This window comes from Bradyrhizobium sp. NAS80.1, assembly GCF_001908205.1.
Classification (GTDB): domain Bacteria; phylum Pseudomonadota; class Alphaproteobacteria; order Rhizobiales; family Xanthobacteraceae; genus Bradyrhizobium.
Genome location: NZ_LGHL01000064.1, coordinates 1 through 95706, shown reverse-complemented (window position 1 = coordinate 95706; position 95706 = coordinate 1). Strand labels below are relative to the sequence as shown.

Sequence of the window (95706 nt, the reverse complement as noted above, 5' to 3'; positions counted from 1 at the left end):
CAAAAGGAGGACGCGCGGAAGGGCGGAGTAGTTCAGTCTTTGATATCCCCCGGGGTGATTCCCCGTCACCTCGCCCCCTTACCTCGACCCTCTCAGAGTGAGCGAAGCTCGTCTCGATCCCGCCTTCATCTTCGCCGAGGCTATCGGCGGATAGGGAGCGGAAAGAGGGTAACGATTTCAAACCCTCATCAAGGAGATGACCAAATGAAACATGTCGGAAATTGCTTCTGTGGCGCGGTCACGATCGAGGTCACGGGCGAGCCGGCGGCGATGGGCTATTGCCATTGCCGCTCCTGCCGCTCGTGGTCGGGCGGACCGGTGAACGCCTTCAGCCTGTGGAAGCCTGAAGCCGTGCGCATCACCGAGGGCGCCCAGCACGTTGAGACCTTTGCCAAGACGCCGCTCAGCCAGCGCAAATATTGCAAGAAGTGCGGCGGTCATCTCATGACCAATCACCCGCCGCTCGATCTGATCGACGTCTTCACCGCCACCATCCCCACACTCGCCTTCAAGCCCGGGGTTCACGTCAATTATGCCGAGACGGTGCTGCCGATGCGCGACGGCCTGCCCAAGCTGAAGGACTTTCCCGCCGAGTTCGGCGGCAGCGGCGAGATGATGCAGGAGTAGGGAGTCCTTCGCCTCTCCCCGCTTGCGGGGAGAGGCCGGATTGCATCGAAGATGCAATCCGGGTGAGGGGGACTCTCCGCGAGTCCAACTGCCAGCGCCTCTGCGGAGACTCCCCCTCACCCCAACCCTCTCCCCGCAAGCGGGGGGAGGGAGAAGTTCGTCACGTCATCCCCGCGCGGCGGAATCCTTCCAGATAGTGCGCGCGATCCTCCTCCCGCAGCATCGGGAGCTCGCGCATGATCCAGGCGAGCGAGATGCCGGGCTGGGTGCGGCGCAGGCCTTGCAGCGCGGACGCGGCGAGCACGGGATCCCCCAACATTCCGGCGGCGGCCGTCAGCACGCGATGCGCGCCGACGAAATCGCCGCGCTGTCGCATCGACTCCCGTGCCATCTGCACGGCCGCCTCGTAATTGCGGCCGATGAACTGGGCATAGGCCGCAACGCCGCAATAGATCCCCGCGAGCGGATCGCGCGGACTGAGCTGCAGCGCGCGGCGCGCGGCGGCGTCGCCGTCCTGCCATCGTCCTGCGTAGCACAGCGTCACGCCGTAGGAGGCGTGCGCCATCGCGAAATTCGGATTGAGTTTCAGCGCCAGCTCGAACTCCGCCAGCGCGTCGTCGAAGCGGCGGCGGAACAGATAGGTGTAGGCGAGGCCGTGATGGGCCCAGGCGTCCTCGCGATCGGCCGCCACCGCCGCAAGGGCCGCGGCTTCCGCGATGGGGACGGTTGCGGCCATGTCGGCCCAGCCCATATGCGCGCCGAAGATATGGCTGGTCGCGAGCAGGCCCAGCGCCTTGCCATAGGCGGGATCGATCGCGATCGCCTTTTCGAGCAATCCTTGCGCGACGGCATTGTCCTCGCGGGTGATGCGCCAGTAATGCGACAGCGCGCGCATCACGAGGTCCCAGGCGTCCAGGCTGCCCGGCGGCTTCTGCTGGGCGCGAAAGCTCTCGGCCGCGTAGAGCTGCGGCTCGATCGCGCCGACGATCGCTTCGGTGATCTCGTCCTGCACGGCGAAGATGTCGGCAAGCTCGCGATCGTAGCGCTCGGCCCAGAGATGGCTGCCGGTCGAGACGTCGTTGAGCTGGGCCGAGATGCGCAGCCGCTCGCCGCTCCGCCGCACGCTGCCCTCGAGTACGTAGCGCACGCCGAGCTCGCGCGCGACCTCTTGGATGTGCACGGCGCGGCCCTTGTAGACGAAGGAAGAGTTGCGCGCGATGACGAAGAACCAGCGCAGCCTCGACAGCGCGGTGATGATGTCCTCGCTGATGCCGTCGGAGAAATAGTCCTGCTCGCGATCGCCGCTCATGTTGGTGAAGGGCAGCACGGCGATCGCGGGCCGGTCGGACAGCGCGAGCGCAGCCGGCTGCGTCTGGGCGACACGACCGGGCTCCGGCGCGGCCGCGCCGCGCTTGGTCTCGACATCGCCAACGAAACGAAAGCCCTTGCGCGCGATGGTGCGGATCAGCGTCTGGCTCGCACCATTGTCGCCGATCGCCCTGCGTGCCGCATTGATCCGGCTGGTCAGTGTGGATTCGGAGACGCTGCGCCCGTGCCAGATCTTGTCGATCAGCTCGTCCTTGCTAACCACCCGGTCACGGTTTTCCATGAGATGGACGACGAGATCGAAGACCTGCGGCTCCACGGCCACGGGAACCTGCTCGCGGCTCAGCTCGCGCCGGTCGGTGTCGAGTAGGTGATCCCGGAACAGAAACTGCACGTCGAGAACTCAAGCCTCATGATGAAATCAGGCAACGGCAAAATCAGGCAGTGGAGAAATCAGGCAGTGGTGAAATCAAAATGGATTTCGACTTGAAGCCTGTAAGTCCGCCGAAGGGCGCGCCGGGTTCACCGCAATTGCGAGATGGCTGCCATGCCGTTTTCGAGTAGGAATTCAATCTCAACCGGAATGTGGCGGTTTGGGGCAGATTGCCGCGGGCGACGTACTGAATTGATACCATCGTCCTCGCAATCGATCCGTCATCCTGAGGCGCCGGAGCGCAGCGGAGGCCTCGAAGGATGCACGGCCCGGCTGCATCCCGGCCGCTCATCCTTCGAGGCTCTGCGCGCGCTGCTTCGCATCTCGCGCCTCGCACCTCAGGATGACGGAGGGAGCAGCCGAATGCGCGGTCGCAAGGCGCACGCCATCGAATGTGTGGCGAACCGCAATGTCCATTGCCGAACAGCGCGGCCTGCGTAAGCTGCCCTCCACACAAAACATAACCACGAAGAAGCGCCCATGCCCGCTTTCCCTGCCTCCACCACCGTGCTCGACTCCATGCTGTTCCGCGACGCCTTCGGCACGCCGCAGATGCGGGAGGTGTTTTCCGACGTCGCGCTGGTCGCGCGCTATGCCGAGGTCGAGGTGGCGCTGGCGAAGGCTGAGGCGAGGTGCGGCGTGATTCCGCAGGAGGCCGCGGATCAGATCGCGGCGCGGACGGATGTCGCCGCGCTCGATTTCGACCTGTTGCGGCAGGAGACCGACATCGTCGGCTATCCGATCCTGCCGCTGGTGCATCAGATGGTGAAGCAGTGCGGCGAGGCCGGCCGCTACGTGCATTGGGGCGCGACGACGCAGGACATCATGGACACCGCCGTGGTGCTGCAATTGCGCGCCGCGCTCGAGATCGTCGAGCGCGACATCGCCGAGCTCCGCGGCATCCTCGCAAACCTCTCGAAGCGCTATCGCGACACGCCGATGGCGGGCCGCACCCATCTTCAGCAGGCGCTGCCGGTGACCTTCGGCTACAAGACCGCGATTTGGCTTGCGATGTTCGACCGCCACGCCGAGCGGCTGGCGCAATTGAAGCCGCGCGTGCTGGTCGGCCAGTTCGCCGGCGCGGCGGGCACGCTGGCCTCGCTCGGTGACAAGGGCTTCGATGTGCAGGAGGTGCTCTGCGCCGAGTTGAAGCTCGGCGTTCCCGCCTCGACCTGGCACGTTGCGCGCGACGGCTTCGCCGAGGCGGTGAACTTCCTCGCGCTCGTCACCGGCTCGCTCGGCAAGATCGCACTCGACATCATGATCATGGCCTCGACCGAGTTCGCCGAAGTCTACGAGCCCTTCGTCAAGGGGCGCGGCGCCTCCTCGACCATGCCGCAGAAGCGCAACCCGATCTCCTCGGAGCTGATGTTCGCGGCGTCCAAGGCGGTGCGCCAGCACGCGGGCCTGATGCTGGATGCGATGGTGCAGGATTTCGAACGCGCCACCGGACCCTGGCACGCCGAATGGATGGCGATCCCCGAAAGTTTCGTGCTCTCTGCCGGCGCGCTGCATCAGGCGAAGTTTGCGCTCGCCGGCCTTATCGTTGACGAAAGGAAGATGGACGACAATCTCGCCGTCAGCCGCGGCCTGATCGTGGCCGAGGCGGTCATGATGGGCCTCGCGCCGCAGCTCGGGCGGCAGGAGGCGCATGACGTGGTCTATGACGCCTGCCGCCACGCCAACGAAGAGGGCAAAAGCCTCGCTGATGCGCTGTCCGCTGATCCACGGATATCCAGCCGCATCGACCGTGCCACAATCGACGCGCTCACCTCACCGAAAAATTACCTCGGGCTTGGGCCCGCGATGGTCGACCGGGTGCTGAAATCGGCAACGCGTTGAAAACCACGATACGCTAAATTGCGTATCTTTCATGTGTCGCAGGACAATCGCACACTTGTGTCTCGCGCTGCTAGACTTAGATTGAACAGAGAGTTTCGGCAGAGGACCCCGCATGACTGATCACCGCAATACTTCCACTCCCATCGATCCCGCGAAACTCGACCGGCTGGCCGAGGTGGCGGTGAAGGTGGGCCTGGGCTTGCGGCCGGGACAGGATCTTCTCTTGACGGCGCCCGCGATCGCGCTGCCGCTGGTGCGGCGGATCGCCGTGCACGCCTACAAGGCAGGCGCCGGCATCGTGACGCCGATCCTGTCGGACGAGGAGATGACGCTGGCGCGTTATCGCCACGGTCACGACAACAGTTTTGATCGCGCCGCCGGCTGGCTCTACGAGGGGATGGCGAAGGCGTTCTCGGAAAACACCGCGCGGCTCGCCATCGTCGGCGACAATCCGATGCTGCTGTCGGGCGAGGATCCCTCGAAGGTGGCGCGCGCGAGCAAGGCCAATTCGATGGCCTATCAGCCGGCGCTGGAGAAGATCGTCAATTTCGACACCAACTGGAACATCATCGCCTATCCGAGCCCGTCTTGGGCCAAGCAAGTGTTTCCCGATGATCCCGAGGACGTTGCGGTCAGCAAGCTCGCGGATGCGATCTTCGCCGCCTCCCGCGTCGATCGCGAGGATGCGATGGGCAACTGGGCGAGCCACAATGCGGTGCTGCGCGAGCGCACCAACTGGCTCAACGGCCAGCGCTTCCGCGCGCTGCAGTACTCAGGGCCGGGCACCGACCTCACCATCGGGCTTGCCGACGGCCATGAATGGGAGGGCGGTGCCTCGCTCTCCAAGAACGGCATCAGCTGCAACGCCAATATCCCGACCGAAGAGGTCTTCACCACGCCGCATTGCCGGCGCGTCTACGGCCATGTCGTGAGCTCGAAGCCGCTGTCCTACCAGGGCACGCTGATCGACAACATCGCGGTGCGCTTTGAGGACGGCAAGATCGTCGACGCCAAGGCCTCGCGCGGCTCAGAGGTGCTGAACAAGGTGCTCGACACCGACGAGGGCGCGCGGCGCCTCGGCGAGGTGGCGTTGGTCCCGCATTCTTCGCCGATCTCGCAGAGCGGGCTGTTGTTCTACAACACGCTGTTCGACGAGAACGCGGCGTCGCACATCGCGCTCGGCCAATGCTATTCGAAATGCTTCATCAACGGCGCGCAGCTCACGCCGCAACAGATCGCCGCGCAAGGCGGCAATCAGAGCCTGATCCATATCGACTGGATGATAGGTTCGGCCGAGACCGACATCGACGGCATTCTCGCCGACGGCAGCAAGGTGCCGGTGTTCCGCAAGGGCGAGTGGGCGAAGTAACGCCAACGGTCTCTTCTGCGGTGCATCCTTCGAGACGCCCGCCGTTGGCGGGCTCCTCGGGATGAGGTCTCGTTTCGCGGAGAGATGTTAGACCGTCATGGTGAGGAGCGCCGCCTTGCGGCGCGTCTCGAACCATGAAGGCCGAGCGCATTGGTACCCTCGAAGCCTCTCTCACGCCGCCGCGTTGCGCAGCATTGGGTTGTTGTCGATGCTGAAGCGGTTGAACAGCGTCGTGAACGGGCTGCCGTCGGTGGCCCGCACGATGGCGTCGGACGCGGCCACTGCTTCGTAAAGCGCGCCGACGGAATCGTTCGCCGCGGGCAGATCGAGCGCGCCACGGATTTCCTCGCGAGCCTCGTTGATCTCGTCCTCGTCGTCGAGCGTTGTCTCCAGCACGTCCGCCGCGCGCCGCATCTCCACGAGGTCGCCGCCGGCGGAAAATTTGAGGATGTCCAGCCAATAGGGGCGGGCGACGACGAGCTGGACGAACGCCTCGAAACTCTCCGCGATAATTCCTGCGCGGCCCTCCGATGAGACGTAGAGCACATTCTGCGGCGGCAGCAGCATGAACGCGCCGCCGGAGGCGTCACTGCCGATCTGCCGGGGGGGCGTCGACACCGTCGATGGTGAACCAGAGTTCCTCGTCCGGCGCGAAGGAGATATCGAGGCTGCCGAGCCAGGCGACGACCTCGCCGTTGGCTGCCAGAACCTCTGGGGTCAGGGACATCGGGTGTGGCTCCTTCGATAGTCAAATTCGCGCGCTTTGTCGCACCCCGGAGAAGATCGGTTCAAGTCCGCCAATTTGCAGGGAAATCGGGACGTTAACCGTTTCGCATCTGCAACTTGCGGCTGATTGTCGGGGCCTGCGTAAGGAAGAATTAAAAGGCGGCTACTAGCGTTCCAGACATCTTTCGAAATAATCCGGGCCGCGACCCGGCCATACATATTATACTCCATGGGATAAGAGATGTCGCACGCATTGATTGAAGTCGGTAGTTGCAACGTGGATCTCGAGGTGCGGCCGATCGAGCCGTCCTGGATCATCGAGGGCAACCCGGTGTCGCGCTCGCACATCCTGTCGACCAGCGCCGACGGCACCGCCTCGACCATCATCTGGTCCTGCACCGAAGGGCGCTTCAACTGGTACTACGACATCGACGAGACGATCATGATCATCGAAGGATCGATCGTGCTCGAGAGCGATGGCATGCCGCCGAAGCGCTACGGCCCCGGCGACGTCATTTTCTTCCGCGATGGCGCCCATGCCAGATGGCATGTCGAGGGCCACGTCAAGAAGATCGCGTTCTGCCGCAAGACCAATCCCGTGGTGCTCGGCTTCCTGATCCGCGTCGTCAACAAGCTCAAGCGGATCTTCGTCTCCACCGGCGAGCGCCGTCCCGCCTCGCTGATGGGGGCCGGCTAGACTTTTCAAGGACGCTTCCCAGCGGCCACGACGGAAGAGGGGGCCGGGATCAGCATCCCGGCCCCTCTTCTCGTCATGACGGCAGCTCGAGCCGGTAGAAATCGGTCGCGGTCTGCGAGAACAGCGCCGTCTTCTCGGCTTCGCTCAAAGGTGCCGCAATGCGCTTGAAGGCGTTGAAGATCACCTGGTAGCTGCACTGGCCCTTGTCCGGCGGGAAATTGCTCTCGAACATCGCGCGCTTCGGCCCGAACGCTTCGATGCAGGTCTCGACATAGGGCCGCCAGGCCGCGGCAAGTTCCTCGGATGACGGGGGCCTTTCGCGCAAGTGAAAGTCGTAGCCGAGCAGGCACATCGCGAGCCCGCCGAGCTTCACCACCACGTTCTCGCATTTGGCGATCTCGCGGATCGAGGCGCGCCACTGCGGAAACACCTCCTCGCGCCGTCCGGCAAAGCGGCCGACGCCGGCCGGGCCGCCGCAATGATCGAGCACGATCCTGGTGTCGGGGAAGGCGCGCGCGAGCTCGGTCAGTTCGCCGATCTGCGGATGGAACAGCCAGGCATCGAAGCTCAGGTTGAGCGGTGCAAGGCAGGCAAAGCCCTTGCGGAAGGTCGGGTCCTGCAAAAGTCCCTTCGGCCGGTTCGCATACATGCCGGCAACGACAGGGTCTTCGTCCCAGGCCGAGGAATGCCTGATGCCGCGGAAGCGGCCGTTCCCGGCGGCAATCTCCGCTTCTAGCACGGGCTTTGCGGCGTCACCCAGCAGCAAGTTGGCGTGGCTGACGATGCCGGCGCAGATCGCGGCCTTGCCATAGCCGCCGCTCGCGCTCATGGCGGCGACACCGTTGGCGAATTCGACCTCGCCAATGGGCCGGAACGCTTCGGGCCCGTGCGCGCGATACATCGAGCGGCAATCGACATAGACGGTGGCGATGACGTTGTGGCCGGAGGTGATGTCGGCAGCCATCTCCTCGATCAGATAGCGGTGCCCGCGATTCCAGAGATGGTGATGGGGATCGACGATCGGCCGCGCCGGATCGATGATCTCCTCCTGATATTGCGCGAGCCAGTCCTCGCGCGGCTCGACAAACAGCCCGCTTGTATTGGCGGGCAACCCGCTTGCAGCCATCGGCGTTCGCTCCCTCAAGTTTTTTGTGGGAGCAGCCTAGCATCTCATCCTCGTGCGCAGCAGCGCGCGTTGCGCAACCGCACCCATCATCGCGAGCACAGCGGCGCCGTCGTCAGGCCTTGCGCCGTGTCGCTCTGACGTCGACCACCAGCCGCCAATCGCTTGCGGTCGCGGGCTTGGCCTCGCCCAGCCAGTGGAAGGAATCCGCGGTGATTTCCGTAAAACTCCAGCGCGTGAGCTCGCCGGACTCGGTCGTGCCCTCTTGCACGATGTCGTTTCCGCGCGGGCGGCCAATCTGCTGGCGGAACACACTGCGGCCAGGATCGAACCAGGAAATCCGCCACGCGGAAATGGAGGGGTCATAGACCCGCAGTGTCGTGCCGTACCAGTTGCCGGCGACTGGAAAGGCCGGGCTTCCCGCAGGGCGGGGAATGATCCAGACGTCCTGGACGGCGCGGCCCTCGAGCACCCAGCCGAAATGGATTTCGCCAGGCGCGGTGTGTTTCGTTCCGTCGAGCCCGTGGGCGGTGATCCCGGCATCCCAGTCGCCGACGAAGCGGCCGTAGAGCTGGAGCGCCGCGGCATGCTCAGGGTTCGGTCCATTCGCGTGCAACAACCTTGTAAAATCAGTCATGTCGCTCTCCTGTTGCAGGGAGATGAGCACGATCGGCCGTCGGTGGACTTGGAGAAAATTGCGCGTCAGACGCCGTCGAGAATGATCACCGTCGGCGTCGATGGCAGCGCATCCCGTGACATCCGGAACGAGCGCTCGCTGCGCCGGTCGATCTCGAACTGCTGGCCGATGCGGCGCATGAAGTCTTCCAGCGGGGTGGCGAAGCGGTGCATAGGCAGCACCACCGAGGCGCGCAACCGCTTGGTGATCTCTGAGATGCCGTCCAGCGACATGGTGTAGGTGCCGTCGATCGGCACCATCACGATGTCGAGCCGCCCGATCTGGGCGAAATGACTGTCGTCGAGCTTGTGGTGGAGATGACCGAGATGGCCGATGCACAGGCCCGCGACCTCGAAGATGAAGATCGAGTTGCCGTCGCGGATCATGTCGGCGCCGGCATCATCGCCGAAATAGCGGCGGATGTCGGTCGTGACGTTGCGGATGAAGGTGTCGCCGATGCGCTCCGACACGATGGCCGGCTTGCCGTCCTCGCCCCAGCCATGCAGCACATGCGGAATGCGCTTGTCGGGAAACAAGGTGTAGTGCGTGCTGTGGGCCCGGTTCATGGTGGCGACATCGGGCAGCCGGCCGAACTGGTAGGCGCCGCTATAGTCGGTGGCGATGCGCACGCCGCCGGGCGTGTCGATGAAATAGGTGGAGTGGCCGGCATAGGTGATCTCGACCTCGGCCGAGTTGGCGGTCTGCCGGAACGCAACCGGCATCGCGCGAGGCGCAGCGTTCGCCATCGCCAGGCATTCACTGCGCTGGGGCTGTTGGGCGAGGGCAGGTGTAAGGAATGCGCCGAACAGCGCCAGGGCCGCCGAAACTAGTCGCCACATGTCCGTCCCCGATGACTTCAGGGGGAAAGTCTAGCGTGCGATGCAGCGCGTGGCCAACAGCGCGCGATCAACAGCGCGTCAGTGTCGCACCACACTCCTGCCTTTTATTCACGTCTTGGGCTGAACTTCCACGTCACGCCGACGAGGCCGGCGGTGATGACGCCGCTGACGAGGCCGGCGATCGGGAGAGCGAGTAGCAGTGCGGCGGTGGCGGCCCAGCCGATCGAGGAGAATGCTTCGGCGAAGGTCGCAAGCCGCGAGGAGGTCTGGCGGCGGCGGAATTGGCTGCGCCGGGCCTGGACCCGGAACCAGAGCTGGATGGCGGTCGCTGAGGCCGCGCTGACGATGATCGCACCGGCGCTGATCGCGGCCTGGAACGGCGAGGCGAAGGCCAGCACAGCGAGCAGCGGGCAGAAGATGATGGCGATCGCGATCAGCACCACCTCGATCTTGGCGCGGATGACGCCGGACGGCGTCAGTGGCGCGGTCGCGACGAGATCGGGGGGCGTCCTCGCCCGAGATCGTCAGCCAGGCGAGTCCGCCAGCGAGCTGCCCCGCCGCCATGACGATCACAGGCGTGATGAGCGTCACTGCCGTGGAGCTGTCGGCAAAGCTGCGCCAGAGCAGCAGTGCCGGCGGCACCAGATAGAGAAGCTGCATCAAGGTCTGCGAAATCAGCCAGGGATCGCGCCAGAGCAGCATGAATTCCTTGCGCCGCAGCGCCAGCTGCCGCGATCCGCCGCGGAACGGGCGCTCCTTCGCGCTCCTGCGGCCGGACTTGCCGTAGGCGGCGGCATCGATCGCCGTATCGGTAAAGCGGCCCGAGAAGGTCGCCATGACGCTTCCGAGCAGGACGAGCCCGAGCGCCAGAAGCAGCAGCAGCGCTTCGCCGTCGCCCATGGTCGCCCGCGCCGGCCACCACCAGATGCTCTCGACGTCGGGGGCGTAGGCGGCCGCGGCGCCGGAGGTCAGGATGGTGAAGCGCGACAGCGTGCCGTAGGACATGATCGCGGCAACCTGCAGCGCGATCACGAAGCCGGCGCCGATGATCGCCGCGAGGATCTGGGCCACGAAGCGCGTCCGCGCCGGGCCGATCAACCGGAACAGGAGGATGGTGACGGCGATGGCGATCGCCGCGGCCGACAGGCCCATGGCGACGACGACGCCGAACGCGGTGAGCCATCGCGCGCCACCGCCGATCACCAGCACGTCGATGAAGGGCGTCGAGAACAACAGCGCCATCACCGTGACGGTGAGCGCGATCGCGGCGATGCGCACCGAGAACAGATTGGCCAGCGTTGCCGGTGAAGACATGATGAGGTCCAGATCGGCGCGGGCGTAAAACACACGCGTCACCGATTCGATCGCCTGCGACAGCATCAGCGTCCAGGCGAGAAAGATCGTTGCCGAAATCACAATCAGCGAGGATTTGTCGAGCGGCAATTGCAGATCGGCGAAGCGACCGATCACCGCCCAGGCCGGCAGGTGCAGGAGTGCTGCGAAGAACAGCAGGCCGATCATTGCCACGCGCGCCCGCTTGCGCCGTCCGCCGGTCATCATGGCGAGCCATTCGCGCCAGGCGAGCCGGAGCTCGTGGCGGGCAAACCAGGAGAGCGCGGTCGCCGAGCTCATGCGGCGGCCTGAAGCGTCACCAGCGCGATGAAGAGATCTTCCAGGCTGGTGTCGACATGGCCGTTCTGCTGGCGCAGCTCGGTCAGCGTGCCCTCCGCGACCAGGCGGCCGGATGCGATCACGCCGATGCGGTCGGCCATGCGCTCGGCAACCTCCAGAATGTGCGTGGTCATGATGATGGTGCAGCCGGCCCGAACGCGCTCGCTCAACAGACCCTTCACATGGCGGGCGGAGACGGCATCGAGCCCCGTCAGCGGCTCGTCGAGAATGATGAGGCGGGGATCGTGCACCAGCGCGCCGGCCAGCGCCACTTTCTGGCGCATGCCCTTGGAAAAGCCCTCGCAGCGTTCGTGCCGATGCGGCTCGAGCCCGAGCGAGCTCAGCAGCTCCTGCGCGACCGGCTCCGAGACGGACGGTGCAATGCCCCAGAGGCCGGCGACGAATTCGAGATATTCGAGCGGGGTGAGCTTGTCATAGATCATCGGCTCGTCGGATACCCACGCCATCACCTGCTTGGCGGCGACAGGGCTTGCGAGCGCATCGATGCCGAAGATCGAGACCGCGCCGGCATCGGGCCGCAGCAGGCCTGCAACCATGCGCAAAGTGGTGGTCTTGCCGGCGCCGTTGGGACCGACCAGTGCATAGAATTCGCCGGCATGAATGGTGAGATCGAGGCTATCGACCGCCAAACGGTCAAAACGCTTCGTTAACCCTCGGATTTCCAGTGCCGAGTTGTCCGGCTTCATGACGGCCACACCCATGCGGTTTTGCATTGCCCGCGACCATGCCCCGAAGACGTTTCGGCGCCGTGAATCGCGCTGGTGCAAATGCGGCCATCTGGAAATCGTAGCACCGAAGCAATCCGTGAAGAGCGCCTACGATCCCCCGCCCGCGTTGCCTGAATTCACCGGGGCCAGCTCGTCTTCCCGGCAGCGCCAGCCGTCGGCGGCTTTCACGAAGGCGAAGGTGCGCTGGATCCTCAAGCGCCGCGTCACATTGAAGGCTTCTGCCGAGCGCTCCTTGTTGCCGGCTCCCGGCTGTGGACGTCCCGTCCTGGCGTTCCAGCAGGTGCCGGTGCAGTTGGACGCGACCTTGCTGCAGGTGGTGAAGGGCGCCAGCACGACCATTTCGATCTCGCCGGTGACCTGCGCCTCCTGCTCGGTCACCTGACTGTCGACGGCGTAAACGCGGTTGATGCGAAGGAAATTGCCGCACGAATTGGCGGCGTGGATCCGCGCAGCGCAGAAGTCGACGGCGTCGGTGTCGGGCGACTTGGCCGCGACCTGCCGGCCGAACACCTTCTTCGGATCGCCCTTGGCGGCAGCGATCTCGTCGGTCTTGTGCTTCAGATAATCGGTGAGACACTCTTCCGCGGACTCGAGCTCCTGAAGCGGCAGGTTCTCCTTGCCGACCAGATTGCACTTGCGATCGCGCTCCCTCGTCCACCGGCCATATTCGGAGAAGGCAAAGCGTGCAGCAGTCGGGTCCAGCTTGCCGATCAGGGCGAGCACCTGGCTGTTGAGCTCGGTTTCGGTCAGCGCCAGCGCCGGGTCCGCGCAGATCAGCGCGCCGGCCGCGGTGTTGGCCGCGAGACAGTCGAAATCCGGATCGCGGACAATCGCGGCGCGTTCCTCGGTGACCTTGAGAAGGCAGGCCTTCACCCGATCGAAATCGTCGGAGCGGATCGCGGTCTGGCCGACGATGCCGCAGCCGAGGTTGCGCTGGCGGATCCAGATCGCATTCTCCTCGATGGCGGGCAGGCGGTCGGGCAGGCGGGCGAGCCGCGCCTCGATCGCCGTGCTCAGCTTCTCGGCGGCGGCGGCAAGCTCGGCATCACCGCAGAACAATTGATTGCCGGGATCGTGAATCTGCTGGCAGTTGTTCCTGGCGAACAGTGGCAGCTTGTCGGCGATGGAGCTGTCGGATGGGACGGATTGCGCGAAGCTCGGTGCCGCCGGCAACGCCAGCAGCGCAAGCACAGTCAGTACGATGAACCGCATTCCGGTCGCCCCCTGCATAGCCGAAGCCATGCTAGCGTCCCGGATCGCGCGGTGAAATGGGTTTATGGCAAGATGGTTTGCGAGGGAATCGCAGACCCGCAGCCCGGATGGAGCCACCGGGCTACAAGGCTTCAGGTCAGCGCGCGTTGGCTGCGACCAGCGACAGGCGCTGGCTCCCTAGTCCGGACAACCGCACGGGCTCGTCGACATATTTCATCACGGCCGACTGGTAGAGCACGAACAGAGGCTGGTAGCCCCGGGCATCGTCGTCCTCGACCATCGCCATGCGGCGGTTGTCAAGCATCAGCCAGTGGCCGTCGAGCCGTGCGGCGGCAATCGCATGCGCTTCCCCGGCGCGGGTGTCGCGCACCACGACGATTCGGAGATCTTCGGCCGCGACGCCCGCAAGTCGCAGCGCCGCGAGCTTGGCGATGGCATAGTCCTCGCAATCGCCGGCGCCACGCTGGAAGGTCGCAAGCGGCGAGCTCCAGACGTCCTCGGTGCCGTCATTGGAAGCCCGGATCGCGAGGTTGATGGCGCGATTGGTCTCGCCCAGCCGCGCACGGCCGTCGCGGGCGCGGGCCTGGTCGACGATGGCGAGCAGCCTGAGTGCCGCAGGCGATGCGCAATGATCCCGATCGCCATCGCACAGCGCGAGCTGCACCATGTCGTCGTCGAGCCTGTCCTTCAGCGCGAACCATTTCTGCTGCAGGCTGCCGGAAGAGATGGCAAAGGCGAACACGCCGAACGGCTCGGCGGATTTGCGCACGAGGACGCCGGCTCCCGGCGACAACAGCGTGCCTGCGCGAAGCTCGGCGGCCGATCCGAGCAGGATCAAGCCGCAGACGAAAAGGATTGCGCGCCAGGCGCGCGAGCGAGCAGCGGTCTCCATCTGACATCCCCTTCCGGCTTCGCCAGGTCCCCCTCGACCTGTGCGTGCCGGGCTTTGTTGCTTTCGCGGAGATAGTGCGAGACGGGCCGTTTTGTTCTACTTAACGCGTCCTGCGGCGGTCCCAAAACCGTGAGACAGGCTGAAACGGGCCTGCCCAGGTTCCGTAAAATTTTACGAATCGAGCGGTAGGAGGACCCGGCTGCCGCGAAATGGAACCAATTGCAGGCAGAAGTTGTAGGTAGGCGGATTTAACGCCTACATAACGCACATTTAACGGCTATGGCTAACGGCCCGCTATATCGTGGGTTCTGTTAGTTGGGTCACAGATTTAGCTCCGTATTTGGCGCAGTATGTTGCGGGGAACTGCGAAGGCAAGATGACATAAATATCTGCCGTTGCATTTATACAATTGATTACTTTGGATGATTGGAAATGCGGGACGACAAGTCGAATTCGACCTCCGAATATTGCACGAAATACTTTCGTTCCTCTGCAGGGGGGGCCGCTCTGCGGGGGCTTCTGCCGCGAAGTGACGCGAAATCACACAAGCAATAGGCGGTTTCGCTAAGGACTTGGTAATGGTATGCAAGCTTAGGCGAGCGATACTTACTTAAATTTTAACCCTTTTTACGGTGCCCAGTTGAATTACGCTGGCAAATTTGACGCCGCGATCTCTTTGGATGGCCAGGGTTCCCACTCGCCCGCCTATGTCCATGTCGATTCCTTTACAGCCAAGGCGCACGGTCACGTGCCTGATGGCGCGTTCGTTGTTCCCAACCCGAACCTGATCTTCAACGGCGAGTTCAAGCGCGCAGGTCTCGATCTCGTGCTGTCCCATGAGGGGCACGAGTTCGTCGTTCACGACTATTTCCGGGGCGACAAGCGCGCGGCGATCGCTTCGCCCGATGGCGCGCATCTCACCGGCGACGTCGTCAACGCGCTCACAGGCCACGTGCAATATGCGCAGGCCGCGCCGGGGGCTGCTGCCGCGCAGGTCATCGGCCACGTCACCAAGCTCACCGGCAGCGCGACTGCGGTCCGCAACGGCGTCTCGGTCATCCTGAACAACGGCGACAATGTCGAGAAGGGCGATGTGGTCGCGACCGGCGCGGATTCGACGCTGGGCATCACCTTCATCGACGGCACCGTGTTCGGCCTGTCCTCCAATGCGCGGATGGTGCTGAACGAGATGGTCTACGACCCCAACGGGTCGAACAATTCCTCGCTGCTCAGCCTGGTCGCAGGCACCATCACCTTCGTCGCCGGCGAGACCGCCAAGCACGGCGACATGAAGGTCGACACGCCGGTCGCCACCATGGGCATCCGCGGCACCGCGGTGCTGACCCAGATCGATTTCGTCGTTCCCTCCGGCGGCGGCGATCCGCAGCCGCAGGCGAGCTTCCAGGTGCTGGTCGAGCCGAACGGCACGACGGGCTCCTACATCCTGTTCGACAAGGTCACGCTGCTGCCGATCGCGACGGTCAACCAGGCCGGCCAGATGATCCAGATCAGCGGCGGCAACGTGTCGGTCTCCAGCGCGCTGATGTCGCCGGACGTGCAGAAGCTGATCACGGACGTGTTCACGCTGAAGTTCAGCGACAACAGCAACACCAAGCTGGCCACGAACTTCACCGACACGATCACGCAGACCAGCGCCGGCATTGTGATCAAGACGCCGGCTGGCTATGTAGCGACCGCGGTCTTCACGAACCTTAATCCGCAGGACCCGCACGGGCCGGACATTTCAACGCCGATCGTCGGCCGTTTTCCCGGCAAGCCCCTGGTTCAGAGCCTCGATCTCAATGGCAATGTGAAGTCGGTGTTCTCGCTGACGGAACGCGCGAATTCGACCGGCGACACCAAGGATTCCGATACGGTCTCCGGCCGGATCACCTTCCTCGATCAAAATCTGGGCGACCGGCCGACGGTGTCGGTGAACCTCGCCGACGCGCCGAACTATGTCTACAAGAACGCTGGCCAGCAGGATGTCACTGGCTCGCTCACTGCTCTCCAGAAGCAGGACATCGCGGCGACGCAGATCAAGATCGACGTCGTCCCCGACGGCGGTAACAACAACAAAGGCTCGGCGGTCTGGACCTACACGATTCCGGACCACGTCTTCGACTTCCTCGCGGCCGGCGAAACGCTGACGCTGACCTACATGGTGCGCGTCGACAACAATTTCTCGCTCAGCCCCGAAACCTCCTTCATCCCGATCACCATCACGATCACCGGCACCAACGACAAGCCGGTGATCACCACCAGCGTCCCGACCATCGCCTTCGCCGGCGGCACCAGCGTGCCGGGTGGCCCGCTCACCAGCGACGTGCCGACCTCGGGGACACTGACCTTCAAGGATGTCGACCTCACCGATACGCACTCGGTCGGAGTGTCACACTTCAGCGCGGTCCTGCCCGGCGGCACCGTGCCCCAGAGCATCCACGACTTCCTTTCGAATGCCTTGTCGGTTTCGATTGCAACCGGCCATGACAGCACCGGAACCGGCACGGGAACGATCAACTGGTCGCTCGCCGATATTCCCGTCTACCTCGCCGACATCATCCCGAAGGGCGAAGTACTGACGCTGACCTACACCGTGACGGTCACCGATTCGCAAGGCACGACCTCGGACCAGACCATCACAGTCACGATCACCGGCACCGATGCTCCTGCCGTGGTGTGGATCGCGACCAGCAAGCCCGACGTTCCGCCTGGCGGCTTCTGGAAGGACGGCGCGAACTGGGAAACCGGCACCGTGCCGACGATCAATGACGACGTTATCGTCATCACCGACCAGTTACACGGGCTGACGCCCTCCTATCCCGTCACGATCGACGCCGCGGCGTACGGCAAGTCGCTGACGATGGATGATTACGATACGACGGAGCAGCACACGGCGCCGGAGGTGATCAACCATAGCACGTTGACGATCGCGGGCACGCTTACGCTCAATGCCGATGCGAGGTTCACCAACTCCGCCGATGGCCACGTTTTCGTCGGCGGCGCGATCGATGTCGAGACGATTACCAGGAAATCTGGCCTGGTCGTCACGAATACCAGCACCATTACGAACGCGGGCACGCTCACTCTGGCCGCAGGCGGCACGATCGATACCCTGACCACCATCGCCAACTCCGGCACGATCGATCTCTCCGGCGGTACGCTGGCGCTGAAGAGCAGCATTGCCAACAGCGGCAACGTCACCGTCGGCGCCGGCGGCAAGCTCACCGTCAACGGCGCGACAATTGACGGCGGGGCGGGCGATCGCGGGCCCGTGCTGAATGGCGGTACGAGCGACACCCCCCGGCGGTACGCATGTCGAGACCACCGGTTGGCCCGACATCGGCACGGTCACGAATAACGGCGAGCTCGATCTCACCGGCAATGCGGTTCTGAGCAACGGCATCCTGAAGAACAACGCTGTCCTCAAGGTCAGCGGCATCGGCAATGCGCTGGATTACGAGACCGTCACCAATGCCGGGACCATCGAAGTGCTGGCGGGCGGCGCGCTCACGATCGATCAGGGCTCGACCGTCGACAATTCGAGCGGCAACGTCATCGTCGACGGCAATGCCGTGCTGAGGCTGGACGAAGCCACGATCAGCGGCGGCTCCATCAACAATTACAGCGGCGTCCTTGGCGGCAAGATCGACGTCACAGGCAACAGCAAGCTCGACGGCGACGTGACCCTGAACAAGGGCTCTGTGACGGTCGAGAACGGCGTCACGCTGACACTCGACGACGCGACCGTTGCAGGAGCCGCCATCACCAATGGCGGCATCGTCAAGGTCGACGCGAGCAAGAAGCTGGCGTTGAACGGTGCGACCCTGACCGGCGGCACGCTGACCGTTTCCGGCACGTTGGAGTCCACCGGTGCCACCACGATCGCCGACACCAATATTTCGAACAGCTATCTGATCGAGGCGGTCGGCGGCGTGCTTGCATTGGTGGCGACGACCTACGCGACCGCGATCACGAATGGCGGCACCATCCAGGCCAATGGCGGCGAGCTCGACATCAACGGCGAGGCCGTCACCAATACCGGCACGCTGGCCGCAATCAACGACGGCACGCTGAAGCTGACCGCGATGACGGTGAACAACACCGGCGGCACGGTGTCGATCGAGTCCGGCTCGGCACTCGATCTGGCCGGCGCGATCATCGACGGTGGCACGGTGACGGTATCCGGCACGCTGGAATCGACCGGAACGAGCGCCATCGACTGCGCCGCCATCACCAACTCCGGCACGATCTCCGTCACCAGCGGCACGCTGACGATCGATCCCGGCGTCCTCCACGCCATCACCAATCACGGCCTGATCGAGGCGGCGACCGGCGGCACGCTGAAGCTGACGAGCGCCACCATCACCAACACCTGCGGGATGATCACGGTCGACGGCGCGTCGAAGCTCTATCTGACCGACGTCTCGATCAATGGCGGCAGCCTGAGCAATGCCGGCAATCTCTACAGCGTCTCCGGCCTCAGCACGATCACGGGCAGCGTCACCAACACCGGCACCATCGAGGTCCAGAGCGGCACGCTCAACCTTTCCGGCGGCCTTACCGGCACCGGCACGCTGATCATCGACGACAAGGCCACGCTCGAGCTCGGTGGCAGCGTTTCCGGCGCGATCGGCCTCGACGTCATCGCCCATGGCGACGTCACGATCACGAACAACGGGCACATCACCGGCACGGCCTCGTTCGGCATCAATATCGACCATGACGATGCGGGCGGGACCGGCTGGACACACGTCACCAACGCCGGCTCGGTGGTCGGCGCCAATAGTCTTGCGGCCATCTCCATCCAGGAGAACGCGACCGGCACGGCGACGATCGACAATTCCGGCACCATCGGACCCACTGACGCCGGCACCGTGACCTCGACGACCTACGCCATCTTCGAGACTGGCGGCGAGATCACGATCAACAACACCGGTCACATCAACGGCAACATCTCGGTCGCGACCGCCACCTTCAACAACGAGGCGGGCGGCACCTGGGCCGTTTCCGGGACCAGCGTCTTCGGCACACTGTCCACGATCGACAACGACGGCACGATCGATCTGCGCGACGGTGCGTCGATCTCGAGCGCTGATGGAGAGACGTTCGGCATCGCCAATTCGGGCGGGATCGAGTCCTGGGGCACGGCGACGATCACGGGCGCCATCACCAATACCGGCACCATTGAGGTCAACGACGGAATCCTGACGCTGTTCGGCTCGCTGTCGGGTTCGGGCTCGGTCACGATCGATGCCAACGCCACGCTCAAGCTCGAGGGCACGGTATCGCAGACCATCACCTTCGACGGCTGTGGTGCCGAGCTTCAGATCGATACGTCGAGCTTCGGCGGGTCGATCGCCGGGTTCGCCGCGACTGACAAGATCGATCTTTCGACCATCAAGTATGACGGCGGCACCTCTGCGACCTACGACCCCGTCACCGGCAATCTCGTGGTGAGCGATGCCTACGGCCATTCGATCACGCTGAAGCTCGTTGGCGCCGACTACAGCAATGCGCATTTCGCCGGCAGCAGCGACGGCCACGGCGGTACGCTGATCACGCTCGATGCTGACGACGACCCGCCGTCCTTCATCGCCGCCGAGGCATCGCCACACGTAAATGTCAGCGAACGCGATAACACTACCGGCTCTTCCGCGCCCGACCCGACGCCGGCCGCGACCGGCACGGTCCATTTTACCGACGTCGACTTGACCGACCGGCCGACGGCGACGATCACGAGCCAGTCCGTGACCTGGCTGAACGCCGATGACACGACACAGCTGACGCTGACGCCGGACGAGACCGCTGCGCTCGAGCAGGCGCTGACCCTTCAGCAGGCCGGCAAGAACAACGGCACAGTCGCCTGGAGTTATTTGGTCGCCGACAGCGCGCTGGATTTCCTCGGCAAGGGCCAGACCGCGACGGTAGACTCCACGATTACCCTTGATGACCACCAGGGCCAGAAGGACACGGCCGGGGTTACTGTCACGATCACCGGCGCCAACGATGCGCCCACGCTGGCGTCAGTAACCACCGGGCCGCTGGTGGATACGGCCGTAACCGACAGTTTCTCCAATCTCACCGGCAAGCTGATTGGGACCGATGCCGACAGCGGTGAAACGGCGACACTGACCTATGCCGTGGTCGATTCGACGAACCATGCGGCGGCAACAGTCGCAGGTCACTATGGCTCGCTGACGGTCAATTCCGACGGTACCTACAGCTACGTTCCCGATGCCGCTGCGATCAACGCGCTTCCGGCAGGCTCCTATTCGGATACGTTCAACGTCCAGACCACGGACGTGCATGGGGCGAGCGGCACGGCGACACTTACGGTGGACGTAACCGGCGCGAACGACGCGCCGGTGTTCAACGTCGACCAGATCAGTGTCACGCAGTTCAGCGATGAGCGGGTGATCGTGCACGGTCTGTCGGTTACCGACGCCGATGCTGCCGCCAATGAAACGTTCACGATCGCTGCCAGCACCCACGATTCGGGTAGCCACGTGAGCCCGTCATCGGGGACCGGTTCTTTGGCCTATATCAATTCGAAATTGCAGACGGTCACCTACCGGGAGGGCAGCGGAGAGCCTTCCACGGATAAGGTCATGCTCACCGTGACCGATGGCCACGGCGCGACCGATACGATCAACTTGATTTTCAATCTCGCTGAAGATGCGCATGATCACGTCAGCCTTGCCGGGACGACCGGCAAGGACGTGTTCTTCGGAACGAGCTATCAGGACCAGTTCGTGTTCGCGGCCAACTCGAACCACGACACGATCGTGAATTTCACGCCGCACCAGGACCACATTGATCTGTCGGCAGTTGTGACCACCTCCAGCATTTCCGACTGGATGAGCCACCATGTGGCCGCGTCCCCCCACGAATTCTGCGGACACCCTGATTACGATCGATCCCGCTGACACCATTTTGTTGAAGGGCGTCGTTGCCAGCGCTCTCCACGCGAGTGACTTCATCGTTCATTCCTGATGACCATTTGGCGTGGCCGATCGTCTGTACATCCGATCGGAGCTGCCATTGGTCGTCGATGCGTGATATCCAACCAGCATGAAACGTCTCAAGATCCTGCGGCGGTGGTTTGCGCTCAAGTTCGGCTTTGCGCGGCTGATGTGCCTTGCGCTGCTGATCATATTTGCCGGCGTCCGCCTCTGGGATCCGCCGCCAATCCAGGAATTGCGGCTGCGCACCTTCGACATGTTCCAGCTGATCGATCCGCGCCACAAGGCGACGCGGCCGGTCGTCATCGTCGATATCGACGACAAGAGCCTCGCCAAGCTCGGCCAGTGGCCGTGGCCACGTACGCGGATCGCGGACCTGATCCTCAACCTCACCAATAACGGCGCGGTCGCGATCGGCTTCGACGTGGTGTTTTCGGAAGCCGACCGGCTCAACCCGGATCTGGTCGCGAGCCAGATGCGCTATCTGGACGATGCCACCCGCGCCAAGCTGCGGGAGCTGCCGACCAACGATCAGATCTTCGCCGAAGCGATCAAGCGCTCGCGCGTAGTGCTGGGCGAGACCGGTCAGCGGGTGGTCCTGTCGGAGATCGACAAGACGCTGCCCTTCACCGGTGTTGCCACGGTCGGCGAGGAGGGCGCCGAACGCTTCCTGTTCGAATTCCCTGGCCTCTTGCGCAACGTGCCCGTCATCGAGAAGGTCGCCGCCGGCCGCGGCCTGTTCAGCATCAGGACCGACCGCGACGGCCTGATCCGCCGGGTGCCGATGATCATGCGCGCCCAGGGCATCATCATGCCTTCGCTCAGCCTCGAGATCCTGCGTGTCGTGACGGGCACGCCGACGCTCCTGGTCAGGACCGACAAGACCGGCATCAGGGCCATCCGAATCAAGGGCGCCGAGATTCCGACCGACAAGAACGGCCAGTTCTGGGTGCATTATGCCCGCCAGGATCCGTCGATCTACGTCTCCGCCGCCGACGTGCTCGACAACACGGTGTCGCCCGGCCAGATCGCCGGCAAGCTGGTTCTGATCGGAACCTCAGCGGTTGGCCTCAACGACATCAAGACCACGCCGGTGTCGTCGAACATGCCGGGTGTCGAGGTCCATGCCCAGGTGCTCGAAAGTGTGCTGAGCGGCGCGGTCATTTCCCAGCCGAACTATGCGCTCGGCGTCGAGCTGCTCGCCGCGCTGATCATCGGCCTGCTCGTCATCATCTTCACGCCGAACCTCGGGCCCGTCCGCCTGGTGCTTGCGGGTGCGATGTTCGCCGCCATCCTGATCGGCGTATCCTGGTTCTTCTATTCGCAATACCGCTACCTCATCGACTTCACCTATCCGCTGCTCTCGACCACCGCGATCTACCTGACGCTGATCTTTGCGAGCTTCGTGCGCGAGCAGCGCCAGCGCGTGCAGATCCGCGGCATGTTCGCGCAATACATGTCGCCCGTGCTGGTCGAGCAGCTTGCGCAATCGCCGGAAAAGCTCGTGCTCGGCGGCGAGGAGCGCGAGATGACGATCATGTTCTCTGACGTGCGCGGCTTCACCACGATCTCCGAGAGCTACAAGCACGATCCGCAAGGGCTCATCGCGCTGATGAACCGCTTCCTGACGCCGCTGACCGACGTCATCATCGAGCGGAAAGGCTATATCGACAAATACATGGGCGACGCCATCATGGCGTTCTGGAACGCGCCGCTCGACGATGCCGAGCACGAAGTCAACGCCTGCGAGGCCGCGATCCGGATGCTCGAGCAGATCGACGCGGTCAACAAGGAGCGCGAGCAGGAAGCCGTCGACGGCGGCCACGTCTACATCCCGCTCAATGTCGGCATCGGCCTCAACACCGGCATCGGCGTGGTCGGCAACATGGGCTCCGACCTGAAGAAGAACTATTCGGTGCTCGGCGACAGCGTGAACCTCGCCTCGCGCCTCGAAGGCCAGTCGAAGGAGTACGGTTTCCCGATCATCGTCGGCTCCAGGACTGCGCTCGCCGCCAAGGAGAAGTTCGCAATCCTCGAGCTCGACTTCATCATGGTCAAGGGCAAGACCGAACCGGAAGTGATCTACGCCATTGCCGGCCGGGAGGACGTGATGAATTCCGGCGCCTTCCAGCGCCTGCGCAACGTCACCATCGAGATGCTCGGCTGCTACCGCCGCCGCGACTGGCAGGGCGCGCTCGACGCCATCGAGCGTGGTCGTCGAAGCGAAGACGCCGATACGCTGGAAAAGCTGTTCAAGCTCTACGAAGCCCGCATCAAGGTTTTCCAGACCAATCCACCGCCGGAGGGATGGTCCGGCGCGTATGCGCTGCTGACGAAGTAGGGGGCGCGGGCGAAGGGGCGTCGCTGGCGCTACACTAAAGTTGTCGTCCCCGCGAACGCGGGGACCCATAACCACAGGGAGCGGTTATGGGGCGAGATTGGCAACCACGAGTCTTCGTAAAACTCCTCCCTGGGGCTATTGATCCCGGGCTCGCGACTACGTCGCGCCTCGGGACGACAGCGGTGTTTAACGCTCTGGTGTGCGTCTCCTCTTTGTCGCCCTCATCAACTCTCGTAGGGTGGGCAAAGGCGCGGCAGCGCCGTGCCCACCATGGCTCTCACCGCAGAGGTGGTGGGCACGCTTCGCTTTGCCCACCCTACGACTGCTGACGAAGTAGCAATGAAAGTGTGTGGCTCGAACGGGCGCCACACATTTGCTGTCGTCCCCGCGCACGCGGGGACGCATAACCCCAGGGAGAAGTTGTGGTGCGAGAGTGGCAACTCCGAGTCTTCGCCAAACTACTCCCTGCGGTTATGGGTCCTCAGATGCGCAATTGCGCATCATAGCTCACGCTTCGCGCGCCCCGGGACGACGGCCGTGTTTGATGGCGCGGTCTGCGCCGCCCCCTTTCACTCCACGCCGATCGTCGTCAGGTCCTGGAACCAGTGCTGCGCCTGAACGAACTGCTTGATCTTCGGCGACAGCGCATGCGGGTTGGTGTCGTGGACGACCCAGACCAGCACGGCGTCGTCGACGATCAGTGCATGCGCCTGCGCGATCAGATCGTCCTGCTTGGCGGTGTCGAATGTCTGCTTGGCCTCGTTGATCAGCGCGTCAACTTTCGGGTTCTTGTAGCCGCCCCAGTTGACACCGACCGGCGCGATCTGGTCGGAGGCGAAGAAGCGGACGATGGCGTAGAGCGGATCGGAGGTGACATAGGCGATGTTGTTGGCGGTGATACCGGCGTTCATGTCGTCGGCCGCGCCCTTGCGCCAGTGCGTATATAGTGTCTCGAGCTCGACCACCCTGAAGTCGATGTCGATGCCGATCTCCTTGAAGCTCTCCTGCAGGAATTCGTTCATCGGCAGCGACAGCATCTGGCCGGTACCGCCTTGCGCGATGATGAAGGTGGTCTTCAGCGGCTTCGCCTTGGAGTAGCCGGCCTCCTCGACCAGCTTCCTGGCAGCAGTGAGATCATACTTGATGTCGAATGTCGGCTTGCCGAACCACGGGCTCGACGGGTCGACCTGGCCCTTGGCCGGTTTCGCCAGCCCGTTCATCAGGCCGACCACCGCCTCGCGATCGATCGCGAGGTTCAGCGCCTTGCGCAGGCGGATGTCGGTCCAGGGCGAGCCCGGCAGCACGCTGAGGTGATAATTCCAGACATGCGGCGTGATGTTGTCGACGATCTTCATGCCGGCCGCCTTGAGCTGCGGCACGGCATCGGGCGCCGGGGTCTCGATCAGGTCGACCTGGCCGGCCAGCAGCGCGTTGGTGCGCGTCAACGCTTCCGGCATCGGCACCAGCACGATCTTGTCGGCCTTCGGAATCCGCTTCTTGTTCCAGTAGTCCGGATTCCTGGTCAGCTCGGCGAGCTCGCGCGGTACCAGCTTGGTCAGCTTGAACGGACCGGTGCCGGAAGGCTGGCTTGCGAACTTGTCCCAGTCCTTGCCGAGCTTTTCATATTGCGCCGGGCTCGACACCAGGAACCAGAGCATCTGATAGGGAAAGAATGAGTCGACAGTCTTGGTGGTGATCTCCACGGTAAAATCGTCGATCTTGGCGTAGCTCGCGACCGAGGGCAGGCGGGTCTTCACCTGCGCGCTCTGTCGCTTGTCGAATTGCGGCGCCTTGTCGTTGAGCACCTTGTCCAGATTCCAGATCACCGCATCGGCGTTGAACTCGCTGCCGTCGTGAAACTTCACGCCCTTGCGCAGCGCGAAGCGCCATTTGGTCTTGTCGTTGTCGTCGACCTTCCAATCCGTCGCGAGCCCCGGCACCAGCTTGCCGGGCCGGTCGGCGACGTCCATCTCCCACGCAACGAGCGGATCGTAGATCGTGTAGGCCGTGAACTGGTAGGCGCCGGCGCCGCGATCGGGCTGGCCGGTCGTCAGCGGAATGTCCGCCATCGAGATGCCATAGCGCACCACCGTTTCGGCGCGCGCCGGGATTGCGGACAACGCCAGCGTAAGCACGGCGAGACAGGTCGATAGTCGGATACGCATGGCCCAATACTCCCAGGAGGAACTCAGGGCCAAACTTGCAATCTTGATGCCAGAATAGGCAGCGCGGCGCCTACGCAGGTGCACAATCACAAGGACTTGTCGTCGCAGAGGCAATCTGCAGAATAAGTTTCCCCACTGGCACAGCCATTGCATACGATTGCTTCAAAATTAATCATCGGAAGCCGGAAGAGGATTGAGGCGATGCTTATCAAGAAGACGACACGCGCGGCACTGATTGCGGCGCTGGCTCTGACGACGGCGGCCGCATGGCCGCGTGTGGCCAGCGCCGACACCGTGCTGCGCATCGGCATGACCGCTGCCGATATTCCGCGCACGCTGGGTCAGCCCGATCAGGGCTTTGAAGGCAATCGCTTCACCGGCCTCACCATGTACGACGCGCTCACCGGATGGGACCTGTCCTCCGCCGACAAGGCGAGCGTGGTGATCCCCGGCCTTGCGACCGAGTGGAAGGTCGACGATGCCGACAAGACCAAGTGGATATTCAAGCTGCGCCCCGGCGTCACCTTCCATGACGGCTCGCCGTTCAATGCGGACGCCGTGGTCTGGAACGTCGACAAGGTATTGAAGCAGGACGCGCCGCAGTTCGACGCCAGCCAGGTCGGCGTCACTGCCTCGCGCATGCCGACGCTGGCCTCCGCGAGGAAGATCGACGACATGACCGTCGAGCTCACGACCAAGGAGCCCGACAGCTTCCTGCCGATCAACCTCACCAATCTCTTCATGGCGAGCCCGGCGAAGTGGCAGGCCTTCTACGACAAGGCGGAAGGCACCGACGCCAAGGCGAAGTCGCAGGCCGCCTGGACTGCGTTCGCCAAGGACGCTTCCGGCACCGGCCCGTGGAAAATGTCGAGCTTCACCCCGCGCGAGCGGCTCGAGCTCGTCAAGAACGCAGCCTATTGGGACAAGGCGCGCGTGCCCAAGGTCGACAAGATGGTGCTGTTGCCGATGCCGGAGGCGAATGCGCGCACCGCCGCGCTGCTCTCCGGACAGGTCGATTGGGTCGAGGCGCCGGCGCCGGATGCGCTGCCCGAGCTCAAGCAGCGTGGCTTCAAGCTCTACGCCAACGAGCAGCCGCATGTCTGGCCGTGGCAGTTCTCGCGCATCGAAGGCTCGCCCTGGAACGACATCCGCGTGCGCAAGGCCGCCAACCTCTGCGTCGATCGCGAAGGCCTCAAGGACGGCCTGCTCGCAGGCCTGATGGTGCCCGCAACCGGCACCTTCGAGCCCGGCCATCCCTGGCGGGGCAAGCCGACCTTCGAAATCAAATACGACAAGGCTGCTGCCCAGAAGCTGATGCAGGAGGCAGGTTTTGGTCCGAACAAGAAGCTGACGGTGAAGATCCAGACCTCGGCCTCCGGCTCGGGCCAGATGCAGCCGCTGCCGATGAACGAGTATCTGCAGCAGGCGCTCGCCGAGTGCTACTTCGATGTGCAGCTCGACGTCATCGAATGGAACACGCTGTTCACCAACTGGCGCCGCGGCGCCAAGGACCCCAGCGCCAACGGCTCGAATGCGACCAACGTCACCTATGCGGCGATGGACCCGTTCTTCGCGCTGGTGCGCTTCCTGCAGTCGGGCATGGCGCCGCCGGTCTCGAACAATTGGGGCTTCATCAACAATCCCAAGTTCGACGAGCTCGTGAAGAAGGCGCGGCAGACCTTCGAACCCGCCGCGCGTGACGCCGCGCTCGCCGAGCTGCATGCGGCTTCTGTCGACGACGCAGCCTTCCTCTACGTCGCCCACGACGTCGGCCCTCGCGCCATCAGCCCGAAGGTGACAGGCGTCGTGCAGCCGAAGAGCTGGTTCATCGACTTCTCGCTGGTGTCGATGACGCCGTAAGGTGAGCACGCTGGTAGGGCTCCCCTCCCCCTTGCGGGGAGGGGTTGGGGAAGGGGGTTCACACGGGCGGTCCCTGCGTGGCCACCCCTCTCCCTAACCCTCCCCCGCAAGGGGGGAGGGAACCCTCGCATCTCGTGTCCCTTACTGAAGCCCGCGCACCCAATCGTGCGACATCACGTTAGGTAAGTCAGTGCTCGCCTATATCGCCAGACGCATCGTCTATGTCATCCCGATCGTCATCAGCGTAGCGCTGGTGTGCTTTCTGCTCGTGCACATCACGCCGGGCGATCCGCTGGTTGCGGTGCTGCCGGCCGATGCCTCGCAGGAGCTTGCCGCGCAGCTCCGCGCCGCTTACGGCTTCGACCGACCGCTGCCGGTGCAGTTCGGCCTCTGGCTGATGCGCGCGCTGCACGGCGATCTCGGCAATTCCATCGCGACGGGACGTCCCGTGCTCGCCGAGGTCATGCGCGCGGTCGGCAACACCGTCACGCTTGCGATTGCCGCTGCGATCATCGGCTTCACCATGGGCATCCTGCTCGGCCTGATCGCCGGTTATTTCCGCGAGACCTGGATCGACAAGGTCGCGACCTCCTTTGCCATCGCCGGCGTCTCAGTGCCGCATTACTGGCTCGGCATGGTGCTCGTCATCATCTTCTCGGTCCAGTTGAGCTGGCTGCCCGCGGTGGGCGCCGGACCCAACGGCTCCAACTCCTGGGCCTGGGATTGGGCGCACCTGAAATATCTCGTGCTGCCGGCGATCACGACCTCGGTGATCCCGATGGGCATCGTCACCCGCACCGTGCGCGCGCTCACCGGCGACATTCTTTCGCAGGACTTTGTCGAGGCGCTGCGTGCCAAAGGCCTGCACGAGCGGGGCGTCTTCCGTCACGTCATCAAGAACGCCGCGCCCACCGCACTCGCGGTGATGGGCCTCCAGCTCGGTTACATGCTCGGCGGCTCGATCCTGATCGAGACCGTGTTCTCCTGGCCGGGCTCGGGCTTCTTGCTCAATTCGGCGATCTTCCAGCGCGACCTGCCGTTGTTGCAGGGCACGATCCTGATCCTGGCGCTGTTCTTCGTCTTCCTCAATCTGCTGGTCGACATCGCGCAGGCCGCGATCGATCCGCGCATCAAGCGGGGCTAGCTGATGAGCGAGTTTCCGCTATCTGCGACCAGCGATGCCGCGCTCCAGGCCGCGCCCGCGAGCAAGGCACGCGGCTATTGGGCGACCGTCGGCCGCCGCATCACGCGCGACAAGGTCAGCATGGCCTGTGCGCTGGTGCTGCTCTTGATCTTCCTGTCCGCGATTCTGGCGCCCTGGCTGGGTCTGGAGGATCCCTACAAGGGTTCGATGATCCGTCGCCTGCGCCATATCGGCACGGTTGGCTACCCGCTTGGTACTGACGAGCTTGGCCGCGACATGCTGGCGCGGCTGGTCTATGGCGGCCGGCTGTCGCTGGTCATCGGCATCCTGCCCGTGATCCTCGCGTTCTGCATCGGCACCTCGCTCGGCATCATTGCCGGCTATGTTGGCGGCAAGCTCAACACCGCGATCATGCGCACGGTCGACGTGTTCTACGCCTTCCCCTCCGTGCTGCTGGCGATCGCGATCTCCGGCGCGCTCGGGGCCGGCATCCTCAATTCCATCGTGGCGCTCACGATCGTGTTCGTGCCGCAGATCACCCGCGTTGCCGAAAGCGTCACCACCGGCGTGCGCAACATGGATTTCGTCGAGGCCGCGCGTGCCTCCGGCGCAGGGCCCTTCACCATCATGCGCGTACATATCCTCGGCAACGTGCTGGGCGCGATCTTCGTCTATGCCACCAGCCTGATCTCGGTCTCGATGATCCTGGCGGCAGGCCTCTCCTTCCTCGGCCTCGGCACCAAGCCGCCGGAGCCGGAATGGGGCCTGATGCTGAACACCTTGCGCACAGCGATCTACGTCAATCCCTGGGTCGCCGCATTGCCCGGCGCGATGATCTTCGCCGTCTCGATTTGCTTCAACCTGCTCTCGGACGGCCTGCGCAGCGCCATGGACATCAGGAATTAGGCCATGAGCGAGAGCAATACGTCTGTTGAAATGCTGGAGCCGGTCGAGGACCGCGGTGGCGTTGCGCAGCCGCTGCTTCAGGTCAATGGGCTGACCAAGCATTTCCCGGTTCGCGGTGGGCTGTTCGCGGCAAAGCGCACCGTGCGCGCGGTGGACAACGTCTCCTTCTCCGTCGCCAAGGGCGAGACCGTCGGCATCGTCGGCGAGTCCGGATGCGGCAAGTCCACCACCGCGCGCCTCTTGATGCATCTGATGCCGCGCGATACCGGCGACATCATCTATGACGGCATGACCGTGGGACAGTCGTTGAGCTTGCGCGAGTTGCGCCGCGGCATGCAGATGGTGTTCCAGGACTCCTACGCCTCGCTCAATCCGCGCCTGACGATCGAGGAATCGATCGCGTTCGGCCCCAAGGTCCACGGCATGGCCGATGGCGCGGCACGCGCATTGGCCCGCGAGCTGCTCGGCAAGGTCGGCCTGCGCCCCGAAAACTTCGCCAACCGCTATCCGCACGAGATCTCCGGCGGGCAGCGCCAGCGCGTCAACATCGCGCGGGCCCTGGCGCTGTCGCCGCGGCTGGTGATCCTGGACGAAGCCGTCTCTGCGCTCGACAAATCCGTCGAGGCGCAGGTGCTCAATCTGCTTGCCGATCTCAAGCGCGAGTTCGGCCTGACCTATCTCTTCATCAGTCACGATCTCAACGTCGTGCGCTACATCAGCGATCGCGTGCTGGTGATGTATCTCGGCGAGGTCGTCGAGCTCGGTCCGGTCGACCAGGTCTGGGACCAGCCTGCGCATCCCTATACGCGCGCACTTCTTGCTGCGATGCCGTCCTCCGATCCGGATCGTCGCACCGAGAAGCCGCCGATCACGGGCGATCCGCCCAATCCGATCGACCCGCCCTCGGGCTGCCGCTTCCACACCCGTTGCCCGTTTGCGGAGCCGCTCTGCGCAAATGCGACACCAAAGCTGACCGCGCTCGATAAGATGGGCCACGAGGCCGCGTGCTACATGGCTATACCGGGTTCAGGCCATAGCCGCGCGCCCAGAGAGGAAACCGCATGACGAGACTGACACCAAAAGAGATCAAGCCAATGGCGCAAGTCGCCGGCGTCCCCGTGGATGACGAGATCGCAACGCGCATCTCCAATTCCATCGGACCGGCCTTCGAAGGCTTTGCGGCCATCGCCGGCACGCTGCCGTTCGATCTCGAGCCCGCGCTCTATCCGATTGCGCAGACGCAGAAGGTGTCGAAATGAGCACCGAGCCTGCACTGATGACGCTCACCGAGGTCGCGCGTGCGATCGCGATGAAGCAGGTGTCCTCGCATGAGGTGACGCGCGCGCTGCTGCACCGCATCGCGCAGTGGCAGCCGCATCTCAACGCCTTCATGTCGATTGAATCAGAGGCTGCGTTGAAGGCCGCTGAGGCCGCCGACGCCGAGCTCGCCAAGGGCGAGGTGCGTGGCCCGCTCCACGGCGTGCCGCTCGCGCACAAGGACATGTATTACGACGCCGGCAAGGTCACGACTTGCGGCTCCCTGATCCGCCGCGATTTCGTCCCGACCGTGACGTCCACCGCCCTGCAGCGGCTCAAGGACGCCGGCCAGGTCCGTCTCGGCACGCTTCATCTCGCCGAATTCGCCTATGGACCTACCGGGCACAACGCCCATTACGGCCCTGTGCGCAATCCCTGGAATGTCGCGCACATCACCGGCGGCTCGTCGTCGGGCTCCGGCTCGTCGGTCGCCGCGCGCCTGACCTATGCGGCGCTCGGCTCGGACACCGGCGGCTCGATCCGCATGCCCGCGCATTTCTGCGGCGTCACGGGGCTCAAGACCACCGTTGGCCGAGTCAGCCGCGCCGGCGCGATGCCGTTGTCGCAATCGCTCGACACGGTAGGCCCGCTCGCGCGCACCGCCGAGGACTGCGCGCTGCTGCTGGCGCTGATGGCCGGCGCCGACCCCGAGGATCCTACCTGCAGCCATGAGTCGCTGTCGGACTATGTTGCCGCGACCAAGGGTTCGCTGAAGGGCCTCAAGATCGGCGTGCCCGCGTCCTTCTATGTCGACGATCTCGACAGCGCGGTCGCGCGGGTGCTGGACGAGACCATCGCTGTGCTCAAGCGCGAGGGCGCCGACATCGTCAAGGTCGAGCTGCCCGATCAGCGGCAATTGTCCTCGGCAAGCCAGCTCGTGCTCGCGGCCGAAGCTGCCGCCTTCCACAAGCGCTGGATGATCGAGCGTCCGCAGGATTACGGCCCGCAGGTCCTGATGCGGCTTCAGAATGGTCTTGCCGTTCCCGCCATCACCTATCTCGAGGCGATGCGCTGGCGCGGCCCGGCGCTCGCCGCGCATAATGCCGCCACTGCCGGCGTCGACGCGATTATTGCACCGGCCTCTCCGGTGCCGGCGCCAACGATCGAGGAGAGCGACGTCGGCGGCGGAGCGAACGCGCCGGCGCTGCTGCAGCGGCTGACGCTGTTCACCCGTCCGGTGAACTTCCTCGGCCTGCCGTCGCTCACCGTGCCATCCGGCTTCACCAGGAGCGGCTTGCCGATCGGCATGCAGCTCATCGGCCGCTCCTTCGATGAAGCAACCTTGCTGACCATCGGCGCCGCATTCCAGCGCGTGACCGATTACCACGAACGGGTACCCAAACTGCCGTCATGACAAAGCTCGTCGAGATCTCAGGCCTCAACATCCGCTTCACCGGAGAGCGCACGGTCTTTGCCGTGAACGATCTCAATCTCTCGCTCGGTAACAGTGAGGTGCTGGGCCTGCTCGGCGAGTCCGGTTCGGGCAAGAGCGTGACACTGCGTGCGCTGATGCGGCTATTGCCGCGCAAGCGCACGCAGATCGCGGGCAAGGTCAATGTCATGGGGCGCGACGTGCTCGCCATGAACGATGAGGAGCTGTCGTCATTCCGCGGCCAGACCGTCTCGATGATTTTCCAGGAACCCGCGCTCGCGCTTGATCCGGTCTACACCATCGGCGCGCAGATCGCCGAAAGCGTCGTGCGCCACGAAGGCAAGAGCTTTGCGGAGGGCAGGGCGCGTGCGCTGGAGATGCTGGAGGTCGTGCGCATCCCGTCCGCCAAGCGGCGGCTGGACGCCTATCCACACGAAATGTCCGGCGGCATGCGCCAGCGCGCGATGATCGCGCTCGCGCTCGCCTGCCGGCCGAAGATCCTGCTGGCGGACGAGCCGACCACCGCGCTCGATGCCACCGTGCAGATCCAGATCCTCCTGCTGCTGCGTGAGCTGCAACGCGAGTTCGGCATGTCCGTCATCTTCGTCACCCACGACATCGGCGTCGCCGTCGAGATCTGCGACCGCGTCGCGGTGATGTATGCCGGGCAGATCGTGGAGCAGGGGAGCCTGCGCGACATCGTCCGCAGCCCGGTGCACCCCTATGCCAAGGGCCTGCTCGCTTCGACGATCCTTGGCGCCAAGCGCGGCGCGCGGCTGGAAACCATCCCCGGCACCCCGCCGTCGCTGGCCGAGAAGCCGCACAACTGCTCCTTCGCCCCCCGTTGCGCCCTCGCCCAGCCCCGCTGCCTGGAGCAACTGCCCGCGAACGTGGAGGTCGGGCCGGGCCGGGCGGCGCGGTGTGTTCTGGCGGAGCCGGTCACAGCCGCGTCGTAGCAACGAACCCGGCCGCTTCGTCGCGAGCTCGTTGCCGACCTGACCCTGTCGCCGCTGTGAGTCGAAGTGTAGCCACGCGCACACCTGCGCTCCCTCCCCCCTTGCGGGGGAGGGTAGGGGAGAGGGGTAGCCGCAAGCGCGGTCTGAGTTCGTGGCCACCCCCTCCCTGCCCCTCCCCCGCAAGGGGGGAGGGAATGAGCGAGCCGTGCGTCCCTCACGTTGAAATGCGCGCTCCCTCAAAATTCCTCTACGACAACACCGAGTTGTCACAGTTCACCGGGAGCTCGCGGTCGCCGCGCTTCTACTTTGCATGGGGTTGTTTTCGACATTTTTGTCCCAATAGGCGGCCAGCTCCAGCAGCCCCTCAGTCCATTCGGCCGGAACTTTCCACCTTTCCCTGGGCTGGGGAGAGACGCCGACGTCTGCTATAAAAAGCCGCAAAGACTGTGGAATACCGGACTTGCACGCGGGGCTGTGAGGGGTTGATGTGGCCCATCGGGTCTTGGATTAATTCGACTGCGTTGGACGCAGGGAGAACACGATGTTAATCCGGATCGAGTACCTCTGAACGGCCTATGAATTCCGGGGTTTTTCCCCCATCCGAAAGAGATCAGACTGATGGCAGCCGTACCTGGCGTCCGCCGTTCAGAACTCGGTGACGCCTTACGCGCTTGTCGCACGGCGTTCGTCGGCGTCGGCTTGATGAGCTGCATGGTCAACCTGCTCTATCTGACCGGGTCGATCTTCATGCTGGAGGTCTATGACCGGGTGCTGCCGAGCCGCAGCATTCCGACCCTGGTGGGCCTCATCATCCTCGCCAGCTTCCTCTACGCGGCGCAGGGCGTGCTCGACATGATCCGCAACCGGATCCTGGGGCGAGTCGGCACCGCGCTCGATGATGCGCTCAACAAGCGCGTGTTCGACACCATCGTGCGGCTGCCGCTCCTGGTCGGCAGCCGCAACGAGGGCCTCCAGCCGCTGCGCGACCTCGACAATGTCCGCTCCTTCCTCGGCGGCATGGGCCCGAGCGCGTTCTTCGACCTGCCCTGGCTGCCGCTCTATCTCGCCATCTGCTTCGCCTTCCACGTCCTGATCGGCGTCACCGCACTGGTCGGTGCCATCATCCTGGTCGGGTTGACGTTGGTCACCGAATTTCTGTCCCGCCAGCCGGCGCGCGAGGCGATGGGGCTTGCCGCCCAGCGCAACGACCTCGCCTCCGCCAGCCGCCGCAATGCCGAAGTCATGGTGTCGATGGGCATGGCCGGCCGGATGAACCAGCGCTGGAGCGAGGCCAACGAAAAATATCTCGCCGGCAATCAGCGTGCGAGCGACGTCGCCGGCGGTCTCGGTGCGGTCGCAAAAGTGCTGCGCATGATGCTGCAATCGGCCGTGCTCGCGGTTGGCGCCTACCTCGTCATCCACCAGGAGGCGACCGCCGGCATCATCATCGCCGGCTCGATCCTCTCCGCCCGCGCGCTGGCGCCGGTCGATCTTGCGATCGCGCACTGGAAATCCTTTGTCGCGGCACGCCAGAGCTGGCAGCGCCTCACCCGCCTGCTGGCGCAGATGCCCGCGCAGACGATGCCGACCCAGCTGCAGGCGCCGACCAGCCGGCTCTCGGTCGAAGGCGTCTCCATGGTGCCGCCGGGCGACCAGCGCCTCATCGTGCAGGACGTCACCTTCGCGCTCGCGGCCGGCAACGGTCTTGGCGTGATCGGGCCGAGCGGCTCCGGCAAGTCATCGCTGATCCGCGCGCTGGTCGGCGTCTGGCAGCCGGTGCGCGGCAAGGTGCGGCTCGACGGCGCGGCGCTCGACCAATGGTCGTCCGACGTGCTCGGCCGCCATATCGGCTATCTGCCGCAGGACGTCGAATTGTTCGGTGGCACCATCGCGCAGAACATCAGCCGCTTCGATCCCGAGGCGACGTCCGATGGCATCATCGCTGCGGCGAAGGAAGCCGGCGTGCACGAGATGATCATCAAGATGCGCGAGGGCTACAACACGCAGGTCGGCGAGCAGGGCACCGCGCTCTCCGCAGGGCAAGCGCAGCGTGTGGCGCTGGCGCGGGCGCTCTACGGCAATCCGTTCCTGATCGTGCTCGACGAGCCCAACTCCAATCTCGACACCGAAGGCGACGAGGCGCTGACCCGCGCGATCCGCAGCGCCCGTGAGCGCGGTGCCATCGTCATCGTGGTGGCGCACCGGCCGATCGGCGTCGAGGCGGTCGACCAGATCCTGGTGCTGCGCGACGGCCGCATGCAGGCCTTTGGACCGAAGGAGCAGGTCCTCGCCCAGGTGCTCCAGCCGCGCGTGACGCCGCCGGCACCGATCAAGATCGTCAGCGAAGGCGGAGTGCCCAAACCATGAGCACGATGTCGATCGGCGGCGTGAAGCCCGCCGCGAAGAGGACCGTGCGAGAGTCGATCAAGTTCCACCTGATCCTCGGCCTTGGGATTATGCTGGTCCTGGTCGTCGGTCTCGGCGGCTGGGCGTCGACCGTGCTGATCTCGGGCGCGCTGATCGCGCCGGGCCAGATCGTGGTCGAATCCAACGTCAAGAAGGTGCAGCATCCGACCGGCGGCGTGGTCGGCGAGCTGCGTGCCCGCGACGGCGACGTGGTCAAGGCCGGCGACATCGTGGTGCGGCTCGACGACACCGTCACCAGGGCGAACCTCGCCATCGTCACCAAGAATCTCGACGCCGCGCAGGCGCGCGCGGCGCGGCTTCAGGCCGAGCAGCGCGGTCTCGACAAGCTCGAGTTCCCGCAATCGCTGGTCGATCGCAGCAGCGATCCCGACGTCAAGGCGCTGCTCTCTGCCGAAGCCAAGCTGTTCGACGTCCGCGTCAACGGCCGTGCCGGCCAGAAGGCGCAGCTCCGTGAGCGCGTTCAGCAGCTCAACGAGGAGATCGAGGGCCTCTCCGCGCAGGAGAAGGCCAAGGACAAGGAGATCGGCCTGGTGCAGCAGGAGCTCACCGGCGTGCGCGATCTCTACGAGAAGCACCTCGTGCAGATCTCGCGCCTGACCACGCTCGAGCGTGACAGTGCCCGCCTCAACGGCGAGCGCGCGCAATACATTGCTTCGCGGGCGCAGGCAAAGGGCAAGATCACCGAGACCGAGCTCCAGATCATCCAGGTCGACAAGGACATGGTGAGCGAAGTCTCCAAGGATCTGCGCGAGACCAACGACAAGATCGGCGAACTGATCGAGCGCAAGGTCGCCGCCGAAGACCAGCTCCGCCGCGTCGACATCCGCGCGCCGCAGGACGGCATGGTGCTGCAATCGACCGTGCACACCGTCGGCGGCGTCGTCACCGCCGGCGATACGCTGATGCTGATCGTGCCGCAGGCCGACGACCTTCAGGTCGAAGCGAAGGTCAATCCGGTCGACATCGACAAGCTCCAAATCGGCCAGAAGACGCTGCTGCGTCTGTCCGCCTTCAACCAGCGCACCACGCCCGAGCTCAACGGCGTCGTCAGCCGCGTCTCGCCCGATGTCACCACGGACCAGCGCACCGGCCAGAGCTACTACACCATCCGCGTCTCCATGCCGGCCGAAGAGGTCGCTCGCCTGGGCGACGTCAAGCTGATCCCCGGCATGCCCGTGGAAGCCTTCGTCCAGACCGGCGACCGCACCATGCTGTCCTATTTGATGAAGCCGCTGCACGACCAGTTGATGCGGGCGTTCCGGGAGAAGTGACGCGCGAAAGCGCGTCATCCAGGAGCGCGCTTAGCGCGCATCCGGGATATCGAGCCGCAGTCTCGCTTTCGTAAGGTGGGCAAAGGCGCAAGGCACTGTGCCCACCAATTCTGCATGAAAATTCCAATGGTGGGCACGCTTCGCTTTGCCCACCCTACGGGTCTTCGTTCTTTGCTATAGTTCGATGCGAAGCAGCCAGAAACCCGGCATCGAACATGCAATCCGTCCAGACCCCGTCGTCCATCACCACCGAATCATTCTCCGACGCAGGCCTCGCCGTTGCCCGGCTCGAGGAGATCTACGAGCGCAACACGAAGTTCCTGCGCGACCGGTTCGAGGCCTATGTCAATGGCGAAGCGATCACGACGCGGGCGCGGGCCTATTATCCCTTCGTCCGCCTCACCACCGCGACGCATGCACGGCTGGATTCGCGTCTCGCCTATGGCTTCGTCGCCGGACCCGGCGTGCACGAGACCAGCGTCACGCGGCCGGATCTGTTCCGCGCCTATCTCACCGAGCAGATCGGGCTATTGATCCAGAACCACGGTGTTCCCGTCGAGATCGGCGAGTCCGTCGAGCCGATCCCGATCCACTTCGCCTACCGCCGCGACATCAATATCGAGGCCGCCATCACCACCAGCGAGAACTCATGCGTCACGCGATCGCTACGCGACGCGTTCGACGTGCCGGATCTCGCTACCATGGACGATTCGATCGCCGACGGCACGTTCGAGCTTCAGCGTGGGGCGCCCGAGCCGCTGTCGCTGTTTCGGGCCGCCCGCGTCGATTACTCGCTGCGCCGGCTCTATCACTACACCGGCACCGATCCCGAATATTTCCAGAACTTCGTGATCTTAACCAACTACCAGTTCTATGTCGACGCCTTCGCGCAGCTCTGCCAGCAGCGGCTCCAGTCCGGCGAGGCCGGCCTCGAAGCCTTCGTCGCGCCCGGGAATGTGATCACGCGCAGCGGCGGGGCGACCAGCGGGGTGGCACCCGTGCGGGCGCCGCAGATGCCGGCTTTCCATCTGGTCGAACCCGGCTATCGCGGCATCTCCCTGATCAACATCGGAACCGGACCGTCCAACGCGCGCAACGTCACCGACCACGTTGCCGTGCTGCGTCCGCACGCCTGGCTGATGCTCGGCCATTGCGCGGGCCTGCGTAATACGCAACGGCTCGGCGACTACGTGCTCGCGCATGGCTATGTGCGCGAGGACCATGTGCTCGATCGCGAGCTGCCGCTGTGGGTGCCGATCCCGGCGCTCGCGGAGATGCAGGTCGCGCTGGAGGAGGCTGTCGAAGACGTCACCGGGCTCGAGGGTTTCGAGCTCAAGCGCCTGATGCGCACGGGCACCGTCGCAAGCGTCGACAACCGCAACTGGGAGATCTCCGGGCCGGCCGTGATCCGCCGCCTGTCGCAATCGCGCGCGGTCGCGCTCGACATGGAATCGGCCGCGATCGCCGCCAACGGCTATCGCTTCCGCGTTCCCTACGGCACCCTGCTGTGCGTCTCCGACAAACCGCTGCACGGCGAGATCAAGCTCGCGGGCATGGCCAGCGAATTCTACCGCCGCCGCGTCGGCCAGCATCTCGAGATCGGCCTGAAAGCGCTGGAGCGGCTCAAGCAGCAGGAATCGGAGCGGTTGCATTCGCGAAAACTTCGCAGTTTCGCCGAAGTCGCGTTCCAATGACGCGCTTACTGCCCGCGACCGCAAGGACAGGAGAACTGTCGTACGAACATTGACGTCTCGGTGAAGACCGCGCTCCGGAATATCGCGGCGAGGGAGGGGTTATCACCTCGTCCGGGGTGTCTTGGATCGAGACAGGAGACATAGATGATCGCAACGATGATCAGGTTCGTCGCGGTGGGAACGTTTGCGGCGCTGCTGGTTTCCCCCGTGTATGCCGCAGGGGGAGGTGGAGGCGGCGGTGGTGGCGGCGGCGGTGGCACCGATCCTTATGGCGGCGCCTATTCAACGCCTAGCACCGCCCAACCGGCCTATCCCCAACCGGCCTATCCGAAGCGTTACGGAACGAAGACTGGCCAGAAACACAAGAAACCAAACAACCAGTCGAGCATTGACGATCCGGCATTCGCCGCCGGCTATCGCGTCGCCTATGACACCATCTACGAACGCAACGACTATGCGGCCGCGATCGATCAATTGAAATCGCTCGGCCATGACGACCATCCGAACGTCGCCAACCTCATCGGCTATTCGTATCGCAAGCTCGGCGACTACGCGCAATCGCAGGTGTGGTACCAGCGCGCGCTCAAGGCAGACCCGAACCACGTGCTGACCTGGCAGTACTACGGGCTTTGGCAGCTCGAGCAGGGCAATCGCGAGCAGGCGATGTATCACCTGAGCCGGATTGCCGCCATTTGCGGGACGGATTGCGAGGAGTACAAATCGTTGGCCGCGGCGCTGGAGAAGCCGACCGGCACAGCGCTCGCGTACTGACGGCGCAAGGTGGCTTCGCGCGCGACGCGCAGCCGTCGTGTCTGACGAACCATGTGACGAGGAGGCGGGATGACCCTCCCGTCCTCGTTCGTGGAGCTGTCGCGGTTACGGCCGGCGAAGCCGCCTGCACGAAGCCGCCTGCACATGGTGACAACGAGCCAGATTTTCAGCATTGTCCGTTCGGGGGCGCGAACGGGACAATTGGATGCCGCTTACGCGCGACAAGATCATCGGCCATGACCTCGAACGGCTGGCCTTTCGCTTCACCATGACGAGCGAGGGCGAGGTCGTGCAGTGTCAGATCAGCGACGCGGCGCTGGATGAACTCGCGGGCATGCAGGGCACCGAAAGCAGCGCGCGCCAGGCGCAGTTCCTGTCCCTGCGCGAAACCATCGAGCGGATCGCATCAGATCTCTACGACGAGGCGCCGCGGTTCAAGGGCTATGTGGTGCGGATTTTCATGCGGCATTTGAGAAGGTGACGTAGGTCTTCTCTGCGAGCAAATCTCTCGCCGTCATCCTGAGGTGCTCCCCTTGCTTCGCAAGGGGAGCCTCGAAGGGCGACGGCCCGGCTGCATCTCGGCCGTTCATCCTTCGAGGCTCCCACGTGGCGCGTTGCGCCACATGCCTCGCACCTCAGGATGACGGTCTAGAAAACGTGACAGCCGCCGGCGTCGAAAAGCTCACCCCTCCAACTTCTTGAGCAGCAACTTCAGCGCCGTCGCTGCGAACACCTGCATGTTGGCAAACCGGTCGTTGTTGCCCGTCTCCAGCGTCATCACCTCCGCCGCGGGGCCCGCGACCGCCATGCAGCTGTGGCCGGCTGCATCGCCGTAGCGGTTGCCGGTGGGGCCAGCTGCGCCGGTTTCGGACAGACCCCAGTCGCATTTGAAGCGGCTGCGCATCTGTTCAGCGAGGAGTTTCGCATAGGGCTCCGATGAGGATCGAAAGCCCTTCATTCCATCGTCCGAAATATCCATCAGCACACGCCTTGCATCGCGGGTGTAGACCACGGCGCCGCCGAGGTAATAGGCCGATGCGCCGGGCACCGCGAGCAGGCTGGCCGAGATCAGGCCGCCGGTCGAGGATTCCGCGACCGCGATGGTCTGTTTGCGCGCGACCAGTTTGGCCGCGACCTGTTCCGCAATGCCGACGAGCTCTTTCATCCTTTTGACCTCTCATTCCCTCGCAACCGAGCTGCGACTTCCTAGCATATGACAGCGGCCTTGGCCGAGTTGCGGGCGGCGGGCTGGCCTGCTTGAATAGCGGACAAAGCGGAGCGGCCAAGTGCCGCCCGCGAGAAGACGTGACGAGGAAACGTGAGAAGGGAGACGTCATGGCGTCCCTGATCGCCGGCGGGGTGGATTGCGACGTGCATCCGGCCGTGCCGCATCTGACCAGCCTGCTGCCCTACCTGAACGACTATTGGCGCGATCAGGTGACGACGCGCGGCATGGTCGATCTCGTCTCACAATCCTACCCGAAGAACTCGCCGATCGTGGCGCGCCCCGATTGGCGTCCCGAGACCGGCAAGCCAGGTGAAAGCCTCGAGGATATGCAGCGCCATGTGCTCGATCCCTTCCAGCTCACCCACGCCATCTGCAATCCACTATACGGCGTGCAGATGGTGTTTTCCGAGGACATGCAGGCCGCCTTCTGCCGCGCGCTGAACGATTGGCTCGTGAAGGAATGGCTCGATCGCGATCCGCGGCTGCGCGGCTCAATCGTGATCCCCACGCAAAGCGTCGAAAAGTCCGTCGCCGAAATCGAACGCTGCGCGCAGGACAGGCGCTTCGTGCAGGTGCTGATGCTCGTCATGGGCGATTCGCCGCTCGGCAAGCGCGCGCTGTGGCCGATCTATGAGGCGGCGGAACGGCTGGACCTCCCCATCGGCGTCCACGCCGGTTCCGCCTATCACAATCCGCCGAGCGCCGTGGGTTGGGGGTCCTATCACATCGAGGATTATGTCGGTCAGGCGCAGGCGTTCCAGACCCAACTGACCAGCCTCATTGTCGAAGGCGTGTTCGCCAAATACCCGCGTCTGAAAATGGTGATGCTGGAATCCGGCGTCTCCTGGATCGCGCCCTATCTCTGGCGCCTGCACAAGTTCTGGCGCGGGGTGCGGATGGAGACGCCCTGGGTCGATCGTGCGCCGCTGGAAATTGTGCGAAGCAACATCCGCTTCTCGTTACAGCCATTTGATGCGCCGCCGGAACCCGAGACATTAATTCGCCTGTTTGATCATATGCAGTCCGACGAATTGGTCCTATTCTCCACGGACTATCCGCACTGGCAATTCGACGGCCAGGATGCGCTGCCCGAAGGTCTGTCCCCCGATCTCGTGCGCAAGATCATGATCGACAATCCGCATGCAACCTATCCCCGCCTGAGTTAGCCCGCTGCCAAAGGAGGCAAGGCGATGAATATCCAGTTCCGCGAGAGCACCGAAGCTGCTTCCCCTCTGACGACCAAGACCGCGATCGCGGACTGCGACATCCACCCGGCACGCGCGACCCGCACTGAGCTCTATCCTTACCTCGCCAAGCGCTGGCAGCATCATCTCGAAGTCTACGGCGTTCATGCCTATCAAGGCATGATGGAAGGCCCGCCCTATCCGAAGGCCCAGCCCAACGCATCGCGCCGCGACGCCTATCCGCCGGAGGGCGGTCCGCAAGGTTCCTCGCTCTCCTTCATGCAGAAGCAGCTGCTCGATCCCAACAACGTGCAACTCGGCGTGCTCAACCCGCTCAACACCGGGCAGGGCATCCGCAATCACGAGCTCTCGGCCGCGCTCTGCTCGGCTATCAACGACTGGCAGATCGACAAATGGACCAGCAAGGACAAGCGGCTGAAAGCCTCGATCGTCGTCGGCAATGAGGACGGGCTGTCGGCCGCAGCCGAAATCCGCGAGCGCGCCGGCGACAAGAACTTCGTCCAGGTGCTGCTGCTCAGCCGCAACGTCGAGCCGCTCGGCCAGCGCCGCTATTGGCCGATCTACCAGGCCGCGGAAGAGGCCGGGCTTCCCGTCGGCGTCCATGCCTTCGGTTTCGGCGGCAATCCGATCACGCCGTCGGGCTGGCCCAGCTATTATATCGAGGAGATGGTGGGCCACTCGCAGTGCCAGCAATCGGCGCTCGCAAGCCTCGTGCTCGAAGGCGTGTTCGAGCGCTTCCCGAAACTGAAGATGGTGATGATCGAGGCCGGCTTCGGCTGGGCGCCGTCGCTCGCCTGGCGATTGGACAAGGCCTGGCAGCGACTGAGGAGCGAAGTGCCGCATGTGAAACGGCCGCCGTCCGAATATATCCGCGAGCAAGTGTGGTGGACCACGCAGCCGATGGAAGACCCGGAGCGGCGCGAGGATCTGTTCGACGTCATCAAATGGATCGGCTGGGACCGCCTGCTGTTCGCGACGGACTATCCGCATTGGGACTACGACGAGCCTTCGCGCGTCTTGCCAGCGGGCGTCAGCGAGACCAATCGCGAGGCGTTCTATCTCGGCAATGCGCAGAAGCTTTACGGGATTAGTTGATGGCGCGGCATGTGATTGCGCCGGTGGATGAGCTTCCGCCAGGCACGCGAAAATTTCTCGAGATCGACGGACGGCCGATCGCGATCTTCAACATCAAGGGCGAATATTTCGGCCTGATGAACCGCTGCCCGCATCAGGGCGCGGCGCTATGCGAGGGCCCACTGATCGGGCTCGCCCAGTCAAAAGATCCCGGCGAGATCGAATACACGAAACTCGGCGAGATCATCCGCTGCCCCTGGCACGGCTGGGAGTTCGACATTCGCACTGGCCAGTCCTACTGCGATCCCCGTCGCTTCCGCGTGAAGGCCTATCCGGCCCATGTCGAGCCGGGCGCGAGCGTGGTGAAAGGGCCGTATGTCGCCGAGACGATCCCGGTCAGCATCGAGAGCGACTACGTGGTGGTGGAGCTGTAAGCCCACCGCGCAGAAGCTGCGCTCCCTCGCCCCGTTCTTACGGGGCCGCGACGGGCTTCGCCCGCGCTGAGAGGATTGGGGTGAGGGGCCTCTCTCCGCGCATGAGATCGTCGACGGACCTGTACCCCCTCACCCGAATTCGATCTGCGATCGAATTCGACCTCTCCCCGCAAGCGGGGAGAGGTGAAGAGAGCGCCCCGGAATGACCATCAATGGCCCGCGACCGGCTCCACCACCGGATCATACGTCGGCACAGCCTTGCCGCCGCGGCGATACACTGCCGACGCCGCGATGATGCCAAGCAGCGCCGCGAACATCAGCCAGAAGCCGGGCGAGGCCTTGTCGCCGGTCTTGTCGATCAGCCAGGTCGAGGCGAACGGCGTGAAGGTGCCGAACAGGGCGGCTGCGAGCGCGAAGGCGAGCGAGAAGCAGGTGGTGCGGACATGTGCCGGCACGATCTCGACCAGCGCACCGAGCATGGTGCCGCTGTAGACGCCGAAATAGAACGAGAACATCATCTCCACCGCGAGCAGCTTGCCGAAAGTCGGCGCCGCCACGAGCCAGTGCAGCGCCGGATAGGCGGTGACCAGCGACAGGCAGGCGATGGTGATCAGCACCGGCTTGCGGCCGATGCGGTCGGACAGGGCGCCGCCGACCGGATTCCAGATGAAGTTGGTCACGGCGACCAGCAGCGTCACGAGCAGCGCGTCCTGCGTCGTCAGCTTCAACACGTTCTTGCCGAAGGTCGGCGTGTAGACGGTGACGAAGTAGAACGTCGTCGTGGTCAGGACCGCGATCATCATGCCGAGGATGACGATGCGCCAGTTGGCGAGCGCGGAGGCGAACACCTCGCGCGCGGTCGGATGCTTCTTCATGGCGAGGAAGGCCGGCGTCTCCTCGAGCGTCCGCCGAAGCAGGAAGATCAGGGGAATGATCAGGCAGCCGACGAAGAAGGGGATACGCCAGCCCCAGGCGGCGACGGTGTCGGCCGGCATTATCTCGGACAGGATGTAGCCGAGGATCGAGGCCACGAAGATCGCGACCTGCTGGCTCGACGACTGGAACGAGGTGTAGAAGCCGCGATTGCCGGGCGTTGAGATCTCGGCGAGATAGACCGAGACGCCGCCTAGCTCGACGCCGGCGGAGAAGCCCTGCAGCAGGCGGCCGATCAGCACGATGATCGGCGCCGCGATGCCGATGGTTGCATAGCTCGGGCAGAACGCGATCACCACGGTGCCGAAGGCCATGATGCCGAGCGTGACGATCAGGCCCTGGCGACGGCCGATGCGGTCGATATAGGCGCCGAGCACGATCGCGCCCACGGGCCGCATCAACGCACCGAGCCAGAACACGCCGAAGGTGTTGAGCAGCGAGGCGGTCTCGTTGGAGGAGGGGAAGAAGGCCTTGCCGATGGCGGCGGCGTAGAAGCCGAACAGGAAGAAGTCGAACTGCTCGAGGAAATTGCCTGATGTTGCGCGCAGGATCGCGCCGATGCGCGACTTGATCTCGGGCGGATTGGTTGCTGGTCCAGCCATGACGTTACTCCCTTCAAAACGCGGCCGGACCGGAACTCATTTCACGGCAAGGCAACAGAGTGCGACAATCTGTCCTACCCCTTCCCGCGCGGGACGCAGCGAGTCAACCTTTTTGCTGCGGAAGCCGATGATTTTTCAGGCTTTATTCTGCGTTGCGGCGACCACCCATTGGCGGAATGCGGCAAGCTTCGGCGCCTCGCGGCGGCCCTCCGGCGAGACCAGGTAAAAGCCGGCATCGGCCGGCAACGCGATCTTGAAGGGGACCACGAGCCGGCCCTTGGCGATGTCGTCCTGAACGTACGAGGTCCGCCCCATCGCGACGCCGATGCCGTCGATCGCAGCCTGGATGGTCATGAAGATCATGTCGAAGGTGATGCCGGGCTGCTTGGCGATGTCGGCCGGCAGGCCTGCCGCGGTCAGCCACAGCCGCCAGTCATCGCTGTTGGCGTTCGAGGTGTGCAGCAGCGGATAGCCTCTCAGATCCTCCGGCTGGCGCAGTGGCTTGTCGCCGCGCAGGAGTGACGGGCTGCACACCGGAAACAACTCGTCCGCCATCAGCCAGTCGGCGCGCAGGCCTGGCCACTGGCCGCGTCCGTAGCGGATCGCGGCATCGACATTGTCGCGCTGGAAGTCGACGAGGTTGGCCGATGTGGTGATGCGGACATCGATGCCGGGGTGCTGCTCCTGGAAGTCGGTGAGCCTTGGCAGCAGCCATTTCGCGGCGAGCGAGGCCAGCGTCGAGACCGTCAGCACCTTGTCGTCGTCCTTCCGCAGCAGGCGGTCGGTGGCGAGCCTGAGATCGTTGAAGGCGGCGCGGACGCCCGGCAGGTAGTCGCGCGCCTCCGGCGTCAGCGCCAACGCGCGGTTCTGCCGGACGAACAAGCGGATGCCGAGTTCCTCCTCGAGCCGCCGGATCTGATGGCTGATCGCGGTCTGGGTCACGTTCAGCTCGGCCGCAGCCAAAGTGAAGCTGAGATGGCGTGCGGCGGCCTCAAACGCCCGGAGTCCGTTCAGGGAGGGCAATCTGGCAGTCATTTGGCAACATGATACATGACGTTATATCATGCGAAAGGGTACAAATTGTCGTTTGTCGCAGCGCACTAGGAAGCAGATATTAGCGGCTAAGTTAGCTCCAGGAGCTGAACATGTCTACTTTGACCCACAACTCGATGACAAATCATCATGCGCCGAGCCTGATCCACCGGATCGGCGAGACCCTCCACGTATGGCACGAGCGCTACCGGACCCGGCGCGAGCTTGCCCACTGGACCGACCGTGACCTCCATGACGTCGGCCTGTCCTGGAGCGATATCGCCGTCGAGGCTGAGAAACCCTTCTGGCGGGCCTGATCGGCCGCCAGGCCGACGCCGCCTGATCAGGGGCGCCGGCGGTCCCCTCTCCACTGGGCATGTGTCATGAGCACTCTTCGCCTGGAAGACCTGAAGCAATATTCGGATACGCTGCGCACCCGGCACGGTGAGGCGATCAACGTCCGCTTCGTCGAGCCGCGCGACACCGAGGAGCTACAGCACTATTTCCGTTCGCTCTCGACCCGTTCCCGCTACAACCGCTTCTTCGGCGCGATCAGCGAGCTGCCGAAGGGCTTGCTGAACGACTTCCTCCACGTCGGCGAGCGCGAGCGCTTCACCGTGGTTGCGACCAAGATGGTCGACGGCTTCGAGACCATTGTGGCCGAGGCGCGCTACGCCTTCCACGAAGCGAACGCGACGCTCGAATTCGGCCTCTCGGTCGACGACCGCTGGCAGGGCCACGGCATCGCCACCGCGCTTTTGAAGAATCTCGAATGCCGCGCGGCCGCGCTTGGCGCCGAGCACATGTTCGGCGACACGCTGCGCTCCAACGAGAGCATGATCTCGCTCGCGCGCAAATCCGGCTTCGGCTTCGTCAACCATCCGGACGACTGGAAGCTGGTGCGCTTCGACAAGGAGATCGCCGTCGCGCCGAAAGACATTCCCTGTGCGAGCTGGCGTCTTGCCGCCCTTTCCCGTCAGGCCGAAAGTCCCTCAGCCTTGGCCTGACATCACTCCAAGCCCGGCCTGGCGAAACCAGAGCCGGGCATTTTTTTTGCCCTCACGCAGCAGTGTCGTTTTTGAAGTCAGTCGAGGTCGCGATCGTTCGCCACTCCGCCAGCTCCTTCGCGACGAACGCGTTCTTCGCTTCAATCCGTTCCACCGTATCGCTGCCAAGCGGCAACCGCAGCGGCGGGTTCTTGGCGTCGGCGAGCTTCAGGAAGGCCTGCGCCAGCTTGCGCGGGTCGCCGCGCTGGCCGCCATTGGCGTCGGCTGCACGCGCTCGGGTCTTGCCGACGCTCTCGTGATAGTCGTCGATCTGCATCGCCGTGCGGGACAGCGAGGTCTCGTCGAGGAAGTCGGTGCGGAAGAAGCCCGGCTCGACCACGGTCACCTTGATGCCGAGCGGCGCAACTTCGCCAGCCAGCGCTTCGCTGAGGCCTTCCACCGCGAACTTGGTCGCTCCATAGACGCCCCAGCCGGGATAGCCGGCGTAGCCGCCGACCGACGAGATGTTGATGATGTGGCCGGAACGCTGGCGGCGCATATGCGGCAGCACCGCGCGGGTGACGCCGAGCAGCCCGAACACGTTCGTGCCGAACAGCTTTTGCGTCTCGGCACCGCTGGCTTCCTCGATCGCGCCCAGAAGGCCGTAGCCGGCATTGTTGACGAGGATGTCGATGCGCCCGAATTTCCTGACCGCCTGGCCCGCAGCCTCATGCGCCTCGGTCTCGCTGGCCACGTCGAGCCGGGTGGCGAGCAGCCGTTCGTGACTGCCGAGCCGGGCGGTGACGGTCGATGGGTCGCGCGCGGTCGCGACCACGGCGTCGCCGGCCTTCAACGCCGCTTCGGCGATCAGTGCGCCAAATCCGCGAGACGCTCCTGTGATGAACCAGACACGCATGGTGTTGCCCTTTCCGTTCTTGGCTCCGGCGAAATGCCGAGGCCGATGGGCAAGGTGTAACGGCTCGCTATAGCTGAGATAATCCACTATATATTTGGCAAGCTATTGAGAATAATTCAGTAATGCGGATAGACCCATCCGACCTTGCGACCTTCCTCGCCATTGCCCGCCACCGCAGCTTTCGCGCGGCGGCGACCGAACTCGGCGTCACGCCATCCGCGCTGTCCCATGCTCTGCGCAATGTCGAGGAACGGTTGGGCCTCAGGCTCCTGAACCGCACCACCCGCAGCGTGGCGCTCACCGAGGCCGGTGAGCGGCTGTTTGCCCGCATCACGCCGGCCTTCCGTGACATCGACGATGCGCTCGAGGACCTCAACAATTTCCGCGGCAAGCCTGCCGGGACGCTGCGCTTCACCGCCGCGCGCCAGTCGGCGCAGCTCGTGCTGCTGCCGATCGTGACACGCTTCCTGAAAGCGTTTCCGGATATCAGCGTCGAGATCGTGATCAATGACGTCCTGATCGACATGGTCGCGGCTGGCTTCGATGCCGGCGTGCGTTTTGGCGAGACGATTGCCGCCGACATGATCGCGGTGCCGGTCGGCCCGCGTCACCGTTTTGCCGTGGTCGGCTCGCCCGGCTTCTTTAGGGCGCACAAGGCGCCGAACACGCCGCACGATCTGAAGGGCCTGCCGTGCATCCGCTACCGCTTCACCAGCGGCGCGCTCTATCACTGGGAGTTCGAGCGCGGCGGCATCGAGCTCGCCATCGACGCCACCGGGGCGCTCACGATGAACGACCAGGACCTGATGGTCGATGCAGCGCTCGACGGAATCGGTCTCGCCTATGTGTTCGAGGCCCAGGTGGAGGCGCTGCTCGCCAAGCGCAAGCTGGTGCGCGTGCTCGCCGACTGGTGCCCGGCCTATCCAGGCTTCTTCCTGTATTATCCGAGCCGCCGCCAATTGCCGGCGGCGTTGCGCGCCTTCGTGGATTTCGCGCGGGCGCCTGCCGCGTAGCCCGGTTGGACTTTCGCCGCAGCGCTCTACTTCCCCGTGAACACCGCCTTGCGTTTCTCGATGAACGCCTGCACGGCTTCCTTGTGATCGGCGGTCGTGGTGAGGCGGATCAGCCGCTCGGCCTCGTGATCGCGGGCGGTCTCGAAATCGAACAGCAAGGCCTCGTCGAGATTGTCCTTCATGTAGCGCAGAGCCACGCGCGGGCCTTCGGCGAGCGACTTTGCCAGGGCGAAGGCTTCAACTTGCAGCTTGTCGTCGGGCACGACGCGGTTGACGAGGCCGATGGCTTCGCAGCGCGCGGCATCGACCCGGTCGCCGGTGAACAGGAGCTCGCGCGCCCGCGCGGTGCCGACCAGACGGGTAAGCAGCCAGGCGATGCCGTAATCGCCGCTCAGCGCGATGCGGGCGTAGCCGGTGGCGACGAAGGCCGATTGTGCGGCGATGCGAATGTCGCAGGCCATGGCGATCGCGAGACCCGCGCCGACTGCCGGCCCAGGCAGCGCGGCGATGGTCGGCTTGCGCACCGACACCAGCGCGCCGGTGAGCAGCCGCTGCCGCTCCTGGAGATCGGCGACGCGGTCATCAAGCGACATTTCCAGCTTCTTCTGGTCGCGATGCGCGCCCATGCCCTTGACGTTGCCGCCGGCGCAGAAGGCTTGGCCGGCTCCGGTGAGCAGCAGTGCACCGACATTGCGGTCCTCGCCGCAGGTGCGGATCATCGTGCGCAGCGCTGGCGTCAGCGTGTCCGACAGCGAGTTGCGCGCTTCCGGCCGGTTCAACGTGATCACCGCGACGCGGTCGCGGATGACGCAAAGGAGTTCATTGGTGCCGGTGTCGATGGTGGTTTCCGTGGTCATGTCGCTCCCCTTGTTCTTGTTGTCATTGCGAGGAGCTCGTGACAAAATTGCAAAGCAATTTTGCACTGAAGCGACCAAGCAATCCAGCCTGTATCCGAGGAGACATCTCTGGATTGCTTCGCTTCGCTCGCAATGACGGTTGTTGTAACGTTATCGCCTCAAAACATTGCGCCTCAAAACTTCTCCACCCACGGCCGCAGCTCCAGCTCCCAGCTCCAGGCGCTGCGCGGCTGCTGCAACACGTTCCAATAGCTCTCCGCGATCGCGTCGGGATCGAGCATCGAGTCCGGCTTGTCCGATGCTTCCGCGCGCGCAGCGCTGCGGATGCCGCCGTCGATGACGAAATGCGCGACATGAATGCCTTGTGGCGACAGCTCGCGCGCCATGCTCTGCGCGAGGCCGCGCAGCGCGAACTTGCCCATCGCGAACGGAGCGGACTGGGCATAGCCCTTGACGCTGGCGGAGGCGCCGGTGAACAGGATCGCGCCATGCTTGTTCGGCAGCATCCGTCTCGCCGCCTGCTGCCCCACCAGGAAGCCGCCATAGGCGCTGACCGCGATCGCCTGCGCGACGTCGGCCGGAACCAGGTCGACGAACGCCCCGCGCAAGCGGCCGCTGGCATTGTAAATGACGAGGTCGGGCGTGCCGATTTCGCGCTCGACGAGGCCGAACAGACGCTCGACCTCATCAGGCTCGGTGGCGTTGCAGGCATAGGCCTTTGCGCCGGTCTCGCTACAGAGCGCGCCGAGCTTTTCGATCTTGCGCGCGGCAAGCGCGACGCGAATGCCCTGGGCGGACAGCAGCCGCGCCAGCGAAGCGCTCAGGCCTTCGCCGGCACCGACGATGAGGGCGATCTTGTATTTCGGGTGTTCCATGGCGTGATCTCTCGAGCTAAGGAGCCAGTGATCTAGGCATGGGCCGCGCAAACAACCAGCCGGATCGCCAGTTGGCGCGATCACAATTCCGCAGAGCGAATTGCCCCTTCACGGCGATCATGCCTCCCTGACAATTTGCGGCTTTATCCGTATCCGCGACTGGAGCATGATCGACATCATCCCAAGCGGCAAGCGCTAAAGCGGCGCAAAATGTTCGCGGGGCGCGGAAACGAAGAGGACGATCATGCACAAGCCGGTCACAGGGCAGCCAAAAAATGTCGCGGCCGAACAATCCGGCCTGCTGGCGCCCGATACCACGGGCATGAATTTCTACCGCGCCGATCAGGCGCTGACGGATCTGTTGCGCATCCACCTGCCGGAGACATTGTTCCGCCACATCGAGCCGCATCTCGATCGCCTCGGCGAACTCGCCGGTGGCCGGCTCGACGAATGTACGCGCCTCGCCGACCGGCACACGCCGGTGCTGCACCAGCGCGACAAGTTCGGCCGCGACGTGCAGTGGATCGAATATCACCCGGCCTATCGCGAGTTGGAGAACGCCGCTTTCGGCGAGTTCGGCATCCACGCGCTCTCGATCCGCAAGGGCATCATGGGCTGGCCGGACAAATATCCCGTCGTCGCCAAGCACGCCTTCACTTTCTTGTTCAACCAGACCGAATTCGGCATGGGCTGTCCGATCAACGTCACCGACGGCTGCGCCAAGCTGCTGGCGAATTTCGGCAGCGAGGCGCTGAAGGCGAAATATCTTGATGGCCTCACCCAAACCGACATGAGCAAGCTGACGCAGGGCGGCCAGTTCATGACCGAAAAAGAGGGCGGCTCAGATGTCGGCACGCTGACCACGCGCGCGGTGCAGGAGGGCGACCATTGGCGCCTCTACGGCGAGAAATGGTTCTGCTCGAATGCCGATGCCAAGGTCGTGATGCTGCTGGCGCGGCCCGAAGGCGCCGGCCCGGGCACGCGCGGCGTCGGCCTGTTCCTGATGCCGCGCTTCCTCGACGACGGCTCGCAGAACAACTATCGGATCGTGCGGCTGAAGGACAAGCTCGGGACACGTTCGATGGCCTCAGGGGAGATCAAGCTCGAGGGTGCGATCGCCTATGCCGTGGGCAAGCTCGATCGCGGCTTTGTGCAGATGGCCGAGATGGTGAATTCCTCGCGGCTCTCCAACGGCGTCAAATCCACCGCGCTGATGCGCCGCGCCTATCACGACGCGATTACGGTGGCGAAGAACCGCGTGGTGTTCGGCAACCGCATCATCGACCTGCCGCTCGGGCGACGGCAGATGCTGAAGATCATGCTGCCGGTCGAGCAGGCGCTGTCGATGAGCTTCCTTACCGCCGACGCGCTCGACCGTGCGGAAGCGGGTAGCCAGGATGCGGCGGCGCTGTTGCGCATCCTCACGCCAACACTGAAATTCCGTGCCACGCGGGATGCGCGCAAGGTCTGCGGCGATGCGCTCGAGATGCGCGGCGGTATCGGTTATATCGAGGAGTTCGCCACAGCCCGCCTGCTGCGCGATGCGCATCTTGGTTCGATCTGGGAAGGCACAGGAAATATCGTCGCCATCGATGCACTCAAGCGCGCGGTCGGCCGCCACGGCGCCGAATCCGCGCTCGCGGCTGACCTGCATGCCCGGCTCGACGACAGCGCGTCCGTGCCGCAGGCCTGGCGCGACCGTTTGCGCGGCCTCGTCGATCGCGCGGTGGGCTTCGCACGTGAGGTCGCTGGCAAGGTGGACAACGAGGCCGATGCGCGGCGCGCGACGAGCCTGCTCTATCATGTCGCCAGCGCAGTCGCGCTCGCCTGGGAGGCGCATCGCATCCACGACATGCGCGGCGATGCGCGCCGGCTGCTGCTGTCGCGGCTGGTGATCGATCACCGGGTGTCGCCAAGCGATCCGTTCCGGCTGACGGAAAATGCCGTGCAGCAGAAGATCGCGGCACTGCTGCTCGGCGATCGCGCGTGCGGCATGAGCGAGGTTGGCGAACTGGTTCTGGCAGCGTAGGCTGCGCTCCACGATCAAGTCAAAGAAACGCGATAGGGAGTTCTCGATGAAGGCCGCCGTCCTCTATGAAGTCAACAAGCCTCTGGTCATCGAGGATGTCAGCCTGCCGAAGCCCGGCCCGCGCGAGGTCCTGATCCGCACCTCGGTCGCCGGCCTCTGCCACTCCGATCTTCACTTCATGGAAGGCCTTTATCCGCATCCGCTGCCTGCGGTGCTCGGGCACGAGTCCGCCGGCGTGGTCGAACAGGTCGGCTCCGACGTCACTTACGTGAAGCCTGGCGACCATGTCGTCACCTGTCTGTCGGTGTTCTGCGGCACCTGCGACAATTGCACCACGGGCCGCACCGTGCTCTGCACCGACACCACGGTGAAGATGCTGCCGGGCGCGTCGAACCGGATGCAGTGGAACAGGCCGGAGAAGCTACACCAGTTCCTCAATCTCTCGTCCTTTGCCGAGCAGATGCTGGTGCACGAGAACGCGATCGTCAAAATCCGGAAGGAAATGCCGCTCGACCTCGCCGCGTTGATCGGCTGCGGTGTCATTACCGGCTACGGCGCGGTCGTGAACACGGCGAAGGTAACGGCCGGGGAGACCGTCGCCGTGATCGGTTGCGGCGGCGTCGGCATGGCCGCGATCAACGGCGCGCAGATCGCAGGCGCCGGCCGCATCATCGCCATCGACACCAACCCGGCAAAGCTCCAGCTCGCGACCAAGCTCGGCGCGACCGACATCATCAACCCCGCCGACGGCGACGTCGTGAAGCAGGTCCGCGACCTCACCAATGGCGGCGTGCATCACTCGTTCGAGGTGCTCGGCCGCAAGGAGACCGCTGAGCAGGCGTTCGGCATGCTCGCCTCGGGCGGCACCGCCACCATCGTCGGCATGATCCCGTTCGGCCAGAAGATCGAGCTGCACGGCTTCGACTTCCTGCGCGAGCGCAAAATCCAGGGCTCGTCGATGGGCTCCAACCATTTCCGCGTCGACATGCCGCGACTGGTCGATTTCTACCTGCGCGGCCGGCTGCATCTGGAGGACTGGATCTCGGCAAAGCTGAAGCTGTCGGAGATCAACGAGGGCTTCGCCAACATGAAAGCCGGCAAGACGCTGCGTAGCGTGATCGTGTTTGATAGCTGATTGGCTTCACCTCTCCCCGCTCTTTGCGGGGAGAGGTCGGATCGCCCCCGGCGATGCGCAGCATCGTCCGGCGCGATCCGGGTGAGGGGCCGTGCAGGAAAGTGCCATACGACCAACCCCTCCGACTCGTCGATCGATCGGCTGGCAAATGTTGAACTCTTGAGGGGCAGTGTGCCATGCCCCTCACCCGCCGCCTGCGCTGCGCTCCGGCGTCGACCTCTCCCCGCATTGCGGGGAGAGGTTAGAAGCCTCACCGCGACACGTGCGCCGAGACTGCCAGCCACTTCCCGTTCTTCTTGGTCCAGCAATCGGTATAGCGGCCGGTCGCTTGTTGGCCGTCGGTGGTGGTGTAGCTGGTCGCGGCATGGATGATGGCGAAGTCGCCCATGATGCGGATGACGACGTCATGGGCCTGCAGATTGCGGATCGCGATCGGCCGCGCCGTCTGCTCCAGGAAGGCCGCGCGGTCGACCAGCGTCTTGTCGGGATTGGAGCAATAGAATTCCGGCGCCAGGATCTCGTCGAAACGCCTGACGTCGCAGTTCTGCACAGAGGCGACATAGTCACGGTTGAGTGCGGTGAGCTCTTCCAGGTCCTGGCTCATGGTACTTCCTCCCTCCATGTCATTCCGGGGCGCGCGAAGCGCGAGCCCGGAATCTCGAAGTAATTTTGCTCCGTCATTGCGAGGAGCGAAGCGACGAAGCAATCCAGACTGTCGCCGCGGAAGGACTCTGGATTGCTTCGCTTCGCTCGCAATGACGGGGAAGATTAATCATCAAACATCTTCGGCGGCACGAACCCGCCGAACTCGCGCTCGATCAGCTCGGCGAGCTTGAGCGGCGTGCGATCCTCCAACCACGGTCCGACGATCTGGACACCGACCGGCAGGCCATCAGGCGCAAAACCGGTCGGGATCGCGGTCGAGGGCAGGCCGGGCAGGGTGGCGATGCCGGGCCAGGCGAGCTGGTCCGGATAGACGTGCTCCTTGCCGTCGATGATGATCCGCCGCGTTTCCTGGTCCGGCGAATGGTCATGCGGGTAGGCCGGCGTCGGCATGACCGGGCAGATCACCGCGTCGAACGTTCTGAACAACTCGCGCCATTGCGCCCGCAGCCGTACGCGTAAGGCGTTGGCCGCCTGCCAGTCGCGATGGCTGAGCGCGATACCGCGCAGCCGCTCCGCAGCTAAGCTGTTGTCTCCCTCCGGCAACGCCGCTGCCGCCGCTTTCGCACCGGCATAGATGTCGGGCGCGAAGGTTGCGCCCAGGAACGACATCAGCATGCGCATATAGAGCCGCGATGAGGCCGCGAAATCCGGCAAGAGCGGACTGCTACGTTCGATCTTCACGCCGGCCCTGGCGAGGTTGTCGGCGAGCTTGTTGATGGTTCCGCGTACGGCCGTGTCGGTCGGCAGCACCGGATCGGTATCGATCACCAGCACGCGGAAATCCTTCAGCGCGGTGTGGCGGGCTGCCGGCAGCTCAAGCTGGTAGGCCAGGCCCGCATCGATCGGATCGGGCCCGGCCATCACGTCGAGCAGCAGCGAGAGATCGGCGGCACTGCGCGCCATCGGGCCGATCACCGAGAGGTCGCGCTCGAACGGTAGCGGCGGCAGCGGCGGCGGCGTGTGGCCGCGCATGGCCACGAGGTTGAAGGTCGGCTTGTGCGCATAGATGCCGCAATGGAAGGCCGGCACGCGCAACGAGCCGCCGATGTCGGAGCCGATCGACAGCGGGCCGTAGCCCGCGGCGAGCGCCGCCGAGGAGCCACCGGACGAGCCGCCGGGCGTGCGGCCGAGAGCGTAGGGATTGTTGGTGGTGCCGTAGATGTCGTTGTAGCTCTGCCAGTCGCCGAGCCCGAGCGGCACGTTGGTCTTGCCGATGACGATGGTGCCCGCATCCTTCACCCGCGTGACCGGCAGTGCGTCTTCCCTGGCGATGAAATCCTTTTGCGCGGGAATACCCCAGGTCGTCGGCAGGCCGGCGACGTTGTAGGATTCCTTCACCGTCATCGGCAGGCCGAGCAGCGGCTTGCGCTCGCCGCGGGCCAATGCTGCGTCCGCGTCGCGCGCTGCGCGGAGGGCGCGGTCAAAATCCCGGACGCAGATCGCGTTGACCTTGCCGTCGTGCCGCTCGATGCGGTCGATCGCGTCCTGCGTGAGCTCGACCGCGGAGACCTTCTTCGCCGTCAATGCGGCCGACAGCTCGACCGCGCTCTTGAAACTCCATTCCGACTTGGCCACCACATGCTCCTGCGTTTCATTGCCCTACAATGATGCGCAGTTTTATATGATGCTGCAACCGCCGTTTGATCGGGGTTGACCTGTCCTGAGAGCTACCCCGGCAGCATCCGCTGCATCACGCGGTCGCGATAGATGAAGATGTGCGCGAGCGCCGCAGCAATGTGAATCCCGATTATGATGAGGAGCGCCCATTCCGTCGCCTGGTGCAGGCCGTCGATGGCGCGGCCGGCGGCAGCGTTGTCGGAGGCCAGCATCGGCAGCGGCACAAGATAGAAGAACGAAACGGACCATCCCCGGTAGGAAGCGAACAACCAGCCCGAGATCGTCGTTGCCAACACCAGTACATAGAGAAGCCAGTGCACAGCCTCCGAGGACAAGCGCTGCCAGACGGGCAGAGAGCTCTCGGGCGCAACGGGATGGGTGAGCCGCCAGAGAAAGCGGAGAGCCGTCAGCGCGAGGATCGCAATCCCGATCGAGATGTGAAACGTCATTGCGGCGCCCGGGCTCATGCCGCGGTGGATATCCGGCATCAGCCAGCCGATCGGGTATTGCACCGCGAGCAGTCCGACAATGAGCCAATGGAAGATCTTGGCCGGTTTCCCATAGTGCAGTTGGGCCGTCATGAGGTCGCCCCTTTCGGCGAAGTGCTCATCTAAAGCATGATCCGGAAAAGTGCGCAGCGGTTTTCCGAGAAGATCATGCTTGAACTTAAGCTAAAGCGCGATGACGATTCATCCCAATCTCATCGCGCTCTAGGGTTGAAAGTTGCGCGCAACAGCGTGTGCGAACGGATTGATCGGACCGCTGCTCATGCGCGCGTCGGCTTTGGCCGTCGCCCCCGGGATCGGAAACGCGTAACCGATGATCGTCTTGATCACCAGCCGGTCGGATGCCGGTGTCAACCCGTAGCCGACCCCGAAGTTCACGCCGAAATCGCCGACCTTGAAATCGGTCACCGCGAACAGCGTGTGCGACTGATTGGACAGGTTCTTGAAATTCCCGATCTCGCCGAGATCGCCGTAGTATTCGAAGCCCGCGAACAGGTCGTCACCGAGCTTGCGGGCGACGCGGGCTGCCGGCGTGAAATCCACATCGCCTTTGCTGCCGAAGCCGACGTCGACGATCGGATTAACGATGAATTCGTATTCGGCGTTGCGGACGCCGATGATCGGCCTGATCTCCAGGCCCCACCGTGTCTGCGCAAATTTCGGCATCTCGTAGCTCAGTTCGAAATTCACGCCGTAAAAGAAGTTGCGGTCGGCGGCGTGCGGGGAGACGAACAGCGTGCGCAGCTTGAAGGCGTCGGAGAGGAATTGCTGATTCTGCACGGAGAACGGCAGATAGAGCCCGAGCTCCCACCAATCGGTCATGCCATAGGCGAATTCCGGCGTGCCGTTGAGGCTGCCGTTGGACGGGATGCCGCCGGGGAACGGCGGGTCCTTCTGGCCGATCCCGATATAATTGAGGTGCTGCTGGATCGTGAACTGGCCGACATCGGCGATGCCGGCGTTATAGACCTGGATCTCGTCGGTGGCGTGCGCGGCCTCGCTCGAGGCCAGCAGGAGTAATGTGCAGGTCAGGCTTGCGGCGGTGACAGTGTATGAACGATGCCTCTTCATCACTGCCACCACCGCTCAGGCCGCGCCGATCAATATTCCCACTGCGAGGACGATGGCGCCACCGAGCACGATCTGGAACACCGCCTGGAGGAAGGGCGTGTCCATGTAGCGCGAGCGGATGAAGGCGATCGCCCACAATTCGATGAACACGACGACGCCGGCGATCGCGGTCGCGATCCAGAACGCGTTGGGCCAACTATCCGGCACGAGATAGGGCGCGGTGTGTCCGAGCCCGCCGAGCGTTGTCATCGCGCCGCAGGTGATGCCGCGAAGCCAGGGCGAGCCACGCCCGGTCAGCGATCCGTCATCGGACAGCGCTTCCGCAAAGCCCATGCTGATGCCGGCGCCGATCGAGGCGGCAAGGCCAACCAGAAAGGTCTGCCAGTTCTGGTGGGTGGCGAAGGCGGCCGCGAACAGCGGCGCCAGTGTCGAGACCGAACCGTCCATGAGGCCGGCGAGGCCCGGCTGCACATATTGCAGCACGAACATCCGTCGCCGCGTGCGATCCTCTTCGGCGCGCACGTCCGGCTTCAGAATTTCGTCGGTCAGCGCGACGGCACGGTTCTCATGGTGCTTCTCTTCCTCGGCGAGATCGCCAAGCAGGCGACGCACGCCGACATCCTCGGCCTGCTCGGCGGCCTTGGCGTAGAAGCGCTCGGCCTCGAACTCCATCGTCTCGACCTCTTTCCGGATCGTGTCGAGCGGCAGGTTCTTGGTCAGCCAGATCGGGCGCCGGCGCAAAAAGCCTTTGACGTCCTCGCGGCGGATCGGCGGCAGATGCTGGCCGAACCGCTCCTCGTAGAGCTGGAGCAGGCGATGCCGATGGCCGCGTTCCTCCTCGGCCATCTCCTCGAAGATCTTTGCCGTGTCCGGATATCGCTCCCGAAGGTCCTCGGCGAAAGACATGTAGATGCGGCTGTCCTCCTCCTCGGAGGAGATCGCGACCGCAAGCACCTCGCGCTCGGTCAGATCGGCAAAATTCTTCACGCGGCCCTGCTTATATAGTTTAGAATGTTTCTAAATTATATAAGGCGCCGTGGTTCTCCGGTCAAATCAACCGGCGCGGACCTTTGCGAGGAAGTGGAGTAGCAACCGGCTCACCTCGGCCGGCTGTTCCTGCTGCACCCAATGTCCGGCGCCGTCGAGGAGATGGCAGCCGAGCATCTTCGTGCACGCGCGAGCCTGCATCGTCTCGAACACGCCGGGGCGCTGGTAGGTGCCCCAATCCTGCTTGCCGGAGATGAAGCAGGAGGGCACGTCGATGCTGCGGCCGGCGAACAGTTGCAACTCGCTATTGAAAGCGCCCGACGTGCCGCAGCGATACCATTGCAGGCCGCCCTGGAATCCGGTGCGGGCGTATTCGGCGCTGTAGTACGAGAGCTCGCTGTCTGGCAGCCAATGATTGGCGGCGATCGCGGCGGGTGACGGCTTCTCCCTCGCGACCGTCTCGGCCATGGTCTCGCCAGCGTCCATCACATAGTAGGTCGGCAGCTTTGCCAGCTCATTCGCCGACCACGACTTCAGCGGATAGGGCTTGTTGTCGGTCCAATCAGCGCTCTTGTGATGATAGTAGGCGCGGAGGAAATCATGCACGCCCTGCGGTGCGCGATGCATGTCCGCGTTAGCCGCGCGTGTCGAATAGTACCATTGATAGTGTTTTCGCGGGCGCGGCAGCGCGGCAAGCTCGCGATGCACGGGATCTTCCACCGGTGGCTTCGCCGGCGCGTCGACCGTGCCAAACGGCAGCGGCGGCGCTCCGCCGAACGGGGCGCTCATCATCGTGACAGAACGAAATATGTCCGGTCGCATCAGCGCGCACCAGGCCGCGACCGGACTGCCGAAATCATGTCCCGCCAGATCGACCTGTTTGTAGCCGAACGCCGACACCAGCCCGAGCGCGTCACGCACCAGGTTGAAGAGCGAGAAGGGCTTGAGATCGCCGTCGTAATCGGCGCTCCATCCCGTGGTCCGGCCATAACCGCGCTGGTCAGGCGCGATCACGTGATAGCCGGCGTTGCTGAGCACCGGCATCACCTTCCGCCAGGAGAAGGCGAGCTCGGGAAAGCCATGCAGCAGCAGGACGCAGCGCCGCCCTTTGGTCTCGAAGCCGGCCTCCAGCACATGCATGCGCAAGCCGTTGATGCCGTCGACGTAACGCGAGCGGATGCCGGCGGGCAGGGGGATGTCGGGGAGTGTTGTCATGGTGTCCTCCACTCGGGTGGAATCGTAGGGTGGGTTAGCCGAAGGCGTAGCCCACCGCTTCTGTCGCCGCGGAAACCAAAGAGGTGGGTTACGCCACGCGTCAGCGCTTCGCGCAGCCGCAGGGCTAACCCACCCTACGGCAGTCCCGTCACACCGCCGCGCAGACGAACGCGTTGCCCTTGCGCCTGATCTTGCCAACCGACGGCGAGGGGAAATGCGCGGTGCAGCACAGCGTGTCGGTGTCGCAATAGCGTTCCAGGAAGCTGCGGCGCGTATTCGCCGCCGCGGCCGGATCGACATCGAACTTGATCGACAGCTCCGGATAAAGCGTCTGCAGCGGCGAGTGCATGAGGTCGCCGGAGAACACGGCGTCGTCCTTGCCGCGGCCCATCGCGATGGCGACATGGCCGGGCGTGTGGCCAGGTGTCGGCAGGATGCGGACATGATCGCCGATTTGATGGTCGTTGCCGACGAGCTCGTGGCGCTTGGCCTCGACGACCGGCAGCACGCTGTCGGCGAAGGGCGGGACCTCCGCCTTCGCGTTCTGCTCGGACCAGTAGTCGAACTCCTGCTTGGCGAAGACGTAACGCGCCTTGGGGAAGGTCGGCACCCAGCGCCCGTTCTCAAGCCGCGTATTCCAGCCGACGTGATCGACATGCAGATGCGTGCACATCACGAAGTCGATGTCGTCAGGCGAGAATCCGGCAGCGCCCAGCCCGCGCAGATAAGTGTCGTCGGTCTTCATATTCCATTTCGGCCGATTGGGGCGCGGCTTGTCGTTGCCGATGCAGCTGTCGATCAGGATGGTGTGATGCGGCGTCTTCACCACATAGGACTGGAAGCACAGGAGCAACACGTCCTGGTCATCCAGCGCCCTGGCCTGCCGCATCCAGTCCCGGTTTTCGGCCAGCACCTCGGCCGAAAGTCCCGGCAGCATATCCAGCGCCGGAACGAACGAGGTTTCCTGCTCGATGACGCGATGGACGGTAAGATCGCCGACCGAGAACTTCAGGCTCATGAGAACTCCCGGGGTTTACAGCATGATCCGGAAAAGTGTGCAGCGGTCTTCCGAAAAGATCATGCTCAAACTACGCCGCCGGCGGCACCGAGATCTTCACGGAGGGCCGCTCCAGCATCTTCTGGTGGAAGGCATCGAGCTTCGGATAGGCCTTGCGCCAGCCGCAATCGGCGAAGCGGAAGTCGGCATAGCCGAGCACGCAAACGAGGCCGATCTGCGAGATGTCGAACGGGCCGTTCAAGACTTCCGGCATGTTCTCGAAGCGCGCCATGCCGGTCCAGGCCCGGTTCCAGTGGTCGTCCGACCATGCCTGCCATTGCAGCCCCTGCGGCCGCACCATCTTCTCGTAGCGGCACAGCAGCATGGAATCGAGCATGCCGTTGATCAGGGAGTGGTTGGTCTTGGCCTTCCAGCGCCGCGGACCGTAATCCGGGATCAGACTGCCGCCGGCCATCTCGTTGAGATATTCGACGATGACATACGAATCCAGGATCACGTCGCCGTCATTGGTGATCAGCACCGGCAGCTTCTTCAGCGGCGTGATGCGTGAATAGTCCTCGTTGGCCGTGCCCGGCGCGACCGTTGCCGGCGTGAATTCGATCTTGTCGATCAGCCCGAGCTCGATCGCGGCAATGCGAACCTTGCGGGCGAAGGGCGAGGCGGGGGAGAAGGTGAGTTTCATTTGAAATAACCTCTATCCAGACAGACGGTCCTCATCCTGAGGAGCGCGCCCCTTGGCGCGCGTCTCGAAGGATGGACAACGAGGGATATTCGCTGGTCACCCGGCGCGAACGTCGGGTGACTTTGTTCTTGGCGCATCCTTCGAGACGCGCGCGTTGCGCGCTCCTCAGGATGAGGGCGGAGACCCTACGCCCCGATGATTTCCTGGCGCTGCTCGCCGAGGCCCTCGATGCCGAGCGTGACGACGTCGCCGACATTGAGGAAGGTCGGCGGCTTCATGCCGAGACCGACGCCGGGCGGGGTGCCGGTGGTGACGATGTCACCGGGCAGCAAGGTCATGAACTGCGAGACGTAGGAGATGCACTTGGCCATGGAGAAGATCATGGTCTTGGTCGAGCCGGTCTGGCGGCGCTGGCCGTTGACGTCGAGCCACATCGACAGGTTCTGCACGTCCTTGATCTCGTCCTTGGTGGCGAGCCACGGGCCGACCGGGCCGAACGTGTCGTGCGACTTGCCCTTGGTCCACTGGCCCAGGCGCTCGGTCTGGAAGTTGCGCTCGGAGACGTCGTTGCAGACGCAGTAACCGGCGACGTAGTTCAGCGCGTCGGCTTCCGAGACGTACTTGGCGCGGGTGCCGATGATCGCGGCGATCTCGACTTCCCAGTCAAGCTTGGTCGAACCGCGCGGCTTCTCGACGGCGTCGTTCGGACCGGAGAGCGAGGTGTTCGCCTTCAGGAAGATGATCGGCTCGGTCGGGATCGCCGCGCCCGTCTCCTTGGCGTGGTCGCTGTAATTGAGGCCGATGGCGACGAATTTCGAGATGCCGGTGACCGGTGCGCCGAAGCGCGGCTTGCCGGAAACGGTGGGCAGCGAGGCCGGATCGATGGCAGCCAGCTTCTTCAACGTTTCAGGCGAATAGGCTTCGCCGGTCAGGTCTTTCACATGCGCCGACAGGTCGCGCAACTGGCCGGATTTGTCGATGAGGCCGGGCTTTTCCGCACCCTTTTCGCCGTAACGAACAAGCTTCATTCTCGTTTCTCCCTGGAGATGGACCGATCGGTTAAATAGCTTCATGGAACACGGCGGCGGGAAATTCAACCGCTCAAAACGGGCCGCATTGCAGCCCTCTCAATTCGGTGGGTGGACCAAGGTCTCGTGCTCCGGACGCTGCGCAGCGCGAAGCGGTGCGCTGCAGAGCCGGGGCCTACGTTTCGGAGTTCTGGGTCCCGGCTCTGCGGAGCAGCGTTGCACGCTGCACCGCGTCCGGGATACGGAGATCATCCCAACGCCACAAACCTGAACGCGTCCCCGTCGCGCTTGATGTGCCCGGCCGAGAAATGCCCGCCGATCACCAGCGTCGGCGTATCGACGAAGCGCGAAAACAATTCGCGCCGCGTCGCCGCCGATTGGTTCTGGTCGGAATCCGCGGTCGAGGACCAGCCGAGATGCGCCATCTGGCAGGGGTGGTGGGCGACGTCGCCGGTGAGCAGGCCCTGCTCGCCGGCCGATTGGATGAGGATGCTCATATGGCCGGGGCTGTGGCCCGGGGTCGGGATCATGCTGATCTCCTCGCAAAGTCGGTGGTCGCTCGGGATCAAATCGGCCCGATCGGCATCGACGATCGGCTTCACGGAATCGTCGAACACGGCCTGCTTGTCCGGTTCGGTCGAATGGTCGCGCCAGTGCTCGTATTCGGTCCTGCCGAAGACGTAGCGCGCGTTGGGAAAGGTCGGCACCCATTTGCCGCCGGCGAGTTTCGTATTCCAGCCGACATGGTCGACGTGGAGATGCGTGCACAGCACGGTGTCGATGCTGTCAGGCGCAAAGCCTGCCGCGGTCATCGTCTCCAGGAATGGCGTGGAACGATTGTTCCAGGTCGGGACGCTGCGGCCCTGCTTGTCATTGCCGAGCCCGGTATCGACCACGATGCGTTGCGACGGCGTCTCCACCACCAGCGAGTGGATCGACATCTTCAGCCGGCCCTCTTCAGTGGCGAAATGCGGGATCAGCCAGGGCAGCTTCTGGATCTCTTCATTGCTCGCCAGCGGCAGGATGAAGCGGGTCGAGCCGACCGTCTCCAATTCCACGACCTTGGTGATTTTGACCCTGCCGACCTTCCACTGCATCGGGCGTTTCCCCATTTTCTTGTTTGCGTCCCCCAATCGTCATTCCGGGGCGATGCGTAGCATCGAACCCGGAATCCCGAGATTGTAGTGCGAGATTCCGGATTCGCGACTTTGTCGCGCCCCGGAATGACGAGGAAGGACAATTGGCAGCGAAAGATGCGGGTTTCCGCCGCCAAGCGCAATGGATCATCCGTCATGATGTTGCGTTATCGGAGGAACCTGGAACAAACCAGACGACGAGCCAAGGGGGAGCCCATGCCAGAGCTTTCCATTTCCGTCGACAAGCTCGCCTTCATCATCGAGAAGGCGCGCGAATTCGACGTCAAGGAATTGGACTCCGATCCGGATTCCGGCTCGAACCCGACCGATGACGACGCCATCGATGTCCTCGAAGACAATGGCTCCGACCCCGTGGCCAGCGAGCTCGGCGGCTTCATCGCTGCGCTGAACGAGGACGAGCAGGTCGATCTGGTTGCGCTGACCTGGCTCGGGCGCGGTGAGGGCACGATCGATGATTGGGACGATCTGAGGGCCCGCGCCGTGGAGGCGCGGGGCGCATATCGCAGGCCGCGGCACGAGACGGTGCAATATCTGCTCGGCGACCCCATGCTCGGCGACCTCCTGGCGGACGGGCTCGACGAATTCGGCGTCGACTGGACCGATGAGCGTCTCACCGCAGATTCCTCCGATCCCAGCGAACGGGACGAGGACGAGGCGACTAAGCGGCGTTGATTGGGCTTGCCCACGCGTGCTTGACGCGGCCGATCACGCGCCAGAGCCATTTCCGTACCGATGGAATCGGAACGGGGCGCTGGTTTCTTGTTCTGACGCGTTTTCTTTACGCGAACCGGTATCCACTTCGCTCGAAAACGCTCTCGCACCTAGCGCGCGCAGTCGACGATGACGGTACCGAGCTTGTCGCCCTTCTCGACGGCCAGATGCGCCTGTGCAGTGTCCGACAGCGCAAACTGCGCCGCGACGTTGTGAATCCGCCTTCCTGCGGCCAGCCATTTCGAGATGTCGGCCTGCGCCGCCGCAAGCAGTGTCGGCGGAAGCGCGAACAGCACGAGTGCACGGAGCGCGATGCATTTTTCCATCAGCTCGAGCATCGGCACAACGGGCGTGCGGTTGCCGTTGGTGGCGTAGACGGCGATCGTGGAATTGACTGCCATCAGCTTCAGCGTGGTCGCGATGTTGCCGCCGAAATCGACATCGACCACACGGTCGACCCCGCGTCCGCCGGTGAAAGCCATCGCCTTGGCGACGACGTCCTCGTCCTTGTAATTGACTACGAGATCGGCGCCTGCGAGCCGTGCCTGCTCGCCCTTCATTGCCGAACTGACGGTCGCGACCACCTGCGCGCCGCCCCATTTCGCGAGCTGCACCGCGTAGTGGCCGACTGCGCCTGCGCCGCCGGTGACGAGCACGGTCTTGCCGACGATCGGCCCGTCCGAAAACAGGCAGCACCACGCCGTCATCGCGGGAATGCCAAGCGTGGCGCCTTCCGCGAAAGAGAGATTATCCGGCAGCGGTGTCACCAGCTGCTCGGCGAGCGCGATATATTCCGCTGCCGTGCCGAATGCGCGGCCGTTGCGCTGGCCGTTGAACAGCCAGACACGGTCGCCGACCTTGAAGCGCGTCACGCCGTCGCCGATCTGATCGACAAAACCTGCGCCGTCGCTGTTCGGGATCACGCGCGGATATTCCATCGCGCGATAGCTGCCGCCGCGCCGGCCGACATCGGCTGGATTCACACCGGAGGCTTCCAGGCGAATGCGTAACTCGCCCGGGCCTGCGACCGGCGTCGCGATCTCACCATACGTGAGAACGTCGACGGCCGGTCCAGCCTGTTCGTACCAGACCGCCTTCACAGTGTGCCGGGGAAGGCGCCGCCGTCGAGCAGGATGTTCTGCCCGGTGATGAAGCCGGCCTTGGCGCCGCAGAGGAAGGCACAGGCATAGCCGAACTCGTCGGGCTGACCGAAGCGGCCGGCGGGGTTGAGCTTGGCGCGCTCGGCCAGGATCTGGTCCGGCGTGACGCCGCGCTTGTCGGCTTCCGCCTTCGCGGTGCCGGTCAGACGGTCCGTCTCGAACGGGCCCGGCAACAGGCCGTTGATGGTGACGTTGTTGATCACGGTCTTGCGCGACAGGCCGGCGATGAAACCAGTGAGGCCGGCGCGCGCACCGTTGGAAAGGCCGAGAATGTCGATCGGCGCCTTCACCGCGGCCGAGGTGATGTTGACGATGCGGCCGAACTTGCGCGCCATCATGCCGTCGACGGTCGCCTTGATCAGCTCGATCGGCGTCAGCATGTTGGCGTCGATTGCCTTGATCCAGTCGTCGCGGGTCCAGTTGCGGAAATCGCCGGGCGGCGGGCCGCCGGCATTGTTGATCAGGATGTCCGGCTCTGGGCAGGCCTTCAGCACGGCCTCGCGGCCCGCCGGCGTCGTGATGTCGCCGACGATTTCGGTGACCTTCACATCAGGATAGGCCTTGCGGATTTCGTCGGCCGTTTTCTTCAAGGCTTCGGCGCCGCGCGCAGTCAGCGTGACATGAACGCCGGCTTCGGCCAGCGAGATGGCGCAGGCACGGCCAAGGCCCTTGCTGGATGCGCAGACGATGGCGCGGCGACCTTTGATCCCAAGATCCACTGTTTCACTCCCGTAATGTCAGGCTCGTTTTGGATGGCCGCTACTCTAGCCAACCTCGGCGCCGCTGATAAGGGACGGGCTCGCGACAAAATGCATGGCGCGACGCGCGGCGATGCAAATGAGCGGGCTAAATTCGCCGTTCCTGCTTGAGGCGGTCGATCGCGGAGGCGGCCTCCGGCGGCAGCGATTTGAAGCCCATCTGGCCGACCGTCGAGAACAGCGGCCGCAGATGCGAGCCGGCAAGGAAGGGCGGCTGGCGGTTGGCCGGCACGATCTGGTCGAACACCAGCACCAGCGTCGTGGCGACGAGGCCAACCCTGATGGCGCCGAGCGCGGCGCCGCCGAGGCGGTCGCCGATACCGGCCTCGCCGATCGTGTCGTTCAGCGCGATGCGGCCGATATGCCCGAACAGCATGCCAACGACCACGAAGATGCCGAAGAACCAGGTCCAGTTCTGCAGCAGCGGTGCGCTCGGGTTGCCGGTGACATGCGGCGCAATCAGCGGCATCAGCGCGACGGCGATGGGCGCGGCGAGAAGGTAAGCGAGGATGGTCATGGCGCTGCGGAGCAGGCCGGTCCTGAAACCGAAGCCGATCGCGATGGCGAGCGCCGCACAGACCGCGAGATCGAAACTGTTCATAAGCAGCTGCCTTGCCTCGATGGAACGCTTGCCTCGATGGAACGAATGAACGCAGGGCCGATCATTCCGGTTTCAGATCGCTAAAATCGTCTGTATTGATGGGCTCGAAAAGCTCAAGGGTTGCGCCAATGTCAGATCTGTTCGACGTCAGTAAAGAGACCATCCTCGTGACCGGCGCCAGCCAGGGGCTGGGGCGGCAATTTGCCCGGGTGCTGGCTGCGCATGGCGCGGCGGTCGCGCTTGCCGCGCGGCAGACCGACAAGCTGAAGAGCCTGGAGGAGGAGATCCGCGGCAAAGGCGGTCGCGCCGCCGCCGTCGCGCTCGACGTCGCCGACACCGCCTCGATCGCGAGGGCCGTCGATGCCGCGGAGGCCGCGCTCGGCCCCGTGACGGTGCTGATCAACAATGCCGGCATCGCCATCGAGAAGCTCGCGACCGAGCAGACCGAGGCCGATTGGGACGCGGTGATCGGCGCCAATCTGAAGGGCGCGTATTTCCTCGCGACTGAAGTTGCGCGGCGCATGATCGCGCGCAAGCAGCAGGGCAACATCGTCAACATCGCCTCCGTGCTCGGCACCGGCGTGCTGAAGGCCGTCTCGCCTTACGCGATCTCCAAGGCCGGCATCATCCAGGCGACCAAGGCGATGGCGCTGGAGCTCGCGGGGCAAAACATCCGCATCAACGCGCTCGCGCCCGGCTATATCGACACCGAGATGAACCACGCCTTCTGGTCGACGCCATCAGGCGAGCGTCTCGCCAAGCGCATCCCGCAGCGCCGCGTCGGCGCCGAGTCCGATCTCGACGGCGCGATCCTGCTGCTGGCGTCGAAGGCGTCGCGCTATATGACGGGAAGCGTGGTGACGGTGGATGGCGGGTTCTTGTTGAATTGAACATCGCTGTCGTCCCGGACAAGCGAAGCGCAGATCAGGGACCTCCGCGCGAGCGCTTGCGCTCGTCGCGATAACTACAGGGAGTGGTTTGGCGAAGACTCGGAGTTGCCAACTCGCGCCGCAACTACACCCTGGCGGTATGGGTCCCCGCCTCCGCGGGGACGACAGCGGAGAATGACGCGGCAGCTTCACACTACCGCATCTCCGCCCGGATCATATCCGCCGCCTTTTCCCCGATCATGATCGTCGGGGCATTGGTGTTGCCGCCGATCAGCGTCGGCATGATCGAGGCATCGACGACCCGCAAACCCTCCACGCCGTGCACCTTCAGCGTCGGATCGACCACGGCCGTCGCATCGGTGCCCATCTTGCAGGTGCCGACCGGGTGATAGACGGTGTCGACGCGCTCGCGCAGCAGCGCGCGGATGTCGTCATCGGTGTGCACGTTGGCGGTGAACATGTCCTTCGTCTGCAGCGCGCGCAGCGCCGGCGTCTCCATCAGCCGGCGCGTGGTCTTGAAGCCCGCGACCATCGTCTCGAGATCGTTCGCTTCGCCGAGGAAGTTCGGGTCAATCAACGGCGCCTCCATCGCATCGGCGCTCGCAAGCGCGACGCTGCCGCGGCTCTTCGGGCGGAGCAGGCAGACATGGCAGGAGAAGCCTGTGCCGCCATGGCGCTTGCGGCCGTGGTCGTCGACCATCGCCATGCCGAAATGCAACTGGATGTCGGGAATGTCGAGATCGGGCCGCGTCTTCAGGAAGCCGCCGCATTCGGCGAAATTGGAGGTGAGGGGACCGCGGCGCTCCCGCCTGTATTGCAGGATGGCGCGGATCAGCCGCGGCATGCCCTTCAGCGAGAGGCCGGCGAAATTGGGATTGTCGGACATGTAGCCGAAGATGAAGTCGGGGTGGTCCTGCAAATTCTGACCGACGCCCGGCAGGTGATGCACGCTTGCAATGCCGCGCGCGCCAAGCGCGGTGGCATCGCCGATGCCCGACAGCATCAGGAGCTGCGGCGACTGGAAGGCGCCGGCAGCCAAGATCAGTTCGCGCCGCGCGCGAAGCTGCTTCACCTCCTTGCCCTGCCTGTACTCCACGCCGACGGCGCGCTTGCCCTCGAACAGGATGCGCGTCGCATGCGCCTGCGTCTCGACGCGCAAATTCGCGCGCTTGCCCATGTGCGGATGGACATAGGCGCGCGCCGCGCTCCAGCGCTCGCCGTTTTTCTGCGTCACCTGGTAGATGCCGAGACCCTCATGGTCCTCGGCGTTGAAATCCTCACGGATGCGGAATTGGCCTTCCTGCGCCGCCTGCAGGAAAATCTGCTGCACCGGATTGCCGGAGCGTAAGTGGTTCACCGCGAGCGGGCCGCCCTTGCCGTGATACTCGCCGTCGAAATCGGCGTTGTTCTCCGAACGCTTGAAGTAAGGCAGCACGTCGGCATAGGACCAGCCGGCATTGCCGAGCGAGGCCCAATGGTCGTAGTCCGCGCGGTGGCCGCGGATGTAGACCATGGCGTTGATCGCGGAGGAGCCGCCGAGGCCCTTGCCGCGCGGCTGATAGCCGATGCGGCCGTTCAGCCCCTTCTGCGGCACGGTGTTGAAGGCCCAGTTGTTGACGTTGCCGGCGACCATGAGCACCAGCGCGCCCGGCGTGGTCACGACCCAGTTGTCGCACGCGCCGCCGGCATCGAGCAGCGCGACCGATGTCGCTGCATCCTCCGACAGCCGCCCCGCCACCGCGCAGCCGCCGGAGCCCGCGCCCACGACGACGAAATCGAATGTGTCAGTCACGTATGTTTCCCCCTTGCATTTTCTTCTCGTCATTCCGGGGCGCGCGAAGCGCGAGCCCGGAATCCATTCGTCCGCGTTGCGTGCTGCGAAATGGATTCCGGGTTCGCCTCTTCGAGGCGCCCCGGAATGACGGTGTTGGTCGCTTCTACGACATGAACCGCATCAGCTTCTCCAGCCGCGCGATCTTGCCGCCATAGGGCGGGTAGAGGTCGGCGAGGCGGTTGAACTTGGAGCGGTAGAACACCGGCTTCAGCTTGCTGAATGTCCTGAACCCCCATTCGCCGTGATAGGCGCCGGTGCCGGATGCGCCGACGCCGCCCATCGGCTGGTTGATTTGCGTGAAGTGGAACAGGCAGTCGTTGACGGTGACGCCGCCGGAGATTGTGCGCGACAGCACCTCGTCGCGCGCGCCGTCGTCCTTGCCGAACCAGTAGAGCGCAAGCGGCCGGTCGTGCCGGTTGACGAAGGCGATCGCCTCCGCTGGATCGCGATAGCCGAGCACCGGCAGCACCGGCCCAAAAATCTCCTCCTGCATCACCGCCATCTCTTCGGTCGCGCCGGCGATCAGCGTCGGCGGGAATTTGCGGTGCGCCTTCCAGTTGGGATCGTCGGGCTTCGCCGGCTGCAGGATCTTGGCGCCGCGCTGGGCGGCATCCGCGACGAGGCTTTCGAGCCGCGCATAATGCCGGTCGGAGATGATAGAGGTGTAGTCCCTGTTGGCGGGATCGGTGCCGAACATGCGCCACATATGCGCGCGCACTTTTTCGGCGAAGGCCTGCAACGAGCGCTCGGGCACCAGCACATAATCCGGCGCGATGCAGGTCTGCCCGGCATTGAGCAGCTTTCCATAGGCGATGCGCTCGGCCGCCTCCTCCAGATCGGCTGATACGTCGACGATCGCCGGCGACTTGCCGCCGAGCTCGAGCGTGACCGGCGTGAGATTACGCCCCGCGGCTTCCGCGACCAGCCGCCCGACCCGGGTCGAGCCGGTGAAGACGAGATGATCGAACGGCAGCGCCGCAAAGGCCTTCGCGATCTCGTCCTCTATGCCGGTGACGAACATCTCGGTGGCATCGAACCTCTCGGCGACCGTCTCCTTCAGCAGCGCCGAGAAATGCGGCACCAGCTCGCTCGGCTTGATCATGACCCGGTTGCCGGCGGCGATCGCGCCGATCGCGGGCGCGAGCGTGAGCTGGAGCGGATAATTCCACGGCGCGATGATGCCGACGACGCCGAGCGGCTGCGGGATCAGCCGGTTGCGTGCGGGCAGGAACTGCAGCGCGGTGGCGATGCGCTGCGGCGCCATCCAGCTCTTCAGATGCTTGGCGGCGTGCCGGATCTCGGAGAACACCAGCATCATCTCGGCGATGGTGGTCTCGACCGCCGAGCGGTGGCCGAAATCGGCCGAGATCGCCTGCCGGAAGCGCTCCTCGTTATCAGCGACCACGGCGCGCAGGCGCGCCAGCCGGTCGAGCCGCGTGGCGAGGTCAGGCGCCGGCTCGGCCCGCGACCGCGCGACCATGGCATGGAAGGCGTCCTCGAGAGCGCGAAGCGGGGCGCTCGGCAGGGATCGGTCCAAGGTCTGCTCCATGGCGTTCTCCCCTGAAATGGCGTTTCCCTTGTTTTGTTGCCGCAAGCTGGCCCTTTGCGGAACTTCTGGCAAGAGCGCGCGAAACGGGCTCGAAAACAGTGCACTGACTGTCATAAAGTCGAAAAAAACGTTCCCGTGGCCCTTTCCAAAGGCGGCCGGGGTTGATACATACGCCTCGCACCCGACGGGCTTTGCCCCGGGTCGTCTTCCAAGGAAGCCTTTGGGACGGAAAAAGCAAGCCACGCGAATAGCGTCGGCCTCCATTTACCGTCCCCGGCGTTTTGACGAAGGCGTGCAACAGTTTAACGCGGGGTGGAGCAGCCCGGTAGCTCGTCAGGCTCATAACCTGAAGGTCATAGGTTCAAATCCTATCCCCGCAACCAACGATACCGACACTCCCGTAGCTGCCGCTGCGGGAGTTTTGGTTTTTGCAGCCTTCTCGTTGCATTGGCGAGCAATCCGCCAGGGATCACGTCCAGTTCACCGTAAAGCGTCGCCGCCATTTCGCGACCATTCGGACCTGGCCGCAATAAAATCCGCTCAATCAGATTGCGGAGGGCTTCGGTCGCCGCCGCAGCAGCCCGAGCGTCCAGCTGCCGACGAGCGGCCGTCGCGGCCTTCCGTGCCGTCGCGAACAATCGCCTGTCGCAACCGTCCCCCGTCGACAGAGTTCAAGGCTTGGGAAAGGGCGCTCGGCGTGACAGCAATCCTGCCTCGCCGAGCGCGAAGAAAGGTCCAGCTAGGCGTTCACTCCTGCCGCGCGTCGAGCTTGCGCAAACTTGGCATGTCGAGGCCGTTGCGGATCGCACAGTCAATTGCGATCTGATAACCCGCGTCGGCGTGGCGCATTACGCCGGTGGCGGGATCGTTCCAGAGAACACGTCCAATCTTCTCGCTGGCTTCCGGAGTGCCGTCCGCGATCAGTGCAATGCCGGAATGTTGCGAGTAGCCCATGCCGACGCCGCCGCCATGATGGAACGAGACCCAGGTGGCGCCGCAGGCGGAATTGAGCAGCGCGTTGAGGATCGGCCAGTCGGACACCGCGTCCGAGCCGTCGAGCATGCCCTCGGTCTCGCGCATCGGGGAGGCCACCGAGCCGGAATCCATGTGGTCACGGCCGATCACGATCGGCGCTTTCAGCTCGCCGCGCGCGACCATCTCGTTGAAGGCGAGGCCGACGCGGTGACGGTCGCCGAGGCCGAGCCAGCAGATCCGCGCCGGCAGGCCCTGGAATTTGATGTGCGCGCGCGCCTTGTCGAGCCATTGGTTGAGGAACGTGTCGTTCGGCATCAGTTCACGGACCTTGGCGTCGGTCCTGTAGATGTCTTCCGGATCTCCCGAAAGCGCCACCCAGCGGAACGGACCTTTGCCTTCGCAGAACAGCGGTCGCACATAGGCTTCGACGAAGCCCGGATAGTCGAAGGCGTTGGCGACGCCCTTCTCCTTCGCCATCGCGCGGATGTTGTTACCGTAGTCGATGGCGATCGCGCCCTTGTCCTTGAGCTCAAGGATGCAGCGCACCTGCTGCGCCATCGCCTCCTTGGCAGCATCGGCGGTACCCTCCGGGTCGCGCTCCTGGCGCTCGGTCCACTGCTCCAGCGTCCAACCGAGCGGCATGTAGCCGTGCGCGGGGTCATGCGCCGAGGTCTGGTCGGTGACCACATCGGGCACGAGGCCGCGCCGCAGGACCTCCCGGAAAACCTCGGCGGCGTTGCCGATGAGGCCAACCGACACTGGCTTCCCGGTCTTTTTTGCTTCGTCGATCATCGCCAGCGCCTCGTCGAGGGTGGTGGCGGAGCGGTCGAGATAGCCGGTGCGCTTGCGGAATTCGATGCGGCTCGGCTGGCATTCGACCACGATGATCGAGGCGCCGGCCATGGTGGCGGCGAGCGGCTGCGCCCCGCCCATGCCGCCGAGGCCCGCGGTCAGGAACCAGCGGCCAGCAAGGCTGCCGCCGAAGTGACGGCGGCCGATTTCCGAGAAGGTCTCGAAGGTGCCCTGCACGATGCCTTGCGAGCCGATGTAGATCCACGATCCGGCCGTCATCTGGCCGTACATCATCAGGCCCTTGCGATCGAGTTCGTTGAAGTGCTCCCAGGTCGACCACTTCGGCACCAGGTTGCCGTTGGCGATGATCACCCGCGGCGCGCCGGGATGGGTCGGAAACACGCCGACCGGCTTGCCCGACTGCACCAGCAGGGTCTGGTTCTGGTCGAGCCGCTTGAGCACGCTGACGATCTGGTCGAACGCTTCCCAGCTGCGCGCCGCGCGGCCGATGCCGCCATAGACCACGAGCTCTTCCGGCCGTTCGGCGACGTCGGGATCGAGGTTGTTCATCAGGAGGCGCAGCGGCCCCTCGGTGTGCCAGCTCTTCGTCGTGAGCTCGGCTCCGCGCGGAGCGCGGATGATGCGGTCGTTCTTGCGCATGGTCTTTCCTTCAGACGGTCTTTGCCGCACGCAGGGCGGCAATCCTGGCCTCGTCGAGGCCGAGTTCGTCGCGCAGGACGGCTTCGGTATCCTCGCCGAGCGTCGGTGCGCGCATCGGTGCGGGCGCTGGCGTTCCCGCGAACCGGACCGGCTGCGGGGCGAATTTGATGTCGCCGAGCTTGGCGTTGTGGCCGGGCACCAGCAATTGGCGCGCAGTCGCATGCTCACTTGCGAGCACGTCGTCGAGCGACCACACCGGCGCGGCGGGCACGTCCGCGGCGCGCAGCCGCGCCAGCGCCTCGTCCTGCGTCAGCCCGCCCGCCCAGTCGGCAAGGATGGCGCGCAGCTCAGCTTCATGGGTGTTGCGGTCGGGGTTGGTCTTGAAGCGCGGATCGGCGGTCAGCTCCGGACGGCCGATCGCCTCGAAGATGCGCTTGACGATGGCCTCGGAGAATCCGACCAGCACGATATCGCCGGTCTTGGTCGCAAAACTGTCGACCGGGTAGGTCTCCGGATGACGGTTGCCGACACGGCGTGTCGGCTTGTCAGTGAACAGTCGCCGCGACAGATTGGTCAGCAGCATGGAGAAAACCGAATCGAGCATGGCGACTTCCAGCCACCGGCCGGTGCCGCTGCGCTCGCGGTCGTACAGCGCGGCGGCAATGCCCCATGCAGCGAACATGCCGGTGGTGACGTCGGCGACGCTCTCGCCGACCGCGGTGGCGCGGCCCCCGGCTTCACCGGTGACGCTCATCAGTCCGCTCATCGCCTGGATCACGAGGTCGAATGCCGGCAGGTCGGCGAGCGGGCCCTGCTGGCCGAAGCCGGAGATCGAGGCATAGATCAGCCGCGGATTGTCGGCCTTCAGCACGTCGTAGCCGAGTCCGAGCCGCTCCATCACGCCGGGGCGGAAATTTTCCACCAGCACGTCGGCCTTCTTCGCGAGGTCACGGATCAGGCTGATGCCTTCTGGCGACTTCATGTTGATGGTGATGCTGCGCTTGCCGCGGTTGAGCAGCGCGAAATAGGTGCTCTCGCCATTGACGTGGGGCGCGAAATAGCGGCTCTCGTCGCCGGAGCCTGGCAATTCCACCTTGATGATCTCGGCGCCGAGGTCGGCAAGCATCGCGGTGCAGAATGGGCCCGACATCACGCGCGTCAGGTCGAGCACGCGGAGGCCTGCGAACAGGTGGGCGGGGAGCAGCTGGTTCATTGCGCGGCCTCGTCGTGCGTCAGGTCAATAGTGACCTTGCCGGTGGTCTTGCGGTCGCCGAGCGCGCGCAGCGCGTCGGGCAACTGGTCGAAGGCGAAGGTTGCGCCGATATGCGGGCGGATCGCGCCAGCCTGCAGGTGCTCGGCAAGGCGCGCGGAGACGCGCGTGAGCATCGCGGTGTCGCGGTCGTGATTCCAGTAGACGCCGATCGCCGCGGCACGCTTCAGCAGCAGGCGGTTGGCGGGGATCTGGGGAATTTCACCCGAGGTGAAGCCGACCACGAGGAAACGGCCTTCCCAGGCCATCACCCGCATCGCCTCCTTGGCAGCAGCGCCACCGACCGGATCGACGATCACGTCGGCGCCATGGCCGGCGGTGAGCTGCTTGACCTGTTCGCTCCAGCCTTCGTTGCGATAGTCGATCGCTTCATGGGCGCCATGGGCTTTCGTCAGCGCACACTTGTCTTCGCCACCGGCTGCGGCGATCACCCGCGCGCCGAGATGGCGCGCGATCTCCACTGCGGCGAGGCCGACACCGCCGGCCGCCGCCAGCACCAGCACGGTCTCGCCGGCCTTCACCGTCGTGCTCTCGGTGAGCGCGACCATGGAGGTGGTGTAGACCACCGGCAGCGCGCTCGCCGCGGCAGTCGAAGTTCCGTCCGGGATGCGGATCGCCATGTCGCCGCGCACCGCGACGTAGTCGGCGAAGCCGCCCCACAGCACCTTGCTGGCGACGCGCTGGCCGACCCGGAGGCCGGAGTGCTCACCGGCGGTGACCACCGTGCCCGCCACCTCCTGGCCCGGAATGAACGGGCGAGGCGGTCGCACCTGGTAACGGTCGTCGATCATCAAGAGGTCGGAAAAATTCAGCGCCGCGGTTTCCACCCGCACCAGCGCCTCCTCGGCGGCGGGAGCGGGTATTGGAGCGTCGATCTGTTCGAGATGGTCGAGGCCGGCAGTAGCTGAGCGCCAGGCGCGCATGGTAGCAGCAGTCATCTCTCAATCACCGTTGGTGGCGCCGGCGATCCGGGCCGCGACGCGGCGGCCGGCGTCGACCAGCAGTTTGGCGTAAGCGTCGAGCTCGGCCTGGTTCATTCGCTGCGTCGGCGCGGCGATGGCGATCGAGCCGAGCGGCTGGTTGCGCGGCGTCAGCACCGGGGTGGCGACGCCGACTACGCCGGGATAGGTTTCCTCATAGGTCACCACGAAGCCGTCCGCGCGCACGCCGTCGAGCTGCGCCCGCAGGGCGTCCGCGGGCATGGTTGAACTCGGATTGACCCCAGTCAGGTCGCCGGCGAGCACTGTGTCGATCTGCCGCTGCGGCAGAAACGCCAGCACGGCTTTCGAGGTCGCACCCGAATGCAGCGGGTAGGCGGTGCCGATCTGCTCGAACACCCGCAGACCGCCGTGGCGGCTCGGGATCTGCGCGAGACAGACCACGCTGGCATGAATGTCGTCATAGCCGGTGAGGATGACGGTTTCGGCGGTGGTCTGTGACAGCTCCTCAAGAATGTTCTGGCACAGCCCGACCAGGTCGAACTGCAATTGGGCGCGGCGGCCGAGATCGATGGCGGCAAAGCCGAGTGTGTAGCGGCCGCGCTGCTCCATCAGGTAGCCGGTCGCGCACAGGAAGCGGACCAGGCGGCTCAGCGTCGAGCGCGCCAGATGGGTATCCCGCGCCAATTCCGACTGCGTCCAGCTCGGCCGCTCATCAGTGAAAAGGTCCAGGATCTGGAAGGCCTTCTTCAGAAGACCGACGCCCGCGGTGTTTGCGGTGGAGGTCGGCGCTTCCTCGGGCGCGATGTTGACAGATGTCTCATTCATTGCTCATATTGTGGAACACAATGCCACATATTGGCAAGAGAGAAGTTGGTTGCCGGGCTGACGGAATGTGTTTCGAGCATCAACCGAAATGGGAGAGAGAAGAATGAGGGGAGTTTTGCGGCAGGCACGGGTCGCTCTGTTGGCGTGCGCAACAACCGCGCTGATGTGCGGCGTGGCCGCGGCAGCCGAACAGAAGAAGGTGATGATCTCCACCGTCGTCGAGGTGCCGCAACTGGTGGAAACCAAGGAAGGCGTGCTCAAGGGACTCGCCGAACGTGGCTTCGAAGACGGCCGCAACATCAAGGTCGAGTACCAGACCGCGAACGGCAACGCTTCGACCCAGCAGCAGATCGCCAAGAAGTTCGTCGGCGACGGTGCCGACCTGATCGTCGCCATCACCACACCGACCGCGCAGGCGATGGCCAGCGTCACCAATTCGGTGCCGATCGTGTTCGCCACTGTCACCGACCCGATCAAGGCCAAGCTCATTCCGCAGTTCAAGGCGCCGGGTGGCAACATCACCGGTGTGTCCGACGCGCCGCCGCTCGCCGCGCAGCTCATCCTGTTCCACGAGATCGTGCCGAAGTTGAAGAAGCTCGGCTTCATCTATAATCCCGGCCTCGACAGCTCGAACGCGACGCTCGAGCGCCTGCGCGAGGAAGGTAGCAAGCTCGGCATCACCATCGTGGAGGCGGCTGCGCCGACCACCAACGAGGTAATCCCCGCCACCAAGAAGCTGGTCGGCAACGTCGACGCGATCTACGTGCCCAACGACACCACGGTGGTGGCGGCGCTGGAGACCGTGGTGAAGGTCGGCCAGGAAACCAAGATTCCGGTGTTCACCGGCGAGACCCGCGGCGTCGACCGCGGGGCGATCGCCTCTGTCGGTCTCGACTACATCGAAGTCGGCCGCATGGCGGGCCACATGGCCGCCACGATCCTGGCAGGCGCCAAGCCGGGCGACGTCGATGCCGTGATCGCCTACCAGAAGCTGCCGAATTTCGTGGTGGTGTTGAACAAGGGTGCCGCCGCGGCGACGGGCGTCACGCTGCCCGAAGCGGTGTTGAAGCGGGCGACCCGAACCGTGAACTGACCGTGATGCGCGGCGGCGGCCGGCTTGGACCGGCCGCCGCTGCCGTCACGCCGTTCATCGCTATCGGCGAATTACACCAGAAAGATCGTATCTCATGTCGCTCTACGAACTTCTCGGGACTGTCGAAGTCGGATTGATATTCGGCCTCGTGGCCCTCGGAGCCTTCATCACCTTCCGCATTCTCGACTTCCCGGACCTCACTGTCGAAGGCAGCTTCCCCCTCGGCGCCGCAGTGGCGGCGATCCTGATCGTCAATTTCGGCTGGAATCCCTGGCCGGCAACGCTCGTCGCGGCGATCGCCGGATTCGGCGCCGGTTTCGTGACCGCCTTCCTCAATGTGCGATTCAACATCCTGCACATTCTGTCCGGCATCCTGGTCTCGATCTCGCTCTACTCGATCAACCTGCGCGTCATGAGCGGGCCGAACAAGCCGCTGCTTGGCGCCCACACCATCTTCTCGGCGGTGCAAGGCTGGGGCATTCCGGCCTACATCCTGAGCCCGCTCCTGCTCGCGGTCATCATCCTGTCGATCAAGGTGCTGCTCGACCTGTTCCTGCATACGGGGCTCGGCATGAACATGCGTGCGGCCGGCGCCAATCCGGCCATGGCCGCCGCCAACGGTGTCAATGTTGGTCGTATGAAGCTGCTCGGCCTCGGCATGGCAAATGCGCTCACCGCGCTCGCGGGCGCGATGTTCGCCCAGAGCTTCGGCGCCGCCGACGCCTACATGGGCATCGGCGTCATCATCATCGGCCTCGCTTCGGTGATCGTCGGCATGTCGATCCTGCCGGTGCGCACCATCGCGCAAGCGACGCTGGCGTGCCTCTTCGGCGCCATGCTGTATCGCTTCGCCGTGGCGTTCTCGCTCAATGCCGACTTCCTCGGCCTCAAGGCGTCCGACGTGCAACTCGTCACCGCGATCCTCGTCGTCGTCACCCTGGTCGGCCAGTCGTCCCGCTCGGGAATGGGTAAGCTCCTGAAGAGGAAGTCGTCATGATCGAAGTCAGCGACGTCCGCGTTACCTTCAACAAGGGCACGCCGCTCGAAGCCACCGCGTTGCACGAGCTCGATCTCGTCGTGCCGCGCGGCCAGTTCCTCACCGTCATCGGCTCCAATGGCGCCGGCAAGTCGACCTCGCTCAACGTTATCGCGGGCCTCGTCCGGCCGGACTGCGGCAAGGTCGTGGTCGACGGCCAGAACGTCACCGACTGGCCGATCCACCAGCGCTCGCGGCTGATCTCCCGCGTGTTCCAGGACCCCAAGATGGGCACCTGCGAGGACCTTACTATTCTGGAGAACTTCGCGCTGGCGCACGGCCGCACCCAGCCGCGCGGCTTCCGCTTCGCGATCGACAAGACGATCCGCGAGCGGGCGGCGGAGCGCCTCAAGCTGCTCAAGCTCGGCCTCGAGAACCGTCTCAACGACAAGGTCGGCTTGCTCTCGGGCGGCCAGCGTCAGGCGGTGAGCCTTTTGATGGCAACGACCGGCGAGACGCGGGTGCTGCTGCTCGACGAGCACACCGCGGCGCTCGATCCCAAGACCGCGGAGTTCGTGATGGAATTGACGCGAGAGATCGTCACTGAGCTCAAGCTCACCTCGGTGATGGTCACCCACTCCATGGCGCAAGCGCTGCACTATGGCGACCGCACCGTCATGTTCCACCGCGGCCGCATCATTTTCGATGCGCAAGGCGACAAGCGGGCCGCCATGCAGGTCTCAGACCTGCTGGCATTGTTCAAGCGCGACCAGGGCGAGGAGCTCTCGGACGACGCGCTGTTGTTGGGTTAATCGGAAGAGGACAAATGAACAAGCAGACGAACGTCGCCAATGACGTGATCATCGAGCCGGGACAGGTCACGCTGTCGACCTGGCGGCGCATCCTGCGCGAGGCGCCGGCCGTGCGTCTCGCCGACGGCGCCCGCGCGGTGGTCGATTCCTGCCATGCGGCGATCCTCGACCTGATCAGCACCGGGCGGCCGATCTATGCGGTCAACACCGGTTTCGGCAAGCTCGCCGCCGTGCGCATCGAGAACGACCAGCTCGAGAAGCTGCAGCAGAACCTGATCTTCTCGCACAGCGCCGGCACCGGCGAACTGCTCAGCGACGATCTCGTGCGGCTGATCCTCGTGATGAAGGCCAGTGCGCTGGCGCAGGGCCATTCCGGCGTGCGCTGGAAGGTGGTCGAGGCGCTGTTGGCGCTGGCCAACGCCGGTGTCTATCCCTGTATTCCCGCCAAGGGCTCGGTCGGCGCCTCTGGCGACCTCGCGCCGCTGTCGCACATGGCCTCAGCCCTGATGGGCATGGGCGAGGTACGCTACCAGGGCAAGGTGCTGCCGGCGACCGAGGGTCTGCGTCATGCCGGGCTGTCGCCGATGACGTTCGGGCCGAAGGAAGGCGTCGCGCTGATCAACGGCACCCAGGTCTCGACGGCGCTGGCGCTGTCCGGCTTGTTCGCCGCCGAAGACAACTTGCGCGCCGGTCTCGTCACCGGTGCGCTGGCGCTGGAAGCTTGCCGCGGCAACGATACCCCGTTCGATGCCCGCATCCAGGCGGTGCGTCGCCATCGCGGCCAACAGGATGTTGCGGCGATCTACCGCCGCCTGATCGATGGCAGCCCCATCCGCGAAGCCCATCGCGCGTCGCTCAAGGTGCAGGACCCCTACTGCATGCGCTGCCAGCCACAGGTGATGGGCGCCTGCCTCGACAATTTGCGTTATGCCGCGAGCGTGCTGGCGATCGAGGCCAACGCCGTCAGCGACAATCCGCTGGTGTTCCCGGCGGAGCGTGACGTGCTGTCCGGCGGCAACTTCCATGCCGAGCCGGTGGCGTTCGCCGCCGACATCATCGCGCTCGCGATCTGCGAGATCGGCTCGCTGTCGGAGCGCCGCCAGGCGATGCTGGTGGATGCGACGCTGTCCGGCCTGCCGTCATTCCTGATCGAGAACTCGGGCCTCAACTCCGGCTTCATGATCGCGCAGGTCACCGCCGCGGCGCTGACCAGCGAGAACAAGATGCTAGCCCACCCTGCGTCCGTGGATTCGATTCCGACCTCGGCCAACCAGGAAGACCATGTCTCGATGGCCTGCCATGGCGCCTACCGTCTCGCCCAGATGAACGAGAACCTGGTCGGCATCCTGGCGCTGGAATGGCTCGCCGCCGCCCAGGGCGTCGAATTCCACCGGCCGCTAAAGCCGGCGGCGCTGCTTGCGGATGCCGTGCAGCGGCTGCGCGCCGAGGTCGCCCGACTCGACCAGGACCGGTATCTCGCGCCGGACATCGCCACCGCAAGACGGATGCTCGGCGCCGGCTCCCTCGGAGACATCGCCGGCGCGCCGCTGTTTGACGACGTTGCCTGACCGTTAAGCACAAGGACACAAGACGCGATGTGGATCTCGCATATTCCCTATACCGAGGCCGGAGGCCGCCTGCGGTCGTTGTATGATCGGATCAAGGGCCCTGACGATAACGTCGACAACATAATGCTGGCGCACAGCCTGCGGCCGCACAGCATGGAGGGCCACATGGCCCTCTACAAATACGTGTTGCATCATGCCTCCAACGCGATCCCGAAGTGGTTCCTGGAGACGCTCGGCGTCTATGTCAGCTCGCTCAATGCCTGCGCCTATTGCGTCGATCATCACTTCGCGGGCCTCACACGGCTGCTGAAGAACGACGACCGCGCTACGGCGATCCGCCGTGCACTGCAGGCAGGCGTCTTCGCCGACGTGTTCACGGCGGCGGAGGGCGCGGCGCTGCGCTACGCCGAGGCGCTGACGTTGAAGCCGCAGGCGCAGGACGAATTGCGCACCCGGCTCGAGGCGATGCGGGCGGCAGGCTTCGACGACGGCCGCATTCTCGAGGTCAACCAGGTGGTGGCTTATTTCAACTACGCCAACCGCACGGTGCTCGGCCTCGGCGTCACCACCGACGGCGATATCCTAGGCCTGTCGCCGGGCAACTCCGAGAATCCGGATGACTGGTCTCATGGTTGACGCAACGAAAATGGCTGAAGCGACAGAGCTTGAAAGCGTCGTCACGCCGCGCATCCAGCGGCTGGAGACCGTTCCACCCCAGGTGACGCCGCCGGATCTCGGCGAGGCGTTGCCGGTGCGCAGCCTGCATCTCAATGAATCGCCGTTTCCGCCGGCTCCGGCCGTAGTCGAGGCGATGCAACGCGCGGCCGCTGGCCTGAACCGGTATCCGGACCATGACGGCAGAGACCTGATCGCGCAACTCGCGCGGCGTACCGGCGCGCCAGCCGATCACATCGTGATCGGCTCCGGCTCCAACGAATTGCTTTACGCCAGCGCCGACATCTCCCTCGACCAGGGGGATGAGGCGGTGGCGCCGGTGCCGGGCTTCCCGACCTACGCCAAGACCATCACCATGCGCGGCGCGACCCATGTCGGCGTCGCGGTGCGTGCCGATGGCGTCGTCGATATCGAGGCGACGCTGAAGGCGGTGACGCCGAAGACCCGCCTGGTGTTCGTGGCCTCGCCGCACAACCCGACCGGCGGCCTGCTCGGCGTCCCCGAGATCGAGCAACTCGTGCGTGAGCTGCCGGATCACGTGCTGCTGCATTTCGACGAGGCCTATTACGAATTCGGCCGGCATGCCGACGGGCCGGAGAGCCTGCCGCTGTTGGCTCGGCGGCGCGGTCCGTGGATCGCGACGCGCAGCTTCTCAAAAGCCTATGGCCTCGCAGGCGCCCGTGTCGGCTACGGCATCACCAACTCGCGGGAGCTTGCGGATGCCTACCGCAAGATCCGCATCAACTTCAGCGTCAATGCGGTGGCTCTCGCTGCCGCCCGTGCCGCGCTCGACCAGACGAGCCATCTCGCCGAACTGCTCGACCACACCGCGACGGAGCGCGTGCGCCTTGCGGAAGGGCTGACGGTTCTCGGCTTCCAGCCGTTGCCGAGCGCGGCCAACTTTGTCACCGTGGTGACGCCGCGGCCGGCGGCAGCGATCGCGCAGCAGCTGCGGGCGAAGAATATTTTCGTGCTGCCGTTCCCCTGGCCGCAGACGCCTGGCGCGCTGCGCATCACCGTCGGCACGCGGCAGGACACCGATGCGTTCCTCGCCGCGATCCGCGACGTGATGGTGGCGTGATGACGGCGCTTCCGGCCACGTTGCGGGCGCTGGTCGGAGACGGCGGCGTGCTCGATGAGGCCGGGGATCTCGCCGGCTATCGCGGCGACTTCGCACTGCAGACCGATGGTCCTCTGCTTGCCGTGGTGCGGCCGCGTTCCACGGCGGAGGTCGCAGCGGTGGTGCGGGCGTGCTGCGATGCCGGCATCGCGCTGACGCCGCGCGGTGGCGGCACCGGCCTTGCTGGCGGCGCCGCGCCGGCAGCCGATCGCCCAAGCGTCGTGATCTCGTTCGAACGGATGCGCGCCATCCGCCATGTCGACACGGTCGGCGATGTCATGGTGATGGAGGCGGGCTGCAGCCTGCATGAGGCGCGCGAGGCGGCGGCGAGGGCCGGCCGGCTGCTCGGCCTCGACCATGGCGGCCTCTCCAGCCAGATCGGCGGCAATCTTGCGACCAATGCCGGCGGCAACAACGTGCTGCGCTATGGTATGGCGCGCGAGCAGGTGCTCGGGCTCGAGGTGGTGTTGGCGGACGGCGAGGTGCTCAGCCAGCTGTCGCCGCTGCGCAAGAACAACGCCGGCTACGATCTACGACAGCTCTTCCTCGGCGCCGAGGGCACGCTCGGGCTGATAACCGCCGCGGCGCTGAAGTTACGGCCGGCGCCGGCGGTGCGCGCCACCGCGTGCCTCGGACTGCCCACGCTCGATGCTGTGCTCGACCTGTTCGTGCGGGCGCGCGCCGCGCTCGGCGAGGCGATCAGCGCCTTCGAGGTGCTGCCGCGCGCGGGGCTGGAATTGCACTTCGCTCATGTTGGCCGTGCACGCGAGCCGTTTGCCACGGTGACGCCGTGGGCAGTGCTGCTGGAGGCCGACAGCGCCAGCCCCTATTTCGATCTTTCACGCGCGGTCGATGAGCTGTTCACCGCGACGCTCGAGGATGGTGTCGTAATCGACGGCACGGTCGCGGCCTCCGAGGCGCAGCGTCAGGCGTTGTGGGCGCTGCGCGAGGGCATCGCTCATGCCATGATCGAGACGCCGGGCAGCCTGAAGAGCGATTCGGCGGTACCGGTGGCGGCGATCGGCGCTTTCGTCGCGGAGGCGACACGGGCAGTGGAGGCTGTGGTGCCCGGCTGCCGGCCGGTGCCGTTCGGCCATGTCGGCGACGGCAACATCCATTTCAATGTGCTGCCGCCGCCCGGCATGACCGGCGAGGCGTTCAAGGCGCGTTGGGGCGAGGTGACGGAGGCGATCGAGACGGTCGCTCTTGGTCTCGGTGGCACCGTCAGCGCCGAGCATGGCATCGGCGCCATCAAGCGGATGGCGTTGCGCCGCATGCGTTCGGCCACGGAGGTCGACTCGATGCAGCGGCTGAAGGCGGCGTTCGATCCGCGGGGGCTGCTGAATCCGGGGAAAATTCTGTAGTCGATCCGAGATCGGCGGCGAACTCGCGTGGCGCGCCGAGACCCGGTGATCCAGCTTTAAAGGCTCACACTACGGTCCGTGGAAGCTGGATGCGCGGGGCGAGCCCGCGCGTGACGCAGAAAATGCTGAGCCGCCATCATGATGCTGGCGGCATGGCTCACTCACCCGAACGCGATTTCGACCACGAACAGGTCCGCCGTGCCTTGCGGCGTGACGGTGAGGGTGGTGACGTCGTTGATTTCGAGGGCGTCCTTGGGGGCGAGCGTGACGGTCTGCGACCCGGTCGCGAGTTCGACACTGCCGCCGATGGCGACAAGAACGGCGATCTCTCCGCTCAGGGCGAGCTTTGTCGATGCGGCAAGGCTGAGCCGCTGCACCCGATGATGACAGCGACTGCGGCGGGTCATGACGTTGAGGTCGTCGATCGGCCCATCCACCAGCGTGCTGTCGACGGCGACGTCGCCGGGAAAGGCAAACGGTGCGGTCTGCCGATCGAGCGTGACTTCCCGCTCGGGCAGCTTCAGCGTCAGGCCGTGGCCTTCGATCACGCTCAGCGTGCGATCGATGCCGGGAAACAGCGAGAACGGTCCCGGCGCGCCGACATGGGCCATGCTGAGGCGCCAGTCGAAGGTGTCGAACGACGCGCCGGCGGGCGAGACCACCATCTCGATGGTCTCGCCGCCGCCGTTCTTCCAGGGCATCCGCCGGTAGGCGGCTGCGCGAAGGATCCGCATCAGCCGACGCTCGGCAGCTTGAGGCCGTGCTCTTTGGCGCAGTCGATCGCGATGTCGTAGCCGGCGTCGGCATGGCGCATCACGCCCGAGGCGGGGTCGTTCCACAGCACGCGCTCGAGGCGCTTGCCGGCCTCCGGCGTGCCGTCGGCGACGATCACCATGCCGGCATGCTGCGAGTAGCCGATGCCGACACCGCCGCCGTGGTGCAGCGACACCCAGGTGGCGCCGCTGGCGCAGTTGATTAGCGCGTTGAGCAGCGGCCAGTCGGACACCGCGTCCGAGCCGTCCTTCATCGCCTCGGTCTCGCGGTTCGGGCTTGCGACCGAGCCGGAGTCGAGATGATCGCGGCCGATCACGATCGGCGCCTTCAGCTCGCCACGGGCGACCATCTCGTTGAACGCCATGCCGATGCGGTGACGGTCGCCGAGGCCGACCCAGCAGATGCGCGCCGGCAGGCCCTGGAACTTGATGCGCTCGCGCGCCATGTCGAGCCAGTTATGCAGGTGCTTGTTGTCGGGCAGCAGCTCCTTCACCTTGGCATCGGTCTTGTAGATATCCTCCGGATCACCCGACAGCGCCGCCCAGCGGAATGGGCCGATGCCGCGGCAGAACAGCGGGCGGATATAGGCCGGCACGAAGCCCGGGAAATCGAAGGCGTTCGCGAGGCCCTCTTCCTTCGCCATCTGGCGGATGTTGTTGCCGTAGTCGAGGGTCGGCACGCCCATCTTATGGAAGTCGAGCATCGCCTGCACATGCTCGACCATCGAGCGCCGCGATGCCGCGTTCACCGCCTTCGGATCGGTCTCGCGCTTGGCTTCCCATTCCGCCAGCGTCCAGCCCTTCGGCAGGTAGCCGTTGACCGGGTCGTGCGCCGAGGTCTGGTCGGTGACAACATCCGGCTTGACGCCGAGGCGTACCAACTCCGGGAAGATCTCCGCGGCGTTGCCGAGCAGGCCGACCGAGACCGGCTTGTTCTCCTTGCAGGCCTTTTCGATGATGGCGAGGGCGTCCTTGAGGTCCCTGGCCTGCACGTCGAGATAGCCGGTGCGCAGGCGCATCTCGATGCGGCTCGGCTGGCACTCGATGGCGAGGCACGAGGCGCCGGCCATGGTCGCGGCCAGCGGCTGCGCGCCACCCATGCCGCCGAGCCCCGCGGTCAGGATCCATTTGCCGGCGAGGCTGCCGCCATAGTGCTGGCGGCCGACCTCGACAAAGGTCTCGTAGGTGCCCTGCACGATGCCCTGCGAGCCGATGTAGATCCACGAGCCGGCCGTCATCTGGCCGTACATCATCAGGCCCTTGCGATCGAGCTCATGGAAGTGGTCCCAGTTACCCCAGTGCGGCACCAAATTGGAGTTTGCGATCAGCACGCGCGGCGCGTCGCGGTGGGTGCGGAACACGGCCACCGGTTTGCCCGACTGCACGATCAGGGTCTCGTCCTCTTCGAGATCGCGCAGCGAGGCGACGATGCGGTCGAAGCTCTCCCAGGTGCGGGCGGCGCGGCCGATGCCGCCATACACCACCAACTCGCCCGGCTTTTCTGCGACATCGGGATCGAGGTTGTTCATCAGCATGCGCAGCGGCGCCTCGGTCAGCCAGCTCTTGGCCGTTCGCTCGGTGCCGTGCGCCGCACGGATGATGCGGGTGTTGTCGATGCGGGTCATAGGGGTCTCCTCGGTGAAACGATCAGTCAGGTCGCCTGCCGCGCGAAGCGCAGGCAGGAATTCAGGATGGCGGTCAGCGCCTCGCGCATCGGCCGCGCGTAGGCCGGGTCATAGGCGGTGGGCCATTCGCCCTCACCGACAGGGCCGAGCGTCTCCGGCATATAGCCGCGGCAGGCGAGCTCCATCTGGATGGTGTGCACGCCGCTTTTCGGATCGCCGTGGCGGCGGGTGATCCAGCCACCGGTGAAGCGGCCGTTGGTGACGCGGTTGAACTTGGTGGCGTCGCAATGGGCTTCGACCGCGGCGGTCAGCGCCGGATCGCAGCTCGCGCCGGAATTGGTGCCGATGTTGAAGTTAGGCAATTCGCCCTCGAACAGGCGCGGGATCACCGAGCGGATCGAGTGGCAGTCGTAGATCACGACGGTCGGATGGATCTGGCGCAGCCGCGCGATCTCCTGCTCGATGGCCGCGTGATACGGATCGAAATAGCGCGCCCGGCGCTCCGGCACTTCCGCCGGATCGAGTTCGGCGCCAGCCTTGTACAGCGGCTCACCGTCGAAGGTAGTGGTGGGACAGAGTTCGGTGGTCGCCTGGCCGGGATAGAGCGAGACGCCGGTGGGGTTGCGGTTCACGTCGATCACGGTACGCGAGATCGCGGTGTGGATCGTGGTGGCGCCGAGGTCGGCGGCGAAGTCATAGAGCTTGTCGATCCACCAGTCAGCGTCTTTCCGTGCGAGCCAGGGCGACACCAGTCGGCGGTCGTACTCGGCCGGAATCTCGGTGCCGGTGTGCGGAAACGAAACGATCAGCGGCGCGTCGCCGCGGCGCACTGTCAGCCAGGATGTCATGCTCCCCTCCAGATTCGCTGATGCAACGGGTTGAACCCGATGCGGTAGACCAGCTCGGCCGGGCGCTCGATGTCCCAGATCGCAAGGTCGCACCATTTGCCGGCCTCCAGCGAGCCGATGTCCGATAGCCGGCCGAGCGCGCGGGCCGCCTCGCGGGTGACGCCCGCGACCAGTTCGTCCACGGTGAGGCGGAATAGCGTCGCACCCATGTTCATGGTCAGCAGCAGCGAGGTGATCGGCGAGGTGCCGGGATTGCTGTCGGTGGCGATCGCAATCTTCACGCCATGCTTGCGGAATGCGTCAACCGGCGGCAGCTGCTTTTCGCGCAGCACGTAGAACGCGCCGGGCAGCAGCACCGCCACGGTGCCGGCTTTTGCCATCGCCGCCGCGCCGTTCTCGTCTGTGTATTCCAGGTGGTCGGCTGACAGCGCGCCATGCTCAGCGGCGAGCCGCGCGCCATGCAGGTTGGAGAGCTGGTCGGCATGCAGTTTGATCGGCAGGCCGGCCGCCTTGGCGGCAACGAACACCCGCGCGGTCTGCTCCGGCGAGAACGCAATGCCCTCGCAGAAGGCGTCGACTGCGTCCGCGAGCTTCTCGCGGCTGATCGCAGGCAGCATGGCGCAGACCTGCGCGATGAACTGATCCTTGTCGGTCGTTTCCGGCGGCATCGCATGGGCGCCGAGGAACGTGGTCAGCACGTCCACCTTGCGCTCGCGGCCCAGCCGGCGCGCTGCGCGCAGCAGGCGGATCTCGCTGTCCTGGTCGAGGCCGTAGCCCGACTTGACTTCAATGGTGGTGACGCCTTCGGCGCACAGGTGGTCGAGCCGCGGCAGCGCGGTCTTGACAAGGTCGTCCTCGCTCGCGGCCCGCGTCGCCTTCACGGTGGAGACGATGCCGCCGCCGGCGCGGGCGATTTCCTCATAGCTTGCGCCGGCCAGGCGCAGCTCGAATTCATGGGCGCGGTTGCCGCCATAGACGAGGTGGGTGTGGCAGTCGACAAGGCCCGGGGTGACCCATCGGCCGTCGAGCTTCACGGTCTCCGTCGCGCTCCAGCCGCTGGGTAGGTCGGCCTGCAAGCCGACATAGGCGATGCGACCGTCCTTGGCGGCGATCGCGCCGCGCTCGATGATGCCGAGCCCGGCCGCAGCCGGGTTGACGGTGACCAGCCGCGCATCCAGCCAAATCTTGTCGTACCGCATGTCTCCCTCGCAGGATGTTTCGCCGCACGGCTCCGCCATGGGCGCTTAATTGTCTATACATAATTGCCGACCGCGACCTAATTGTCTATACATAAGATGTCAGCAAGCATGGAGGCCGACCGAATGACACGATCTCAGACCCCTGCCGCGGCGGGCGCAGAGGATTTCGGGGCGGCCCGCACCCTTGTGTTCGACCACGCCTTTCTGCCGGACGGTTGGGCGCGCGATGTGCGTGTCACGGTTCAGGGCGGGGTGATCTCGAACGTCGCGCCCGATGCCGCCGGCACGGGCGGCGAACGGGTCAAGGGCATCGCGATTCCGGGACTTCCCAACCTGCATTGCCATACGTTCCAGCGCGGCATGGCCGGCCTTGCCGAGCGGCGCGGCCCCAGCGACGACAGCTTCTGGACCTGGCGCGACGTGATGTACCGCTTCCTCGGCCGCCTTACGCCGGAAGATGTCGAGGCGATCGCAGCCTATGCCTATGCTGAGATGCAGGAGCGTGGTTTCACCGCGGTCGGCGAATTCCACTACATCCACCACGGCGCCGACGGCACGCCCTATGCGGACCTCGCAGAAATGGCGGCGCGCATCGTCGCGGCGGCCAGCGGCACCGGTATCGGCCTCACCCTGCTGCCGGCGTTCTATGCTTATGGTGGTTTCGGCGCCGCGCCTGCGGTGCCGGGCCAGCGCCGTTTCCTCAACGATCCCGATCGCTTCCTGAAGCTGGTGGAGGCGACGCGTGCGGCTGCGGCGCGGCTGCCTTCGACCGCGGTCGGCATCGCACCACATTCGCTGCGCGCGGTGACGCCCGAAACCCTCGCCGAAGTAGTGAAGGCGACGCCGCAGGGTCCGATCCATATCCACATCGCCGAGCAGGTGAAGGAGGTCGAGGACTGCCTCGCCTGGTCCGGGGCGCGGCCGGTGGCCTGGCTCTACGACCACATGCCGGTTGACGCACGCTGGTGCCTGATCCATGCCACCCACATGACGGGGGATGAGACACGGCGGCTGGCGGCGTCGGGGGCGGTGGCCGGGCTGTGCCCGATCACCGAGGCGTCGCTCGGCGACGGCATCTTCAACGGCCCAGACTACCTCGCCGCCGGCGGCCGGCTCGGTGTCGGCTCGGATTCCAACATCGAGATCGACGCGGCTGGCGAACTCCGGCTGCTCGAATACAGCCAGCGGCTCGGCCGCCGCGGCCGTAACCTCATGACCACCGAGGCCGGCGAATCCACCGGTCACCGCCTGTTCACCGCAGCGCTTGCCGGCGGCGCGCAGGCGCTCGGCCGGCCGATCGGCGCGCTCGCTGCCGGCCAGCGTGCCGACATCGTGGTGCTGGATTCCGAACACACCAGCTTCTCCACAGTCGCTCGTGAGCACTGGCTGGATTCCTGGATCTTCGTGCCGGGCCGCCCGGCGGTCGACAGCGTGTTCACCGGCGGCGTCAAGGTGGTGGAGGGCGGCCGTCACCTGCAGCGCGACGCTATCGCGGCGCGCTATCGCGTAACGCTGGAGAAGTTACTTGGGAGGCTGCTCGATGCCTGATCGGCGCACGCCACGGCCGCGACAGACCGGCGTGGCGCGCTATGCGGAGATCCAGCACGCGCTGGAGACCGCGATCGTTTCCGGCGACTGGCCGCCGGGGACACGGGTGCCCTCGGAGCAGGAACTGCTCGAGCGCTACCGCTGCTCGCGCATGACGGTGAACAAGGCGCTGAGCGCGCTCGCCGCCTCCGGGCTGATCGTGCGTCGCCGCCGCTCCGGCAGCTTCGTGGCGCAGCCCAGCGCCGAGAGGAATGTGCTGCAGATCCATGACACCGAGGCGGAGATCCAGCGCGAAGGCAAGGCCTACCGCATCGCTCTGGTCGACCGCCGCGAACGCAAGGCGACCAAGCGCGACACTGCCCGCCTCGATGTCGAGGCCGGCGCGCGGATCCTGGCGCTGACCAGCATTCATTTCGCCGACGACAAGCCCGTGGTGGTCGAGAATCGCCTGATCAATCTCGAAGCGGTGCCGTCCGCGGCGGTGGTCGATTTCACCGAGATCTCGCCGGGCAACTGGCTGTTGAAGAAGGTGCCGTGGAGCGAGGCCGAGCATCACATCCGCGCGGTGAATGCCTCCGAAGAGGTCGCGCGGCACCTCGATATCGCCAAGGGCGACGCCTGCCTCGTGGTTGACCGCCGCACCCGCTACGGCGGGCACATCATCACCCATGTGACGCTGTCCTACCCCGGCAGTAGCTACCAGCTCGTCGCACGGTTCAGCCCCGCGCCGGTGTGAGCGAACGCGCTTGGCGCGTGCGGACCATCGTTGGTGTGTGGCGCTTCCAGCTCATTCTGCGTCATGCGCGGGTGAGAGTCGGCGTGCGGGATCCACTTGGCCATACAACCAGATCGGCATACGCCTTACGTTGCGCAACGTGTACCGTCGATATCTGTAAGCGTATCCCAGCTGGCTCGACCCTGTACGCTTCGTCGGAGAGCGTCGCGTTCTGAACGCGGGGGGAATTGGCCAATGTCGCCAATGGGTGATCGGAAGAAGGGGTAGGGCCATCGCGCGTCTTAGACGCGCGATGGCGATTGCGGCCCGGCCTATCGGGCGTCAGGCATCCAGTTGCCGTGAAAGCCTTGCGGAACGCGCCGTGGCAATTGGATGCGCGCCACGGGCTTTGCCTCGATCTTCTGCGCATCGAGAATCATCAGATCGCTTGTGCCGCGCGTGAGGTCACAGACGAATCCGATCAGCCAGCCATGATCCTCGCCCCGCGCGCCCTCGCCCGGAATATAGGTGAACTCGCTCGGCAAGCCGGTTCTGAAATCATGAGCCGTGCTGCGACCGGAGCTGAGTTCGTATTTGCGGACGGTCGTGTACTGTTCGGAGGCAAGGTCGGGCGGTAGAGTTTTGGCAGAATCATCGGGCCCTTGTCGGTCGCAAGCACGTCGGTCTCATTCTTCCTCGGCTCGCGCTGGTCAATGTTTCCGGACCGGCAGCTTCTTCGTTCGCGCGGTCTTGGTGAGCGCGAGGAAGGCCCTGATCTCAGCAAACGACAAGCCCGCGCGCCTGTAGCGCGCGGGCGGCGGCGACAGTCATTTTCCTGTTCTGAAGATCAGGATCTGTGCGGGCAGACCATCGTCAGATTGAGCAGCGTCGGCGCCTTGTCCTCGCCATTGCGATACTCCCACTCCAGCCGGATCTCGTGCCGGTGCGCGTAGGCATCGCTTGCCGCGTGGGTGATGATCTTCGTCTTCATCGGGATCGGGGGCTCGGAATTGAAGCATTTCCGGACGCAGGCATCGAGCAGGTCGCATCGCGTCAGAGGAATGACGCCGGGCTCATCCTTGGACAATGGGACCGTGTTCGGCTGGGTGCTGAGGTCGACGCGGGCCCGGCCCTTCTCCTTATGCCAATACTTGGCGCTTCCCTGCGGCCACTTCGATGCCGGGTTCAAAATCAGGTGGTATTGGCCGTATTCCAAAGTTGGCAGGTCGATGTCGTCGGACGCCTTGAGCTTAGCGACGCTCTTTTTCATATTCGTCAAAGGATAGTAATTGCTGTTCATTAAGTCTCGAAATGCCTTGCCGCTATATACCAGTCCGGCCATCGCCTCTTTCCTCGATATGTCTGTTTGTCAAAACCTGTAGCGGCCGAAAATACGAGTCACGCTGCGGCCGATCACGCGATTTGTAGTGCGCAGTCACGCTACCACTTAGGACTGTACTTCGTCCAGAGTGCCACCATCCTGTAGCATCGTGTATGTCGCAAGCCCGATTGCCATGCGCTTTCCTATAGGTATTGTTGGATCGAACGCCTCACGGGCGTTCGAGCGGGACTGCCGAGGCAGTCGTTGAAGGCGCTGGAATGCATTGCTTCGCGTGTCAGTCGGCGATTGGTCCGGGCGACAGCTGGTGCTCCAAATGCGGGGCGGCGGTCCGCGAGCGCGTCGATCCCGATAGCGAACGACGTTTTGTGACGATTCTTCGCGCTGACGTCGTCGATTCCACGGGTCTTGTTGCTGAGCTGGAGCCTGAGGAGGCGGTGCTGCGCCTAGAGCCGGCTCTTGCGGCGATGAGAGGCGCGGTACGCCAGTTCGGTGGCATCGTCAGCAAGGAGTTGGGTGACGGGTTGGCCGCGGTGTTTGGCGCTCCGATTGCCGATGACAACCATGCTCCGCTCGCCTGCCATGCCGCCATCGAGCTTGTTCGGCGCGTCACAGGCTTAGGCGATCCCAGGCTTCAGGTCCGGGTCGGCCTCCATTCCGGGCACGTCGTCGCCTACATGGTCTCCAGCGAATTTTCCAAAGTCTACGAGATCGGCGGGGCTGCCCAGCATCTGGCCGCACGGCTGGAGGCGGCGGCCGAGGCGAATCAGATCTACGTGTCCGAGGCCTGCCAAGAGCTCGCGGACGGACATGTCCGCTTCGAATTCCTGGGCCGCAAAGCATTCCGTGGTTTTGGCGAACCCCTGCCCGTGTATCGGGTCATGGGCGCGAGCGACCTTTCCAGTTGGCGGGTCCGACGCGCGCGTAGTGTTTCCCGTTTCGTAGATCGCACGACGGAACGGGCGCTGCTATGGCGCGCTGCGGAAAGGGTCAGTGCCGGCCGGCAGACGGTTCTGCTGATGGGCGACGCCGGCATTGGAAAATCACGGCTTGCGCATGAGTTCGCACAGGATCTCCGGGCGAGTGGTTGGCGGCTGATCGACGCCGAGTGCAGTCCGAACCTCCAGGGTGCACCATATAGCACACTCAAGCGCCTGTTGCTTTCAATCCTCGATGCGGCTGCGAGGGATCCGGTCAGGGCGGGCGATCTCATTGGCGAGCTGCCGGTGGTGCAGCAGCGGGCCGTCGATGCGGTACTGGACCTGCCGATTTCAGATTCGCAATGGGACGAACTGGAGCCTCACGCGCGCGGTCGCGCTATTTCAGATGCAAGCTGCGCGATCGTCGAGAGCGTGGTTCGTCGCCAGCGTACCATCCTTCTGATCGAGGACCTGCACTGGATCGATCGGGCCAGCGATACGGTTGTGGCCGCCCTCGCGGGACTGCAGCGTCCCGATCTGCTGGTGCTGCTAACAACCCGGCCTAATGGAATGCCGGTGTGGATCGCACGCTGCCACGCGGAAATCGTGGCGATGCGGCCCCTAGACGACGATTCGGGACTGGCCATGCTCGCGGAAATGCTTGGCCCCGCCACGACGAACGCGGACCTGAAAAATCGGATCGTCGCTCATACGGCCAACGTTCCGCTGTTCATCGAGGAAGTCTGCCGCAGTCTGAAAGACAGCGGCACGCTTCTCGGTCAGTGGGGTGACCTGTCCCTCGCGCGTCCGATTGACGAACTCGGCATCCCCAGCAGCATTCAGGGGGTGATCGCGGCGCGGCTGGATCGCGTGTCGCGGCAGGAGCGGTCGCTTCTTCAGATCGCTGCGGCGCTTGGACCTCGAGCAAACCAGGCCATGCTGCGGAAAGTGGCGGACCTCCCGGAAGACGTCCTGCAGGATTGTCTCACCGCGCTGGATCGGGCGGAGCTGCTGGTCAGGATCGATAGTGAATTGGAAGACTCGCTCGAATTTCGGCACGAGATGGTCAGGCAAGTGACCTACGATTCGATGGTCGAAAAGGTACGCGAAGGCGTACATGCGGGTATTCTCGCGGCTCTCGAGAATGATCAAGCATGGGCCGACGGCCCGGACGCGCTCTGCTATCACGCGACACGAGCGAAGAACTGGCAAAAGGCCTTTCGTCACGGCAGAAACGCTGCTCGAAAATGTCTGGTTCGCTCAGCCTATGCCGATGCGGTCGACTATTTCGAGATTGCGATGGGGTCGCTTGACAAGACCCCAATGACGCATTCGCGGGAAACCGATGCCATCGATCTCCGAATGGAGGCTCGCTTGGCCTTTGCGGGATCCGGGCGTGTCGCCGAAGCCTTTGACTTAGGAAGAGAAGCCGAACGGCGAGCCGATGCGATTAACGACATCGGCCGCAAGGTCGCGGCGATGACCATGAGAGCGGGGGCGCAGAATTTCTATGGAACGCCCGCCGAAGCTGTCTCGATCGGCCAAGAGGTCGTGCATCTGGCGGAAACCTCGGGTAATCCAGGCTGGCGCAATCTTGCGGAATATGGTCTCGGGCAGGCCTATTTTCTCGCCGGTCGCTACCACGGCGCTGAAGAGATGTTGGCCACGGCCCGCGCCCATCTCGCTGGCCCGGCAGCGAGTGCACCGATCGGCACCACCCCACGATCTTTGCTGTTGCTCTGCTGCATGATGAACAGCATCACCCACACCGTCATGGGTGAGCTCGACGCCGCCGAACAGCTCCAGCGAGAGGCCGCCGCGATCGCAGAGGAGACCAACCGTCCCTACGACCGCGTTGCAGCCGCCTATAGCGGCGGTTGGCTGAAGTTGGGCCGCAACGAGCCGGCGGCGGCCGCGGCCATTCTCGAGGACGGTTTCGTGCTGGCGCAGAAGCACGGCATCCGGCTGTTCGTGCCGGTGCTCGCCTGCCATCTCGGCATCGCCTATCTGGAGCAGGGGCTATTCGACCGTGCGCGCGGCATGCTGGCCGAGGCGCGCGAGGAGGCGAAGGCGGTCGGCTATACCTCGGCGGTGCTGCGCAGCTCGATCTACCTTGCGCTCGCCACCAGCCGCCTTGGTGACGTTCAGGCCGCGCATAACATCCTGCGCGAGGCGCGCAACACCGCCCGCCAGCAGGGGTTTTCGGGCCTCGAGGCCGAGGCCCTGCTCGGCGAGGCCGTTGTGACGCCGGCCTCTGGTGCGGAGAACAAGACGGCCATTCTCGCCGCCCTGCGAGCCAGCATCGCGATCGCCTCCGAGAGCGGTGCGCTGCCGCTTCAGCGCAGGGCCGAGGCGATGTTGACCGGGATGCTCGCCCAAGGCGATGGGCTCACCTGACACTTGTCGTACCGATTTTTTTTGCCCGACGGGTGAATTTAGTTTCGCAGGCAAAGCAATGACTTAGGAGGTCGCCTCTACTTTGCATGGGGTTGTTTTCGACATTTTTGAAGGGCCGCCTCCAGGCGGCC

Annotated in this window: 77 protein-coding genes, 1 tRNA gene and 3 pseudogenes; 39 read left to right on the top strand and 42 right to left on the bottom strand. The window is 64.7% G+C overall.

From position 1 onward, the window contains the following. Window positions 1-204 precede the first annotated feature (204 nt). The gene (locus tag AC629_RS16465) at window positions 205-627 is read left to right on the top strand and encodes a GFA family protein (RefSeq protein WP_084805903.1); all 423 of its coding nucleotides are present in this window, start codon (window positions 205-207) and stop codon (window positions 625-627) included. Window positions 628-787: 160 nt separating this feature from the next. On the opposite strand, the gene AC629_RS16460 is transcribed toward AC629_RS16465, so the two are convergent. Then, window positions 788-2347 carry a winged helix-turn-helix domain-containing protein gene (locus AC629_RS16460; RefSeq protein ID WP_084805901.1) on the bottom strand — a complete coding sequence of 520 codons (1560 nt, stop codon included), beginning with the start codon at window positions 2345-2347 and terminating at the stop codon, window positions 788-790. A 519-nt stretch (window positions 2348-2866) separates the two neighbouring features. Between AC629_RS16460 and AC629_RS16455 the strand changes: the two genes are divergently transcribed. Then, window positions 2867-4228: a class-II fumarase/aspartase family protein gene (locus AC629_RS16455; RefSeq protein ID WP_084805900.1), complete on the top strand. Its 1362-nt coding sequence runs from the start codon at window positions 2867-2869 to the stop codon at window positions 4226-4228. Window positions 4229-4340: 112 nt separating this feature from the next. Next, window positions 4341-5597, top strand: coding sequence for an aminopeptidase (locus AC629_RS16450; RefSeq protein WP_084805898.1), 1257 nt, complete (start codon window positions 4341-4343; stop codon window positions 5595-5597). 171 nt (window positions 5598-5768) lie between these two features. Here AC629_RS16450 and AC629_RS16445 read toward each other — a convergent pair whose 3' ends face one another. Beyond that, on the bottom strand, window positions 5769-6164 hold the full coding sequence (locus AC629_RS16445) for a hypothetical protein (RefSeq protein WP_245331886.1): 396 nt from the start codon (window positions 6162-6164) through the stop codon (window positions 5769-5771). 19 nt (window positions 6165-6183) lie between these two features. After that, the gene (locus AC629_RS48720; RefSeq protein WP_245331885.1) at window positions 6184-6324 is read right to left on the bottom strand and encodes a hypothetical protein; all 141 of its coding nucleotides are present in this window, start codon (window positions 6322-6324) and stop codon (window positions 6184-6186) included. A 240-nt stretch (window positions 6325-6564) separates the two neighbouring features. Here AC629_RS48720 and AC629_RS16440 point away from each other — a divergent pair, with 240 nt between their 5' ends. After that, on the top strand, window positions 6565-7020 hold the full coding sequence (locus tag AC629_RS16440) for a cupin domain-containing protein (RefSeq protein ID WP_084805896.1): 456 nt from the start codon (window positions 6565-6567) through the stop codon (window positions 7018-7020). A 73-nt stretch (window positions 7021-7093) separates the two neighbouring features. On the opposite strand, the gene AC629_RS16435 is transcribed toward AC629_RS16440, so the two are convergent. From AC629_RS16435 to AC629_RS16405, 7 genes and pseudogenes are all read right to left on the bottom strand, one after another. After that, window positions 7094-8146: an amidohydrolase family protein gene (locus tag AC629_RS16435; RefSeq protein WP_084805894.1), complete on the bottom strand. Its 1053-nt coding sequence runs from the start codon at window positions 8144-8146 to the stop codon at window positions 7094-7096. A 112-nt stretch (window positions 8147-8258) separates the two neighbouring features. After that, the gene (locus AC629_RS16430; protein WP_084805925.1) at window positions 8259-8780 is read right to left on the bottom strand and encodes a hypothetical protein; all 522 of its coding nucleotides are present in this window, start codon (window positions 8778-8780) and stop codon (window positions 8259-8261) included. Window positions 8781-8845: 65 nt separating this feature from the next. Beyond that, entirely contained in the window at window positions 8846-9658 is an 813-nt protein-coding gene (locus tag AC629_RS16425; RefSeq protein ID WP_084805892.1) for an MBL fold metallo-hydrolase, read from the bottom strand. 104 nt (window positions 9659-9762) lie between these two features. Further along, a pseudogene (locus AC629_RS16420) lies at window positions 9763-11290 on the bottom strand (permease). Next, a complete protein-coding gene (locus AC629_RS16415) occupies window positions 11287-12036 on the bottom strand; it encodes an ABC transporter ATP-binding protein (RefSeq protein WP_084805923.1) in 750 nt (249 codons plus the stop codon). Before AC629_RS16415 ends, AC629_RS16420 begins: the two are co-directional and overlap by 4 nt. Before the next feature lie 129 nt (window positions 12037-12165). Then, window positions 12166-13290, bottom strand: coding sequence for a lysozyme inhibitor LprI family protein (locus tag AC629_RS16410; RefSeq protein WP_084805921.1), 1125 nt, complete (start codon window positions 13288-13290; stop codon window positions 12166-12168). Window positions 13291-13426: 136 nt separating this feature from the next. Next, entirely contained in the window at window positions 13427-14182 is a 756-nt protein-coding gene (locus tag AC629_RS16405) for a transglutaminase-like cysteine peptidase (protein WP_084805891.1), read from the bottom strand. Window positions 14183-14822: 640 nt separating this feature from the next. Here AC629_RS16405 and AC629_RS50585 point away from each other — a divergent pair. Beyond that, a pseudogene (locus tag AC629_RS50585) lies at window positions 14823-21111 on the top strand (VCBS domain-containing protein). A 145-nt stretch (window positions 21112-21256) separates the two neighbouring features. Further along, the gene (locus AC629_RS16395; RefSeq protein ID WP_084805889.1) at window positions 21257-23488 is read left to right on the top strand and encodes a CHASE2 domain-containing protein; all 2232 of its coding nucleotides are present in this window, start codon (window positions 21257-21259) and stop codon (window positions 23486-23488) included. A 569-nt stretch (window positions 23489-24057) separates the two neighbouring features. Here the strand turns inward: AC629_RS16395 and AC629_RS16390 are convergent. Next, on the bottom strand, window positions 24058-25653 hold the full coding sequence (locus AC629_RS16390; protein WP_084805887.1) for an ABC transporter substrate-binding protein: 1596 nt from the start codon (window positions 25651-25653) through the stop codon (window positions 24058-24060). Between the two features lie 201 nt (window positions 25654-25854). Here AC629_RS16390 and AC629_RS16385 point away from each other — a divergent pair, with 201 nt between their 5' ends. The 12 genes from AC629_RS16385 to AC629_RS16330 all read left to right on the top strand — a co-directional run bounded on the left by AC629_RS16385 (window position 25855) and on the right by AC629_RS16330 (window position 39852). Continuing rightward, window positions 25855-27513, top strand: a complete 1659-nt coding sequence (locus AC629_RS16385; RefSeq protein ID WP_084805886.1) for an ABC transporter substrate-binding protein — start codon at window positions 25855-25857, stop codon at window positions 27511-27513. Window positions 27514-27703: 190 nt separating this feature from the next. After that, window positions 27704-28657 carry an ABC transporter permease gene (locus AC629_RS16380; protein WP_084805884.1) on the top strand — a complete coding sequence of 318 codons (954 nt, stop codon included), beginning with the start codon at window positions 27704-27706 and terminating at the stop codon, window positions 28655-28657. 3 nt (window positions 28658-28660) lie between these two features. After that, window positions 28661-29563 carry an ABC transporter permease gene (locus AC629_RS16375; protein ID WP_084805882.1) on the top strand — a complete coding sequence of 301 codons (903 nt, stop codon included), beginning with the start codon at window positions 28661-28663 and terminating at the stop codon, window positions 29561-29563. A gap of 3 nt (window positions 29564-29566) precedes the next feature. Next, window positions 29567-30628, top strand: a complete 1062-nt coding sequence (locus AC629_RS16370) for an ABC transporter ATP-binding protein (RefSeq protein ID WP_084805880.1) — start codon at window positions 29567-29569, stop codon at window positions 30626-30628. Beyond that, window positions 30625-30822 (top strand): hypothetical protein, encoded by a 198-nt coding sequence (locus AC629_RS16365; protein ID WP_084805878.1) that lies wholly within the window; start codon window positions 30625-30627, stop codon window positions 30820-30822. Before AC629_RS16370 ends, AC629_RS16365 begins: the two co-directional genes overlap by 4 nt. Beyond that, window positions 30819-32234, top strand: a complete 1416-nt coding sequence (locus AC629_RS16360) for an Asp-tRNA(Asn)/Glu-tRNA(Gln) amidotransferase GatCAB subunit A (RefSeq protein WP_084805876.1) — start codon at window positions 30819-30821, stop codon at window positions 32232-32234. Before AC629_RS16365 ends, AC629_RS16360 begins: the two co-directional genes overlap by 4 nt. Beyond that, window positions 32231-33208: an ABC transporter ATP-binding protein gene (locus tag AC629_RS16355; RefSeq protein ID WP_084805874.1), complete on the top strand. Its 978-nt coding sequence runs from the start codon at window positions 32231-32233 to the stop codon at window positions 33206-33208. The genes AC629_RS16360 and AC629_RS16355 overlap by 4 nt, the downstream gene beginning before the upstream one ends. A 618-nt stretch (window positions 33209-33826) precedes the next feature. Then, window positions 33827-35575 carry a type I secretion system permease/ATPase gene (locus AC629_RS16350; RefSeq protein WP_084805872.1) on the top strand — a complete coding sequence of 583 codons (1749 nt, stop codon included), beginning with the start codon at window positions 33827-33829 and terminating at the stop codon, window positions 35573-35575. Further along, on the top strand, window positions 35572-36906 hold the full coding sequence (locus AC629_RS16345) for an HlyD family type I secretion periplasmic adaptor subunit (RefSeq protein WP_084805870.1): 1335 nt from the start codon (window positions 35572-35574) through the stop codon (window positions 36904-36906). Before AC629_RS16350 ends, AC629_RS16345 begins: the two co-directional genes overlap by 4 nt. A gap of 215 nt (window positions 36907-37121) precedes the next feature. Further along, entirely contained in the window at window positions 37122-38600 is a 1479-nt protein-coding gene (locus AC629_RS16340) for an AMP nucleosidase (RefSeq protein WP_084805868.1), read from the top strand. 144 nt (window positions 38601-38744) lie between these two features. Next, entirely contained in the window at window positions 38745-39371 is a 627-nt protein-coding gene (locus AC629_RS16335; protein WP_084805867.1) for a tetratricopeptide repeat protein, read from the top strand. Between the two features lie 205 nt (window positions 39372-39576). Beyond that, window positions 39577-39852 carry a DUF1488 family protein gene (locus tag AC629_RS16330; RefSeq protein ID WP_084805865.1) on the top strand — a complete coding sequence of 92 codons (276 nt, stop codon included), beginning with the start codon at window positions 39577-39579 and terminating at the stop codon, window positions 39850-39852. Window positions 39853-40053: 201 nt separating this feature from the next. On the opposite strand, the gene AC629_RS16325 is transcribed toward AC629_RS16330, so the two are convergent. Then, window positions 40054-40536: a CinA family protein gene (locus AC629_RS16325; RefSeq protein ID WP_084805863.1), complete on the bottom strand. Its 483-nt coding sequence runs from the start codon at window positions 40534-40536 to the stop codon at window positions 40054-40056. 170 nt (window positions 40537-40706) lie between these two features. Here AC629_RS16325 and AC629_RS16320 point away from each other — a divergent pair, with 170 nt between their 5' ends. From AC629_RS16320 to AC629_RS16310, 3 genes are read left to right on the top strand one after another with little or no spacing between them, the layout of a single operon-like run. Further along, window positions 40707-41765 carry an amidohydrolase family protein gene (locus AC629_RS16320; RefSeq protein WP_084805861.1) on the top strand — a complete coding sequence of 353 codons (1059 nt, stop codon included), beginning with the start codon at window positions 40707-40709 and terminating at the stop codon, window positions 41763-41765. Between the two features lie 24 nt (window positions 41766-41789). Next, window positions 41790-42899 carry an amidohydrolase family protein gene (locus AC629_RS16315; RefSeq protein ID WP_074119649.1) on the top strand — a complete coding sequence of 370 codons (1110 nt, stop codon included), beginning with the start codon at window positions 41790-41792 and terminating at the stop codon, window positions 42897-42899. Next, on the top strand, window positions 42899-43312 hold the full coding sequence (locus tag AC629_RS16310; protein WP_084805859.1) for a Rieske (2Fe-2S) protein: 414 nt from the start codon (window positions 42899-42901) through the stop codon (window positions 43310-43312). Before AC629_RS16315 ends, AC629_RS16310 begins: the two co-directional genes overlap by 1 nt. A 209-nt stretch (window positions 43313-43521) precedes the next feature. Here the strand turns inward: AC629_RS16310 and AC629_RS16305 are convergent, their stop codons facing one another. Together AC629_RS16305 and AC629_RS16300 are read right to left on the bottom strand one after the other, a co-directional pair. After that, window positions 43522-44847: an MFS transporter gene (locus AC629_RS16305; RefSeq protein WP_084805857.1), complete on the bottom strand. Its 1326-nt coding sequence runs from the start codon at window positions 44845-44847 to the stop codon at window positions 43522-43524. A 135-nt stretch (window positions 44848-44982) separates the two neighbouring features. Then, on the bottom strand, window positions 44983-45882 hold the full coding sequence (locus AC629_RS16300) for a transcriptional regulator GcvA (protein WP_084805855.1): 900 nt from the start codon (window positions 45880-45882) through the stop codon (window positions 44983-44985). A gap of 110 nt (window positions 45883-45992) precedes the next feature. Here AC629_RS16300 and AC629_RS16295 point away from each other — a divergent pair, with 110 nt between their 5' ends. Continuing rightward, entirely contained in the window at window positions 45993-46196 is a 204-nt protein-coding gene (locus AC629_RS16295) for a DUF1127 domain-containing protein (RefSeq protein ID WP_084805852.1), read from the top strand. A 66-nt stretch (window positions 46197-46262) separates the two neighbouring features. Next, a complete protein-coding gene (locus tag AC629_RS16290; protein WP_084805850.1) occupies window positions 46263-46886 on the top strand; it encodes a GNAT family N-acetyltransferase in 624 nt (207 codons plus the stop codon). Between the two features lie 52 nt (window positions 46887-46938). Here AC629_RS16290 and AC629_RS16285 read toward each other — a convergent pair whose 3' ends face one another. Further along, window positions 46939-47781, bottom strand: a complete 843-nt coding sequence (locus AC629_RS16285) for an oxidoreductase (RefSeq protein WP_084805920.1) — start codon at window positions 47779-47781, stop codon at window positions 46939-46941. Window positions 47782-47903: 122 nt separating this feature from the next. Between AC629_RS16285 and AC629_RS16280 the strand changes: the two genes are divergently transcribed. Then, on the top strand, window positions 47904-48794 hold the full coding sequence (locus AC629_RS16280; protein WP_084805849.1) for a LysR family transcriptional regulator: 891 nt from the start codon (window positions 47904-47906) through the stop codon (window positions 48792-48794). 26 nt (window positions 48795-48820) lie between these two features. On the opposite strand, the gene AC629_RS16275 is transcribed toward AC629_RS16280, so the two are convergent. Both AC629_RS16275 and AC629_RS16270 read right to left on the bottom strand, forming a co-directional pair. After that, window positions 48821-49651 carry an enoyl-CoA hydratase gene (locus tag AC629_RS16275; RefSeq protein ID WP_084805847.1) on the bottom strand — a complete coding sequence of 277 codons (831 nt, stop codon included), beginning with the start codon at window positions 49649-49651 and terminating at the stop codon, window positions 48821-48823. Window positions 49652-49824: 173 nt separating this feature from the next. Next, a complete protein-coding gene (locus tag AC629_RS16270) occupies window positions 49825-50526 on the bottom strand; it encodes an SDR family NAD(P)-dependent oxidoreductase (protein ID WP_084805845.1) in 702 nt (233 codons plus the stop codon). Between the two features lie 244 nt (window positions 50527-50770). Between AC629_RS16270 and AC629_RS16265 the strand changes: the two genes are divergently transcribed. Further along, window positions 50771-52555 carry an acyl-CoA dehydrogenase family protein gene (locus AC629_RS16265; protein ID WP_084805843.1) on the top strand — a complete coding sequence of 595 codons (1785 nt, stop codon included), beginning with the start codon at window positions 50771-50773 and terminating at the stop codon, window positions 52553-52555. Between the two features lie 46 nt (window positions 52556-52601). Continuing rightward, window positions 52602-53690: a Zn-dependent alcohol dehydrogenase gene (locus tag AC629_RS16260; protein ID WP_084805918.1), complete on the top strand. Its 1089-nt coding sequence runs from the start codon at window positions 52602-52604 to the stop codon at window positions 53688-53690. Window positions 53691-53940: 250 nt separating this feature from the next. Here AC629_RS16260 and AC629_RS16255 read toward each other — a convergent pair whose 3' ends face one another. The 10 genes from AC629_RS16255 to AC629_RS16210 all read right to left on the bottom strand — a co-directional run bounded on the left by AC629_RS16255 (window position 53941) and on the right by AC629_RS16210 (window position 63577). Further along, a complete protein-coding gene (locus tag AC629_RS16255) occupies window positions 53941-54294 on the bottom strand; it encodes a nuclear transport factor 2 family protein (protein ID WP_084805916.1) in 354 nt (117 codons plus the stop codon). Window positions 54295-54458: 164 nt separating this feature from the next. After that, the gene (locus tag AC629_RS16250) at window positions 54459-55931 is read right to left on the bottom strand and encodes an amidase (RefSeq protein ID WP_084805914.1); all 1473 of its coding nucleotides are present in this window, start codon (window positions 55929-55931) and stop codon (window positions 54459-54461) included. A 92-nt stretch (window positions 55932-56023) separates the two neighbouring features. Continuing rightward, window positions 56024-56554, bottom strand: coding sequence for a cytochrome b (locus AC629_RS16245; protein ID WP_084805841.1), 531 nt, complete (start codon window positions 56552-56554; stop codon window positions 56024-56026). Between the two features lie 129 nt (window positions 56555-56683). Beyond that, entirely contained in the window at window positions 56684-57550 is an 867-nt protein-coding gene (locus AC629_RS16240; protein ID WP_084805839.1) for a hypothetical protein, read from the bottom strand. A 15-nt stretch (window positions 57551-57565) separates the two neighbouring features. Beyond that, the gene (mbfA, locus tag AC629_RS16235) at window positions 57566-58537 is read right to left on the bottom strand and encodes an iron exporter MbfA (RefSeq protein WP_084805837.1); all 972 of its coding nucleotides are present in this window, start codon (window positions 58535-58537) and stop codon (window positions 57566-57568) included. Window positions 58538-58603: 66 nt separating this feature from the next. Further along, on the bottom strand, window positions 58604-59752 hold the full coding sequence (locus tag AC629_RS16230; RefSeq protein WP_084805912.1) for an alpha/beta hydrolase: 1149 nt from the start codon (window positions 59750-59752) through the stop codon (window positions 58604-58606). A gap of 148 nt (window positions 59753-59900) precedes the next feature. Next, window positions 59901-60770, bottom strand: coding sequence for an MBL fold metallo-hydrolase (locus AC629_RS16225; RefSeq protein WP_084805835.1), 870 nt, complete (start codon window positions 60768-60770; stop codon window positions 59901-59903). 70 nt (window positions 60771-60840) lie between these two features. Then, window positions 60841-61452: a glutathione S-transferase family protein gene (locus AC629_RS16220; protein WP_084805833.1), complete on the bottom strand. Its 612-nt coding sequence runs from the start codon at window positions 61450-61452 to the stop codon at window positions 60841-60843. 185 nt (window positions 61453-61637) lie between these two features. After that, window positions 61638-62480, bottom strand: a complete 843-nt coding sequence (locus AC629_RS16215) for a fumarylacetoacetate hydrolase family protein (RefSeq protein ID WP_084805831.1) — start codon at window positions 62478-62480, stop codon at window positions 61638-61640. A gap of 248 nt (window positions 62481-62728) precedes the next feature. Further along, the gene (locus AC629_RS16210; protein ID WP_084805829.1) at window positions 62729-63577 is read right to left on the bottom strand and encodes an MBL fold metallo-hydrolase; all 849 of its coding nucleotides are present in this window, start codon (window positions 63575-63577) and stop codon (window positions 62729-62731) included. Window positions 63578-63832: 255 nt separating this feature from the next. Between AC629_RS16210 and AC629_RS16205 the strand changes: the two genes are divergently transcribed. Then, window positions 63833-64309 (top strand): DUF3775 domain-containing protein, encoded by a 477-nt coding sequence (locus tag AC629_RS16205; RefSeq protein ID WP_084805910.1) that lies wholly within the window; start codon window positions 63833-63835, stop codon window positions 64307-64309. A 149-nt stretch (window positions 64310-64458) separates the two neighbouring features. Here AC629_RS16205 and AC629_RS16200 read toward each other — a convergent pair whose 3' ends face one another. The 3 genes from AC629_RS16200 to AC629_RS16190 form a co-directional block, all read right to left on the bottom strand. Further along, a complete protein-coding gene (locus tag AC629_RS16200; RefSeq protein ID WP_084805827.1) occupies window positions 64459-65448 on the bottom strand; it encodes an NADPH:quinone reductase in 990 nt (329 codons plus the stop codon). Beyond that, entirely contained in the window at window positions 65445-66227 is a 783-nt protein-coding gene (locus tag AC629_RS16195) for an SDR family oxidoreductase (RefSeq protein ID WP_084805825.1), read from the bottom strand. Before AC629_RS16195 ends, AC629_RS16200 begins: the two co-directional genes overlap by 4 nt. A gap of 127 nt (window positions 66228-66354) precedes the next feature. After that, entirely contained in the window at window positions 66355-66867 is a 513-nt protein-coding gene (locus tag AC629_RS16190; protein WP_084805823.1) for a CvpA family protein, read from the bottom strand. Window positions 66868-66995: 128 nt separating this feature from the next. Between AC629_RS16190 and AC629_RS16185 the strand changes: the two genes are divergently transcribed. Continuing rightward, on the top strand, window positions 66996-67757 hold the full coding sequence (locus AC629_RS16185; RefSeq protein WP_084805908.1) for an SDR family oxidoreductase: 762 nt from the start codon (window positions 66996-66998) through the stop codon (window positions 67755-67757). Between the two features lie 193 nt (window positions 67758-67950). Here the strand turns inward: AC629_RS16185 and AC629_RS16180 are convergent, their stop codons facing one another. Next, the gene (locus AC629_RS16180; RefSeq protein WP_084805822.1) at window positions 67951-69549 is read right to left on the bottom strand and encodes a GMC family oxidoreductase; all 1599 of its coding nucleotides are present in this window, start codon (window positions 69547-69549) and stop codon (window positions 67951-67953) included. 145 nt (window positions 69550-69694) lie between these two features. Continuing rightward, a complete protein-coding gene (locus tag AC629_RS16175) occupies window positions 69695-71140 on the bottom strand; it encodes a coniferyl aldehyde dehydrogenase (protein WP_084805820.1) in 1446 nt (481 codons plus the stop codon). A gap of 306 nt (window positions 71141-71446) precedes the next feature. Here AC629_RS16175 and AC629_RS16170 point away from each other — a divergent pair. Continuing rightward, window positions 71447-71523, top strand: a tRNA-Met gene (locus tag AC629_RS16170). 364 nt (window positions 71524-71887) lie between these two features. Here the strand turns inward: AC629_RS16170 and hutU (AC629_RS16165) are convergent. Genes hutU (AC629_RS16165) through AC629_RS16150 form a run of 4 tightly spaced genes read right to left on the bottom strand, consistent with a single transcriptional unit; the run spans window position 71888 to window position 76603 of the window. Beyond that, a complete protein-coding gene (hutU, locus tag AC629_RS16165; RefSeq protein WP_084805818.1) occupies window positions 71888-73567 on the bottom strand; it encodes a urocanate hydratase in 1680 nt (559 codons plus the stop codon). A gap of 10 nt (window positions 73568-73577) precedes the next feature. Next, a complete protein-coding gene (locus tag AC629_RS16160) occupies window positions 73578-74780 on the bottom strand; it encodes a CaiB/BaiF CoA transferase family protein (protein ID WP_084805816.1) in 1203 nt (400 codons plus the stop codon). Further along, window positions 74777-75775, bottom strand: a complete 999-nt coding sequence (locus AC629_RS16155; RefSeq protein WP_084805814.1) for an NADPH:quinone oxidoreductase family protein — start codon at window positions 75773-75775, stop codon at window positions 74777-74779. The genes AC629_RS16160 and AC629_RS16155 overlap by 4 nt, the downstream gene beginning before the upstream one ends. Window positions 75776-75778: 3 nt before the next feature. Next, complete coding sequence (locus AC629_RS16150; RefSeq protein ID WP_084805812.1) at window positions 75779-76603, bottom strand: IclR family transcriptional regulator; 825 nt, start codon at window positions 76601-76603, stop codon at window positions 75779-75781. 103 nt (window positions 76604-76706) lie between these two features. Between AC629_RS16150 and AC629_RS16145 the strand changes: the two genes are divergently transcribed. The 7 genes from AC629_RS16145 to AC629_RS16115 all read left to right on the top strand — a co-directional run bounded on the left by AC629_RS16145 (window position 76707) and on the right by AC629_RS16115 (window position 84211). Further along, window positions 76707-77696: an ABC transporter substrate-binding protein gene (locus tag AC629_RS16145; protein WP_168195502.1), complete on the top strand. Its 990-nt coding sequence runs from the start codon at window positions 76707-76709 to the stop codon at window positions 77694-77696. 94 nt (window positions 77697-77790) lie between these two features. Beyond that, on the top strand, window positions 77791-78693 hold the full coding sequence (locus tag AC629_RS16140) for an ABC transporter permease (RefSeq protein ID WP_084805807.1): 903 nt from the start codon (window positions 77791-77793) through the stop codon (window positions 78691-78693). Continuing rightward, window positions 78690-79484: an ABC transporter ATP-binding protein gene (locus AC629_RS16135; RefSeq protein WP_084805806.1), complete on the top strand. Its 795-nt coding sequence runs from the start codon at window positions 78690-78692 to the stop codon at window positions 79482-79484. Before AC629_RS16140 ends, AC629_RS16135 begins: the two co-directional genes overlap by 4 nt. 14 nt (window positions 79485-79498) lie before the next feature. Beyond that, window positions 79499-81052 carry a histidine ammonia-lyase gene (gene hutH / locus AC629_RS16130; RefSeq protein WP_084805804.1) on the top strand — a complete coding sequence of 518 codons (1554 nt, stop codon included), beginning with the start codon at window positions 79499-79501 and terminating at the stop codon, window positions 81050-81052. A 27-nt stretch (window positions 81053-81079) separates the two neighbouring features. Then, on the top strand, window positions 81080-81688 hold the full coding sequence (locus tag AC629_RS16125) for a carboxymuconolactone decarboxylase family protein (protein WP_084805801.1): 609 nt from the start codon (window positions 81080-81082) through the stop codon (window positions 81686-81688). Between the two features lie 115 nt (window positions 81689-81803). Then, a complete protein-coding gene (locus AC629_RS16120) occupies window positions 81804-82808 on the top strand; it encodes a pyridoxal phosphate-dependent aminotransferase (protein ID WP_502693017.1) in 1005 nt (334 codons plus the stop codon). Next, entirely contained in the window at window positions 82808-84211 is a 1404-nt protein-coding gene (locus tag AC629_RS16115) for an FAD-binding oxidoreductase (RefSeq protein ID WP_084805797.1), read from the top strand. Before AC629_RS16120 ends, AC629_RS16115 begins: the two co-directional genes overlap by 1 nt. 161 nt (window positions 84212-84372) lie before the next feature. Here AC629_RS16115 and AC629_RS16110 read toward each other — a convergent pair whose 3' ends face one another. Genes AC629_RS16110 through hutI form a run of 4 tightly spaced genes read right to left on the bottom strand, consistent with a single transcriptional unit; the run spans window position 84373 to window position 88656 of the window. Further along, complete coding sequence (locus AC629_RS16110) at window positions 84373-84945, bottom strand: HutD/Ves family protein (protein ID WP_084805796.1); 573 nt, start codon at window positions 84943-84945, stop codon at window positions 84373-84375. Beyond that, window positions 84945-86609, bottom strand: coding sequence for a urocanate hydratase (gene hutU, locus AC629_RS16105; protein WP_084805794.1), 1665 nt, complete (start codon window positions 86607-86609; stop codon window positions 84945-84947). The genes AC629_RS16110 and hutU (AC629_RS16105) overlap by 1 nt, the downstream gene beginning before the upstream one ends. A 26-nt stretch (window positions 86610-86635) precedes the next feature. After that, the gene (gene hutG / locus AC629_RS16100; protein ID WP_084805792.1) at window positions 86636-87457 is read right to left on the bottom strand and encodes an N-formylglutamate deformylase; all 822 of its coding nucleotides are present in this window, start codon (window positions 87455-87457) and stop codon (window positions 86636-86638) included. Continuing rightward, entirely contained in the window at window positions 87454-88656 is a 1203-nt protein-coding gene (gene hutI, locus AC629_RS16095) for an imidazolonepropionase (protein WP_084805907.1), read from the bottom strand. The genes hutG and hutI overlap by 4 nt, the downstream gene beginning before the upstream one ends. A 123-nt stretch (window positions 88657-88779) precedes the next feature. Here hutI and AC629_RS16090 point away from each other — a divergent pair, with 123 nt between their 5' ends. Beyond that, on the top strand, window positions 88780-90204 hold the full coding sequence (locus tag AC629_RS16090; RefSeq protein ID WP_084805905.1) for a formimidoylglutamate deiminase: 1425 nt from the start codon (window positions 88780-88782) through the stop codon (window positions 90202-90204). Next, window positions 90197-90940 (top strand): histidine utilization transcriptional repressor HutC, encoded by a 744-nt coding sequence (gene hutC / locus AC629_RS16085; protein WP_084805790.1) that lies wholly within the window; start codon window positions 90197-90199, stop codon window positions 90938-90940. The genes AC629_RS16090 and hutC overlap by 8 nt, the downstream gene beginning before the upstream one ends. 311 nt (window positions 90941-91251) lie before the next feature. Here the strand turns inward: hutC and AC629_RS16080 are convergent. Continuing rightward, window positions 91252-91521, bottom strand: a pseudogene (locus tag AC629_RS16080) (carotenoid oxygenase family protein); the annotation flags it as partial. A gap of 245 nt (window positions 91522-91766) precedes the next feature. Next, the gene (locus AC629_RS16075; RefSeq protein WP_084805786.1) at window positions 91767-92261 is read right to left on the bottom strand and encodes a hypothetical protein; all 495 of its coding nucleotides are present in this window, start codon (window positions 92259-92261) and stop codon (window positions 91767-91769) included. 257 nt (window positions 92262-92518) lie between these two features. Here AC629_RS16075 and AC629_RS16070 point away from each other — a divergent pair, with 257 nt between their 5' ends. Beyond that, entirely contained in the window at window positions 92519-95575 is a 3057-nt protein-coding gene (locus tag AC629_RS16070) for an ATP-binding protein (RefSeq protein ID WP_084805784.1), read from the top strand. Window positions 95576-95706: the final 131 nt, after the last annotated feature.

Excerpts from the sequence above, each read along its gene's own strand:
- hutC (WP_084805790.1), top strand. The coding sequence starts at position 90,197 with ATGCCTGATCGGCGCACGCCACGGCCGCGACAGACCGGCGTGGCGCGC.
- AC629_RS16350 (WP_084805872.1), top strand. The coding sequence starts at position 33,827 with ATGGCAGCCGTACCTGGCGTCCGCCGTTCAGAACTCGGTGACGCCTTA.
- AC629_RS16215 (WP_084805831.1), bottom strand. The coding sequence starts at position 62,480 with ATGAAGCTTGTTCGTTACGGCGAAAAGGGTGCGGAAAAGCCCGGCCTC.
- AC629_RS16295 (WP_084805852.1), top strand. The coding sequence starts at position 45,993 with ATGTCTACTTTGACCCACAACTCGATGACAAATCATCATGCGCCGAGC.
- AC629_RS16220 (WP_084805833.1), bottom strand. The coding sequence starts at position 61,452 with ATGAAACTCACCTTCTCCCCCGCCTCGCCCTTCGCCCGCAAGGTTCGC.
- AC629_RS16415 (WP_084805923.1), bottom strand. The coding sequence starts at position 12,036 with ATGAAGCCGGACAACTCGGCACTGGAAATCCGAGGGTTAACGAAGCGT.
- AC629_RS16385 (WP_084805886.1), top strand. The coding sequence starts at position 25,855 with ATGCTTATCAAGAAGACGACACGCGCGGCACTGATTGCGGCGCTGGCT.
- AC629_RS16075 (WP_084805786.1), bottom strand. The coding sequence starts at position 92,261 with ATGGCCGGACTGGTATATAGCGGCAAGGCATTTCGAGACTTAATGAAC.
- hutI (WP_084805907.1), bottom strand. The coding sequence starts at position 88,656 with ATGCGGTACGACAAGATTTGGCTGGATGCGCGGCTGGTCACCGTCAAC.
- AC629_RS16410 (WP_084805921.1), bottom strand. The coding sequence starts at position 13,290 with ATGCGGTTCATCGTACTGACTGTGCTTGCGCTGCTGGCGTTGCCGGCG.
- AC629_RS16185 (WP_084805908.1), top strand. The coding sequence starts at position 66,996 with ATGTCAGATCTGTTCGACGTCAGTAAAGAGACCATCCTCGTGACCGGC.
- AC629_RS16345 (WP_084805870.1), top strand. The coding sequence starts at position 35,572 with ATGAGCACGATGTCGATCGGCGGCGTGAAGCCCGCCGCGAAGAGGACC.
- AC629_RS16245 (WP_084805841.1), bottom strand. The coding sequence starts at position 56,554 with ATGACGGCCCAACTGCACTATGGGAAACCGGCCAAGATCTTCCATTGG.
- AC629_RS16150 (WP_084805812.1), bottom strand. The coding sequence starts at position 76,603 with ATGAATGAGACATCTGTCAACATCGCGCCCGAGGAAGCGCCGACCTCC.
- AC629_RS16300 (WP_084805855.1), bottom strand. The coding sequence starts at position 45,882 with ATGACTGCCAGATTGCCCTCCCTGAACGGACTCCGGGCGTTTGAGGCC.
- AC629_RS16255 (WP_084805916.1), bottom strand. The coding sequence starts at position 54,294 with ATGAGCCAGGACCTGGAAGAGCTCACCGCACTCAACCGTGACTATGTC.
- AC629_RS16435 (WP_084805894.1), bottom strand. The coding sequence starts at position 8,146 with ATGGCTGCAAGCGGGTTGCCCGCCAATACAAGCGGGCTGTTTGTCGAG.
- AC629_RS16140 (WP_084805807.1), top strand. The coding sequence starts at position 77,791 with ATGTCGCTCTACGAACTTCTCGGGACTGTCGAAGTCGGATTGATATTC.
- AC629_RS16425 (WP_084805892.1), bottom strand. The coding sequence starts at position 9,658 with ATGTGGCGACTAGTTTCGGCGGCCCTGGCGCTGTTCGGCGCATTCCTT.
- AC629_RS16330 (WP_084805865.1), top strand. The coding sequence starts at position 39,577 with ATGCCGCTTACGCGCGACAAGATCATCGGCCATGACCTCGAACGGCTG.
- AC629_RS16440 (WP_084805896.1), top strand. The coding sequence starts at position 6,565 with ATGTCGCACGCATTGATTGAAGTCGGTAGTTGCAACGTGGATCTCGAG.
- AC629_RS16390 (WP_084805887.1), bottom strand. The coding sequence starts at position 25,653 with ATGCGTATCCGACTATCGACCTGTCTCGCCGTGCTTACGCTGGCGTTG.
- AC629_RS16325 (WP_084805863.1), bottom strand. The coding sequence starts at position 40,536 with ATGAAAGAGCTCGTCGGCATTGCGGAACAGGTCGCGGCCAAACTGGTC.
- AC629_RS16175 (WP_084805820.1), bottom strand. The coding sequence starts at position 71,140 with ATGGAGCAGACCTTGGACCGATCCCTGCCGAGCGCCCCGCTTCGCGCT.
- AC629_RS48720 (WP_245331885.1), bottom strand. The coding sequence starts at position 6,324 with ATGTCCCTGACCCCAGAGGTTCTGGCAGCCAACGGCGAGGTCGTCGCC.
- AC629_RS16110 (WP_084805796.1), bottom strand. The coding sequence starts at position 84,945 with ATGCGGATCCTTCGCGCAGCCGCCTACCGGCGGATGCCCTGGAAGAAC.
- AC629_RS16445 (WP_245331886.1), bottom strand. The coding sequence starts at position 6,164 with ATGCTGCTGCCGCCGCAGAATGTGCTCTACGTCTCATCGGAGGGCCGC.
- AC629_RS16265 (WP_084805843.1), top strand. The coding sequence starts at position 50,771 with ATGCACAAGCCGGTCACAGGGCAGCCAAAAAATGTCGCGGCCGAACAA.
- AC629_RS16240 (WP_084805839.1), bottom strand. The coding sequence starts at position 57,550 with ATGAAGAGGCATCGTTCATACACTGTCACCGCCGCAAGCCTGACCTGC.
- AC629_RS16160 (WP_084805816.1), bottom strand. The coding sequence starts at position 74,780 with ATGAACCAGCTGCTCCCCGCCCACCTGTTCGCAGGCCTCCGCGTGCTC.
- hutU (WP_084805794.1), bottom strand. The coding sequence starts at position 86,609 with ATGACCCGCATCGACAACACCCGCATCATCCGTGCGGCGCACGGCACC.
- AC629_RS16280 (WP_084805849.1), top strand. The coding sequence starts at position 47,904 with ATGCGGATAGACCCATCCGACCTTGCGACCTTCCTCGCCATTGCCCGC.
- AC629_RS16405 (WP_084805891.1), bottom strand. The coding sequence starts at position 14,182 with ATGGAGACCGCTGCTCGCTCGCGCGCCTGGCGCGCAATCCTTTTCGTC.
- hutU (WP_084805818.1), bottom strand. The coding sequence starts at position 73,567 with ATGCGCAAGAACGACCGCATCATCCGCGCTCCGCGCGGAGCCGAGCTC.
- AC629_RS16270 (WP_084805845.1), bottom strand. The coding sequence starts at position 50,526 with ATGGAACACCCGAAATACAAGATCGCCCTCATCGTCGGTGCCGGCGAA.
- hutH (WP_084805804.1), top strand. The coding sequence starts at position 79,499 with ATGAACAAGCAGACGAACGTCGCCAATGACGTGATCATCGAGCCGGGA.
- AC629_RS16260 (WP_084805918.1), top strand. The coding sequence starts at position 52,602 with ATGAAGGCCGCCGTCCTCTATGAAGTCAACAAGCCTCTGGTCATCGAG.
- AC629_RS16285 (WP_084805920.1), bottom strand. The coding sequence starts at position 47,781 with ATGCGTGTCTGGTTCATCACAGGAGCGTCTCGCGGATTTGGCGCACTG.
- AC629_RS16125 (WP_084805801.1), top strand. The coding sequence starts at position 81,080 with ATGTGGATCTCGCATATTCCCTATACCGAGGCCGGAGGCCGCCTGCGG.
- AC629_RS16070 (WP_084805784.1), top strand. The coding sequence starts at position 92,519 with ATGCATTGCTTCGCGTGTCAGTCGGCGATTGGTCCGGGCGACAGCTGG.
- AC629_RS16395 (WP_084805889.1), top strand. The coding sequence starts at position 21,257 with ATGAAACGTCTCAAGATCCTGCGGCGGTGGTTTGCGCTCAAGTTCGGC.
- AC629_RS16230 (WP_084805912.1), bottom strand. The coding sequence starts at position 59,752 with ATGACAACACTCCCCGACATCCCCCTGCCCGCCGGCATCCGCTCGCGT.
- AC629_RS16135 (WP_084805806.1), top strand. The coding sequence starts at position 78,690 with ATGATCGAAGTCAGCGACGTCCGCGTTACCTTCAACAAGGGCACGCCG.
- AC629_RS16145 (WP_168195502.1), top strand. The coding sequence starts at position 76,707 with ATGAGGGGAGTTTTGCGGCAGGCACGGGTCGCTCTGTTGGCGTGCGCA.
- AC629_RS16155 (WP_084805814.1), bottom strand. The coding sequence starts at position 75,775 with ATGACTGCTGCTACCATGCGCGCCTGGCGCTCAGCTACTGCCGGCCTC.
- AC629_RS16205 (WP_084805910.1), top strand. The coding sequence starts at position 63,833 with ATGCCAGAGCTTTCCATTTCCGTCGACAAGCTCGCCTTCATCATCGAG.
- AC629_RS16335 (WP_084805867.1), top strand. The coding sequence starts at position 38,745 with ATGATCGCAACGATGATCAGGTTCGTCGCGGTGGGAACGTTTGCGGCG.
- AC629_RS16360 (WP_084805876.1), top strand. The coding sequence starts at position 30,819 with ATGAGCACCGAGCCTGCACTGATGACGCTCACCGAGGTCGCGCGTGCG.
- AC629_RS16115 (WP_084805797.1), top strand. The coding sequence starts at position 82,808 with ATGACGGCGCTTCCGGCCACGTTGCGGGCGCTGGTCGGAGACGGCGGC.
- AC629_RS16275 (WP_084805847.1), bottom strand. The coding sequence starts at position 49,651 with ATGACCACGGAAACCACCATCGACACCGGCACCAATGAACTCCTTTGC.
- AC629_RS16430 (WP_084805925.1), bottom strand. The coding sequence starts at position 8,780 with ATGACTGATTTTACAAGGTTGTTGCACGCGAATGGACCGAACCCTGAG.
- AC629_RS16465 (WP_084805903.1), top strand. The coding sequence starts at position 205 with ATGAAACATGTCGGAAATTGCTTCTGTGGCGCGGTCACGATCGAGGTC.
- AC629_RS16340 (WP_084805868.1), top strand. The coding sequence starts at position 37,122 with ATGCAATCCGTCCAGACCCCGTCGTCCATCACCACCGAATCATTCTCC.
- AC629_RS16315 (WP_074119649.1), top strand. The coding sequence starts at position 41,790 with ATGAATATCCAGTTCCGCGAGAGCACCGAAGCTGCTTCCCCTCTGACG.
- hutG (WP_084805792.1), bottom strand. The coding sequence starts at position 87,457 with ATGACATCCTGGCTGACAGTGCGCCGCGGCGACGCGCCGCTGATCGTT.
- AC629_RS16090 (WP_084805905.1), top strand. The coding sequence starts at position 88,780 with ATGACACGATCTCAGACCCCTGCCGCGGCGGGCGCAGAGGATTTCGGG.
- AC629_RS16455 (WP_084805900.1), top strand. The coding sequence starts at position 2,867 with ATGCCCGCTTTCCCTGCCTCCACCACCGTGCTCGACTCCATGCTGTTC.
- AC629_RS16375 (WP_084805882.1), top strand. The coding sequence starts at position 28,661 with ATGAGCGAGTTTCCGCTATCTGCGACCAGCGATGCCGCGCTCCAGGCC.
- AC629_RS16305 (WP_084805857.1), bottom strand. The coding sequence starts at position 44,847 with ATGGCTGGACCAGCAACCAATCCGCCCGAGATCAAGTCGCGCATCGGC.
- AC629_RS16365 (WP_084805878.1), top strand. The coding sequence starts at position 30,625 with ATGACGAGACTGACACCAAAAGAGATCAAGCCAATGGCGCAAGTCGCC.
- AC629_RS16320 (WP_084805861.1), top strand. The coding sequence starts at position 40,707 with ATGGCGTCCCTGATCGCCGGCGGGGTGGATTGCGACGTGCATCCGGCC.
- AC629_RS16210 (WP_084805829.1), bottom strand. The coding sequence starts at position 63,577 with ATGCAGTGGAAGGTCGGCAGGGTCAAAATCACCAAGGTCGTGGAATTG.
- AC629_RS16290 (WP_084805850.1), top strand. The coding sequence starts at position 46,263 with ATGAGCACTCTTCGCCTGGAAGACCTGAAGCAATATTCGGATACGCTG.
- AC629_RS16190 (WP_084805823.1), bottom strand. The coding sequence starts at position 66,867 with ATGAACAGTTTCGATCTCGCGGTCTGTGCGGCGCTCGCCATCGCGATC.
- AC629_RS16310 (WP_084805859.1), top strand. The coding sequence starts at position 42,899 with ATGGCGCGGCATGTGATTGCGCCGGTGGATGAGCTTCCGCCAGGCACG.
- AC629_RS16370 (WP_084805880.1), top strand. The coding sequence starts at position 29,567 with ATGAGCGAGAGCAATACGTCTGTTGAAATGCTGGAGCCGGTCGAGGAC.
- AC629_RS16355 (WP_084805874.1), top strand. The coding sequence starts at position 32,231 with ATGACAAAGCTCGTCGAGATCTCAGGCCTCAACATCCGCTTCACCGGA.
- AC629_RS16450 (WP_084805898.1), top strand. The coding sequence starts at position 4,341 with ATGACTGATCACCGCAATACTTCCACTCCCATCGATCCCGCGAAACTC.
- AC629_RS16225 (WP_084805835.1), bottom strand. The coding sequence starts at position 60,770 with ATGAGCCTGAAGTTCTCGGTCGGCGATCTTACCGTCCATCGCGTCATC.